Source organism: Sphingobacterium sp. Lzh-3 (genome assembly GCF_046764375.1).
In the GTDB taxonomy this organism is placed as follows: Bacteria; Bacteroidota; Bacteroidia; order Sphingobacteriales; family Sphingobacteriaceae; genus Sphingobacterium.
Window position 1 is genome coordinate 3,169,130 of record NZ_CP177226.1, and the last position, 115,343, is coordinate 3,284,472.

The 115,343-nt window shown below is 37.8% G+C and carries 115 protein-coding genes and 2 pseudogenes (2 of these 117 running past the window's edge); 52 read left to right on the forward strand and 65 right to left on the reverse strand.

The features are described 5' to 3' along the window. The 5 genes from ACLCDV_RS13195 to ACLCDV_RS13215 form a co-directional block, all read left to right on the forward strand. A protein-coding gene (locus ACLCDV_RS13195) for a Crp/Fnr family transcriptional regulator (RefSeq protein ID WP_411971339.1) crosses the window boundary here: on the forward strand, positions 1-516 show its 3' portion. It extends 81 nt beyond the left edge of the window; only the last 516 of its 597 coding nucleotides appear in the window; its start codon lies beyond the left edge, outside the window; its stop codon occupies positions 514-516. A gap of 173 nt (positions 517-689) precedes the next feature. Then, entirely contained in the window at positions 690-1,286 is a 597-nt protein-coding gene (locus tag ACLCDV_RS13200; RefSeq protein ID WP_411971340.1) for a hypothetical protein, read from the forward strand. A gap of 189 nt (positions 1,287-1,475) precedes the next feature. Continuing rightward, a complete protein-coding gene (locus ACLCDV_RS13205) occupies positions 1,476-2,726 on the forward strand; it encodes a helix-turn-helix domain-containing protein (RefSeq protein WP_411971341.1) in 1,251 nt (416 codons plus the stop codon). A gap of 91 nt (positions 2,727-2,817) precedes the next feature. After that, a complete protein-coding gene (locus ACLCDV_RS13210; RefSeq protein ID WP_411971342.1) occupies positions 2,818-3,513 on the forward strand; it encodes a hypothetical protein in 696 nt (231 codons plus the stop codon). A gap of 19 nt (positions 3,514-3,532) precedes the next feature. After that, positions 3,533-4,441 carry a hypothetical protein gene (locus tag ACLCDV_RS13215; protein ID WP_411971343.1) on the forward strand — a complete coding sequence of 303 codons (909 nt, stop codon included), beginning with the start codon at positions 3,533-3,535 and terminating at the stop codon, positions 4,439-4,441. Between the two features lie 2 nt (positions 4,442-4,443). On the opposite strand, the gene ACLCDV_RS13220 is transcribed toward ACLCDV_RS13215, so the two are convergent. From ACLCDV_RS13220 to ACLCDV_RS13270, 11 genes are all read right to left on the reverse strand, one after another. After that, complete coding sequence (locus ACLCDV_RS13220) at positions 4,444-4,809, reverse strand: hypothetical protein (protein WP_317666609.1); 366 nt, start codon at positions 4,807-4,809, stop codon at positions 4,444-4,446. Between the two features lie 26 nt (positions 4,810-4,835). Further along, positions 4,836-5,531, reverse strand: coding sequence for a DUF3784 domain-containing protein (locus ACLCDV_RS13225; RefSeq protein WP_120333794.1), 696 nt, complete (start codon positions 5,529-5,531; stop codon positions 4,836-4,838). A gap of 180 nt (positions 5,532-5,711) precedes the next feature. Continuing rightward, positions 5,712-6,791: a transglutaminase-like domain-containing protein gene (locus ACLCDV_RS13230; RefSeq protein WP_411971344.1), complete on the reverse strand. Its 1,080-nt coding sequence runs from the start codon at positions 6,789-6,791 to the stop codon at positions 5,712-5,714. Positions 6,792-7,706: 915 nt separating this feature from the next. Next, entirely contained in the window at positions 7,707-8,642 is a 936-nt protein-coding gene (locus ACLCDV_RS13235) for an Rpn family recombination-promoting nuclease/putative transposase (RefSeq protein WP_411971345.1), read from the reverse strand. A 546-nt stretch (positions 8,643-9,188) separates the two neighbouring features. Next, a complete protein-coding gene (locus ACLCDV_RS13240; RefSeq protein WP_317666606.1) occupies positions 9,189-10,637 on the reverse strand; it encodes a serine hydrolase in 1,449 nt (482 codons plus the stop codon). A 74-nt stretch (positions 10,638-10,711) separates the two neighbouring features. Continuing rightward, positions 10,712-11,545 (reverse strand): helix-turn-helix domain-containing protein, encoded by an 834-nt coding sequence (locus ACLCDV_RS13245; protein WP_317666605.1) that lies wholly within the window; start codon positions 11,543-11,545, stop codon positions 10,712-10,714. A gap of 185 nt (positions 11,546-11,730) precedes the next feature. Continuing rightward, entirely contained in the window at positions 11,731-11,958 is a 228-nt protein-coding gene (locus tag ACLCDV_RS13250) for an integrase core domain-containing protein (protein WP_411973944.1), read from the reverse strand. Further along, entirely contained in the window at positions 11,916-12,125 is a 210-nt protein-coding gene (locus tag ACLCDV_RS13255) for a hypothetical protein (protein WP_411971346.1), read from the reverse strand. Before ACLCDV_RS13255 ends, ACLCDV_RS13250 begins: the two co-directional genes overlap by 43 nt. 96 nt (positions 12,126-12,221) lie before the next feature. Next, positions 12,222-12,614 carry a hypothetical protein gene (locus ACLCDV_RS13260; RefSeq protein ID WP_411971347.1) on the reverse strand — a complete coding sequence of 131 codons (393 nt, stop codon included), beginning with the start codon at positions 12,612-12,614 and terminating at the stop codon, positions 12,222-12,224. A gap of 184 nt (positions 12,615-12,798) precedes the next feature. Further along, a complete protein-coding gene (gene bla / locus ACLCDV_RS13265) occupies positions 12,799-13,686 on the reverse strand; it encodes a class A beta-lactamase, subclass A2 (protein ID WP_411971348.1) in 888 nt (295 codons plus the stop codon). A gap of 8 nt (positions 13,687-13,694) precedes the next feature. Continuing rightward, positions 13,695-14,750 (reverse strand): serine hydrolase domain-containing protein, encoded by a 1,056-nt coding sequence (locus tag ACLCDV_RS13270; RefSeq protein ID WP_411971349.1) that lies wholly within the window; start codon positions 14,748-14,750, stop codon positions 13,695-13,697. Positions 14,751-15,124: 374 nt separating this feature from the next. On the opposite strand from ACLCDV_RS13270, the gene ACLCDV_RS13275 reads away from it, so the two are divergent. From ACLCDV_RS13275 to ACLCDV_RS13290, 4 genes are all read left to right on the forward strand, one after another. Next, positions 15,125-15,382: a hypothetical protein gene (locus ACLCDV_RS13275; RefSeq protein WP_411971350.1), complete on the forward strand. Its 258-nt coding sequence runs from the start codon at positions 15,125-15,127 to the stop codon at positions 15,380-15,382. 85 nt (positions 15,383-15,467) lie between these two features. After that, on the forward strand, positions 15,468-15,875 hold the full coding sequence (locus ACLCDV_RS13280) for a GNAT family N-acetyltransferase (RefSeq protein WP_411971351.1): 408 nt from the start codon (positions 15,468-15,470) through the stop codon (positions 15,873-15,875). 379 nt (positions 15,876-16,254) lie between these two features. Continuing rightward, entirely contained in the window at positions 16,255-16,980 is a 726-nt protein-coding gene (locus ACLCDV_RS13285) for a hypothetical protein (protein WP_411971352.1), read from the forward strand. A 1,257-nt stretch (positions 16,981-18,237) separates the two neighbouring features. Further along, positions 18,238-18,780, forward strand: a complete 543-nt coding sequence (locus ACLCDV_RS13290) for an isochorismatase family protein (RefSeq protein ID WP_411971353.1) — start codon at positions 18,238-18,240, stop codon at positions 18,778-18,780. A gap of 143 nt (positions 18,781-18,923) precedes the next feature. On the opposite strand, the gene ACLCDV_RS13295 is transcribed toward ACLCDV_RS13290, so the two are convergent. The 5 genes from ACLCDV_RS13295 to ACLCDV_RS13315 form a co-directional block, all read right to left on the reverse strand. Then, positions 18,924-19,763 carry an SDR family oxidoreductase gene (locus ACLCDV_RS13295; RefSeq protein ID WP_411971354.1) on the reverse strand — a complete coding sequence of 280 codons (840 nt, stop codon included), beginning with the start codon at positions 19,761-19,763 and terminating at the stop codon, positions 18,924-18,926. Between the two features lie 46 nt (positions 19,764-19,809). Beyond that, positions 19,810-20,562, reverse strand: a complete 753-nt coding sequence (locus ACLCDV_RS13300; RefSeq protein ID WP_411971355.1) for an SDR family NAD(P)-dependent oxidoreductase — start codon at positions 20,560-20,562, stop codon at positions 19,810-19,812. Between the two features lie 124 nt (positions 20,563-20,686). Next, positions 20,687-21,586 carry a helix-turn-helix domain-containing protein gene (locus tag ACLCDV_RS13305; RefSeq protein WP_411971356.1) on the reverse strand — a complete coding sequence of 300 codons (900 nt, stop codon included), beginning with the start codon at positions 21,584-21,586 and terminating at the stop codon, positions 20,687-20,689. 572 nt (positions 21,587-22,158) lie between these two features. Next, positions 22,159-22,836 (reverse strand): hypothetical protein, encoded by a 678-nt coding sequence (locus ACLCDV_RS13310; RefSeq protein WP_411971357.1) that lies wholly within the window; start codon positions 22,834-22,836, stop codon positions 22,159-22,161. A 50-nt stretch (positions 22,837-22,886) separates the two neighbouring features. Beyond that, positions 22,887-23,267, reverse strand: coding sequence for a CPBP family intramembrane glutamic endopeptidase (locus tag ACLCDV_RS13315; protein ID WP_411971358.1), 381 nt, complete (start codon positions 23,265-23,267; stop codon positions 22,887-22,889). Between the two features lie 125 nt (positions 23,268-23,392). Here ACLCDV_RS13315 and ACLCDV_RS13320 point away from each other — a divergent pair, with 125 nt between their 5' ends. The 6 genes from ACLCDV_RS13320 to ACLCDV_RS13345 all read left to right on the forward strand — a co-directional run bounded on the left by ACLCDV_RS13320 (position 23,393) and on the right by ACLCDV_RS13345 (position 27,786). Further along, entirely contained in the window at positions 23,393-24,109 is a 717-nt protein-coding gene (locus ACLCDV_RS13320; protein WP_411971359.1) for a mechanosensitive ion channel family protein, read from the forward strand. A 400-nt stretch (positions 24,110-24,509) separates the two neighbouring features. After that, entirely contained in the window at positions 24,510-25,091 is a 582-nt protein-coding gene (locus ACLCDV_RS13325; protein ID WP_411971360.1) for a Crp/Fnr family transcriptional regulator, read from the forward strand. 61 nt (positions 25,092-25,152) lie between these two features. Continuing rightward, positions 25,153-25,518, forward strand: a complete 366-nt coding sequence (locus tag ACLCDV_RS13330) for a DUF4406 domain-containing protein (RefSeq protein ID WP_411971361.1) — start codon at positions 25,153-25,155, stop codon at positions 25,516-25,518. 31 nt (positions 25,519-25,549) lie between these two features. Then, positions 25,550-26,335, forward strand: a complete 786-nt coding sequence (locus tag ACLCDV_RS13335; protein WP_411971362.1) for a PhzF family phenazine biosynthesis protein — start codon at positions 25,550-25,552, stop codon at positions 26,333-26,335. Positions 26,336-26,428: 93 nt separating this feature from the next. Beyond that, on the forward strand, positions 26,429-26,833 hold the full coding sequence (locus ACLCDV_RS13340) for an NUDIX hydrolase (RefSeq protein ID WP_411971363.1): 405 nt from the start codon (positions 26,429-26,431) through the stop codon (positions 26,831-26,833). Positions 26,834-26,847: 14 nt separating this feature from the next. Next, on the forward strand, positions 26,848-27,786 hold the full coding sequence (locus tag ACLCDV_RS13345; RefSeq protein ID WP_411971364.1) for a proline dehydrogenase family protein: 939 nt from the start codon (positions 26,848-26,850) through the stop codon (positions 27,784-27,786). Positions 27,787-28,623: 837 nt separating this feature from the next. On the opposite strand, the gene ACLCDV_RS13350 is transcribed toward ACLCDV_RS13345, so the two are convergent. The 3 genes from ACLCDV_RS13350 to ACLCDV_RS13360 form a co-directional block, all read right to left on the reverse strand. Continuing rightward, the gene (locus tag ACLCDV_RS13350; protein WP_411971365.1) at positions 28,624-29,535 is read right to left on the reverse strand and encodes an Rpn family recombination-promoting nuclease/putative transposase; all 912 of its coding nucleotides are present in this window, start codon (positions 29,533-29,535) and stop codon (positions 28,624-28,626) included. Between the two features lie 530 nt (positions 29,536-30,065). Beyond that, the gene (locus ACLCDV_RS13355) at positions 30,066-31,061 is read right to left on the reverse strand and encodes an SDR family oxidoreductase (protein ID WP_411971366.1); all 996 of its coding nucleotides are present in this window, start codon (positions 31,059-31,061) and stop codon (positions 30,066-30,068) included. A 79-nt stretch (positions 31,062-31,140) separates the two neighbouring features. After that, complete coding sequence (locus tag ACLCDV_RS13360; protein WP_411971367.1) at positions 31,141-31,371, reverse strand: hypothetical protein; 231 nt, start codon at positions 31,369-31,371, stop codon at positions 31,141-31,143. Positions 31,372-31,711: 340 nt separating this feature from the next. On the opposite strand from ACLCDV_RS13360, the gene ACLCDV_RS13365 reads away from it, so the two are divergent. Then, positions 31,712-32,032 carry a hypothetical protein gene (locus ACLCDV_RS13365; RefSeq protein WP_411971368.1) on the forward strand — a complete coding sequence of 107 codons (321 nt, stop codon included), beginning with the start codon at positions 31,712-31,714 and terminating at the stop codon, positions 32,030-32,032. 168 nt (positions 32,033-32,200) lie between these two features. On the opposite strand, the gene ACLCDV_RS13370 is transcribed toward ACLCDV_RS13365, so the two are convergent. Then, positions 32,201-32,566: a helix-turn-helix domain-containing protein gene (locus ACLCDV_RS13370; protein ID WP_333575287.1), complete on the reverse strand. Its 366-nt coding sequence runs from the start codon at positions 32,564-32,566 to the stop codon at positions 32,201-32,203. Positions 32,567-32,694: 128 nt separating this feature from the next. Between ACLCDV_RS13370 and ACLCDV_RS13375 the strand changes: the two genes are divergently transcribed. The 3 genes from ACLCDV_RS13375 (at position 32,695) to ACLCDV_RS13385 (ending at position 34,047) form a co-directional block, all read left to right on the forward strand. Beyond that, positions 32,695-33,486: an SDR family oxidoreductase gene (locus ACLCDV_RS13375; RefSeq protein WP_411971369.1), complete on the forward strand. Its 792-nt coding sequence runs from the start codon at positions 32,695-32,697 to the stop codon at positions 33,484-33,486. Between the two features lie 21 nt (positions 33,487-33,507). Then, positions 33,508-33,825, forward strand: a complete 318-nt coding sequence (locus tag ACLCDV_RS13380; RefSeq protein ID WP_317666602.1) for a nuclear transport factor 2 family protein — start codon at positions 33,508-33,510, stop codon at positions 33,823-33,825. Between the two features lie 84 nt (positions 33,826-33,909). Next, positions 33,910-34,047 carry a winged helix-turn-helix transcriptional regulator gene (locus ACLCDV_RS13385; protein WP_411971370.1) on the forward strand — a complete coding sequence of 46 codons (138 nt, stop codon included), beginning with the start codon at positions 33,910-33,912 and terminating at the stop codon, positions 34,045-34,047. Between the two features lie 50 nt (positions 34,048-34,097). Here the strand turns inward: ACLCDV_RS13385 and ACLCDV_RS13390 are convergent, their stop codons facing one another. The 5 genes from ACLCDV_RS13390 to ACLCDV_RS13410 all read right to left on the reverse strand — a co-directional run bounded on the left by ACLCDV_RS13390 (position 34,098) and on the right by ACLCDV_RS13410 (position 37,558). Next, positions 34,098-34,487, reverse strand: coding sequence for a RidA family protein (locus ACLCDV_RS13390; RefSeq protein WP_343566566.1), 390 nt, complete (start codon positions 34,485-34,487; stop codon positions 34,098-34,100). Between the two features lie 78 nt (positions 34,488-34,565). Then, a complete protein-coding gene (locus ACLCDV_RS13395) occupies positions 34,566-35,138 on the reverse strand; it encodes a Crp/Fnr family transcriptional regulator (RefSeq protein WP_317666599.1) in 573 nt (190 codons plus the stop codon). 158 nt (positions 35,139-35,296) lie between these two features. Then, complete coding sequence (locus tag ACLCDV_RS13400; RefSeq protein WP_317666598.1) at positions 35,297-36,364, reverse strand: nitronate monooxygenase; 1,068 nt, start codon at positions 36,362-36,364, stop codon at positions 35,297-35,299. 10 nt (positions 36,365-36,374) lie between these two features. Continuing rightward, complete coding sequence (locus ACLCDV_RS13405) at positions 36,375-36,896, reverse strand: YceI family protein (protein ID WP_317666597.1); 522 nt, start codon at positions 36,894-36,896, stop codon at positions 36,375-36,377. Between the two features lie 89 nt (positions 36,897-36,985). Next, positions 36,986-37,558 (reverse strand): Crp/Fnr family transcriptional regulator, encoded by a 573-nt coding sequence (locus tag ACLCDV_RS13410; RefSeq protein WP_411971371.1) that lies wholly within the window; start codon positions 37,556-37,558, stop codon positions 36,986-36,988. A 335-nt stretch (positions 37,559-37,893) separates the two neighbouring features. Between ACLCDV_RS13410 and ACLCDV_RS13415 the strand changes: the two genes are divergently transcribed. After that, a complete protein-coding gene (locus ACLCDV_RS13415; protein WP_317666595.1) occupies positions 37,894-38,841 on the forward strand; it encodes a hypothetical protein in 948 nt (315 codons plus the stop codon). Between the two features lie 197 nt (positions 38,842-39,038). Here the strand turns inward: ACLCDV_RS13415 and ACLCDV_RS13420 are convergent, their stop codons facing one another. Continuing rightward, positions 39,039-40,028, reverse strand: a complete 990-nt coding sequence (locus tag ACLCDV_RS13420) for a YhdH/YhfP family quinone oxidoreductase (protein ID WP_411971372.1) — start codon at positions 40,026-40,028, stop codon at positions 39,039-39,041. A gap of 110 nt (positions 40,029-40,138) precedes the next feature. Here ACLCDV_RS13420 and ACLCDV_RS13425 point away from each other — a divergent pair, with 110 nt between their 5' ends. After that, entirely contained in the window at positions 40,139-40,477 is a 339-nt protein-coding gene (locus ACLCDV_RS13425) for a winged helix-turn-helix transcriptional regulator (RefSeq protein ID WP_411971373.1), read from the forward strand. Positions 40,478-40,588: 111 nt separating this feature from the next. Here ACLCDV_RS13425 and ACLCDV_RS13430 read toward each other — a convergent pair whose 3' ends face one another. The 4 genes from ACLCDV_RS13430 to ACLCDV_RS13445 all read right to left on the reverse strand — a co-directional run bounded on the left by ACLCDV_RS13430 (position 40,589) and on the right by ACLCDV_RS13445 (position 46,461). Beyond that, a complete protein-coding gene (locus ACLCDV_RS13430) occupies positions 40,589-41,548 on the reverse strand; it encodes an alpha/beta hydrolase family protein (protein WP_411971374.1) in 960 nt (319 codons plus the stop codon). A gap of 570 nt (positions 41,549-42,118) precedes the next feature. Next, complete coding sequence (locus ACLCDV_RS13435) at positions 42,119-42,976, reverse strand: helix-turn-helix domain-containing protein (protein ID WP_317666591.1); 858 nt, start codon at positions 42,974-42,976, stop codon at positions 42,119-42,121. 232 nt (positions 42,977-43,208) lie between these two features. Continuing rightward, positions 43,209-45,470 carry a glucosylglycerol-phosphate synthase gene (ggpS, locus tag ACLCDV_RS13440; RefSeq protein WP_411971375.1) on the reverse strand — a complete coding sequence of 754 codons (2,262 nt, stop codon included), beginning with the start codon at positions 45,468-45,470 and terminating at the stop codon, positions 43,209-43,211. 1 nt (position 45,471) lies between these two features. Beyond that, positions 45,472-46,461 (reverse strand): NAD(P)H-dependent glycerol-3-phosphate dehydrogenase, encoded by a 990-nt coding sequence (locus ACLCDV_RS13445; RefSeq protein WP_317666589.1) that lies wholly within the window; start codon positions 46,459-46,461, stop codon positions 45,472-45,474. Between the two features lie 179 nt (positions 46,462-46,640). Here ACLCDV_RS13445 and ACLCDV_RS13450 point away from each other — a divergent pair, with 179 nt between their 5' ends. Next, the gene (locus tag ACLCDV_RS13450; protein ID WP_317666588.1) at positions 46,641-47,948 is read left to right on the forward strand and encodes a mechanosensitive ion channel family protein; all 1,308 of its coding nucleotides are present in this window, start codon (positions 46,641-46,643) and stop codon (positions 47,946-47,948) included. A gap of 150 nt (positions 47,949-48,098) precedes the next feature. Here the strand turns inward: ACLCDV_RS13450 and ACLCDV_RS13455 are convergent, their stop codons facing one another. From ACLCDV_RS13455 to treY, 4 genes are all read right to left on the reverse strand, one after another. Then, positions 48,099-48,779, reverse strand: coding sequence for a DUF421 domain-containing protein (locus ACLCDV_RS13455; protein WP_317666587.1), 681 nt, complete (start codon positions 48,777-48,779; stop codon positions 48,099-48,101). Between the two features lie 192 nt (positions 48,780-48,971). Then, positions 48,972-50,789, reverse strand: coding sequence for a malto-oligosyltrehalose trehalohydrolase (gene treZ, locus ACLCDV_RS13460; protein ID WP_411971376.1), 1,818 nt, complete (start codon positions 50,787-50,789; stop codon positions 48,972-48,974). A gap of 14 nt (positions 50,790-50,803) precedes the next feature. After that, positions 50,804-52,912, reverse strand: a complete 2,109-nt coding sequence (gene glgX, locus ACLCDV_RS13465; RefSeq protein ID WP_411971377.1) for a glycogen debranching protein GlgX — start codon at positions 52,910-52,912, stop codon at positions 50,804-50,806. 8 nt (positions 52,913-52,920) lie between these two features. Continuing rightward, on the reverse strand, positions 52,921-57,117 hold the full coding sequence (gene treY, locus ACLCDV_RS13470; protein ID WP_411971378.1) for a malto-oligosyltrehalose synthase: 4,197 nt from the start codon (positions 57,115-57,117) through the stop codon (positions 52,921-52,923). 205 nt (positions 57,118-57,322) lie between these two features. Here treY and ACLCDV_RS13475 point away from each other — a divergent pair, with 205 nt between their 5' ends. Together ACLCDV_RS13475 and ACLCDV_RS13480 are read left to right on the forward strand one after the other, a co-directional pair. Further along, complete coding sequence (locus tag ACLCDV_RS13475; RefSeq protein WP_346067810.1) at positions 57,323-57,805, forward strand: adenylyltransferase/cytidyltransferase family protein; 483 nt, start codon at positions 57,323-57,325, stop codon at positions 57,803-57,805. A 15-nt stretch (positions 57,806-57,820) separates the two neighbouring features. Next, positions 57,821-58,303 (forward strand): adenylyltransferase/cytidyltransferase family protein, encoded by a 483-nt coding sequence (locus ACLCDV_RS13480; RefSeq protein WP_411971379.1) that lies wholly within the window; start codon positions 57,821-57,823, stop codon positions 58,301-58,303. A 732-nt stretch (positions 58,304-59,035) separates the two neighbouring features. Here the strand turns inward: ACLCDV_RS13480 and ACLCDV_RS13485 are convergent. From ACLCDV_RS13485 to ACLCDV_RS13505, 5 genes are all read right to left on the reverse strand, one after another. Then, positions 59,036-59,941, reverse strand: a complete 906-nt coding sequence (locus ACLCDV_RS13485; protein WP_411971380.1) for a helix-turn-helix domain-containing protein — start codon at positions 59,939-59,941, stop codon at positions 59,036-59,038. Positions 59,942-59,943: 2 nt separating this feature from the next. Continuing rightward, positions 59,944-60,387, reverse strand: a complete 444-nt coding sequence (locus tag ACLCDV_RS13490) for a DUF2147 domain-containing protein (RefSeq protein ID WP_411971381.1) — start codon at positions 60,385-60,387, stop codon at positions 59,944-59,946. Positions 60,388-60,422: 35 nt separating this feature from the next. Continuing rightward, positions 60,423-61,241, reverse strand: coding sequence for an oxidoreductase (locus ACLCDV_RS13495; RefSeq protein ID WP_411971382.1), 819 nt, complete (start codon positions 61,239-61,241; stop codon positions 60,423-60,425). A 623-nt stretch (positions 61,242-61,864) separates the two neighbouring features. After that, positions 61,865-62,191, reverse strand: coding sequence for a hypothetical protein (locus ACLCDV_RS13500; RefSeq protein ID WP_411971383.1), 327 nt, complete (start codon positions 62,189-62,191; stop codon positions 61,865-61,867). 48 nt (positions 62,192-62,239) lie between these two features. Continuing rightward, the gene (locus tag ACLCDV_RS13505; protein ID WP_411971384.1) at positions 62,240-62,947 is read right to left on the reverse strand and encodes a DUF4304 domain-containing protein; all 708 of its coding nucleotides are present in this window, start codon (positions 62,945-62,947) and stop codon (positions 62,240-62,242) included. A 434-nt stretch (positions 62,948-63,381) separates the two neighbouring features. Between ACLCDV_RS13505 and ACLCDV_RS13510 the strand changes: the two genes are divergently transcribed. Both ACLCDV_RS13510 and ACLCDV_RS13515 read left to right on the forward strand, forming a co-directional pair. After that, entirely contained in the window at positions 63,382-63,798 is a 417-nt protein-coding gene (locus ACLCDV_RS13510) for a hypothetical protein (protein WP_411971385.1), read from the forward strand. 446 nt (positions 63,799-64,244) lie between these two features. Continuing rightward, positions 64,245-64,808: a hypothetical protein gene (locus ACLCDV_RS13515; protein ID WP_411971386.1), complete on the forward strand. Its 564-nt coding sequence runs from the start codon at positions 64,245-64,247 to the stop codon at positions 64,806-64,808. A gap of 123 nt (positions 64,809-64,931) precedes the next feature. On the opposite strand, the gene ACLCDV_RS13520 is transcribed toward ACLCDV_RS13515, so the two are convergent. From ACLCDV_RS13520 to ligD, 8 genes are all read right to left on the reverse strand, one after another. Beyond that, complete coding sequence (locus ACLCDV_RS13520) at positions 64,932-65,762, reverse strand: hypothetical protein (RefSeq protein WP_317666573.1); 831 nt, start codon at positions 65,760-65,762, stop codon at positions 64,932-64,934. 126 nt (positions 65,763-65,888) lie between these two features. Next, positions 65,889-66,590 carry a transglutaminase-like domain-containing protein gene (locus ACLCDV_RS13525; protein WP_411971387.1) on the reverse strand — a complete coding sequence of 234 codons (702 nt, stop codon included), beginning with the start codon at positions 66,588-66,590 and terminating at the stop codon, positions 65,889-65,891. A 59-nt stretch (positions 66,591-66,649) separates the two neighbouring features. Then, positions 66,650-67,399 (reverse strand): helix-turn-helix domain-containing protein, encoded by a 750-nt coding sequence (locus tag ACLCDV_RS13530; protein WP_411971388.1) that lies wholly within the window; start codon positions 67,397-67,399, stop codon positions 66,650-66,652. Positions 67,400-67,568: 169 nt separating this feature from the next. After that, positions 67,569-70,799 (reverse strand): sugar-binding domain-containing protein, encoded by a 3,231-nt coding sequence (locus tag ACLCDV_RS13535; RefSeq protein ID WP_411971389.1) that lies wholly within the window; start codon positions 70,797-70,799, stop codon positions 67,569-67,571. Between the two features lie 252 nt (positions 70,800-71,051). Then, positions 71,052-71,915 (reverse strand): SDR family oxidoreductase, encoded by an 864-nt coding sequence (locus tag ACLCDV_RS13540; RefSeq protein ID WP_411971390.1) that lies wholly within the window; start codon positions 71,913-71,915, stop codon positions 71,052-71,054. A gap of 103 nt (positions 71,916-72,018) precedes the next feature. Continuing rightward, the gene (locus ACLCDV_RS13545) at positions 72,019-74,133 is read right to left on the reverse strand and encodes a catalase (RefSeq protein ID WP_411971391.1); all 2,115 of its coding nucleotides are present in this window, start codon (positions 74,131-74,133) and stop codon (positions 72,019-72,021) included. A gap of 154 nt (positions 74,134-74,287) precedes the next feature. Next, entirely contained in the window at positions 74,288-75,199 is a 912-nt protein-coding gene (locus tag ACLCDV_RS13550) for a cation diffusion facilitator family transporter (protein WP_317666570.1), read from the reverse strand. Positions 75,200-75,215: 16 nt separating this feature from the next. After that, positions 75,216-77,978, reverse strand: a complete 2,763-nt coding sequence (ligD, locus tag ACLCDV_RS13555; protein ID WP_411971392.1) for a DNA ligase D — start codon at positions 77,976-77,978, stop codon at positions 75,216-75,218. Positions 77,979-78,265: 287 nt separating this feature from the next. On the opposite strand from ligD, the pseudogene ACLCDV_RS13560 reads away from it, so the two are divergent. Further along, a pseudogene (locus ACLCDV_RS13560) lies at positions 78,266-78,667 on the forward strand (ferritin-like domain-containing protein); the annotation flags it as partial. A gap of 620 nt (positions 78,668-79,287) precedes the next feature. Continuing rightward, positions 79,288-79,572: a hypothetical protein gene (locus tag ACLCDV_RS13565; RefSeq protein ID WP_411971393.1), complete on the forward strand. Its 285-nt coding sequence runs from the start codon at positions 79,288-79,290 to the stop codon at positions 79,570-79,572. Positions 79,573-79,737: 165 nt separating this feature from the next. Here ACLCDV_RS13565 and ACLCDV_RS13570 read toward each other — a convergent pair whose 3' ends face one another. After that, positions 79,738-80,238: an RNA polymerase sigma factor gene (locus ACLCDV_RS13570; RefSeq protein WP_411971394.1), complete on the reverse strand. Its 501-nt coding sequence runs from the start codon at positions 80,236-80,238 to the stop codon at positions 79,738-79,740. A gap of 433 nt (positions 80,239-80,671) precedes the next feature. On the opposite strand from ACLCDV_RS13570, the gene ACLCDV_RS13575 reads away from it, so the two are divergent. Continuing rightward, entirely contained in the window at positions 80,672-80,824 is a 153-nt protein-coding gene (locus tag ACLCDV_RS13575) for a lmo0937 family membrane protein (RefSeq protein WP_120333750.1), read from the forward strand. A 286-nt stretch (positions 80,825-81,110) separates the two neighbouring features. On the opposite strand, the gene ACLCDV_RS13580 is transcribed toward ACLCDV_RS13575, so the two are convergent. Next, a complete protein-coding gene (locus ACLCDV_RS13580) occupies positions 81,111-81,521 on the reverse strand; it encodes a hypothetical protein (RefSeq protein WP_317666566.1) in 411 nt (136 codons plus the stop codon). Positions 81,522-81,836: 315 nt separating this feature from the next. Continuing rightward, entirely contained in the window at positions 81,837-82,232 is a 396-nt protein-coding gene (locus tag ACLCDV_RS13585; protein ID WP_411971395.1) for a DUF6896 domain-containing protein, read from the reverse strand. A gap of 304 nt (positions 82,233-82,536) precedes the next feature. Here ACLCDV_RS13585 and ACLCDV_RS13590 point away from each other — a divergent pair, with 304 nt between their 5' ends. From ACLCDV_RS13590 to ACLCDV_RS13625, 8 genes and pseudogenes are all read left to right on the forward strand, one after another. Then, on the forward strand, positions 82,537-83,184 hold the full coding sequence (locus ACLCDV_RS13590) for an HD domain-containing protein (RefSeq protein WP_411971396.1): 648 nt from the start codon (positions 82,537-82,539) through the stop codon (positions 83,182-83,184). Positions 83,185-83,576: 392 nt separating this feature from the next. After that, complete coding sequence (locus ACLCDV_RS13595; RefSeq protein WP_411971397.1) at positions 83,577-84,398, forward strand: helix-turn-helix domain-containing protein; 822 nt, start codon at positions 83,577-83,579, stop codon at positions 84,396-84,398. A gap of 77 nt (positions 84,399-84,475) precedes the next feature. Further along, positions 84,476-85,075, forward strand: a complete 600-nt coding sequence (locus ACLCDV_RS13600) for an NAD(P)H-dependent oxidoreductase (protein WP_411971398.1) — start codon at positions 84,476-84,478, stop codon at positions 85,073-85,075. Between the two features lie 274 nt (positions 85,076-85,349). Next, positions 85,350-86,342 (forward strand): SDR family NAD(P)-dependent oxidoreductase, encoded by a 993-nt coding sequence (locus tag ACLCDV_RS13605; protein WP_411971399.1) that lies wholly within the window; start codon positions 85,350-85,352, stop codon positions 86,340-86,342. Positions 86,343-86,410: 68 nt separating this feature from the next. After that, positions 86,411-86,521 (forward strand): SDR family oxidoreductase, encoded by a 111-nt coding sequence (locus ACLCDV_RS13610; protein WP_317666559.1) that lies wholly within the window; start codon positions 86,411-86,413, stop codon positions 86,519-86,521. Positions 86,522-86,559: 38 nt separating this feature from the next. Beyond that, positions 86,560-86,694, forward strand: a complete 135-nt coding sequence (locus tag ACLCDV_RS13615; protein WP_411973945.1) for a hypothetical protein — start codon at positions 86,560-86,562, stop codon at positions 86,692-86,694. Further along, positions 86,646-86,771 (forward strand): annotated as a pseudogene (locus tag ACLCDV_RS13620) (SDR family oxidoreductase); the annotation flags it as partial. The gene ACLCDV_RS13615 and the pseudogene ACLCDV_RS13620, both read left to right, overlap by 49 nt. A 137-nt stretch (positions 86,772-86,908) precedes the next feature. Next, on the forward strand, positions 86,909-87,718 hold the full coding sequence (locus ACLCDV_RS13625; RefSeq protein ID WP_317666558.1) for an AraC family transcriptional regulator: 810 nt from the start codon (positions 86,909-86,911) through the stop codon (positions 87,716-87,718). Positions 87,719-87,720: 2 nt separating this feature from the next. Here ACLCDV_RS13625 and ACLCDV_RS13630 read toward each other — a convergent pair whose 3' ends face one another. Beyond that, positions 87,721-88,338 carry a hypothetical protein gene (locus tag ACLCDV_RS13630; protein WP_411971400.1) on the reverse strand — a complete coding sequence of 206 codons (618 nt, stop codon included), beginning with the start codon at positions 88,336-88,338 and terminating at the stop codon, positions 87,721-87,723. A 64-nt stretch (positions 88,339-88,402) separates the two neighbouring features. Here ACLCDV_RS13630 and ACLCDV_RS13635 point away from each other — a divergent pair, with 64 nt between their 5' ends. Beyond that, positions 88,403-88,558, forward strand: coding sequence for a hypothetical protein (locus ACLCDV_RS13635; RefSeq protein WP_411971401.1), 156 nt, complete (start codon positions 88,403-88,405; stop codon positions 88,556-88,558). 364 nt (positions 88,559-88,922) lie between these two features. Here ACLCDV_RS13635 and ACLCDV_RS13640 read toward each other — a convergent pair whose 3' ends face one another. Beyond that, positions 88,923-89,381, reverse strand: a complete 459-nt coding sequence (locus ACLCDV_RS13640; protein WP_411971402.1) for a nuclear transport factor 2 family protein — start codon at positions 89,379-89,381, stop codon at positions 88,923-88,925. Between the two features lie 521 nt (positions 89,382-89,902). Here ACLCDV_RS13640 and ACLCDV_RS13645 point away from each other — a divergent pair. The 3 genes from ACLCDV_RS13645 to ACLCDV_RS13655 all read left to right on the forward strand — a co-directional run bounded on the left by ACLCDV_RS13645 (position 89,903) and on the right by ACLCDV_RS13655 (position 93,937). Further along, on the forward strand, positions 89,903-90,370 hold the full coding sequence (locus ACLCDV_RS13645) for an MFS transporter (protein ID WP_411971403.1): 468 nt from the start codon (positions 89,903-89,905) through the stop codon (positions 90,368-90,370). 213 nt (positions 90,371-90,583) lie between these two features. Continuing rightward, positions 90,584-90,745: a hypothetical protein gene (locus ACLCDV_RS13650; protein WP_411971404.1), complete on the forward strand. Its 162-nt coding sequence runs from the start codon at positions 90,584-90,586 to the stop codon at positions 90,743-90,745. A 330-nt stretch (positions 90,746-91,075) separates the two neighbouring features. After that, positions 91,076-93,937 carry a response regulator gene (locus ACLCDV_RS13655; protein WP_411971405.1) on the forward strand — a complete coding sequence of 954 codons (2,862 nt, stop codon included), beginning with the start codon at positions 91,076-91,078 and terminating at the stop codon, positions 93,935-93,937. Positions 93,938-94,099: 162 nt separating this feature from the next. On the opposite strand, the gene ACLCDV_RS13660 is transcribed toward ACLCDV_RS13655, so the two are convergent. The 7 genes from ACLCDV_RS13660 to ACLCDV_RS13690 form a co-directional block, all read right to left on the reverse strand. Further along, entirely contained in the window at positions 94,100-94,339 is a 240-nt protein-coding gene (locus tag ACLCDV_RS13660) for a hypothetical protein (protein WP_411971406.1), read from the reverse strand. 138 nt (positions 94,340-94,477) lie between these two features. Further along, positions 94,478-95,173: a DUF3784 domain-containing protein gene (locus tag ACLCDV_RS13665; RefSeq protein WP_411971407.1), complete on the reverse strand. Its 696-nt coding sequence runs from the start codon at positions 95,171-95,173 to the stop codon at positions 94,478-94,480. 353 nt (positions 95,174-95,526) lie between these two features. Then, positions 95,527-96,090, reverse strand: a complete 564-nt coding sequence (locus ACLCDV_RS13670) for a hypothetical protein (protein ID WP_411971408.1) — start codon at positions 96,088-96,090, stop codon at positions 95,527-95,529. 52 nt (positions 96,091-96,142) lie between these two features. Continuing rightward, positions 96,143-96,700, reverse strand: a complete 558-nt coding sequence (locus ACLCDV_RS13675; protein WP_411971409.1) for a hypothetical protein — start codon at positions 96,698-96,700, stop codon at positions 96,143-96,145. A gap of 518 nt (positions 96,701-97,218) precedes the next feature. After that, the gene (locus tag ACLCDV_RS13680; RefSeq protein ID WP_411971410.1) at positions 97,219-98,130 is read right to left on the reverse strand and encodes a tetratricopeptide repeat protein; all 912 of its coding nucleotides are present in this window, start codon (positions 98,128-98,130) and stop codon (positions 97,219-97,221) included. 312 nt (positions 98,131-98,442) lie between these two features. Further along, positions 98,443-98,889: a tetratricopeptide repeat protein gene (locus ACLCDV_RS13685; protein ID WP_411971411.1), complete on the reverse strand. Its 447-nt coding sequence runs from the start codon at positions 98,887-98,889 to the stop codon at positions 98,443-98,445. 800 nt (positions 98,890-99,689) lie between these two features. Then, positions 99,690-100,637 (reverse strand): alpha/beta fold hydrolase, encoded by a 948-nt coding sequence (locus ACLCDV_RS13690; RefSeq protein ID WP_411971412.1) that lies wholly within the window; start codon positions 100,635-100,637, stop codon positions 99,690-99,692. A gap of 379 nt (positions 100,638-101,016) precedes the next feature. Here ACLCDV_RS13690 and ACLCDV_RS13695 point away from each other — a divergent pair, with 379 nt between their 5' ends. The 11 genes from ACLCDV_RS13695 to ACLCDV_RS13745 all read left to right on the forward strand — a co-directional run bounded on the left by ACLCDV_RS13695 (position 101,017) and on the right by ACLCDV_RS13745 (position 110,049). Then, positions 101,017-102,315, forward strand: a complete 1,299-nt coding sequence (locus ACLCDV_RS13695) for an epoxide hydrolase family protein (protein WP_411971413.1) — start codon at positions 101,017-101,019, stop codon at positions 102,313-102,315. Positions 102,316-102,451: 136 nt separating this feature from the next. Further along, complete coding sequence (locus ACLCDV_RS13700) at positions 102,452-102,910, forward strand: protein-disulfide reductase DsbD N-terminal domain-containing protein (RefSeq protein ID WP_411971414.1); 459 nt, start codon at positions 102,452-102,454, stop codon at positions 102,908-102,910. 33 nt (positions 102,911-102,943) lie between these two features. Then, positions 102,944-103,717 carry a DUF1223 domain-containing protein gene (locus ACLCDV_RS13705; protein ID WP_411971415.1) on the forward strand — a complete coding sequence of 258 codons (774 nt, stop codon included), beginning with the start codon at positions 102,944-102,946 and terminating at the stop codon, positions 103,715-103,717. 127 nt (positions 103,718-103,844) lie between these two features. Further along, a complete protein-coding gene (locus ACLCDV_RS13710) occupies positions 103,845-104,825 on the forward strand; it encodes a heme-binding domain-containing protein (protein ID WP_411971416.1) in 981 nt (326 codons plus the stop codon). Beyond that, a complete protein-coding gene (locus ACLCDV_RS13715) occupies positions 104,822-105,259 on the forward strand; it encodes a hypothetical protein (protein WP_411971417.1) in 438 nt (145 codons plus the stop codon). Before ACLCDV_RS13710 ends, ACLCDV_RS13715 begins: the two co-directional genes overlap by 4 nt. A 46-nt stretch (positions 105,260-105,305) precedes the next feature. Beyond that, positions 105,306-106,349, forward strand: coding sequence for an alpha/beta hydrolase (locus ACLCDV_RS13720; protein ID WP_411971418.1), 1,044 nt, complete (start codon positions 105,306-105,308; stop codon positions 106,347-106,349). Between the two features lie 26 nt (positions 106,350-106,375). Further along, positions 106,376-106,774 (forward strand): DoxX family protein, encoded by a 399-nt coding sequence (locus ACLCDV_RS13725; RefSeq protein WP_411971419.1) that lies wholly within the window; start codon positions 106,376-106,378, stop codon positions 106,772-106,774. A 120-nt stretch (positions 106,775-106,894) separates the two neighbouring features. Beyond that, on the forward strand, positions 106,895-107,911 hold the full coding sequence (locus ACLCDV_RS13730) for a sensor histidine kinase (RefSeq protein WP_411971420.1): 1,017 nt from the start codon (positions 106,895-106,897) through the stop codon (positions 107,909-107,911). Then, positions 107,892-108,656, forward strand: coding sequence for a LytTR family DNA-binding domain-containing protein (locus ACLCDV_RS13735; protein ID WP_333575326.1), 765 nt, complete (start codon positions 107,892-107,894; stop codon positions 108,654-108,656). Before ACLCDV_RS13730 ends, ACLCDV_RS13735 begins: the two co-directional genes overlap by 20 nt. Before the next feature lie 101 nt (positions 108,657-108,757). Then, positions 108,758-109,186: a helix-turn-helix domain-containing protein gene (locus tag ACLCDV_RS13740; protein WP_289011629.1), complete on the forward strand. Its 429-nt coding sequence runs from the start codon at positions 108,758-108,760 to the stop codon at positions 109,184-109,186. A 14-nt stretch (positions 109,187-109,200) separates the two neighbouring features. After that, on the forward strand, positions 109,201-110,049 hold the full coding sequence (locus ACLCDV_RS13745; protein ID WP_411971421.1) for an IS3 family transposase: 849 nt from the start codon (positions 109,201-109,203) through the stop codon (positions 110,047-110,049). A 174-nt stretch (positions 110,050-110,223) separates the two neighbouring features. Here ACLCDV_RS13745 and ACLCDV_RS13750 read toward each other — a convergent pair whose 3' ends face one another. The 6 genes from ACLCDV_RS13750 to ACLCDV_RS13775 form a co-directional block, all read right to left on the reverse strand. Next, positions 110,224-110,727 carry a hypothetical protein gene (locus ACLCDV_RS13750; RefSeq protein ID WP_411971422.1) on the reverse strand — a complete coding sequence of 168 codons (504 nt, stop codon included), beginning with the start codon at positions 110,725-110,727 and terminating at the stop codon, positions 110,224-110,226. 427 nt (positions 110,728-111,154) lie between these two features. After that, positions 111,155-112,078 (reverse strand): alpha/beta hydrolase, encoded by a 924-nt coding sequence (locus ACLCDV_RS13755; RefSeq protein ID WP_411971423.1) that lies wholly within the window; start codon positions 112,076-112,078, stop codon positions 111,155-111,157. A 20-nt stretch (positions 112,079-112,098) separates the two neighbouring features. Next, entirely contained in the window at positions 112,099-113,016 is a 918-nt protein-coding gene (locus ACLCDV_RS13760) for an alpha/beta hydrolase (RefSeq protein ID WP_411971424.1), read from the reverse strand. 169 nt (positions 113,017-113,185) lie between these two features. After that, positions 113,186-113,431, reverse strand: a complete 246-nt coding sequence (locus tag ACLCDV_RS13765) for a helix-turn-helix domain-containing protein (RefSeq protein ID WP_411567708.1) — start codon at positions 113,429-113,431, stop codon at positions 113,186-113,188. A 602-nt stretch (positions 113,432-114,033) separates the two neighbouring features. Next, positions 114,034-114,885 carry an AraC family transcriptional regulator gene (locus ACLCDV_RS13770; protein ID WP_317666520.1) on the reverse strand — a complete coding sequence of 284 codons (852 nt, stop codon included), beginning with the start codon at positions 114,883-114,885 and terminating at the stop codon, positions 114,034-114,036. Positions 114,886-115,125: 240 nt separating this feature from the next. Then, positions 115,126-115,343: the 3' end of a hypothetical protein gene (locus tag ACLCDV_RS13775; RefSeq protein WP_317666518.1), read on the reverse strand. It continues 280 nt past the right edge of the window; only the last 218 of its 498 coding nucleotides appear in the window; its start codon lies beyond the right edge, outside the window — the gene reads right to left on this strand; it ends in the stop codon at positions 115,126-115,128.

Genomic DNA, 115,343 nt, shown 5'->3' on the forward strand with positions numbered 1-115,343 from the left:
TTATTGGCTGAGGCAACTTACATTCAGCAATTTAAGAAAAATGAAGTTTTACTGAGAGAGGGTCGTTTCGCCAATGACATCTTCTTTGTTTGTAAAGGAGCCTTAAACTCTTATTTTGTTGATGAAAAAGGAGCTATCTGGAATAAATGGATTTATTTGGAGAGGGATTTTGCGAGTACAAGATTTTCGGCAATCATAAAAACGCCCAACGATTTTAAATTGCAAGCTATTGAAAACACTACTGTGGTATGTATGCCTTATCATCAAACAAGAGCAGCTATTAATCAAAATGATGAACTAAAAAACCTTTACATTGCCTATTTGGAGAAAAAATGGATCGTCATTAATGAAGAAAGAGAAATTTCTTTACTGACCGAAAGTGCAACCACAAGATATCTCAAATTGCTGGCGGCACATCCGGGAATTGACAGCAGAATTCCACTACAATATATTGCTTCGCACCTGAGCATTACCCCAACACAGTTGAGCCGAATACGTAAAGCGCTAGCCAAATAAAAAAATCATTACGCTCAACCTATGTAGAGTGCATTCTCGAAATCACACTTTATTTTTGCTTATTATCAAACAATAATAAGGCATACTATTAAACTCTTTGAAATAGAACGCATCGTACTATTAATTGAAGAATGAAATAGGAGAACGTAATAATTAACAATTGAAATTAAATTATGCAAACAATTTCCAAAACACTAAAAATATTTCTAACCGCACTGATTCTTTCCAATATCGTACTGATGGCTTGTGTGGTCTACTTTTTTTTGAACAACAAGCAAAGCTTAACCGCGGAAAGAATAGATATCAAAGACAGATCTGGAAATAATCGTGTCGTTATTGCAAACACAGATAACATTCCGCAACCTATTATCAATGGGAAGACGTATAAAAGGGCTTACGCTCCCGCAGGTATGATTTTCTATGATAAAAATGGCGACGAAAGAGGAGGTTTGGCAATTACTGATAATGAAGAGACTAACCTGAACGCACTTGCATTTGATTATCAGAATGCCGATGCCATTGGTATCTTGGCACAGGATAATAAACACGACAATTATTTCAGGGCTGGTCTATTGATTAATGATAAGGATCTATCCGGTAAGCCGGGGCATAATATTAACCGGATAAACCTGCTAACCGAGAATGGGAACGCTTCTTTGGTGATGAAAGATAACAATGAGATACCGAGAATTATTCTAAAGGTGGACAGTCTGGGTAACCCTTCTATCGAAATGTTGGACGATAAGGGAAAAGTGAAATGGAAACAATAAGCTATAATCGAGAACTGTGCTGTCATTGATAAAATCACGATCTCCGTTTAAGCGATCGAAGCATAAACCGAAAAACGAAAAAGCAACCTATATCCGTAATCTCATTCGACAGCAGTTTGATATTGTATCGCATGGAACCCTAACAGATTTATCCGTTTGGATGGACACGGACAAGACCAGTAAAGATCATTGCTAATTTGCAAAAAAGAAAAGCTATCTCGTCGCCCCGCTATCCGTAAATGGTTGGATCGGGGTACGTATATGGATGATGTAGCTCCATTTGATCAATTATGTTTAAATTCACGTTACAATGATAACTTGCTACGGCCCATGATCAATATACTCTATACCTTTCATGCTTTTTCGGCTGGTGCATTTCTACTGCTCGGCACCTTAATCTTTTTGGGTGTCAACCACACTTCTTCCCAAGCAGATCGGTGGTTAGGAACATGGTATTATTTGATGGCATGCTTATTTACTCAGCTTTTTCTTGAAGGTTTTCATATCGAGAGCGAGGGATTGATCCATACGCTGGAACTCCCGCGATGGGCTACACTCCCCTGCTTCTACCTGGCCGTTCACGACATGGTCAAACCAACAGCAAAAAATCGATATTGGGGACTACATTTTGTTCCATTCCTCGCTTTTGTTTTCTTCTCCATCATCTATTTAATACCCGGGCTTTCTAATAGACACATCCATCTGCCTCAATTACCGCAATGGACCATCTTTGCTATCAAATATTTCTTTTTTGCACAATGTATCTTTTATTGGATTGCCTGTTATAACCTCTTTAAAATACACCAGAAAAACATTCGCCAGCTATCTTCCTATACAGAAAAGATAAACATGGCTTGGTTAAAGTATCTATTGATTGCGCTATTATTGATGATTGTTGCCCGTCTGCTGGCTATGGTTCATTTAGTTTTTAGTGCTGTCGCCCCAATTTTATATTTTATGGGCACAATGGCACTTGGGTACGCCACGCTAACACAACGCTCAATTTACACAATTGAGTCTACAGAAAACCTCATCAACGAAGCGCAGCATAAAAAGGTTAAAGCCGAGGAGCGGCTTACAGCACAACAGGTAGACACATTAAAAGAAAAACTAGTACAAAAAACTACAGCTGAAAAGCTATATCTCGACCCGGCTTTGACACTATCATCCCTCGCGGAGCATATCGGAATCAATCCGCACGATCTGTCCTACATCATAAACAATGGACTGGAGAAAAATTTTTACCAGTTTATCAACGAGCTTCGCACGGAGGAAGCGAAAAAGCTTTTATTATCCGAAGAGGCCAAGCAACTTGATATGTTTGGAATCGCAATAAGGGCAGGCTTCAATTCAAGAACAACCTTTTATGCCAGCTTCAAAAAAACAACAGGCATTACGCCGACAGAATATATGAAAGTCCATAGTAAACAATCAAACTAACCCGACACAATGAAATTTGTTCGATTGCATCCATTCGGACGGTTAGCCTATCAAAAAGACCTACCCTTGTATCATATCAACAAAAAAAATTATGATACAATACATCAAACCAAGCGGGTGCTCGAGAGCGATCCGCCAATTTTCCAAAGCAACATCTGGTCTTCTGGTGGGAGCATGTTGTCTTTTTGCTTCGATTGATACATTTGCACAGCCCAGCCCTAAAGATAGCCCCCAGCAACAACAGTTGGTTCCGCTAAAATCATTTCAAGGCTACTACCAGCTACCCAATAAAGTAGCTTTCATTGCTTTCGAGGAGCAAGACAACAACCTGTATGCGACACAGCTGTGGGATCAGAAAAAAAGATATCAGCTGGTCCGTAAAGATGATACGCATTTTGAATCCAAAAACGAAGGATATGCCATAGAATTTTTAAAGGATGATTCCGGCGATTTTAGCCAAACCAAGATCCTGGGTAGAATTGTATGTGAGCGCGTCTCATTTGACCCCAATAAAATTGCGACTCTAACCGCATCCCAACTGAAACAGCTTGCCGGAACTTATCTAAAGGTAAATGACAACAACTTTAAGATTCAAATAGAACCCTCCTCAACCGGCTTAACGCTTACGCAATTGTGGGATAACAAAACAATTTCATTTACCCCTCGTTCGGAATTTTTCTTCCTCAATGATGATGGTACCTTCCCATTGACATTTTCTGTTGCCAATGGAAAGGTGCAGCAAATGCAGTGTTTCGAAAATGATGTTTGGATAAAGACGGACCAATAATCCTATTCAAAAAAATATTATGAACAGATTTATTGCCTGCTTATTCCTGCTGCTTCTGCTGGGTACAGCTCAGCTTAGCGCCCAACAGGTAGCAGATGAACAGTTTCATTATCCCATTACCGATCCGCACCACCGGATCGGTGATGGACCTCTACTCCTATTTGACGAGGCACACAACAATCCGGTTACTTTGAGAGGAGCCTACGCTCCTTTTTCAGATCTCCTTCTAACTGATGGATATCGCCTCCGAAGTGTTAAAGAAAAAATCTCTTACGATCAATTAAAAGAAGTAAAAATCTATATCAGCATAAATGCCTTATATAATCCGGAAAACTGGAAATTACCCACCTATTCGGCCTTTACCGATCAGGAGATAGAAACTCTCCGTCAATGGGTATTTGATGGTGGAAGCCTATTTCTAGTCACCGACCACATGCCCTGTGGCGGGTCTGTACAAAAGCTTGGTGCGGCATTTGGAATTCATATCGTGAACGGTTTTGCCTTACCTAAGAATGGACGTCCCGAGATCTTCTCAAAGGATAGAGAAACACTGTTATCCAATGAAATAACCACTGAATCAGGTAAGGAAATAGACAGTATCATGTGCTGGGGTGGAACTGGGTTTATCGTACCAACAAAGGCACATATTATTTCTTTATTAAATGAAGAATATGATATCTACCTACCCAATGATGCTAATCAGATAAAAAGACCTATTCCAGATGATATTCCCCGATTGTCGGGCAAAGGGTTTGCAAACGGCGCTTACCTTAGGTTTGGGAAAGGCAGGATTGTGGTATTCGGAGATGGCGCTCCTTTTTCGGCACAACTCCATGGCATCAAAAGTGAAAAAAGAGGAATGAACCATCCGGCCGCAACACAACATGCGCAATTTTTGCTCAATATAGTTCATTGGCTTGACCAATGAATTTATTTGACTAGACATACAGTATATTGTACGGTCATATACCATTTTCGAGAATTAACAGCTAACGCAGTTTTGTACGTCGGTGGTTTAATAAATACCTGTCGACTCTCCATATTCATCTCTTTAACAAATTCATCTCTTTTTCTATCAGGATTTGCACTTTTGGATTTCTGCATCTGAGAAAGGGCGGGCTTTAGCGAAGATAATTCATTGACAGCATTTCCTTCTAAAAAATAGATGGCACGAAACATTTCTTCGCCAGAATACTGCGATTTTGCATCTTCATTTGCATCCTTTGTACAGCTATAAATAATAATAGAGCCGACAATCACACTCAAAGTGATCAAAATTAATTGTTTGATTTTCATAAAATAAAAAATAAAATGGTTAAAATTTATTGCTTTTTTAATTTTTCATTAATTTTAGCTTGTAATACACTATCAAAGTCTATAATATACTTGGAAGACTTTGTAAATATCATTAAGTATTTTTTATCGCTTGTTGATATAATGGTTACTATTTCATCATCTGGCAACTCAAATTTCCCTTTACGGACATTACCCATTTGAAACCCACTTATCTTTTTCGTTTGAATAGGTGTAGATATCTTCTCCACGGATAGAATATCATCAATATTTATTGTTTTTCCGTAAGGACCAGAAATGAATAACTTATTATCATTCAATTTTATAGTTGGGTTACTTAACCCTATAGAAATAGCAGTTATAATTGCAATAATAATTGCCGTCCCAGCAACTAAGACCAACACGTTAGTTTTAGAACTACTTCTATAATAATTTAAGGACTTATATATTAAAAGGAAAAAGCCAAAAAAAGGATATAATACAGAGAATATAATACCAATATTCGCATTATCGAACATCTCGAATAATATAACTCCAATGACAATATAGGAAACAGCCAATATCAAAAGATAATTTTTGAAAAATTTCAAATATTTTACCAATTCAAATTGTTGCTTTTCAATTTCTGACATCGAATTATACCCTGCAAGAATATACCGGGCATTTTTTTCGTTGATAACGATTGCCATAATCAGCATTATAGAAAAAAACAAATACAATAACATTCTTCTGAAGAAAATTGATTAAAAATATGTCGCGTTTATAATTATCGTCAAATGTAAACAATATATTATTTACATAAAAATAAAAATAAATATCTAGTTAGTTATTTTTAAAATTTGATATTTTTATTTTTTCAAAAAGCTAAAACACTCTTTACCAAAACAATATGTGTCTTAAAAAAATCAATACCAAATTATTTTATCATTTTTACACAAAAAAATTCTTTCTAAATTATGATTTGTACCAATCTCTTTAAGTCTATAAAATGAATTTGAAGGTATTTTATCAAAATTCAGGACAGAATCAGTTTCACAATACTTAACTGAAACAACTTCCCAGTAATTTTTTTTATTCAGAATAGACAACGCATATTTTGAATTAGCTTTTACCCAGGAATTTTCGCCTTCATTTATTTTTTGTATTTTAATTTTTATCCTAACATTCGTATTTGGCTCTGAATAAATCATCTTACCAGATGAGTCCAATATAAAGGCTCGATCAACAAACTTATAAGAGCTTCCTTCAGGAACACCTACTTGATACAGCATGTTTTTAGACATCTTATTGAATATAGCAAACCGACTATTTGTAATTCGACCATAAAACAATGGCATCCATTGCCCATAATTAAAAACACAGATATACGCTAATTTATCACTTTGTCGATTTATGAACGTGTATTTTAAGTTGGAAACGTCCGCATACTGGTCGGTTACATCCAGAAGATGATTTGATTTTAAGAATTCTGGAATATAGCTTTTTTGGGGCTCAATAAGTGCTTTAATTGAATCGTCCCAAACATTAACCTTTTTGAAACTGAATCTAAAAACTTTTGCAGGTCTGTTTAAAAATGAACCTTTGGATGGTTTGAAGCTATAAGTATACTTATTAGGATTAGTTTCAATTTTTCTATAAAAAACTTCTGTCGCATGACTTCCGTTCCTAGATCCCCAAAGGGGCACTATATCAATTGTACTTGGTATTCCCACTGATCGATTTGCATAAACAAATAAATGAGATAATGTATAGCACTCCCCTTTTCCAATGGCTAATATTTCATTTAAAGATGGGTTTTTGGTTAGTTTAAAAGCATTTTCTGAATAATTGATTGATTGATATAATTTTGCGATGATAGATGCATTTACTTTGTCTGTATCCTCTTCTCCATTTCTGACAAATTTATTAATAGAATCTTGATATTGTTTTTGAAAATATGTCCTCCAACCACTCGGGTATTCTAACAGTACTTTATATGGTAGCAAATAATTTAAAAAGATATCTTTCGGTATTTGTTTGCTCCAAGGAAAGGTATTCCATTGACTTACAGCAGAATTTATATTTTGCTCCAGAAATTCAGTTGTAAGAATCTTACTATCTCTAACAAATAGAGAATGGTACGATAATTTATTCTTTGATATTATTGATCTTAAAGAACTTTCCGAAGTAATAGTGTCTAGAAAATAAGGAATAGAATCAAAATCATGATCCTTAAAAAAAATGATTTTTCTGATGTTAGATCATCAAAATTGTCTTTGATAAATAGCAAAGATTGTAATCTTATACTGTCAGCGGCATTTTTTGAAAATTTATTTTCCAAATACAAAAAATCAATTTTATTTTCTGATTTGCAGCTAAAAATAAAAAACATAAGAAATATTAATACAGGTTGTAAATGGGATTTCATAAATTAACTTTTCATGATGAAAATAATTTAAAACTATTTGAACTAAAATTAACAATATATTAAGAATAAAAAAATACTTTGAACAGCATTCTATTGAAGATATTTATCATTATGCGGAACTGCTGCGAAATTGTCCGTGCCCTATCTGCAACAATACTCGGGACAAGTTAAATGGGACAATCTACCACAGTATCAAAAGTATCATAGTTATGAGTATCACCGAAACTAGATGGGTCATTGCCTGCCCGGATTGTTTGGACAAGCAAAATCGAAAAGCCATTGTGTCCTGCTCACTTCTTGGTTGGTGGGGAATTCCCTGGGGGATACTGCCCCCCCCGTGTACATCTATAGAAATTTAAAGGTAAAGGGAGAAAACAGGATCAGCGATCCAAACGGCGCGCTTCTACAGTATAGCACCCATTTATGAAACCCCAACTGGATATGGTGGTTGCCATTCATCTATTGGTGGAGCAGTCATCCAAAATAAAGAAACTTAGAGTTTTTCGACCTCTTCGACAGAAAGCCCTGTGCCCCTAGCAATATCAGCTATAGGTAGCCCCATTTCCTTAAATGCTTTAGCAGTCTCAAGAGCTTTTTTACGCTCTCCTTCTGCTAGTCCTTTGGCTTTACCTTCTGCTAGACCTTTAGCGTGACCTAAAGCTTCTCCGGATTTCTTGGCCGAATTAAATACGCTCTCAGCATCACGCTTATGTTTTAAACTTGCTTCGTATGACATTAGCTCCTCCTCCGTTAATTTACCTATCTCTCCTATCTCAAAGATAAGACCAAATATTCTTTTATCCAAAAATGATGGCAATCTATCCATGGTACTCAAATGTTTAAGTAAGTACAACCACTGATCCATAACTGTCTTTAGTTCCTCTGGCTGTTTATTAAATAATGGAAGCGAAATCATTTTATATCCCAATTTATCATAGAATATTTCTTTGGTCAATTTGTCACACAGCGCAACATCATAGAAATAAGGCCGCTCTGTGACACGGGATATACCGGTACTTCCATTTCTGTCCATATCAAACTCCAAAATACCAATAAAGTAAACCTCCGGTAGGTAATAATCACTCCCCTTTTTACCTCGCGCTAATTGTTTATTGATGAGGCGTGAGGTATAGTACACTGCACGGTCCTTAAAAAATTCTTGAAAGAGCTGCTGCATCTCAATGATGAAAACCTCGGCATCGCTGCCTATACAATGTAAATCAAATACAACACGACGCATTTCCTCATAATCACCATCATGTTCTACAGGCTTATATCTTAGATCCGAAATTATCTTCTCTCCATGAAATAGACTATTGAGAAACTCAATCAGTAAGATTTTGTTGTCCTCCCTACCAAAGTAAAATTTCCAACCGAAATCAGTACGTGGATCTACATACCTACCCAAATGTTTTTTTGATCTAGCCATAATATTTATTAATTGGTTATCAGTCAAATATACAATAATAAATTTAAAAATACTAAAATAATTAGTAAAAAAACACAAGTAGACAAGTAAATTATATTGATAATCAATCGCACGAGCTAAAAAGTTACAGAAAGACTATTCTTTATCAAATTTTATGAATTACTTAGTATGTCATAAATTAGAACAATAACCTAGTAAATAATATCGATTATGTATAAATTACTTTTAATCACTTTTCTTAACGTTTGTTGTCTTAATAGCAGTTCCGCACATTATCCTATTAACGCTTTAGATAATTACTCTTATTTGCATTGTTGTAACCATACGTGATTGCCGTGCCATTATCTACACATATCCCTCTGAATAAGCGGGTTTCCTATGATAATGCGTCTCAAGCTATAAATAATTTAAACATTAGCGGTGTAAGAGAAGCGCATCTGCCGGCCTCAATTCTCAATAGGCATCGTCCACTTTTTAGAGATTTCGGGACTTTAGATATTCAACCAAATTCTCACAATTACAGATCTGCACTCAGATCGATTATAGCTATTTCATCAGCAATTCATATTTTAATCTAGCATCATTGTCTTGGGGCTCTTTTTCAAGGTATAACTTTAGATATTCAATAGCCTGTTTTTTTTGACCAGAAACCATGTATGCCTCACTGATGTAATAATAGCCGTTGGCTGAATTAGGGAAAAAGTGAAGATTCAGCTTAAACAAATCGATTGCCTGATTCGCTTTCTTTTCGAACAGGAACTTATAAGCATATCTTTCAATCAGATTTTCCCTCAATGAATATTTCTTAGAATTCTGTTCTATTGCGTTAATACCAGCTTCATAACCTTTATCGCGTACAGTTTGGATGATATCCTTCGTGTAAAAGAAATTGTCAATGGATGGTGCTGAACCTACTAATTGCTTTTTGATCAGATTACTTGCTTCCCAATAATTTTCGACTTCTCCGTTGGTTAGAATCACAACAGTATAGCCCAAATCCGGATAAATCATAAGTTCACAAGCAATACCATCGTGTCCACCGGTATGTCCAAAGACGCGGTGTCCGTTGATTTTGTTTTCTTCAAATCCGTAGCCGTACATTCCCTCTCGGTACTTTACTTTGCCCGATGTACTAAGCGTAATACTTTCTTTACTCAATAATATATTCCTTTGCAAAGCATTGGCAAAATTTAGCAGATCATCGGCTGTTGAATAGCCGCCACCAGCTGGTGTTCCTTTGTATAGATTTGAGGAAATATTACTTTTCCATTGTCCCGGCTCTTCCAATGACATGGTGTAGCCGGTGGCCAAATTTGGGATTACATGATCCAATTCGTATGCATCCGTATTGATCATTTTTGCGGGTTTGTATATGTGTTCTTTTACAAAATCAAAATAATTCTGACCCGATACCTTTTCAATAATTAATCCTAAAACCATATATCCAGAATTGCTATAGTAGAAGTTACTACCTGGTGCAAATGCTAATTTTTTATCTACAAACAGTGGGAGATAATCAGAAACTGTTTTGAAGTTTACTTTTGCAAGCTTGTCATAGTCCTCCCAAAAACTTTGCATTCCTGAAGTGTGTGTTAATAATTGATGGATGGTCACAGAGTCGGCAACCGTTTTATTGGGATAATCGGTGAGATATTGACCTACTTTATCCTGAATCGAAATTTTACCGGATTCCACCAATTGCATGATTCCCATTGCAGTGAACATCTTGTTGATAGATGCTAAGTTGAACTTTGTGTCCGGTTTATTTTTAACACGGTCTGGCAAATTGGAAAAGCCAAAGGCTTCCCGATAGATTGGCTTACCATCTTTTGCAATCAGAACAACCCCGCTTAAGTTATTTTCTTTTTTAAGATTTTTCAGTTGGGTTTTTATCGGATCAATGAAATTTCTCAAATTTTGGGCGTGGATTGCAACAGCCGGCAAAAGAACAATGAAGCAGATGGCTATAATAAAATAGATTTGACGAATGGTCATAGTGTTTTGATTTATGATTAAGCAGCAAAGCTACTTTAGGCCGAAAAGAAAAAATTGTACAATTGTAAACCTAACTATAAAAACAGCCAGTGAATTTGCTTTTTTTCCAGCGCTGTCGTCTTTTCAAAAAAAGCCTTTGGCGAAAACCCTGTCACTGATTTAAACTCCCTGATCATATGCGACTGGTCAAAATAGTCAACACTATAGGCGATATCTGTTAAGTTGTTTTTTGCTTTATAGGATGAATATTTATTAACCGCATTTCTAAATTTTAGTATTTTTTTGAATTCAGATGGTGTCTTGCAGATATGCCTGCGAAAGTGTTTGTTTAATGTGGTGCGCGAAATAGCATTCTTTTCGCATAGTTCTGTTATGTTTACTACGTCATTTTCTTCACACATCATTTCAGATAAAATAGTTTCAAGGAAACTGTGCTGAAATCCTCTTAATTTGGATAACCAATATCTTTCAATGGTTTCGATTTTTTCGATGTCATTTTGCAAAGAAAGAATGTCGATCATTACTCTTCTGTAATCTTCAAAAGGTACAAATTCAGAAAAGCTGGAGCTGTTGTAATGGTTTAATTCGTGCTCCAAAAATGAATTAATAGCTAGGGGTTTAAAATAGATAGTGATTTCGTTTATTGTTCCTTCGTATTGTACAAACACAGGCTTATTAAAATCAGATACCAAATTAGTTTCCACTTCGTTATGATCGCATTGTCTGATGACTAATTGATTGCCGTTACTGATCGATTTTGATTTTTCACTGCTCGAAACAATGGTAAAAATAGATGGGAAAGTGATATACTTAGCAGGCTCTTCTTCCGAGCTATGGGTGAGTATATAAATACACTCAATGTATTTTTTAAGTAAAGGATTAATGGGGGAATAAACTTTTATTTTCATAGGTTTTGCTAGAGCCTAATTTACTTTTTATAAATATATAAAATTGGACTCATCGCTGGCTTGTATTCTTGTCATCTGTCATTTCTTTACCTCATCCTCAGAAAATCGGTTGCCAAAACAATTTCATTCATCTGCGATTCTGGATATTCAAGTTTTGACCTGTTTTTAGATAAACATTTCAGGTGTCAGATCCCCCAAACTGCTGTGGTGCCCGAAGTTGTTGTATTCTTCCCTCCAGACTTCATTTTCTCCTTGGCATCTTCCAATGAAAGGAACCAATGCGCGTTCAGACACTCGTCCCGAAAACTTCCATTGAATAATTTAATATACGGATTATCTGTTGGTTTTCCTAGTCTGAAGAAAACTAATTCTACCTGATGTTCATAAGCAAGTCTATCGACCTTCTTGGAAATAAATGATTCACCTGTGTTTGTTTTATTTGGTGTTCATGATTGCTCCGCAATTTCGATTCGTTATCCACTTGGAATTTTCTGGGTATTGCCTGCTGGAATAGTCGGAGCTCTTCCAAAACATAAACAACGTCACTTCCTTTAAGCCCCTGTCCAACCGCAATAGCCATGCTTTTACGACTATAGTTATCCACTATCATTAAGCAGTGGATAGGAAGCCTTGAGATCCTCCCAGACTAAAAGTTTTTTTCCTTTTATATCCTTTTTCATCGCATATCGTCCTTTATCCACTTTAATTCCCCACGTTGGATCAGGACTATATACTTTTGCACCTGATCATCGGTCAATAAACAATTGTCTTCAAGGTGGTAATTGAACTGCTTAGTGAAGGTGTAATATTGAATACTTCCTACATAAGCATTATTGAGATAAATATGCCAAAGGCTGTATTTCTTGGCCCGAACTTCCACTACCTGGCGTTTTCCATGATGATAAAACAACTCGGGCACATCCGTATCAAAACGAAGTATAAGAGCGTCAATGCACGCTTCCTTGATATCATCGGCAAGTACACCGAATGCCAATTCCCACACGCCCTGAGATTTTCTGAAAACATAAAAAGCAAGACCATTTTTGTTGTAAAGATGATAATCTTTCATGCCCATGCTTTTATCATGCACGGTAATTTGAGCGTACATTACCCGATTTCGGCAAAAGATTTCTAGCGGTTTCATTTTACAATACTACTAATAATATTAGCAATATTGTGAAATGAAAAGGTATTTATGGTTTCTTTTTTCAACCATTCACTGTATTACCCTTATTTCCTCATTGGATAAATATTCATTTTTTCGTGTAGTAATTCCAGATAGCTTTGGTTATGTCGGCAATAATTTTTTCAGTGACCTCTCGTTCTTCGGTAATATCTTTTAAGTAAACAGAAAGAACAACGTGATTTCCATTGGGAAGTTTAAAAATACCTACATCGTTCATCGCTGCTCTTAAATCATTCTCATTTCTATCTGAAATTCCAGTTCTGTGCGCCAATTCTGTTCCTTCGGGAAGCCCTGCTTTCATCCAAGTAAGGCCTCTCGAGCATTCTACCATCAGTTGATAGAGGTATTTTGTAGTGTTCTTTTTAAGAACCTGTCCTGCATAAAATTTCTCCAATAATTCGGTGGACGCTAATGGTGTTGTTGTATTGACATAAAGATTCTCCCAAATTCGCATTTCTTGTTCATTGACTTTTATGGTAAAATCCTTTATTCCTTGTTTATTGATAAACTTTTGGACGGTTTCTGGACCACCAATCAAGTCTAAAAGAATATCACACCCATTGTTATCGCTGTGCGAAACAGTATATCGTAATAGCTGGTCCAAAGTTAAATCCATATTTCCATTCGGAAATTCGTCTCGGATTGGGCTCCAGGTATTTGCGTGCAGATCTTCTTTTTTAATAAAAAATTTCTGTGATAAGGAAAGTTTACCCTGATCAACCAAGTTCAAGGTCGCCAAGGCGATATGAAATTTAAACACACTCATTAATGGTGCATTTAAATGTCCATTAATACTTAATGTGTCTTTGGTTTCAATTCCCTTCATTGAAATACCGACTGTTGCATTCTTTGTTGCAATGATTTGATGAAGTTCTTTGCGGAGGCTATTACATTGTTGTGCAAAAGAGTGAACTGAAAACAAGAAAATGCAGAAAAATAATAAAAGTTTGTTCATCAATAATTTTATTTTAAAAGGTTACTATCTTTCACAATTTTTCTCACTTCCTGTACAAAATAGTAAGCAATATCAAAATTTTCATTACCTGTATTTTCCATAACGACCACGCTGGTTTTAGTTTTCGGATAATATAAATTAACTGCCGTAAAGCCTTCTGCTGGATGGAAACCTGTATGGCCAATTTCGTAAATATCCGCTTTGTCATTTATGCGCAAACCATAACCATAACCAATTGGCTTTTCACTAAAAACCTGATGTTGGTCGGTAATTACATAATGGGTCATCATTTTATAAGTCGCAGGTTTTAGCACTTTTCCATTATGTAAACATTCGTTCCATTTTGCCAGATCGGGAGCAGTAACCATCAGATGACTACCGAAATAATTTGTACTATCAAAATCTGACTTTACATTCAACCGAAAAGCTCCGTCTTTTTTTATGGTGTGTCCTTTTACCAGAAGCTGGCTATTTTTTTTATTGGGATAATAGCTGTTATTCATTTTACATTTTTTGAATAAGGCTGTTACCAAACTCTCAAAACTTTTACCACTTTGTTTTTCCAAAACCAATCCTGCCACATAATACCCAACGTTAGAATAGCTAAAAGCCGTTCCTGGTTTAAATTTCAAGGGCTTGTCTATGTTTTCGCTGTATAATCCGGATGTATTGTTCAGCAAATGATGAACAGTAACGGTATCTGCCCAGGAATATTTAAAATCAGGCAAATATTTTCGGATTGGGGCTTCCAAATCAATTGTTCCTTTTTCTACTTCCTGTAAAATAAGTGCAGCCGTAAATTGTTTGGCTATCGACATTGTCGAAAATTTATCATCGATTTTCAATGATATCTTTTGGCTAAAGTCGGTAAGTCCATGGGCTTTTGCATATTTCGTTTTTCCGTTTTGTTGAATGTAAACAACACCATTAAATGCTCTCGGATCTTTAGCGTTTAGTAAACTATCAATCTTTGTCGGGTAATCATCTTTTTGCTGTGCGGATGAATTGCAACTTGTCAAAAGAAATGCGATAGCAAGAAATGCTAATTTAAAAATTTGTGTCATTATATTGATGCCCTTTACTAGTTCTCTTAATTTTTACGGTCATTAGGCTTAGTAATTCAGGTCTTATGCTGAATTTGTATCTATAAAACCAACTAAAGCGCTACCCACTATAAAGAAACAATAAAAAAATTGAATACCCGAGCAAAATTAAAATAAAACTTAGGATCAATTTCTATTCTTTTGGAAATACCCCGACGAAGACATTCCTTTTACATAAGTATAGATAAAAATATAAACTTAAATTTTATTTTGTGAATGTCGTTTTAACCGCTATTATTGCAAGACATTACAGCTCATATTGACGAGTAATTGATAATAAAGGACATTTATTCATTAAACTAGTAAAAATGTTATAATCAATTAAGTAAAAATACATGGATAATCAATTATATGAATTGAAAGTAAAAGACAAACAAAGCTTCATCAAATTTCTTGATTTGTTGCGCCTGGATTTCCTCCAGCATCCTGAAACTTGGGAAAACAAAACCTTACCCGACTTTCTGGAGGCTTTGGCCTCATACGCAGAAGATATCCAAGGGTATTATGATAATACAGACGCAAATGTAGATGCTGAGAAAGCTGCGTGGTCAACATTTGCGGATATTTTCAAGGGAGCTAAAGTTTATGAATAATAATAAACATTTCTTTCACATATTCGCATATTTACTAGCGAAGAATATTTGCTTATAAATTCCAACGAAAACTACAGAATAATATATGAACATACAGCTAAGTGTCAATAGAGATTTTAACGCAAACGACATACTAAAACTTTATGAAGCCAATAAATGGAGTGCAGCCGAAAAACCAGAACTACTGATGAAAGCACTCTTAAATTCGCATTCCCTAATTACGGCATGGGATGGTACAACATTAGTAGGCCTAGGAAATGCCATTTCTGATGGGTATCTCGTGGTATATTATCCGCATCTACTAGTACTACCCGCCTATCAAGGTAAAGGGATTGGTCGTTTGATTATGGATAAAATGCAAGAGATCTATAAGGGTTTCCATATGCAGATGCTTACTGCTGATGGAGAAGCTATCGACTTTTATAAAAAGAATGGCTTCGAAAGAGCAGGCCAAACGGAGCCGATGTGGATCTATTCCGGTGGTGATCATTAAAATTGATTATGAAATACTTATTAATACTTTTAAACCTTTGAACCTTATTATTATCCGGTTATTGCCAGGATACACCACCGATTGCGGTGTCCCCCATTGTTGATTTAGATATACCGGTCAATCAAAAAATTGTCAATACTGTCGATAGTTTTTTAAGAGTAAGGGACGACTATACCAATATTAATAGGTATAAATTCTGTGAAAAATCTGACTTTGATCGATTTGGAAGTCCGTTTTCTTTCTTGCAGAATATGGATAATAATAACAACGGTCAGCGTGCTTTCAATCCTTGCGTAATGGAGATTATACCGTGGGGCGCCCGAAGCAATATATTGTCAAGATCAGTTTTATCTCATCCAGTAAACCTCTTCTAAAAGCTATGGTCAATGTAATAGCAAAATACGATAACGATACAGTAAAAATTTCATCTTATCTACATTTTACTGAGCAGACCTGGCAAAAGAAAGAAAAAGAGGAAATTACCTACTATATAAGTCGCAATAGATTAAAAAACGTTGATAAAGACATCAATTCACAGATAAAGTTTAATAAAAAAATGTCTCAGTATTTTGATATTCCCAGGATCCCTTTAACCTATTATTCTGCATCGACAGTAGAAGAGTTTTTTAATATGCAGGGGTTTCAATATCATCCGATGATGTATGCAGATAGTACCGGTGGCGTCGTTTATAAAAACAATGTATTGTCTGCAAATAATTCGGAATATTATCCTCACGAAATCAGTCATCTGTATATCAGAAAAGCTGTTCCCGGGATAAATCAGTTTTTCGATGAAGGACTTGCTACGTATTTAGGCGGAAGCGGAACGCTATCTTATGAGCAACTTAAAACCAAATTCAAGAAAGAAGTCTATCGGATAGATATATGGAAAGTTTGTCAATCCAATATATTTGACAGGACTTATTGGACACATGATTTTCCAGCCAGCTATGTAGTGGCAAGTATAGTTTGTGAATATGGTATCAAAAAATACGGGAAAGTGGATTTTTTTAAATTGCTCAGAGATATACGGGAAACAAATTTAATTTTTGAAAATCTAGGTTTAAATAAAGAGAATATACAAAAACAACTGCTCCGACTATAGGCTGATAACTCAATCTGAAAATTAAATACATAGTTAATTTGAAATCTCATTAAACACATGAAAAGTTCTTTTTATCTGTTATGCTTGAAAAACCTATCAATATCTAATTTGGAAAACAGAATTAAAATTGAGTAAATTACAAATATCGATCGTAAAATGAATTATATGTCTGAAGTTGAGAAACCACATTATTTAAAAAAATCTATAAGTTTATTCAGATTTTATGGAATAGGATTGCTGATTTCAATCCTCACAGTAATGTTATTAAAATCAGTAAATGAGAGTTTTAAAATAGTTTATGAAGCGCTCGTAGCAATACCATATCTCATTACTTTAGTTTTAGCCCCACTTGGGTTATATTACAGTTGGAAGGCCTATAAAGGTAAAGAAGAACCTAGAAAAAAACGGACAATGTTCCTCATGGGACATCTTTTCTTTTGTACGTTGATGATATTAATTTTCGCAGTTATAATAAAGGATCTCGCTTCTCTAAACTGGTGATACACTAATGGAGAGATTAATAGATAATGATTCCCTGTCAGAAGCGAAATTACTTATTCGGCAAATTAAGAAAATAATTATTATGAAGACAAGATTTATCACACTATTCTTGCTGTTGTTTATAGCAAAATCTTTTGCACAAAATACATCTAGCCCACCTATTCAAATTAATTCTACGGATAGTACAATTGTATACAAGCTTTTCCCTACACAAAATATGTTTACATTTATCAAATTGAATACAAGAAATGGACAAATGTGGCAAGTTCAATGGGATACAAGCATTATCAGATATATCTTTAGTAGATAAAGGTGAAGAAAAGAATGGTAGATTTTTTCTTTACCCAACTACTAATATTTTTAATTTTATTCTTCTCGATCAAATAGACGGTAGAATGTGGCAGGTCTCCTGGGGAAGAGAAAAGGACAGAAAAGTGTTATTAATTGAGTAATTATGTATTTTTATTGTCTTAATAACTAATCTTCATTTTGAAACCATTAAATACATGAAAAATGTAATTGCTATATGCACATTAATCGTGCTCGCCTTATCTTTTCAAGATTTAAGTGCTCGAACAAAATATCCTGGGAAAAGACATACGACTAGTCATGGTGGAACATATAAAAGTGGTAAGGGCAGCTCTCATAAAGGAGGAACATATAAGAACGCTAAAACAGGAAATCGATACGGTAGACATAGATAAGAAAAGTATTAATTGATTCCACAGTTTATAGCGATTTTTAATTAAAGTTATAATGCATAAATTATTATTAACCATATTTTGGTTTGCCTGCAGTCTTAAATTGGGCATCCCTGTGATCCTTAGCACTGTAGCTGTAAAAATGGGTGCTGGTACCCCCACAATACCTGCACTGAAAGCCGCTTTGCCGGGTATTGAAGAGATTGACCGAAATTCTATGGATGCCTGGGAAGATGAAAATTTAGTACATGCCATAAAAGCTACAGGACGGAAAAAGCTGGTAATGGCCGGTATTGTTACTTCCACCTGTCTGACTTTTGGAGCTCTACACGCATTATCCGAAGGCTATGAAGTCATGTTTATTGAAGATGCTGTTGGTGACAAATCTGTTGAAGAACATGAAAATGCAGTGAGAAGACTTATTCAGGCTGGTGCCGTACCAACCTCAACAATTGCCCTTACCGCGGAATGGTTCAGGGACTGGTCTTCTCCAATGGCTCAGCATGCCAGAGAATTGTATCCGGGATATTTAACTGAATCAGCAAAATTAAGAGGTCTGCCATTGCCTGCATGGGCAAAGGAAAATGGAGCACAGTAAAGGACAATATAAAAATAAGACTGCTATCTTCTGATGGCAGTCTTATTTTTTTTGAGTTATGTAACATCAATATCGTCTCTCAAAAACAAATAACTGAGAATTGTTTCCTTTCCTCAGTTATTACTTATATACATGATTAACAATTAATCATCCAGGTTGGTTGAAAAAGTCAGGCTCTTCCAGTTCTCTCTCTCCACTTCGTCTTCTTTAATTTTTTCCTGCACCAATTGATAGGCATCAGGTCCTGCAAGTAAATGCACAGGCGGATTTTTCATTTTCGCTATATCGATCAGGATTTGAGAGAGTTTCTGCGGATCCCCCTGTTGTGTACCGTTCATACTCTGCATCCATGCTTTCATCCCATCTGTTTTGTATCCGTCTATCATAGTTTTGGCATACATCTCGGCTCCTTTATCTAAAAAGGAAGTCCTGAAAAATCCCGGCGCTACTACAGTTGCGTTCACACCTAAATGCTTAATCTCGTCGGCCAGACATTCGGTTAAACCAATAACGGCAAACTTGGCAGCTGTGTAGGCTCCCGAAGAACCGTAACCTTTGTACCCTCCTGAGGATGAAAAGTTAATGATATGCCCGCTTTCCTGTTTTCTCAAATAAGGCATCGCGTTACGGATCACATTGGTAGTACCGATTAAGTTAACGTCGATAGCCTGGCAAAACTCCTGATCGGAAAGTTCCTCAATGGCACCATAAATAGCGTATCCGGCATTATTAACGACCACATCCAGTTTACCAAAGGTTTCAACCGTTTTTTCTATGGCTTCTTTTACCTGTTCATTCTCGGCGATATTTACTCCAAGCGGAAGAAAATTTGGACCGCTTTCTCCAACCTGCTTTTCAAGATCTGCTGCATTTCTCGAAGTTGCTGCTACTTTGTAGCCTTTACTTAATAATAATTTAACTAAGGTAAGCCCCATTCCTTTGGATGCACCCGTTACAAACCACACTTTATTTTTTGTTTCCATTTTTTTTGATTTTGCTGTTTTTGGAAATTAATGACCTGAAATTGTTTTATTTTAAACCTCCTGATACTAAAACCCTTGCATCTGACACAAATTGTGAATCGTCACTGGCAAGAAATACCGCTACTTTTGCAACATCTTCAGGATACCCCATACGACCCAATGGGGTAGCATCTACAAAACCCTGCCCGAATTCTCCACTGAAATCAGCCTGTGTTCCTTCAGTAAAAATAGCCCCCGGAGCTATGGCATTAACGCGGATTCCTTTAGGTCCCAGTTCTGTAGCAAGCACATGTGTAATAGTTTGAATTGCACCTTTGGTACCAGAATAGATTGCATAATTAGGAATACCTCTTTCGCTAACTACTGAGCTCATGTTAATAACGTTTCCTCTTTCTCCAAAGTAATGAAGTGCTTCTTTGGTACATAATAAGGTTCCCAAGACATTGATACTAAAATGTCGGTTGAATTCTTCGGGAGTGATCTGTTCAAGGGCAACAGGCTTAAAAACACCGGCATTGTTTACTAAAATATCCAAACGTCCAAATGTTGAATGAGTAAGTTCAAACATTTTTTTAATATCATCAACTTTTGAAACATCAGCATGCACTGCAATTGCCCGGCCTCCGTTATTGATGATTTCATTTACCGTGTTTTCCGCTCCTTTTATATCAGATGCATAATTCACTACTACTACTGCGCCTTCATCTGCAAATGCTTTTGCAATTCCTGCACCTATACCTTTAGATGCTCCTGTTACTACTGCGACTCTACCGTCGAGTCTTCTGCTTGTTGTGTTCATAATAAAATTGTTTTTTAAAATTGATACAACAAATGTCCGATGATCTCACAGGGTAAATGTTTCCAAATAAATGGATGTTGTTTCCAAATTGCAGATTCGGATAAAAAGACGGGAAATTTTATTTTTAATCAAAGGAACGACGAAACTGAAGCGGGGAAATTTCAACTTTTTTACGAAAGAGCTTATTAAAGGATTGTGGCCGTTCGAATCCAAGCTGATAGGCAATTTCTGCTACGGATAAATTGCTCGTTGATAAGAGCTCTTTTGCTTTTTCAATCATCATATTCTGAATATGAAGCTGCGCGGATTCTCCGGTTAGGGATCGTAGCATATCACTTAAATAACTGGACGAATAATGAAGCTGCTCTGCAAGGTATTTCACTGTTGGAAGTCCATTTTGTAAGCCTGTTTCCTTATCGAAATAATCATTAAGCAATTTTTCAACCCTTGCAAGCAGATCGCCTTCAGCAGCCTGTTGGGTAACAAACTGACGCTTGTAAAAACGGTCACAGTAGTTCAGAAGCAGTTCCAGTAAAGTAATGATGATAATGGGTGAAGAATCATCAAATTTTGATTTCATTTCGCCCACCAGGGTTTCATATATATTAACGAGAATCGTCTGTTCACTCTCCGTTGGGCGTAGAGCTTCATGAACGGAATAGGCAAAGAAACCGAATTTCTTGGCGATATTGTCTAAGGAAAACCCCCTAAGGAAATCCGGATGGATCAGAATACTGTATCCAGCATGCTGCAGATTATTTTCTGCAGCCAACAGTTGACGGGGCGCTAAAAACAGCATGGTCCCCTTTTCAAACTCATAGTAATGCTGTCCGTATTTCAGCTTACCAGTCGGATCATTTTTATAGGATATAATATAGAAATCCAACATGAATTTTTCCGGAAGCTTCTTTCCGGATTCTACCAAATGGACACTTTCTACCACAGTTACCAATGGATGCAGGGGCTCAGGCAAATCGAGTGCGGATAAAAGAGTGCCAATAGAGGTGAACAGATGGGGTTTCATGACATGTTAAAAATATCAAGTTTAAATATACTTTTTTTACCTGATTTTATTAAATTACTTTTTGAAGTTATATAACATCCCTACTGTTCCATAGTTATTATCCTTAAACTTACTTGAATGATGGTTATTTGTTTATCAATAAAAGGTCAATAGAAAATGCAGTTAAACATCAGCATACTCCCCGCGAAAATATAAGCTCCTATATGTGGTGCCCTTAACAATAAAAAGCCGATCCCCAAACAGGAAAGCAGAAGGGCAAGGACAATATATTGATTATTTGTGCTCCGCCGCTTATAGATGTTAGGGTTTACCTCCATATAATATGTATAGTTTTCTATAATAGATTTATCCTATTAACATTTCAATTGAAGTCAGTATTATTGCTCAAATTCACGAGCATGTTTTTGCTCATTTTTCCCACTACCGAAATTGGGGCTGATTTTATAACTTTTCAAGAATTGTTTGTTCTTGATTCGCAAGCTATAATGCCAATTTCCTGATCCGCTCGACTTGAAAAATAGCAGCATCACTAATCAAAAACAACTGTTCCCTAATGACATATTATTCATCGTTTAATCCTCATCTTCGTAGGAAGTATAAGACCAGTCAACAACAATCGTATCCAATATCTCATCAAAACGTTTCTCATCACTTGAACCGATAAAGATCGCCTCACAGTTGCCTTTCTCATCAAATGAAAGACTGACTAGCTCATAAAAGTCATCCGTGTACACTTTCTGCCCTTCATAAGAAATCTCAGGTACGGTCGTCCAGTACTTCTCGATTACCTGTAAAATTCCCGGCCCAACATTTCCGAAATAGTTGGCATGATATTTTAAACCTCCGAAAGTTCCGTTGTAGACCGCCATCAGCAAAAAGAAGCTTTCGATAGAATCTGTTTCCAAATACCAGTCAGGGTTTTCTTCAGTACATGCATTTCCCCAGACAGACGGACTGGCCAACTTTAGGTCCTCCTTTTTGATCCCCCAGGAAACGACAGCTTGATTTTCCTCATAGATCATCAGATATCCATCATTTGAAAAATCAATTTCTTTTGCCGGGGTCAGAAGCCTGTTGTAGGAAAAGTTGATAGCTTCATTTTTTCCCAGGTTCAAAAAGTAATTCTTAAGTTCTGCCGGCAATATTATACCTAATCTCAATTCAAGCGCTATGATTTCTTCAACCGGATAGCCGAAATCTACTTCTGCAGAGAGGTTGTAAAGCCGTCTTATTTTCTGTAGATAATCCATTATTTTATTTTAATAAACAATATAACAAAAACTGTTATTAAATATCGTTTTTAATTTACCACCTGTAAAATAGCGGCCATAGCAGATAGAATAACAAGCCAGTGTATTATGATCAAAATATTAAGCTTTTTTAGTATTATAAATAACACTCCAAAAGCAATGCCCCAGGACATGAACCACCAAAACTGATCAATTGATTTTAAGCCGTGCTGAAATATAAACGGTATGGTTGCTATTAAAACGGATAACCACTTATTAATCTGATTGCTTGAAAGCGCCCTTATTGCAAATCCCCGGTAGACAATTTCTTCTGAGATTCCGGCAACCAACCCCATCAGAATAAATATAATTCTCGACATTGTCGTTCTGGGTGTCAATGAAGAAATGGCATTTAACTTCTGGATGTCTACCATTCCATTCCCTAAAGCCATTTCAATCATGATTAAGAGTACAGATCTTTTTAATATTTGTGATCGGTACACTGGTCGTTTCCCTGCTGACCGGCAATTCGCCCTGGTCCTTTCTGGTCTCTCTTGGGGCGGCGTCCGCCATCCTCATGCTCGTCTTTAAGGATACTATCCTGGGCTTTGTGGCCAGTATTCAGGTGTCGGCAAATGACTCGGTCCGCGTAGGAGACTGGATAGAAATGCCCAAATACGGTGTGGACGGCGACGTGCTGCAGATCAACCTCAACAATGTGAAGATACAGAACTGGGACAAGACCATTGTCACCATTCCGACCTATACCCTACTGAGCGATTCATTTAAAAACTATCGTGGGATGCAGGAGACTGGTGGCCGTCGGATAAAACGGGCATTGAACATTAAAATGTCTTCGGTGCGCTACCTCAGTGCGGAGGAAATCACGGCATTAAAAACGATCCGGCTGTTGGCTCCCTATATCGAAAAAAGGGAGCGCGAGATTGCCGAGTACAATAAAACCTGGCATACAGACAGCTCCTCGCCCGTCAATGGTCGCAGGATGACCAATATCGGCCTGTTCAGGGCCTATGTACTCGCCTATGCCAAACATAACCCCAATATCCATCAGGAACTTACTTTATTGGTCCGTCAGCTAGCCCCTAGCGAATACGGTATTCCGCTGGAACTCTACATGTTTACCAAGGGGACACAATGGGCCTATTTCGAAGATACGATGGCCGATATTTTTGACCATTTACTTGCTGCCATTAAGCACTTTCACCTGCAGGTATTTGAACTGCCAGCATCTGATGACCTGAGGGTGCTCGGTGCAATGGAGCCCCGCTTCTAACAACGACCTCTCTGTTGCGATCTAGGTTTGCCCAGTGGTTTCAATCTTATTGCCGCTGGGCAGCTACAATCACTAACTGCACAGTTTACTTTACTCAATCTTGGTTAGCGTGAGAATTATAATTCATTACCATTCACTGTTTACTCTTATTTCCTCTTTGGATAAATATTTATTTTTTCGTGAAGCAATTCCAGATAGCAACAGTATATCGTAATAGCTGGTCCAAAGTTGAAGAAAAATGGATTTGTGACCTCTCAGCGTAATATTTAAATGGCCAAAATTATCCGTATTGAACGGTAAAGGTATTTCCCATCTGGATGATCAATGGTATAGAAATCTCCAATATGATAAGCTGAACAAAAAAACAAAAATCACTACATTTGATTAAGATAGAATAAGAATGGAACATGGGTTAATTTTGGAGAATATTGCTAAGCACATAACATTAGACGATAATGAAGTTGCACAATTTCTTGAGTTATTAAAAAAAGTAAAAATACCGCGCAGAAGTATGATATTAACTCAGGGACAATTATGTAATTCCATTTATTTTGTTGATACTGGAGCATTACGGGCATTCTACCTTGATGTGTCCGGCAGAGAATCGACTATTATGTTTGCCATAAAAGACTGGTGGATAACAGATATGTACTGCTTTATAAATGCACTTCCCGCCATGCTTACCATTGACACTATTGAAGATAGCATCATCTATCAACTGCAAAAAAAGGATCTGGAAAAACTCTATTTAACAGTACCAAAATTTGAACGTTTTTTTAGGATCTTGATGCAAAATGCCTATATAAGGGAACAATTGCGTGTGATTCAAAATCTCTCGCTAACCGCCGAAGAACGCTTTGACATATTCCTGAATAAATATCCGGATGTTGCCAATAAAGTGAAGCAAAAACAAATTGCTTCATATTTAGGAATCACACCGGAGTTTTTAAGTATGATCAAGCGAAAAAAACAGAACGCTTAAAGTAGTTTATTTTTTTTCAGGTATAGACCACTTTAATTTGCAGTAATTAACGAATGTAAATATGATGCTAATATTAATTGCCGGCCCTTATCGGGGTGGCACTAACGATGATCCTGTTTTAATGAAAAAGAACCTTGACAACCTTGAATCATTTGCTTTAGAAATCTTTAGAAAAGGACATATACCGTTCATTGGTGAATGGATGGCACTTCCATTGATAAAATTAGCCGGATCAACACATGTTGGAGATCAGCAGTGGAATGAAATCCAATATCCCATAGCACATCGGATGCTCGAAAAATGCGATGCCATATTGCGAATCAAAGGAGAATCAAAAGGAGCTGATCAAGATGTACGGTTAGCTCAGGAAAGAGGACTGAAAATTTATCATTCCGTAGAAGAAATTCCAATATCAGAAATTCTTTAACCCAATCTTTTACTAACAAATAATGTAATTCATGGAACTAGAAATATATCAAGTCGATTCTTTTACAGAACAGGTTTTTCATGGTAATCCCGCATGCGTTGTTCCTTTAAAAAACTGGTTACCCGACGAAACACTTTTAAAAATAGCCCGTGAAAATGCGGTTGCCGAAACTGCCTTTTTTATCGATAAAGGTGATTTTATACACCTGAGATGGTTTACGCCCGAGATTGAAATGGATCTATGCGGGCACGCAACGCTTGCAACAGCCCACTGCCTAGCTGCACACAAGAACTATCAAAAAAATAGAATTATTTTTGAAACCCAGGCCGGACCTTTAGACGTATATATAGAAGATGGAGTCTATTATATGGATTTTCCTTCCAGAATGCCAGAACCTACTGCCCTGCCCGATATTATTGAGAGATCATTAAATATTCAGCCAAAAGAGGTATTCAAATCTAGAGACTATGTACTACTGTATGAATCTGAGCAGGATATAAAAAATATCAGAATTGACAGATCCATTTTCGACCTTATCAATCTTGATCCGGGGGGCGTGGTAGTAACAGCAGCAGGGACAGACAGCGATTTTGTTTCAAGATTTTTCACTCCACAGTCTTCCATCCTTGAAGATCCAGTTACTGGCTCAGCGCATTGTTCGCTTATACCATTCTGGGCAAAAAGATTAACAAAGGATAAGCTTTTTGCCATGCAATTATCAGAAAGAGGTGGAAAGTTGTATTGTGAAAACAAGCCTGATCGTGTAATTATTACTGGTAAGGCAAGAACATATTCTGTTGGACGCATTTGGATTTAATTTCATTGTCAATAAAAATAGCTTAAAATCAATCTGAAGGCACATACACAAAGACTAGCGGACAGCCCATTTTAAATTTATTAATTTTATAAGATGAAAGATTACATTATTGACAAAGTTGCTTTAATCTGCATAGTTGAAAAGAAAGTATTAACAGCTCTTTCCCATTCAAAATCAAAGCTATATCTACCCGGAGGCAAGAGAGAAATTGGTGAAACAGATTTAGAATGCTTAAAAAGAGAAATTCATGATGAACTTAATGTCCAAATCAAAGAAGATTCAGTGCAATATTTTGAAACTTTCGAAGCTCTTGCCGATGGTAAAACTGATGGTATATCAGTAAGGATGACATGTTATTTTGCTGATTATTCCGGAAATCCTGAACCGTCAAGTGAAATAACATCGTTCGAATGGATAACCTATCAGGATAGGGATCGAACATCAGCGGTTGTAAAGCTCATATTGGATAAGTTAAAAGCTTTGAAGCTTATACATTAATTTAATATTATTAGATGGAACAATTACTATCAATCGGTGCTGAAGCGTTAAGGAAAGCTGCATTAAATGAAGATGCAAAAGCTTATGTTTTAAATAACGAAGCACTCTACAAGCTAATGAAGAAAGCCGCTGACCGATACATTGGCGGTGAAAATCTTTCGGAAACTTTAATAAAAGTACAAGATTCAAATGATACCGGTTTTAAGTGTTCGATCGAGTATATGGGTGAAAGCACTCGATCTATTAAGGAAGCTGCAAAAGCGACGGATGAATTTTTGGATAGCTGCAGAGCGATCGAGCAAAAAAATCTCAATTCCACGATTTCACTGGACCTTTCGCACATTGGACTAGAAGTCTCTGAAAGTCTTTGTTATGAGCACTTATCTAAAATATGTGAAACAGCAAAGGACAGGGAAGTTATTATTAGTGCTGAAGGAACAGAGAGAACTGACCGCATTTTGAAACTCTATCAAAATGGTTCAAAGAAGTATGCAAACCTGTCCATTACCTTACAAGCCTACCTCCATCGGACAACTGATGATTTTGAAGCAATGTGTAATGAAAGGGGACGTATCCGTATCGTTAAAGGAGCATTTGAAACTGCTAAAGGACTGTCCCTACCACGTGGACAGGAACTCAATGACCGCTATATTTATTTTGTCGAACAGCTACTTTCAAAAGGCCACCCCTGTTCCATCGCAACCCATCATCATGAAATACAACAGGAAGTAAAAAAAATTATAGATACCCTAAAACCAAATAAAGAGCTCTACGAGTTTGAAAGTCTTTTCGGAATCCAAACCGATCAATTGGCCCAATTGAAAGATGAAGGCTATCCAACAAAACTCTATTTCGTTTACGGTCACGAATGGTATCTTTATCTCTGCAACAGATTAGCGGAATATCCATTAAATTTGTTCCGAGCATTGCAGGATATTGTCGAATCAAAATAGCAATTATTAATAGAAAGTTCATCAAAACGATGAATTTTCTATTACACAAAGTTTATTTCATTAATTTAATTATTATATGGATTCATATAGATCCTTTCAAAATAACTAGGCCGACATGGAGAAAATAGGTTAAAGGATTTAAAGAGTCTGGTATTAATGGTCTAAGTGAACTTAGAAATAAGCGAAACGATGTGTGTAAATCCCACATATTATCTGACGTCGTGATTAATCTTCCAGGAAAGCTTTTTACAGTTATCAAGGTTTTCAAATTTAAATATAAATATACGCAATTTGCCAAATTAGAAAGTTAATTTTAAAGTCAAACATGACTTATGATCATCCAAAAGTAACGATTAAAATAGCCTTACATACAATTTAAGGCCAAGATATCGGTTGAATGGAACAATCTACCACAATATCAAAAGCATCATAGTTATGAGTATCACCAAAACTAGATGGGTCATTGCCTGCCCGGATTGTTTAGACAAGCAAAATCGAAAAGTCATTATGTCTAGCTCACTTCTTGGTTGGAGGGGAATTCCCAGGAGGATACTGCCCCCGTGTACATCTATAGAAATTTAAAGGTAAAGGGAGAAAACAGGATCAGCGATCCAAACTGTCCGCACCTTTCATTTACAGCTGTCAATATAGGTCAAATAAAAGCTTTCGAGAATAATCCTGAAAAATTGAAAGATGTTATTAAAGATTTAAGATAACAATTAATACAAATTAACAATAAAAAGACTTTATAACAGTATAGCAACCCTTTGTGAACCCCAACTGAATATGGTGGTTGCCATTCATCTATTGGGGGGCAGTCATCCAAAATAAAGAAACTTAGAGTTTTTCGACCTCTTCGACAGAAAGTCCTGTGCCCTTAGCAATATCAGCTATAGGTAGCCCCATTTCCTTAAATGCTTTAGCAGTCTCAAGAGCTTTTTTCCGCTCTCCTTCTGCTAGACCTTTAGCGTGACCTAAAGCTTCTCCTGATTTCTTGGCCGAGTTAAATACGCTCTCAGCATCACGCTTATGTTTTAAACTTGCTTCGTATGACATGAGTTCCTCCTCCGTTAGTTTACCTATCTCTCCTATCTCAAAGATAAGACCAAATATTCTTTTATCCAAAAATGTTGGCAATCTATCCATGGTACTCAAGTGTTTAAGTAAGTACAACCACTGATCCATAACTGTCTTTAGTTCCTCTGGCTGTTTATTAAATAATGGAAGCGAAATCATTTTATATCCCAATTTATCATAGAATATTTCTTTGGTCAATTTGTCACAAAGCGCAACATCATAGAAATAAGGCCGCTCTGTGATACGGGATATACCGGTACTTCCATTTCTATCCATATTAAACTCCAAAATACCAATAAAGTAAACCTCCGGTAGGTAATAATCACTACCCTTCTTACCTCGCGCTAATTGTTTATTGATGAGACGTGAGGTATAGTACACTGCACGGTCCTTAAAAAATTCTTGAAAGAGCTGCTGCATCTCGATGATGAAAACCTCACCATCGCTGCCGATACAATGTAAATCAAATACAACACGACGCATTTCCTCATAATCACCATCATGTTCTACAGGTTTATATCTTAGATCCGAAATTATCTTCTCTCCATGAAATAGACTATTGAGAAACTCAATCAGTAAGATTTTGTTGTCCTCCCTACCAAAGTAAAATTTCCAACCGAAATCAGTACGAGGATCTACATACCTACCCAAATGTTTTTTTGATCTAGCCATAATATTTATTAATTGGTTATCAGTCAAATATACAACAATAAATTAAAAACTACTAAAATAATTAGCAAAAAACATAGGTAGACAAGTAACTTAAATTGATAATACTTCCAATTAATGAGAATTTCAGCATAGGTTTTAGTGAAAATAATCAACTTACTTTTTTTGAAAACAAAGAATTGTTGGTGCAAGTGGAATTTAGTGCAAAAATAAGGTGGACAATAGATAAATCTCTTGAAAGTTATTGACACCAGAGTTCAAAATGATGACTGGTGAATTCAGGCTCATTATCTACGCTAAGACAAAGCGGTTTGCCCCACCAGTCTAAGATTTGTTCAAGTGCCCGAGTTACCCGCAAAGAAGAAATAGAATTAAATCTGGGTATCTCCGCTGGGCAATCACCAATGGCCCCACGCCATCCATGCAGCTCAAAAAAATCATGCCTTTATAAGAGTAAATTCTATTAAAAAAAACAGAAACAAAGTGACCGGAGCAAAAAACAACAATAAATCCCCATGATCTGGGGATTGTCTCTAAGGTTGACCACCGCCGCCAGCAGCGCCATAAATCTGACCATTTGCATAACTAGCGTCAGCAGCTGCCAGCTGCACATAGATTGATGCTAGCTCAGCAGGTTGCCCAGGTCTACCCAATGGTGTATCGCCTCCGAAGTTAACGAGCTTCTCTTGGGTCGCTCCACCACTCACCTGTAGCGCTGTCCAAATTGGGCCTGGCGCTACACCATTGACCCGGATGCCTCGCGGGCCCAATTGTTTGGCCAGAGAACGTATATAATTGGTTGTTGCCGCTTTCGTCTGCGCATAGTCGTAGAGATCCGCTGAAGGATCTGCCGCTTGAACAGAGGTGGTCCCAATAATAACGACGCCGGCCTTTAAATGAGGAAGAGCCGCTTTGATTAACCAAAAAGGCGCATAAATATTCGTTTTCATCGTTGCGTCAAATTCTTCGGTTGTAATATCGGCTATCGAAGCTTTTGTTTGCTGCCTTGCGGAATTATTTATGAGAATATCCAGTCCACCAAGATGCTGAACAGCATCTTCAATAAGTTGCCTACAAAACTCCTCTTTTCGAAGATCGCCCGGAATTGCCACAGCCTTGCGACCAGCTTCTTTGATCAGCGCAATGACTTCTTGTGCATCTGCTTCCTCCTCGGGGAGGTAGTTAATTGCCACATCGGCCCCTTCCCGCGCGTATGCGATGGCAGCTGCACGTCCCATACCTGAGTCACCCCCCGTAATTAAGGCTTTTCGCCCGTTTAGCCTTCCTGATCCTTTGTAGGATTTTTCGCCGTGATCTGGTCGTGGATCCATTTTACTGCAGAGCCCGGGCCAAGGCTGTGACTGCGCTTTGAAAGGAGGTTTAGGATATTTATTTATGGGATCATCTTCCCTATAAGCTATCTGCGGAGTGGCTGCATTACTCCAATTGCCGGTAAGGCTAAATGCAAAAATTCCGGTCCCTAACGCGCCGATTGCCCGGCGCCGATTGATCTTTTTAAAATTTTCCATAATTTCATCGTTTTTAAAATAGGCTCAACTTGGTTGAGCCCAGCTATCGAATGCTAATTTTCTTTTTTTAATAGCATAGCTAATCGTGTCCCTCCGTTTTTACAATTTTATTATAGATGCCCAATTGTAGAAATGGCGCCGCCCATTGCCCAACAAACAAGGCGGTTTTATCGTGCATCATACATTTCAAAGCGGCCGATATGCCCATAGAAAGCAGTGCTGCGCCTAAAAATAGCGTGGAAGGAACTTTAGACGTTTGGTTTTCATTTTTTTTGGTGATTTCACCTTCATTTCCTGTCGTTAATGCCATAATATCCATGTTTAGTGATTATTTAAAAATTTCTAACTCTTTTTGTTTTATTCTTATTTCGTCTTTGAGTTTAGATTTGTATCGGCAAGTGTTGTCAAATCTTCATCACATTGCTCGTTAAATAAACAGAGGGAAAAGTTTATTCGTTCATCCGACAGCTCCGAAATCGCCAAAACACGCATATATACAGTTTAAAAAGTAAAACCACGTTCTGGATGCGATGAAAATGCTTTGCATAAAGTGCATCATATTTAAGTAAAAACCGGTTTCGATTGAGTGCTAATTCTACTAACTATATCGTGACTGCACATGTTTATTAGATGAACTTAAACAAAAAAAGATGGATAAAAACCAATCAGAGCATCAGCAGCGTCAAGGTATACTGCTTGTTGCATTCGCGTTAATAAGCCAGATCGGTCCAGAAGATTTTCCGACCGATATCCCGGAACAGCCGGAAGAGGAATTGCCTGAAAATGTACCTCTCGATGAACCTGAAATTGATCAGGATGATTTAGACCAGGAAGAAGAAATCGATCTCGAAGGACAAGAAGAAGTTCCCGAATTAGATGAGCCGGAAATCGACGAAGAAGCAAATGATGCGGAAGACGTTCCGGTTGAACCGCGAAATCCACCATCAGATTTAAATGAAACGACGATTTAAGAAACAAAGTGCGGACGGGCCAGTATTATCTAATAATAATGATATGATTTTCCTTATCCAACAAATGGAAACAGATAATCAGTAAAATTCCAGCAGCATCAGAAAATTGCCCCATATAAAAGTTTTTGGCAATAGAATAAGCATTATTTTTGACAGTAATGATGTATATTAGCTTTCCGAATTAAAACGATTTAAAATCACAGAACGCAGTCGTTCTTGATGCTCATCGCCCCAGTTTCCCAATACGGCAATAACGGGAATCAAAGTATTGCCGAATTCGGTAAGACTATATTCAACTTTTGGAGGTACCACGGGGTATATTTTCTTTGTAATCAGTCCATGATCTTCCAACTCCTTTAACTGGATATTTAAAACCCTACGCGAAGCATCTGGGATCTTACGCTGCAATTCACTTGGTCGTTGATATCCCTGATCAATAAACCAGAGCAAACGTATTTTCCATTTGCCGTAAAGTACTTCACCGATCAAGTCAAGACCACAGTTCAGGTTCGGAATTATTTTTCTCTCATACATATTCCAAAATTAAAGGTATGTTCCGATTTGCACAATAGGGGAATAATTTATCCCTATATGATTCGTAATTCCGTACTTGTGCCAACTGTTTTTATAGCCCAATTTTGTCCTATAAACAATTTGTAAAAATGGAACAATTTAATTTCAACAATGAATTATTAGGCAAAATAGCCTTGGTGACCGGCGGTACCAAAGGTGCCGGAAGAGCAATTGCAGAAAGACTGCTACAGGCAGGTGCAACAGTTATAATAACCGCAAGAAACGCACCTGAGAAAGAAAACAGTAACCTGCATTTCATCGCATCGGATTTGAGTAATGCAGAAGGTACCCAAAAAGTGGTCAGCGAGATCCTTACGAACTATGGAAGACTGGATATTTTGATAAACAATCTTGGAGGCTCATCAACCCCCGCAGGCGGGTTTGCAGCGCTAAGCGATGCGGATTGGGAATCTACGCTACAGACTAATCTTTTGGCTCCGATTCGTCTAGATAGAGGATTTTTACCGCAGATGATCGATCGGAAAACAGGCGTTATCATCCATATAGCGTCAATTCAGGGCAAATTGCCACTGTATGATTCGACTTTGCCGTATGCCGCAGCAAAGGCAGGACTGCGAAACTACAGTAAAAGTTTATCGAATGAAGTGACACCGAAAGGTGTTCGTGTACTGACTGTTTCACCTGGATGGATTAATACCACAGCATCGGAAGCATGGCTGGGTGAAATTGCAAGAAACGCCAACAGTACGGTAGAAGAAGCGCAACAAGGTGTAATGGATGCATTGGGTGGAATCCCCTTCGGACGACCCGCTGAACCTAAAGAGGTGGCTGAATTCGTTGGTTTCCTTGTCTCACCGAGAGCCAGCTATCTAACAGGAACTGAATATATAATCGATGGTGGAACAGTACCAACAATTTAATATAATTTAAAAATAGAAAATATGAACTTACCTACAGTAATCTCCGAGTTAGTAAAAGCACAGAACAATTTCGATAGTGCTGCCTATGTCCGATGCTTTACAGAAACTGCCGTAGTCTTTGACGAAGGCAAAACCCATAACGGAAGAGTAGAAATTGAACAATGGATGGATAAATCCAATAAGGAGTATCAAGCTTCTATGAAGCCATTGGTTTATGACGAAAAGGAAAATATTCTATCTGCGGAAATTGATGGGTCTTTTCCTGGAAGTCCAGTCATTTTAAAATTCCACTTTCAGTTGTCTAATGGCCTTATTCAATCACTGAACATTACTGAATAGAATAATAAAAAAATTAGATTCAAAAAAAGCTGAAGTATTTACTCCAGCTTTTTTTGATATCATTGCTCGCCGCAATAATCACCGTTGCGCCTGCATTTAACAGGTGTTCAGCTTTTACCTTTCACCCCGCCTTTTGTACCACCTGAAGTGGAATACAGTCTTACAGAATTTGGAAAGACTTTAATCCCCGTTATTTCAGCACTAGGAAATTGGGGGGGGTGAGCATCAATTACTTTCCAACAATCACTTTTCGATGTTAACTCTTCCCGAAATTATCGGGCAAGAGTTGCTTCAAGTTCTATCTTTAAAGTTTCAAAAAGTGCCTTGACTTCCAACACTGTACTACTCTGCTGTACTTTATTTTTGCTAAGCCACTGTTGAATAACATCGAAGTTTTCAAATAATTCAGAAGAATCGGTGGTGTAGATATTTAGTCGGACAAGATCTTTAACTTCATAACCACTTTGTAGAATAACTTTTTCAAGATTTTCAATAGTATGAAAAATCTGCGTTCTCATATCAGCAATACTCGATATTCCCTCATCATTAATGGCACATTGTCCTGATACATATAAAGTTGAATCTGCATGTTTAACTTCAACTGCCTGCACATAATTTCTGGCATCCTGCCATTTCCAGGGATTGATTACTTTCTTTTCCATTGTTGTAAATTTATTGTGAGACAAAGCTCCCGATAATTTTACATAACCCCGTGTGACAAACCTCACAATTTAATAAAATCAGGAAAACAGGCGACTTAACGTTTCCCTGGACACACCTAGGTAAGAAGCAAGCAGCGATTTTGGGATTCTTTGTATCAATGCCGGATTTCGGGCAATCAACTGCTCATATCTTTCTTTGGCACCTGAAGTTAAAAAAGATAGGATGCGCTGCTGCGAACCTATATGGCCCGCAATTGATTTGCGCAGGAAAAAGCGCTCCATCTTTTGTAAATGATTGCACAATCGATCAAAATCATCCAACGATAGACATAGTAATTCAGTGTTCTCTAGGCATTCCAAAGTAAATGAAGCATTTCCATTTGTATAAAAGGCAGAAACGTCCGTTTCCCACCAATCTTCCATTGCAAATGAAACAATATGCTCCTTAATATTTTCATCGGTATAATAAAGTTTAAGAAGCCCCGACAATACGAAGTATAGATATTTTACCTCTTCGCCTTCCTTAAAAATACATTCAGATTTTTTATAGTGCTTGTAAATAAAACATGCTCTTATAAATGCAAACTCTTCTTCGGTAAGCGCAACAACGTTCTCTATATGTTCTTTTAATAAATTATATTTATTTTCCATTGGGTGATAGGTACCAATTGTGGCTGATTTTAGTTTGTTTTTAATTTATTTCAACCCATTCCAAAAATTCTAATTATCTACGTTAAGCCCAATAATAGCATCAGCACGAATAGCCTGAGCACTTTGCTTGAGCGTTACGGTAGACAGTAGTTGGGATATTATCTTTCCATTTCAGCAATAATAGTTGCAATCAATTTTTCTGCATCATGATATTGGAGAATAGAGGCTGCCTGACCTGCCCAAAACGATTTCAATTCAGGATTCGATTCGGAATTTGCAGGATACGCTCCCAGTTTACCAACTATTTTCCCTTGTAATGGATAAGGGGCAAAACTATTTTGAAATTCTTTTAACTCCTCTGTCAAGCGGTTTTTTATTCCTCGTGATAACCTTCCAGTAAAAACTTTGGTCAATGTTGTATAACGGGCTTCTTTTGAGAATAATTTTTCACGATGTATTTTACTTGCTCCAGATTGCCGGGTAGCCAGAAAAGCAGTTCCTATTTGCACCGCATCGGCACCTAATGCCATTGCCGCTTTTACCCCACGGGCATCGGCAATACCGCCAGCGGCTATAATAGGGATTTTTACAGTATCCGCGACTTGCGGAATCAATGAAAACGTTCCTATTAAACTTTCCTCAGGTTTATCCAAAAATGAAACCCGATGCCCACCTGCATCAAATCCTGTGGCTACCACAGCATCTACTCCTGCATGTTCTATCGCGATAGCTTCATCTAACGTAGTAGCAGTTCCTATCGTTATGATCCCTAAGCTCCGGCATTTCTCCAAAATTGCTTCAGCGGGTATGCCATAAACAAAACTAAAAACCGTTGGCTTTATCTCAAAAATAGCTTCAATCTGCTCTTCAAACTTAGGGCTACCTTGCAAAGGAAATGTGGGTGGTTCTGCACCGACCTCTTCAAAGTATGGCTCCAAAAGTTTGATAACTTGCTGGAACTTGCTTTCATCAAAATCTCCTGCCGTAGCATCTTGACCATTAACCCATAGATTAATGTTAAATGGTTTTGCGGTCAATTTTTTGATGCCTCTAGAAATAGAAATTAGTTCGGCAGCACCATAAGGCTGCCCACCGTAAGATCCCAATCCACCCTTATTTGAAACTAGTGCTGTAAGATCCTCCGAGGATAATTTTCCACCAAAGGGACCTTGAACGAGGGGTAAATCTATTCCAAGAAGTTTAGTGAATTTTGTTTTTGTCCACATATGAATAAATTTAGCGTTGCCCAACTAATTTGAACTGTAGTACAAACTCATCATAAATCAATTTGTCGCCCAAATTCGGAATAAACTTTCCTGACCCATACCGAATATTGTACAATGTACGATCAATTTTGATTTCGCCCAATGCATGCAAGAAATCGTTAAATATTTCCACAGTTGCCGTAAAATGAATGGGCTGTGTAATGTCCTTAATGGTCAAATCGCCACTAATAATGTAATGCGTATTTTCCTTTCTCCCATTCCTGATTTTCAAAGATGCTTTCTTAAATTGATCGACCGAGAAAAAATCATCGTGGTTTAAATGATGAAAAAATTCCATGTAAATAGATTTGTCAGAAATATCGGTGATTACAATTGAAGTCATGTCAATATGTATTTCTCCATCGATGATCTCATCGTTTTCAAAACTCAAAAAACCATTTTTGATTTGAATAGTTCCTGTGTGTAAGCCTAGAACTTTCTTCCCTGTCCAATTGACAGTGCTGCTTTCTGTTTGAATGTTAAATGTTGTCATTGTGCTAGATTTTTAATTTGACAAGACAAAATTCAGGGTATTCTTTAAAGATAGAAAGGACATACCTCACAAAAAAAATGTGAGGTAGATCAATTGTTTGGTGAGTATAAGCGACTCAGTGTTTCTCTTGTAACACCAAGATAAGCAGCTAAAATGTGCTTGGGCAACTTTTGCACCAATGATGGATACTCCCCTACAAACTTTTCATAACGTTCCTTTGCAGAGCTGCTCAATAACGATAGGATTCTGTTTTGCAACGCCACGTTCCTGCGGTTTGTTTTCTTTCTGAAAAAATGTTCGACTTGATGGAATTCGCGACAGAGCTTTTCTCTGTTTTCATTGCTAAGGCATAGCACTTCGGTATCTTCCAGACAATCAATATTTACTTTTGCATTCTTTTGATAATAATAGGCTTCATAATCTGTTATCCACCAATCCTGAATAGCGAATAGAAGAATATGTATTTTCCCGATTTCGTCAGTATAATACGATTTCACACAGCCAGAGAGCAAAAAATAATCATTTAATACGAACTGACCTTCCTGTATAAGGAATTGATGCTTTTTGAATTTCCTAAAGCTGAAATGGCTCAGGATATAATCAAACTCGACATCTGATATATCGATATATTTTCTGAACTGTTCTCGCAGGATTTTACTCATGTCCAAATTTACATTTATATCTTTAATCGTCTTCCATTATTTTTTGCCATCCAATTACTTTCCACTATTTCCCTAAGTGGACCATCGGGGTGCAAGCGACATTTCCTCCAGTTAATTTATTTCTAGACTCATTTTGGTGAAATCTTATAGAATACAAAATTATGAATTACGGTGTTAAAGTTTGAATCTGAAAATCCTTCAATATTTTAACATGCGCTATTTTTCCATTTGGATTTTTTTATAAGTTTACTTTACGGAATAAAATCGGCTGATTTTAATCGAAAGAAAACTTTTACACCAATATAAATGATTTTTCGAAATATGCTATTGGTCTTATGAAAGCATATAACGGAGAAAATTCTTCAATAGTCGATTCCTCAACTATCCATGAAATGTTTTCGCTGCAGAACCAAAATGTGCCTATTGAAAGTAATAAAAAAGGCTTAGGCTGGTTTATGTTTAAAAATGATTCCAATTTTGCTGTCTATCACGCTGGAAGTGCAGGATTTGCACAGGCAAAACTGCTATTAATTCCCAAAAGTAAATTTGCGGTAATTGTCATGACAAACTCAGCAGAAGGTGGTGCAATTGCAGAAGAATTTTGTTTCAGTTTCTTGAACAAGTACCAACTGAAGATTAGCGACCTATTTCCTGCTCCTATAACAGGAAAAATTCACAGTTCATCGGCCCCAATCAAATTATCTAATCATAGCCTGAAAAGACATGTAGGTAATTATGCGCAGGCCGAAGGGTATATCAAAGTCATTTTAGAAAAAGATCGTCTCAAACTTATTGATGGGGAAAGACAATATTTTCTTACTCCTTTATCAAAGGATGAATTTCTGCCTATCGAAATATTTCCAAATGATAGCTTAGTGGAAAGAAATAACAAAAGATTTGTTTTTAAGAAAGTTAATACCGAAACTTTTTTATTTCAAAGAATTGAAGATCGTGAACGCGAGTATGGACTAAAGCTCAAAAACCTTGATCGTTCTTCATGGGAGAATGCATTAGGAAAATACAAGCATTTCGGTTATCAGATGCTAATTGGAGATACAAAATTTAGAGAAGTTGAAATTTATATTTCAAAAGAAAAAGTTTTAATGATGAAGTTTACGACATTTGGCAGTGTTAGGTCTATACCTTTATATGTAATATCACCTAAATACGCTGTTACATGTGGAATAAATGCAGGTTTTGGAGGATTTAATGTTTCCTTATCTCAAAAAGACAATCAACAAGTGGTTGACTTTGCCGGTCTGACATTTAGAAAGGACCGATGAAACACCCAAAAATTAAAATTTTATTTGCACTAGCGTGGTTCACATGTATGGTCGTTTCTAGGCAATGGCTGGCGGAAAGTCTTGGTCCAAGTGAAGGGAAACAGAACATCTTAGTGACGCATCATTCACCGAGCATTCGTTCCCTGCCAATGAAGTATTTAGACCATCCGATCAGGACAGCCTACGCCTTGGAGCTATTACTGTTTTACGACAAAACGACTTTTAGAGCCGCCTTTTAGAACCGTATCCAATGCATGTGTTAATTCATCCATTGAGATTATCTGCACCATGTCTGATAGAAATTCAGGTTTGAAATCCTTTGCAAGTAAATTCCAGATCTCTTCCTTAAATTGTAATGGTTGCTCCACCGAATCTATTCCGATCAGCTTGACCCCTCTTAATATAAATGGATATATGCTGGTATTTAGATCTCCAGAGGCCACATTTCCACAACAGGTTACTACTCCGTTATAATGTAGTGATTTTATTATGCCGGATAGGATCTTCCCTCCTACACAGTCAATACCTGCCGCAAAATCGTTACGTGATAGGGCACGCGCGTCATATTTTGTAATAAAATCTTCTCTTGATATGACTTCAGAAATACCAAGAGTACGCTGAAAATAATCAGTGCTCTTCCCGGATATGGCGACGACATTATACCCGATCTTTGACAAAATAGCCGCAGAAAGACTCCCTACCCCTCCGGTAGCTCCACTTACTACAACTTTCCCGCTGTTGGGGATAATCCCTGATTTAATCAAGTTATAAACAGAAATACCAGCTGTCAAACCTGCCGTACCAAATGACATGGCTTCCAATGGGGTTAGTCCCGCCGGTAATGGGATGATCCACTCCGCTGGAACACTAATATATTGGCCAAATCCTCCCCAAGTATTCATTCCCAGATCATACCCTGTTACAATCACATTATCTCCCTTATTGAATCGACTGGATTTACAAGAAACTATCTTTCCTACAGCATCTATTCCTGGTATATGAGGAAAATTTCTCGTCACACCTTTGTTCCCCGAAGCAGATAGTGCATCTTTGTAATTTACGGATGAATATGCTACTTTAATCAGTACATCGTTTTCGGTTATCTGATCGAAAGGGACATCTTCAACTTTACTTTTGAAAATTCCTTCATTTTCTCTGACCATTAAGGCTCTGAATGTATTACGCATAAAAATAATTTTGAGTAAATTTGAATATTAAAAAACTAAGAAGCAATAACTTACAAAATAATCATATACTGCACAAAAGTTCAGTTTATTGATTATCAAGAGATAAAATAATGTCAGAAATAGAAAAGATTGAAACAGTTTGCCCATCGGATATTTTTCTGCAGGTCATAAAGGGTAAATGTAAGACTACATTAATTATGCTTATAAGGAAAAATAGGAACCGTTTTACGGAAATGAAAAAGACACTGCCAACAATTAGTGAGCGGACAATTGCAAAACAACTTAGGGAATTGGAAGCCGATGGTATTATTAGCCGAAAGGTTTTCAATGAAGTTCCTTTACGAGTTGAATATTATTTAACAGAATACGGCGAAAGTATTTATCCGATCGTCCGCGATATGCGTAAATGGGGACATATACATTTAAAGCATTTGCAAAATTTGGTTTAAATAAACTGATATATAATCAATAATCTGATGTAGCCTTAGCATAATCTCATCGCTCAAAGCAGTGGATTGGCCGGCGGAGGTTTGTATTTGTGGAGCAGTGTTCACTTCTATTTATTTTAAATGCTCCGACAGAAAAGCGAGTATTTCTGCTATCAATTGTTGATGTATTGATTTTCTGTCCATAGCATTATGGTCTCGATAATAAGTGGGCTCTTCGTTAACCAATTGAAGCTTTCCTTCATTCAAGAAAATGTAATGCCCCACTTTACCTTGAAGTACGCTATATTTTGAATTTTTGATTACTTCATGGTATCGTATTGCGTTAGTTTTAAGAGGAGCAATCGAATCGTCAGCCGCACCAATGATCAAAACTGGAGATGTATTGGTTTGCTTCACTTTGGGAAGGCCCAGCCCAAGAGCTGGAGACAAGGCTACACTGGCTTTAACGCGACTATCTCTTAAATCTAGCGGCACCTGTTCGCAGGGTATTTTTTGCATTAATTCCTGGAGGTCACCTAATTCAGGAATAACAAATTGTTTTCGATTTTCGGCTAACGATGCGTTTTTCTTAAGCGTATCGCAATCTAGTTTAGCCCCGGCAAGCGCCAAAGTAGTATATCCCCCCAATGAAAATCCTATACCGGCAATCCTACTGCTGTCTATGTAGCTATTAAACCGTGTGTCGTCAAGTAATGATGAAATCAGGAAATGAATATCTAGCGGTCTATCCCAATAACGTACAAAGTTCTCAGGGATTTTATTATCGAGCGTATTGCCCCAATGATCTGGAGCAACCACAAAATATCCATTTTTCGCCAATTCAATCGCCAGCCAGGATAAGCTAAATCTGTTGCCTCCAGTGCCATGAGACAACACAATCAATGGATGTTTATCTTGTATAAATTCCGCATTTTTTGCTGTAGGTGGTAAGATAAATGGCCGTTCTGTATCCTTAACATTGCTATTCTCGGTCGGATACCAGAGCTGCGCACTTAAAGGACGCCCTCGTATATAATCCGTATAGGCAATTTTCCGCTCGCCAACGTTTTTGACCGGTGTATGATAAATCATTAAAAACAGACTTAACAAAATAAGACTAAATGGAATATTCATATTTGATACCAATAAACTTAGGTTATTATCAATAAAAGTAGGGACCAAGCTTCCTATCAACAGACAAATTTACGATCAGTACGGTTATTAGATCAATGGTTATCTTTAACCATAAAATCAGTTTTCTCTGCATTATCATATGATCGGGGAAAAATAGTGTCCTTATTGCAAACACTGATAACATTCCGCAACCTATTATTAATGGGAATACGTATAAAGGACTTAAGCTCCCGCAGGTCTGATTTTCTTTGATAAAAATAGCGACGAAAGAAGTGGTTTGGTAATTACTGATAAGAAAGAAACTAACCTGAATGCACTTGCATTTGATTTTGGGCAAAACCCCATGGCATCAAAAGTGAAAAAAGAGGAATGAACCATCCAGCCGCAAAAAAGAATGCCCAATTTTTGCTCAATATAATTCATTGGCTTGACGAATGAACTGATTTGACTAACCATACATTATATTGTACTATTATATGCTATTTTGAAAATTAACGGCTAACGCCGATTCCTCTGGGAATAAATTTGTCATATAATTGATATACGATAGTCGAGTGGACTAATTTTTGTTTTCTTTTTAAACAGTCTGGTTAATGACTGAGGTTGATCAAATTGCATATTTTTAGCGATTTCAGCTACTGATAAATCAGTTTCAGCAAGTAATTCCTTTGCTATTTTAACAATAAAATTATCAATATGATACTGTGCTGTATTTTTAGAAGTTTTTAAAGAAACATCATTGAGAAATCGTGTTGTACAATTTAGTTTCGTGGACAATAATGTTAAACTAGGAAGTAAGGACAAGCATTTTCTTTTGCTATCAAAAAGAGTGTGCAGCTCGCTCATAAAATCTTTTTGTAACGCGCTAAACTCATTCAGCTTATCTTCCATTAACTGTTGATAAAACCTTTGCATATGTTGTAAAAGCAAATCAAGATATGAAATAAGTATTTTAGACTGCGTTTCACTCATGGGCATCTTAGTCTCGAGGTCTATCAGTTCAAAGATATTTTTTATAAGCCTATAATCGTTATTCGATAAGATCATCGATTCCTGAATGGAGTATTCTAAAAACCCAAATTCTTTCAATTTATTTCGCAGACTATATCCTGTAAATAGATCTGAACGGAATGCAAAATAAGCCCCTTCTTTAAAATATCCTCTTAGTTCTTGAACTGGAAAATACTGGTTGCTGAAAAATAATAAGGTATGTTGTCCACGATGATCCTTATTTGAACACCCAAAAACAATCAAAAAATATTTATCATCAATCCACCTTTTGGCGGAATCAAAAAATTGTTCCTCATTTCCAAAATTGTCAAAATTATAACTGAAGCTTGCACTGAAAGCATTTTGAAATTCATTCTTATTGCCAGTATTTATCATATTTTATTTTTCTTCGCGACTTTGCGCGTTATTTTTTATTGAATTCCCTCAAGAAAAACCCTCGTTAAAACAATATTGTTTGTAAAATAGCGGGATTTCCTGAGGAATACATCCCGAAGCTTCGTTTTCAACGTTATTTTGTATTCTATTCAAGAAACCAGCTTAACACGGATTTCTAATTATTTTTTTCTAAGATGGCTAAAAAAGCGCGTTTGACGCCTGAGACTAACAGTTACTTCTTTTCATGAACAATTGCTTTACCCGATTTTTCGAGCTCTTTCACAAAATCCCGCCCCCAGTAATGGATATCGTAGTGCTCAATATGCTCATACAGCCTGCGCGCCCTGACCTGAGCTTCTCCGGGTTCCATGACCAAGGCTTTCAACAGTGCATCTTTCATGCTCTTACGGTCGTAGGGATTGGTCAATATGGCATAAGGCAATTCGACCGAGGCCCCTGCAAATTCTGAGAGCACAAGAATCCCAGGAGTCTCCAATAACCCATGGGTCGCAATGTATTCCTTTGCGACTAGATTCAGTCCGTCCCGCAGAGGCGTGATCCAGGCAATATCGCTCAGCGCATAGTGTTTGACCACTTCCTCAAAAGGCAAGGCCCTATAAAAATATTGGATCGGGGTCCAGTTCATCGTTGCATATTTACCGTTGATCTCACCCACGGCCTGATTTACCTGATCCCGGATTTCGTCATAGATAGTCATCCCCTGTGATGGCGGCGTACAGACATTGACCAGTTCGATCTTGCCCCTAAATTCTGGGTATTCGGCCAGAAATTCACCAAAAGCCTGGATTTTTTCCAAGGGGCCTTTGACGTAATCTAGGCGCTCGATGGATATGATACGCGTTATTCCGGATCCGGCTTTGTTTTCTTTGAGGGCATTGATCTCAGTCTTGACCTTATCATCCGTCAAAATCTGTTCGATATGGCCCCTGTTCACCCCCACCGGCTGTGCGCCAAGCCTAATCTGCCGGCCATCCACCTCTATGATCTTGGTCATCTGATCGACGCCCAGCGCACAGCTATAGGTCAGGAACTGATTGGCGACATCAACTTTTTTGACCACTTTAAATGGTGTATGGCTGCGGATCACATCCACAAAATTCTCGACATAACGCGGGATATGAAAACTGATAAAATCACAGAGCAGCAGGCTGCCGATGATCTCTTTGCGCCAGGGAATAATATTGAAAATATCTGCTGCCGGAAAAGCCGTATGATGAAAAAAGCCAATTTTCAGATCTGGGCGCATGGTTTTTAAAAAAGAAGGCACCATCCACAGATTATACTCATGGATCCAGACCAGCGCCTCCTCGTCGGCCTCGCGGGCAATCCGCTCGGCAAAGCGCTTGTTTATCATCAGGTAATGTTCCCAGTCCTCGTGGTTGAATTTTGCCCGGTCCACAAAGGAAAAGATCGTCGGCCAGAACGCCTCTTTGGAGAATACACGATAGAACTTATCGATATCCTCTTTAGACAACGATATGGTGGAAGCGACCAAATTAGGATACCGGCTTTCGTCGACCAGCTGATTTGGAACCGGCTTTCCGTCCTGCTGGATGACTTCCTCCCCGATCCAAAGACCGGAGCGTCCCTTCTCAAATAAGCCCAGTAGCGAAGGAATGATGCCGTTTGGGCTTTTTGGCGCTACCCTTACCGTCTTACCGTTGACCGACTCCTTTTCAAAAGGCAGCCGATGGTACACCATCACCAGCTGGTCTGATTTTTTGGATCTTCTTTTTTGAGGCACCGATTTTTGTTCCCCGCGGATCAGCTGCTGAAACGGGCGGTATTTGCCCATGTACTCCAGTATACCGCCCGCTCCAGCGGCCTCTGCACTGTACGCTGTATCCAACTGATCAATGGCCTGCAGCAGCCCCGGCTCAGATTTTCCGACAGCAACACCACGAAAGCCGATCTCAAACAAGGCCAGATCATTCAGCGTATCGCCAGCTACCATCACATCATCTGGATCAACGGCCAGAAATTCAACCAGCTTCTTTAATGTCGTCCCCTTGTTGACCCCTCTGGGGAGCAAGTCCAGGTATTTATCGGCCGAAGTAATGATGTCGCAGTCGTACCTGTCCGCCACCTGCTGCACCAGGCTATGGTCCACGCCGACTTCAAAATAAAAGGAGCTGCGACGCTGCTGCGGTACATGCTGGTAATTCAAATGCGGTATTTCCTCCAGCGCCGCCCGGATTGCATAAGTCTGCGGCCATTTTTCCTCGATCTCACTCTGCAGCGGCTCAATCGCTTCCAGGCTATGGCCGTTAACGACGGTGGCGCCGACATCCGCAATAATGAAATCCGGCACCGGAATAAGCGGATCGCTCAGCAGCGGCAATACCGACTCCAGCCCTCTTCCGGTGACAAAGACCAGCTGCATCGGGCTAGTTTTTATCAATCTATATAATCTGAGGCGGTCTTCCATCTTTCCGCCCAAAAAAGTTCCATCTAAATCTGTTGCTAATAGCATATTATTTTATATTCCTTTCTAAAAGTTTAAATTCATCAATTGCGGCCATATGATTGTACAGCACACGATATGTGGTCTGTAAGAGGGGCAAATTGAGCCCGAGGGTCGAGACCGTCGCCATCAGCCCCCGGGTTGCAAAATATCCTTCTGCGACCATGCCCATGTGTTGACGGGCTTCGAACACCGAATATCCCTGGCCAAGGTATTTACCGAAAGTCCGGTTACGGCTATGCGCGGAGTACCCCGTCACCAATAGGTCGCCCAAATAGGTGGAGCTGCCCAGCCGGACATTGAGCGCACCAAGGGAATGCAGCAACAGCCCCAGTTCGTCAGTCGCGTTGGCCACAAGCACCGCCATAAAGTTGTCACCGTAGTGGAGTCCTTCAGCCATGCCACAGACGATGCCGACTACATTTTTGTAAATAGCGGCGTACTCCACGCCCAGCGTGTCGGGGCTATAATTTACCTGCATATAGCTTGAAGCGAAGCCCTTGGAAATCTTACGGATAAAGGATTCGTTGGGACCGCACAGGGTCATATAGGTTTTCTTGTTCCGTGCGATCTCTTCGGCATGGCATGGTCCCGCAATGATTGCCTGCTGAAAATCTTCCAATTTAAAATACTTAGCGAGATAAGCACTGGGAAGCAGGTTGTCCGGGCCGACGGTTCCTTTAATAGCGGTAATCACAAACTTTTCGGCAAGGTCCTCTTTGGGGATTGCGGCGCAAACTTTGTCCAGATGCGCACTGGGCACGACGAAAAGGATTACTTTCGATCGGGCCACGATCTCGTCCAGCTGATCGGACGCATAAATTTTTGTATTGTCAAGTTTTAAAAACGATAGGTAGTCAGGGTTAACAGCATCCCGGTTTATCGAGCGCGCCTGCTCTGAACGCCGCAAGTACCAGTTTGTATGAATGCTATTTTCTGTCAAAATTTTAACCAGGGCCGTGGCCCAACTCCCACCACCTATCACACTAATCTCATTCAAATCGTTGGGGGTTTTAAAGACGCGAAACAGAAGAAATTTCGCCGTCGGGTTATCTATTAATTTACTAATATCCGTAAAAATTAATCAATAAGCAAACTTTACACGTAAAAACAGCGTTAAAGGGGTATTTTTCACGCCAAAATCCGTGTTTATATTTCTTCGTAAATTTGTTTGTTCATATGAAAAATTTAAACATGCTTAACTTCAATGAACAATCATCAAGTTCAATTTATCAGTACATTTTTAATTTCTTTGCCAAATTGGGTTTACCCGAGCAGCAGGCACATATTGTTACGGCCGCCGCATTACTTTTTGCTTTTGCGGTGATGCTCTATGCGCTCGATTATATCATGCGCAAAGTATTTTATTCCGCATTGAATCGGATTGCCCAGCGAACCTCGACCAAATGGGATGATTATCTGTTGGAAAACAAGGTGCATGTACGCGTGAGCCGCACCCTGCTCGTGCTGCTTACACGGCAGCTGCTACCGGTGATCTTCGTTGGTTTTCCGGTGCTTACAGCCGCTATTGTCAAGATTCTGGATATCGTGGTATTGTTCACCATCTACCATCTGGCCAATAGCTTGTTAAAAACCTGCCGCGATATTCTTCGTGGTTCAAATGCGTTTAAGGACAAACCCATCGACAGCTACCTTCAGGTGGTACAGATCTTTTTAATATTTGTGATCGGTACACTGATCGTTTCCCTGCTGACCGGCAATTCGCCCTGGTCCTTTCTGGTCTCGCTTGGGGCGGCGTCCGCCATCCTCATGCTCGTCTTTAAGGATACTATCCTGGGCTTTGTGGCCAGTATTCAGGTGTCGGCAAATGACTCGGTCCGCGTAGGAGACTGGATAGAAATGCCCAAATACGGTGTGGACGGCGACGTGCTGCAGATCAACCTCAACAATGTGAAGATACAGAACTGGGACAAGACCATTGTCACCATTCCGACCTATACCCTACTGAGCGATTCATTTAAAAACTATCGTGGGATGCAGGAGACTGGTGGCCGTCGGATAAAACGGGCATTGAACATTAAAATGTCTTCGGTGCGCTACCTCAGTGCGGAGGAAATCACGGCATTAAAAACTATATGGCTGTTGGCTCCCTATATCGAAAAAAGGGAGCGCGAGATTGCCGAGTACAATAAAACTTGGCATACAGACAGCTCCTCGCCTGTCAATGGTCGCAGGATGACCAATATCGGCCTGTTCAGGGCCTATGTACTCGCCTATGCCAAACATAACCCCAATATCCATCAGGAACTTACTTTATTAGTCCGTCAGCTAGCCCCTAGCGAATACGGTATTCCGCTGGAACTGTACATGTTTACCAAGGGGACACAATGGGCCTATTTCGAAGATACGATGGCCGATATTTTTGACCATTTACTTGCTGCCATTAAGCACTTTCACCTGCAGGTATTTGAACTGCCAGCATCTGATGACCTGAGGGTGCTCGGTGCAATAGAAAACCGCTCCTAACAGCAACTCCCCTGTTGCGGTAAACCTAAGCTTGCCCGGTGGTTTCAATCTTATTGCCGCTGGGCAGCTATTAAAAGAACGGCTAAATTAGTTTCCCATAATTTAACACAAGGCTATGATTTATTCAAATAATACCATGAATTATTTCTTCTAAACCCTTCGGGAATTCAAGGCTATGCTCCATTGTGTTTTGTTGCATCTTGGACATGACTGGCAATCATTCTCAAAACTAAATAGAACATGGCCGCAATACATGCATGCAAATGGCCCTTCGGAACTGGATACATCAACCATTTTGTAAGATGATGGGAATAAGGGTAGCCCATATCGCACATCATTATCAGCATAAAATAAAACGCTTAAGGTTCCATCGACTTCTAGAATCCCTTCCTTAACCTGTCCCAAATGTTCGACATTTAAATTTCTCAGTTCAGAAAAAAATTCCATACGCGAAAAGGTATTATCATTTTCATGTTTTATATCAAATACGCCATCCTTTACTACAGGTAAAACTTTACCTTCCAATAAATGGGCAACCTTCTCTGATCGGGAAGCGAGCCAGGTTATCAACTTATACACGAAAATTACACCTATAAAGACAACAATCGCATGAAAAATTGGGATATCTTCTTGAAACATTGGATCTCCCGCAGCTGAGCCCAAACTAATAATAATCGCAACCTCAAAAAGAGTTAACTGCCGAACTCCCCTTCTACCCGAGAGCCTTAGAATTATCAAAATTAGAAGAAACATTATTACTGTTCTTGCACCTATTTCAACAAGAAAGGAGCTTTCCACCCCCTCAGCGAATATTTTTTGTATATCAATCATAACCTTTTAAAATCAAAAATCTTAATGTGCCCCCCAAAATTCAATCTTAAAACATTTCTCCGGTTACAATAGTTCATCACTCGGCAAAAACAACATGCCGCAGCGTGTTGCCTCTCGGTGTTCAAAGATGGGTGCTCAACGCGATATAAAAATCTGATGCATGGGATATAAAAATTTTTATACCCCATGCATCTAGCTAGAAATATAGACCTGACCAGACCAAGGCTTTAGCGATGCGACAGTGATTTGAGCATAATCAGTATCTGACAAAACCGCGGCATCCATTTCATTCGTATTAAATATAATTTTCCATTGCAGATCTTCAGGTAGCGTTACCTGTTGTACAGTGGCAGAAAAATTCATCATTACAAATAAAGAACTATCGTTTTTTTTCATCGCTAAGATAAGTACCTTTTGATTCGGGAGACATTTAGCCGTTATTTCATCGCGCTGTATATTTTTCAGCACAGGATTGGTTTTACGGAATGCTATCAGGGATCTATAATAAGATAAATGTTTCTGATGGACTTCGCTATCCTGTTCGTCCCAATTCAATACGGTATTCCTAAATATCGTCTCGTCCTGCGGGTCGAGAAATCCTGAATCTTCAAAAAAATCTTCAAACTCTTTTTTTCTTCCCTGTCTCACCTGCGCTACAAGTTTGGGGTCACTATGACTGGTAAAATAGGGAAAAGCTCGTTTTGTACCCCATTCTTCTCCCATGAACAGTAAAGGAAGATACGGTGATATGAACACGGCAAAAGCCATAAGTCGCGTAATTTCTACAGGATAGAGTGAAGCCGCGCGATCGCCCATCATCCTATTGCCGACTTGATCATGATTCTGGCAGAAAACTATAAAATGATTCCCTTCGATACCTAGCGTGTCCGTTCCAAAGAATTTTTCCCGATGGGGAGAATAGTTTCCATCGAATACATATGCTTTTTCATAAGCTTTTGCGAGATCGGCCAATCCATTAAATTCCTCATAGTACCCTTTTTTTGGTTCGCCCACGCTTACTCTTAAAGCGTGGTGAAATTCATCTAGCCATTGTGCATCCATCCCAAAACCATTTTTCGCCAATGGGTCTAGAAATCGTCTATCGTTAAGATCACATTCAATAAATAGAAAATGGTTTTTTCCGGATTTAGCAATAATTTCATCCGTTTCCTTCCGAATTTGCTGAAGGATATGAACAGCGTTAAAATCCTTGATTGCATGTACCGCATCCAAACGCAGCGCATCGATATGAAAGTCTTCAAACCACATGCGTACATTGTTCAGTACCAGATCGCGCTGTCCATGACAATAGCTATCGTCATAATTCAGCGCATTACCCCAGGGGGTATGGTATTTGTCGGTAAAATATGGACCATAATTCGCGAAATAGTTTCCCTCGGGACCGAGATGATTATAGACGACATCCAAAATTACCGCAATATTGGCCTCATGACAGGAATTCACAAGCCTTTGGAATTCCGAAGCGCCACCGTAGGAATGCTGCACTGCAAATGGAAAAACACCATCGTAGCCCCAATTTCTTTCACCTGGAAACTGGGCGACAGGCATAATTTCAATAGCAGTGATGCCCAAATCTTTCAGATAGGGAATCTTTTTGATAACACCATCGAAATCATGGGATGAAGTAAATGTTCCTACATGAAGCTCGTAAATAATAAAATCAGACAATGCTGGCGGCCGATAGTCTTTATCGGTCCAAGAAAAAGTGAGATCAACGACTTTTGAGGGACCATGTACACCTTCTGGCTGGGAGAGCGAAATCGGGTCCGGCAATTCCTTGCCATCGACACTGATCCGGTATAAATCTCCAGCTGTTAATAAATCAGTCTCCGCGTACCAATAACCATATTGTTGGGGCTTAAGCGCGATCTCCATATCTTTTTGATAAAATCGGCAATGCACATTCTTTGCCATTGGTGCCCATACGCGAATCTGCCAATGGTCACCATTGCGACGAATACCCAATTGTTTAATTCCTGTCTCGCTCATCAATATCTCCCACTTTATTGTGACTGAAATAAAAGTATGGAACGTGAGGGCACTAAAATAGAATCTCCTGCTGAATAGTTTCCAAAGCTTTCTATCGTATCATTATTCGTATCTAAGATCTTAAACCAACCAGCCCCATAATTTTCACCGGGGAGCGTGTAGGTTACATCTTCCCAATACGCATTAAATAGCAGGTAAAAATTAGCATCCACGATTTTCTTTCCATCAGTATCTACTGATCTAATTCCCGCACCGTTTAAAAACACAGCGAGTGAGCGCGCATAGTCTTCCTGCCAGTGATGATCATCCATCTCAGATGCATCTGGAAGAAACCATACGATATCTTCAACACCTGTACCGCGGATAGGCAATCCTTGAAACCATTTGCGACGACAGAATACCGGATGTTCTCGCCTAAAATGGATCAATTTTTTAGTGAAGTCCAATAAAGATACATCTACATTGGCCCAGTTGAGCCATGAAATCTCATTGTCCTGACAATAGGCGTTATTATTGCCCTGCTGTGTTCGCCCATGTTCATCGCCAGCGAGAAGCATAGGTACTCCCTGGGAAAGAAATAAGGTGACGAGCATGTTTCTTTTTTGTTTTTCTCTTAGGTTATTTACCGTAGAATCATCTGTAGGTCCTTCTGCCCCGCAGTTCCAGGAACGGTTGTGGCTTTCTCCATCTTTATTATCCTCACCATTAGCTTCATTGTGCTTTTCGTTATACGATACCAGATCGTGGAGCGTAAATCCGTCATGTGCAGTAATGAAATTTATACTGGCGGAAGGTGTACGATTGTCACCCCGGTATAAATCGGAGGATCCCGTTAGGCGATTAGCAAATTCAGCGATCATACTGTCCGCTCCGATCCAATAATCGCGGATACAGTCACGATACTTTCCATTCCATTCGGCCCAACCGGCGGGGAACTCGCCGACCTGATACCCTCCTTCTCCAATATCCCATGGTTCTGCAATTAGTTTAACCTGTGAGATCAAGGGATCCTGATGGATAACGTCAAAGAAAGAGCTCAATTTATCTACGTCATGGAGCTCCCGCGCTAATGCTGAAGCTAGATCAAAACGGAATCCATCAACGTGCATTTCCTGCACCCAATAGCGTAAACTATCCATGATCAGCCGTAGTACGTTAGGCTGGCGGGTATTTAATGTATTGCCTGTTCCAGTAAAATCCATATAATAACGTGGATCTTCAGCCAGACGATAATATGAAGCATTGTCAATTCCTCTAAAAGAGAGTGTTGGCCCCATTTCATTCCCTTCGCCTGTATGATTGTAAACGACATCAAGGATAACTTCTATCCCTGCACTATGGAGTGCTTTTACCATTTCCTTGAATTCCACGACCTGTTCTCCATAGGTACCCGAAGCTGAATAGCGCACATCAGGGGCAAAAAAACCAATACTGTTATATCCCCAATAGTTAGTTAGTCCTTTATTCTGAAGGTGACGGTCTGTAATAAAATGGTGTATAGGCAATAATTCAATTGCAGTGATCCCCAATTCCTTTAAGTAATTTATGGTGACAGGATGCGCCAAGGCAGCGTATGTTCCTCTTATTTCTTCGGGAATATCTGGATGAGTTGCCGTAAAACCTTTTACATGTGTTTCATAAATCACACTTTGGTGCATCGGTATACGCGGAGGATGGTCGTCCCCCCAATCAAAATGACCGTCTATAACCACGGATTTCGGGACGAAAGGGGCGCTATCAGTTGTATCCAAACTCAAATCGTCCTCGCCTATATTGTACGCAAATAAAGCATCATTCCATTGTACGACACCCGAAATTGCTTTTGCATAGGGGTCAATCAGTAATTTATGCGGGTTAAAACGATGCCCCTGGGCCGGATCGTAAGGACCGTGCACACGATAACCATACAGTTGTCCTGGTTTAATTCCCGAAACATAAATATGCCAAACTTGATGCGTCTTCTCCGTTATTTTAAATTGCTCGATTTCTTGTTGGTTCGAACTATCATAGAGATAAAGTTCGACAGCTTCGGCATTTTCGGAGAAAAGGGCAAAGTTAACCCCTTCTCCATCGTAAGTTGCGCCCAAAGGATAAGGGCTTCCAGTATTGATTTTTGTTTCCATCTTTATGTTTAACGGTTGTATATTTTTGTGTAGTCATTTAATCTCGCCTGAAGTTTTGGAGAAAAAGCTCTTTTCTGCATGCGCCACAACCAATTTCCAGTCGTAGTGGCAGGTCGGTTCATACGACATGATCCATCAAGATTGAGGATATCTTGCATCGCAACAATGACTGTATCTGCGACAGAAGCGTAAAGTGATCGTATGAGGACCTCATTCACATTTCCGCTGTCAACAATTTGTCCAAAATAGGTATTAATATTTATTTTACTCGATGATTTAAGATCTTCACGATACCAAGAAAGTGTCGTATTATTATCGTGTGTTCCAGGATAGGCAACAGAATTTCTGCAATGATGATGTGGAATATGGGGCGAATGTGCCATATCTTTATCAAAAGCGAACTGTAAAACCGCCATGCCCGGGAAGTTGTATTGATCGCGCAGATCATATACCTTCGCATCGATATCTCCAAGATCTTCAGCGATAAAAGGCATGTCATCTAAATGAACTTTTACTTGATCAAAAAAATCCGAACCAGGACCCGTTGACCAACTTCCATTCTTGGCAGAAGTTTCTTCAAAGGGAACTTCCCAATAGGAAGAAAATGCTCTAAAATGATCAAGCCGCAACCTATCAAACAGCGCGCAATTGTGTGACAGGCGCTCAATCCACCATCTGTAGCCATCTTTTTTGAGTGATCCCCAATGATAAGTCGGCATGCCCCATAATTGCCCCGCTGCATTAAAGTAATCAGGCGGAACCCCAGCAACATTTTTAATAGTACCATTTTCCCCTATGGAAAAATAGTGCGGATTGGCCCAAACATCGGCAGAATCATAGGCAACATAAAATGGAATATCACCGATAAATCTTATGCCATAATCGTATGCGTAGTTTCTTATGGCATCCCATTGTCTGAAAAATAGGTATTGAAACCATTTTTCCTTTCGTAATTCATCTGCGAATTCAACTGCGAAATCGTTAATTGCAGCGCTGTCGCGATGTTTGTATTGTGGTGGCCATTCATACCAAGGACGATTCCCATATCTGTTTTTTAGAACTTTGAAAAGTGCGTAATCCTTAAGCCACGAAGATTCACGGTCTACAAATTCGGATAAATCAAGCGCATCTTGAACAGAAAGACGATTAAATGCCTTCTCCAAAAGTTTATATTTTGTGAAGACTACAGCGGCAAAATCTATTGTTTTATAACTATTTCTTTTTAAAGGCTTTAGTTCCCCTCTTTCCAATAAGCCAAATTCCAACAATTCGTTTAAATTGATGAATAATGGATTACCTGCTCTACTACTTAGAGTGCTGTACGGAGAATGGTTTTGCGTTACATCTGTCGGCCCTAAAGGAAGTACCTGCCACCAGCTTTGGCCGCTATAATGCAGTTGTTTAACAAAACGACGTGCTCCGGATCCCAAATCACCAATTCCATAGGATGATGGCAATGAACTGATATGCATTAAAACACCCGCACTACGCTTAGGTAGGGTACTTTTGTATTTTAAAATAGCCATTGGAAGATCCCTAAAAATGGCATTCACTGAAATTTCTGTGCCTTCGCCCGCTATGTCAAATAGCATGTGATGCCAGGTCACGGAATGATTTACGGAAAGATGAACGCTCGTATCTGCCCAGTCAAATGAGCCAGTTACGAATTTGGAGATTTTACCGATAGCAGCCAGGTGTAGCGGAAGTACTACGATCATCCAATCATCTCCAGATCTACGCGCGAACGCCAAAATATGTTTACGGTAACGACCGCTTACTTTTAACGGAATATAACTGCTATCTGATGCAAGTGCAGCATCATGCTTTCTGAGTTTTACCAATTCCTTAACTAACCATAGTTTAATTGTCCCATCGTATCTATTCTGCCATAATTGTCGAATTCGACTGTCGTTGGGGATATTTTCAATTGCCTTCAGCAGATTTTCACTTAATTGATAATCTATCGGTCGTCGATTGTCGGGATCAACAAAACTATGGTTCCAGAGTTCCGACCCCTGGTAAATATCAGGTACACCGGGACAAGTAAATTTTAAGATTTGCTGTGTAAGCGAGTTTAAAATCCCGAAATCAGCCACCGCTTCAATAAATTGATAAAAGCTCGTAAAAAATGGACGATCTTTATCAAGCAAAAAAGAGGCAAATTCCCGAACAGCGTCTTCATAGGTTAGATTTGGATTTTCCCAGCTCGAGCGCTCTTTCCCTTCGCGCAGATATTTAACCAAGTAGTCCAAAAAACGTTTTTCAAATGCTTTGGATGCTTCACCATCCTGTTTTTCCATTGGATAAGACGCTACCAATGACTGATAAATAAAATATTCATCATTCGGATGTGGGAGGTCTTTTCGATATTCATTCCAAACCACATCTTGCCAAATCTGAACCTGTTTAACCCATTTCTGAGCCATAGCGGTGAGGACTAATAAGCGACTTCGCGAATCTTCACCACGTTTGGTATCGTGTGTAGAACTTGCATTGATGGACAGTGGCCAAAAGTTTTGCCTTTCCTGCATTAATTTGTGGAATTTCTTTTTACTTAGCCCCCAGTTATCCGGATGATCGCCGACTTCATTGTGTCCTATAAAACGGTTGTAGGTATACATTAACGTATCTTCCACCCCCTTAGCCATTACTGGGCCGGCCAACTGCATACATCGGAGAAAAAAATCAACCACAGCAGTTTGGCTCGGCGATTCTGAATCTGCCTGTGCTTGCTCAAACAGTCCTCGAAATTGATTAACAAGCTTTTCATCGAGCTGCGGATTTCGGGTCAACTTTTTAAAAAGAGAAGACAGCAGATCGAAATTGTTTGCCGACAGTGGAAAGCTTTCGTCATATAATCGATAAACAGGGAAAAATCCCAGAAAAGAGGTTAGAATATCTTTTAAAGACCCTAGCTTATTCGGACTTTTAACGCCTAAAAGAGATGCCAATGACCGGGCCAGGTTATTAAGCTCGCCCTGCATGTGTTCATTGAGAATTATGCTCTTTTTTATATACTGTTGTTTTTTGATGGATATATTTTCTCCAATAACTTTTCTATAATACTTGTCCAATATTTTCTTTCCCGATTTGCAGGAGCAAACATTATTGGAAGCCGACAAAAAATCGTAGCCTGTTGTTCCCTGTATAGGCCATTCGAGTGGAAGTTTCTCCCCCTGTTCAAGTATTTTTTCAGCAACTATATAAGTTTGTGGACCGATTAATTTCCTCAAATTAAATAAATAGTCAGTAGGCTTATAAAGTCCATCAATATGATCAATCCTTAATCCATCAATCAGTTCTTCATCGACAAGTTTTTTTATCAGCTTATGCGACTGCTCAAATACATTTTTGTCTTGTACATTTAAACAAATCAATTCATTGACCGTAAAAAAACGTCTAAAATTTATACGTTGATTTGTAAACCACCAAGGACAAAGCTCATAACTCTGACTAGCCACCAGTTCGTGAATACCTTCCAGATTATTATTAAACTGATCAAGAATATGCTTTAATTTCTCATCTGAAAGATTCTTAAAAATATGCGCACGCAACTGTCTCCATTCCTCGACATCTCCATTAGCTTGAGCCGTATTTATTTGAACCAGAAGTCCACTAAAATCCGATTGGCTCTCTTTTAAATAATCATTAAGGACGAAAAAATAGGATTCGGGGGAAAGTGGATAATCGTTTTCCTGATAAGAAAGCCGAAGACTATCGTCTGAGAAAACGACAGTAATTTCATGGTTTGAAACCGTTTCGTCTAAGGTCTCAGACAAGGTAGGCACCATTAACTTTCCTTTCTCGTATACATTGGAACTATAGCAGGTATCAAAAAAATGGCTAAATTTTGATGTCTGTCCAAATTCGAGCAGATTCATTAGCCATTCATTCGAGGGATGAAACGCCATATGGTTCGGAACAATATCCTGTAACCATTTGATATGATATTCACTTAACTCTTTTTTAATGGATCTCAGCTCGTCCAGCGTACCAAGCTCACTATTTATTTTATTCAAATTTGTACCGTCATAACCATGCATACTGCCTGGTGTTGACTGAAAAATAGGTGCAGCATAGATTGTATCGATGCCCAGGTCTCTTAAGTAAGGAATGATCCTTTTGAAATCCGAAAAGTTAAATTCTTTGTGAAATTGAATTCTGTAAGTAGTGTTTGGTGTATTTATGGATACATTTCTATTCATCTGCATGGCTCGCTGAATTTCATTTTAGATCAGAACGTCGGCCAGCAATTTTAGTTCATATGAATTTCAAAAAAGAAAGATGGATAAAGATCTAAGAAATCTGAAAATACTACAGAAAAAAAATAATTTAAAATTAAAACGAATCTTTTTGAGCTACGTTCTACTTATACCTCTTCAATAATTGCAGTTTATAAAATAATATAAAATGAAAAAAATAGGAATTACGTTTTCTGCTTTTGATCTGCTCCATGCAGGTCACATTAAAATGCTCGAAGATGCCAAAGAACATTGCGACTTTCTGATCTGCGGCCTACAAACCGATCCAACACTTGATCGTCCAGAGAAAAACAAGCCAACACAATCTGTATTTGAACGCTATATGCAATTAAAGGCATGTAAACATGTAGATATGATTATTCCATATGCAACAGAACAGGATCTAGAAGATGTATTACGTTCGTTCAAAATACATGTGCGGATTTTAGGCGATGAATATATGGATAAAGCATTTACTGGGAGGCAATATTGCGAAGAAAAAGGAATTGAATTGTATTTCAATAGACGGGAAAACAGGTTTTCGAGTTCTTCTTTACGCCGAATAATAGCATCGAAAGAAAGAGTCAGTGCGGGTTCAGTAGTAAATATAAATGAGGGAGTTAACTACGCCTTAAAGCGTATAAATGCATAAACTAATAATGAATATATGAACGTAGGTATTATTTTCGGCGTATTTGACATGTTACATGTAGGCCATATTGTTGCACTGCAGGAAGCTAAGAGCAAATGTGATTATTTGGTTGTAGGACTTAAAACCGATTCAAACATACAGAATGCTGAATTCCATGATGCAGCACAAACAATGGTCGAACGCTTTATCAAATTAGAGGGTTGTCAATTTGTTGATGAAATTATTCCTTTTGAATCAGATAAAGACATCACGGATATGCTTCAGTCGCTGCCCATTCACACATATTTTATAGGTGAAGAATATAAATTGATCGATTTTTCAGGAAAGGATTATTGTATCTCGGAAGGAATCGAAATATGCTATACCAAAAACAAAAATAGGTTCTCAAGCCTATCGCTTCGCAAAATTGTAAGTGATAAAGAAGCCGAAAAGGGAGAAAATGCTTTTCAGCACAAATCTGACATGCTATCCCTAAATCAACGTATACCTCAATTTTAAAGGTAGCATTATATCGGTAGCAATAAGTAGAAAGCTTGTAATCAACAATAATATCGTTAGGTATGGAAAAAATCAATATTGGTATTATTACGAATTTAAGAAAGCTACTGTTCGCCTACCGTATACTTTTTTCTGAGCATATACAAAGTCCGGCAAATATTGTACTTGAAGCAACATCTATTGATACTATCAGCAGCAATTCTCACATCAATGAAAGGCCAGAATTGCTGCTGATAGATTATCGCCTCGTATTTAAAGACACAGCACTTTTCTTTTCGTTTGTAAATTATTTTTATCCCGACACGGTCATTTTACTTATTGTACATCAAAATTTCCTTTGGGAAGCAAAGCGATGTACAAATTATGTTCACTCGGTTTTATCCCTAAACTTGGACATTAATCAACTTTTTATGCTTATAAGAAATTCAACTTTGCAGTCTAACAGTGTTAAACAGTGAATTCCCTTTTTTTTAACTCGATCTTCATTCACAAAGAGTTAGATAATCCTTTTTTATATTCTTCTTTCTCAGTACAACAGATCATAAAAAAATGGATCAGCTTATCGCTAACAATTTGTTTGGGGGTTTTCGTTGTAATGACAAGACAGAACAATATAGGGAATTCACCGTTGAATAAAATACCAATTATAGTCTGAAACAGGTTCGGTATAATACCCGCAAGATAAATTCTGAAGAATACAGTAAGTTTCTGAAAAAATTTCACTTACTAGTATTAATTTAAGTTTCGAAACTCTTGCGGTGTATTTCCTGTTTTTTGTTTAAATAGTTTACTGAAGTATTGAGGATATTCAAACCCTAATTCATAAGCTATTTCACTTATGCTTTTATTAGTCCCTAAAAGAACGTCCTTGGCTTCTTCTATTAGGTAATAATGGATCGTGTCTTTGGCGTTCATGCCTGTTTCTTTCTTTAGTAAATCGCTGAGGTAATTGGGCGAGAGATTAACTTTTTCAGCCAGACAAGTCACTGAAGGCAACCCATTTTGAATGAGTTCATTCGAATTAAAATAATTCGTCAATACATCCGCTACTTTTTCAACAATAGTTCTGTTTGAACCTTTCCTAGTTATAAATTGCCTTCCATAATAGCGCTGGCAGTAATTGAGCAATAGTTCGATATTGGAAACGATCAGAGTCTGACTATAATGATCAATATTTTCCTCTAGTTCCGTTTCAATTTTTTTAATACAGTCAAACAATGTTTCTTTTTCCTTATCCGAAAGATGCAATGCCTCTGATGTTTCGTAAGAAAAGAAGGTATACTCTTTCATCTTTGAACCTAAAGATGTCCCATGCAGGAGATCAGGATGGAAAAATAGTCCCCAACCCATCATGTCTTCCTTTTTTTCTATCTCATTATCCATAGTGACCACCTGTTTGGGAGCGATACAGACCAAACTTCCTTCCTGAAAATCGTACGACTGCCTTCCATATCGCATGTTGTTTGCACAATAATTTTTAAACATCACAGAATAAAAATCACAGCTGATACGCATTCCTTCTTCCATTACGTCATCCATTTTGCTGAAATCAATTATCGTAACCAATGGATGTTTGGTTTTATGCTGTACAAACTTATTGATGTCGGAAATAGTTTTTATGTTGATTACAGGCTTCATTTCTATTTACTGTTTAAAGTTCGGTGAAAACTTGCTGTTTGTCCCAATAAAGAGAGCCCTAAGTATCCACGTAAATATAATTTATTATTTTTAATCCACACCTTGCAACTATAGGTATCTCCGCTTGGCGCATTATAGATTTTTCCGTCCGTATACTCTTTACCATTCCACCTTAAAGAAGTTAAACTTATAATGCCCACAATATTTCTCGTCCGAAGGTTTTTGTCGGGATTTTTCACATCTTTTCTGGAGGTCTTTCCATCGCTTTCCACAATTTGTTTTCCCCAGATATACTTACCCTGGTAGCTATCGTCACTGCGATAAATTTCTAAGATCACATCTTTCTTATCAGATTCCCAATTGCCTATTATTTCATTCTCAGTTTGCGCATAAGCATTGCCAAATATTCCCATCATCAACAGGAATAAGAGTTTAATCGTATTCATTTTACAGTATTTTGGTTATGGTTAATAAAAAGGATTTATTTCATTTGGCTCATTACTATTGTATCAAACAACTCGTCTCCTAAATAGATACGCATCCAGGGCATCATCACTGAAAATTTACCAACTTTGTACCGCGTTTTGGGTTTATTTGAATTGACGATTTTTATAATCACATCGGCAATGACTTTTGGTGAAGAGGAGCCGTTGCCTTTTGCAGCATTAGCCGTTCCTTTTCTGATCTTATCCATCATGCTTTTGTAGGCACTGTCTTTTGGTAATTGATCAAACTGATCTAATAGCACTGAACCAAATTCAGTTGCTATAAAGCCTGGCTCCAGCACGACAACTTTCACATCAAAAGGTTTTAATTCCAATCGCAAACAGTCACTCAGACCTTCTACTGCGTGTTTACTGGCGTGATACCATGCTCCCATTGGAAAATACATTTTTCCCCCCATCGAGGAGGTATTGATAATTGTTCCGGATTTTGCTCTCCGCATATGAGGTACTATTTTTTGTGTCATTGCAGCCATTCCAAAAACATTTACCTCCATCTGTTTTCTCGCCTCATCTAAGGGAACATCCTCAACAGAACCATAAAGTCCAAATCCTGCATTATTCCATAATACATCAATTTTTCCTTGTTCTGAAATTATGATATCGACGACCCTGTCGATATCACTTTCCTTTGTTACGTCCATTTGTATTGGATGTCCACCCAGCATTTTCAGATCCTGCATATTTTCAATGCGGCGAGCAACAGTGTAAACGATATGTCCTTGCTTGATAAGCGCCTTTGCGGATTCTTTACCCATTCCCGAACTTGCACCTGTTATAAGAATTACTTTTTTCATCTTCTCAACATTTAAAGTTTGATACTGCAAAGTTGGAAATACCTTAATCTCTTGTTTTATACAAATCCACGATTGTTAAATACATTTTACAGAAAACGAAAACTTCCTGTTTTTCCAAAGCCTTTTTGTCTCGCCTTCCTCTTCAGCTCGTTGAATTAGTTCTTTAATTTGCTCTTGGCTTTCAAATAGATTTTCCATACTTTCTTTGACGTGCCGTGTATTAAAATGGCTTACAACGGTTCAGGTATGGCCTAAGGCAGGGATTTTTAGGAAAAATGTTCATTCGAAGAACCAAAGTTGAACCTTGAACAAATGCCCGTTAGAATTACAAATATTGAGTTTATAACTGTCAGTCTCATTATTGCCAATACGATGTTGTATGCAATTTTAATTCTTCAATTAAATCAAAGGAATTTATGATAATGTTTTTAGCGCCAGATTCGTTAATAGTATTTAACAACGCGAAAAATGTTTCGGATGTTGAAGTGCCAAAGTCTACTGTGAAAAATCGTTGATTTTTCCGAAATGCTAGGTATAGATACATTATGTATAGCCTCAAGCAAATCTAATTCATTAGTAGATTCATCATTGTTCTCTTTCAAAGCTTTAGTAGTCCAACTTTTTCACCATTCAAACTCTGCAAATTTTGTATCCAAAATAAATTCAACTCCGTGCCAAAATATAGGGTGTAATTCTATATTTAATTTTTTATATACAAAATTTATAGGCTGATGATTTGAAAATGTATCTGGGTATAATTCTTCGACACCATAATTTCCATCTTTATTTGACAAAAAATCAGGTCTTGTTAAATTAAATAATAAGGTTTCTTCATCAGAACTTAATTTTAGTAATATTTCTTTCACACCATTACCTCTGTTTTCATAAAAGGAAATTAATTGATTGATGTAAGTATTTCTATGATGATTAATTATTTCTTCTAGAGTCATTTAGGGAAGTCTTTTTAAAACTGCATACAACAATTTGGGCTTTTGTCGTCATAGCTCGATTTCTAGTTCTTTTGCTAAATCTCTGACATACGCCTTATGTGATGATTTCGCTGGTGGAATGCTGTGGTAATAATCTTTAAATAATTCAGAACCTTTCGCTTTATCGTCAAACCATACAATTAGTGCTATGTCCAACTTTACTCTTGGTGTAGCGTCATACGGCAATTTTCCATTGTTAGAAATTATTTTATCTTTCGTTTCCAAACCTGAAAACCACTTAAATGCTATCGTTTCAATTCCTTCAATAATTTCTTGTGTGATTTTATTGTTGTCGTCCGTAATAGTCCACCAATAGTCTTGTCCTGTTAATAAGGCTCCAAGTCTAGCCCTGATTTGGCACTCATATTCCTTGTAATATTTTTTGTTTTCTGTCGGTGATTGAAATTTGTAAAGGCTTTCGATACATACGCCAAGATTAACAACAAACTTTCCGTATAAATTTTCCCGTAACCCCGGTATTTTATACCCCTGTCCAATGGGATATTGTCCACTTTGTAAATTGATTACCTGAATTATCCCATCGTCAAGCCGTCTGTTAAACGTCCTACCGTTCTTCTTAAAACCGAATGGTTTTAGTTTGGCATAAATATCTTTTTCAACTATGTCAAGATGAGTTTTAAAACCTGTCGGTATTGCTGATTGTTCAGTTTCACTTTTGGATCTGTCCTGTCGTTTAAAAATATCAAGTAGTCCCAATTTTATTCTTTCTGTTTGTTACGGAATGTCTGTTTAGCCTGATCACTAACTCTTAAATATACGCAATTTACCAAATTCGCAAATAGATTTTATGATTAGAACATGACTTATGATCCAAAAGTAACGATTAAAATAGCCTTACATACCGCATAGCTTTAAACTATGAACTGGTTGTACGTTTTTAAACATTGGGGAAGCACGTTAAATAGGTGCGATTCTTTTTATTCTGGCAGCTGGATTAGGTGTCGATGCAGCAATGGTGGTTATAATCATGCTATTGGTCGTAAGTCTCCTCTTCTCTATACCAACCCTAATTCCGACAACAATTCATACAACAAACTTGTACTGATTAAAGAATAATACTTGATATGAAAGGTTAATAATAAGTTTCTTTTATCGTTCGTATAAATTGAAATTTGATAAATACTAGCAGGATGAAAATATTAAAAATAGCAATTGCAGCTTCTATCGCTTTGGTTTCTTGTGATAGAATTGATCCAAGATTTTGTATAGTCAATAAAACAGATAAAAACGTTTGTGTTTACCTTACAAAGGATTCCTCCACCAATAATGCTAAACTATATTTTAGTGAATATGGTAAAGTCGATAAACAGTTGAGACAGTATTATTTTATTAAATCGAACGATTCAACCCACTTCGCTGTTATGGGCGATTGGGGCTCTCCCTCGAATTATAGGTTTAATGATGATAGAATGATATTTATCTTTTCAGTTGATTCTATAAAGTTAAAAACAGAAATGTTGGAGAAACATTCACAAACTGTTATTCGGAAATTTGAAATAGCTCAAAATACATTAATTGACAACAACTGGCATTTTGAAATCAAGTAGTACACTCGCTACCACATCGCAGGAGACTGTAACGTAAACTGTGTCAGAGGAATAAACTAAATCACCCTGTTGATCTATTGCAAAGCAAATACTTTTGGTAAAAAATCTATTGACCAATACATAGATGTAAAGGTCAGTCTTTCTGAATGAAATAAAGTTTTGCTGTTCGGGCTTAACTTTCCGCGTTCTTTCTCGCACGACATTTCCTAAGGTATCAATTAGTTTGAAATGTTTTTTTTGGGGTGAGCTCCAATGAAGTTTTGTAAAGATAGTGCTGCCGATGACATCATTCATTTCACATGTTCGCATATTTATGAAAAAAGAACATTGACTTATAACAAGCGACTTGGCGAAACAGCTCAACTTTCGTATCTTCGATACGGTTAGGCTACTTAGCCAACACGTAATCCACTACCAGCAAGGCTAAAATACAGAAAACTTAAACTATGAACTACAATTTTTTCGCTGGCAAAGCTGACAAATTGAAAATTCTTGACTTTATTTTCAGGAACACTGACTTGCAGGTTTACGACTCGTATTCACCATACGGGCAAGGGATTTGCCAATACAAAACTGTTAACGAAATATCATCAAAATTTGACCTTGAAAATGGAGACAAATTTGCTGTTGCTTTTCAACTTTGGACACCAAGACATAAAGGTAAACCCCTATTCAGAAAAATTGACCTTAACCCCAAATATTGTAAAGGCCACACTTTTCGGTATTCAACACAAGGTTGGGGACTTATTCAATTATATTTCGGTGGACTAAAAAACAGCGAACTCAATCAATCTCACATCGGACATTTTGATGAAAGCGGAGCATTGAAAAACGAAATCTCAACTACATTCAACGGAAAAGTAAATGCTTGGGACTGGACAGAAATTCAAGCGACATCAAGAAAATTAAAATATCAAATTCATACTAAACTGGCAACAAGAAGAATTGGAAGCGTCGGCATCTTATCGGGCGCAGAACAACTTGAAACACAGGGAATAAAGTTAATATAAAAAAAATAATTAAGCATTTAGTCCCTATAATTCTAGAAATTGTAGTACTTAATTTGAATCCATTGAAAACTCTATGCGATTGGATCACAAATACATATCATCACAAAGTTGGAAATATAAATTTTATTTTAAAGGTATACGTTTCGCCAATGTTTTTAAAGCGCCTTTATAGGAATCCAAACCGCCAAACAACGGTTTTCTAGTATCCGAAAACAATTGCTTTCCACTTGAATCATAAATGCTCATTTGCACCTTCGTATTATAATTTATTGTTGTAAATGAACTGTTGGATTGAACTACACTCCCCTTGTTTTTGTTGTCTTGATTTTTATTATTGTAAGTTGCTGTACCAGATCCGAAACTGGAAGAACCTTTATTTTCAATTTCATACGAGCCCAACACCACATAATCGACATCAAGAAGTTTCGCCAATTCATCCGGAACATGGTTAGCTATGTCCGCCAGGCCTATTCCAGCTTTAGTTAAGGCTGAATTTGTAGTTCGTGGATCTTGGATCTGAAAGGATAATGCTCGGGACCGCATCGCGTCTATACAAGCTTGTTGAATTTCCCTACGCATAGCATCTGTAGCCAATGCTTGATCGTTACTCACTATTTCAAATGGAATAACAGCTAGTCTATTCCCCTGGTCTTTTTGGCCTAAATTTGAATTGGCGAGTTCATTATTGACTTGAGAAGTCGAAAAGTTTTGAAAAGATTCTTCCCTGCCGTTCGCAAAAACAATCTTATTAATTGCTTTACGTTTTAATTCGTATTGTACTTCTTCTCCTGTATATGAAAACTTGATTACATCATCGCTAATAGAAACGACCTTTCCCTTTTTTTGGCTTCCGTCAGCAAGAAAAATGATATCTTCTTTTGTCTGCGCTAAAGCAATTGTTAAATGCGTTAGTAAAATTGAAAGAATCAGGGTAAATTTAAAAATAGCTTTCATCTAGTTTAATAATTAATAGGTTTTTATTTCAAGTACTCCAGTAATAATATATGTATTTAACAACGCTATATCGTAAATAGTTTTACTTTACCAGTCGAAAAATCCGCCATTTTGTCAAACTGCTTGTTATCTGTCGTTTCTTATCTTCGCAACGTTCTTATTCATCTTATGCCTAACGATATTTTTGAAAACAAACCTTTCAAAAGCATTCAATTTTTGTTGATGTTTTGCGTAGAATTCGTCAGGTGTATCGAATAAACCAAAATCCTGATTGATTCCTTTGTCCTGAATAAACGTATTGTTTAAATTCCAATCAATTGGTGGATTTTTAAAATTATCAGTGTAAGCGCCATAGCCACAAAAAGTAGTTTTACAATCGCTATTTTTCTCTTGTAGCTTGGCTAAATATATTTTGTCCAAAATCACACCTTCTAAAAAATACCATTGTTCATCGACCAATATTTCAACCCAACTATGCAGTATGTTTTTAGGCGAAAGTTTATACCAAATTCCCGTAATCGCTCCTTTTTGTAACGCTTTATCAATTGTAAATCCGTGAATACGATTCGGTATTTCCGTAGCTCTCAATAAAGCCATTAACAAGGTGGCTTTCGTGTTGCATTGTCCATACCCGTCTTTTAAAACAGCTGATGCTGAAATGTTATCCGAAAGATTATAACCGAATTTTATTTCATCTCTTACAAAATTATAAATGGCTTTTATCCTTGAAATCATATCAAGTTGATTCCATTCTCTCTCTTGAACTAATTTCTGAATCGAATCGTGAGAATAGTCAAGAATTTTAGTTTCTTTAAGGTAATTGTTCATATCGCTTTTTTACACTGCAAAGATGAAGAGTAACAACAAAACAAACTTGTATAAAGTGGCTATTTTAACGATGACAAAAATTTTGGCGTAAGTCCAAATGTCTCTTTGAATGTTCTGCTGTAATGAGAACTATCTGTAAATCCAAACTGATGTGCAGTTTCGGTAATCGAATGTTCTTTTAAGCAAGGTAATGACTTTATGAGTTTATTCCAAAGTTGGTATCGTCTGAAATTAAGATTGGTTTTCTCTTTGAAAAGATGTAAAAAACGTGTTTCGGAAAGAAAACAAATATTCGCAATTTCTTTAAGCGATACAATTCGGTCAAAATTTTGTTCTAAATATTGAATTGCTTTGTAAATTCTTTCGTCTTCAAAGTGATCTTTAAGTTCACATTTGCATCGGAAGTTTATGAAATAATTGTTAATCTTATCCGTCAAACTGATAAAATCAGAATCATTTTGTAAATAATCTGCAAAAATTTCTACAAGTTGTTCAAAGTCTTCATCCAAACTCGTAATCTTAATGTTTCTGTATTTGTTATATAACTGATGACCAATACTGCTAATCGGGTTTATAAGAATAATCAACGAAGTTTCACTACTTTTAAATTGGTGTAGTACATTACTGTTAATGAAACAAGTTGAGTGAAAATTTTGGTTATCTTTCTCGTCTGTGATTTTAAATTTTCCCTGTGAAGCAACACTGATTTGCAAAGCAAAATGTTTATGCGAAACGTTGTCGTTAAACTGTCCAATGAACACCCCCATTGTTCTTTCGATATGTATTTTATTTTGAGTGGTGTCGTTCATTGAAATGGCAGGTAACAATTGTATTTGCGAATTGACGGATAAATTGGGCTAAAAGTTCAATTCAGAAGTAACGTAGTCGGTGTGTTTCCACAGAAGCTAAATTATTAAAAAAAAGCTGAATGTGGAAACACATTTGGCGGAGTAAAAAGCACAAAAGTAGAAGTTTTTCCTACTCGACTTCTTCGGTCAAAACTATCTTCGAAATCATTGTATTGGGTCCTTTTGAGGTATTCACTTTTAACTTTAATACCCCATCGTTGGAATCTTCGCGCATCACATGCAATTTGATCCACTGCCCTTCTTTGTCGTGTCGGCCCAGGGCATACGGCCGCCCTTCAAATTCAATATCTGCCTGACGTCCCAAGTTGTTCCAGTCATGGAAAAAGATGTAAAAAGTACCGATCATGCCCTGTGGCACATGCATGGTCACTTCCATTTGTTTGCCCTGCCAGGCTGAAGAAACCTCGTCTTTCCAGACTCCCTCTGCTTTTACGTCATAGGTTATCGATTTACTGGCTTCACTCAAATCCATGACAGGGGACCAATCGACATTTCGGTCAGTAGCTTGGGATTTTTTGCCGGCTTCAACATACAATAGCGAATGATTAAATGCTTTAGGAACAACGCTTTTTAAAGGCTCTACAAAGACAAACATTTTACGCAGTGAATCCAAATTCGGTTCATAATCTGGTGCAAAGTCATCCGAAACCATATACTTTTCAAGACTTGCTTTCAACTGCTGGCTTACTGGATTTTTCTCATCTCGTATATTAAAACCAGTTACCAATAATTTGCCTTTTCCAACCTTTAATTCAAAAATAGAAGCCAGCTTGTTGTTGCGATGAAAATCGTCTATAGGCTGTGCTATAGGCCTATATATCGCCGGAAAATTATTGATATAAAAACCTTTTGCACCTTTGTAGATGGCTTGCCATTGCCAGTTGCTGTGTGCATCTGTTGGAAATTCCTTAAATGCCGGATGTTTGTCGCGCAGTAATAGGCCTATCGTATTGATGCTCTGCCCCGGAAAAAAAGTAAGTGACCAATATAAGGGGTAGAAGCTGATCATATCTGCCGTTTTCACATTGCCCAGATCAGAAGCGTCCAACAGCACCTTCCCCCCCGCTTGTAAAACTTGCTCTGCCTTAGCGTCAAACCGCTCCGTTATGTAGACCTCTTTTTCATGAACATTGATCGGTGGATATACCCAGATCTCCCAGCGATTTTTGTTGGTTCGATCTTTCAATCCAACCTCTACAGTGAGCTTTGTAGCTATTTTGACCTTGGAAAAATCACTGGTAAAGGATCCTATAATTTCTGAGCTCCCAGCCAGAAAAGTTTGGTTCGTAAAATCACCAGCGGATAACACATTTGCCGTCTCATCATAAATCTTCCAGTACACCTGATCTTGGAAATCAGCCTTACCGTAATGGGCAACCTGCACTTTGGCCTGGAAAGGCTCGTCTGTTTTCCATACAAATTTTGGCAGGCGCAACAGCATGACTGTGGTATCATGATGCATCTTGAATTTTTCCGGAGTAGTAATCCCTTTGCTATCATAAAAAGCATCGAGCCAACCTATGAGTGCCTCCCCTTGGCCTTGATAGTCCTGCATACTCAACAGTTGTATACCTGCCGCTGAAGGTGTTCGAAGAAAGGACTCTATCTCATTTTTATACATCAGCTGGTTGAGCGCGCCAGAAGCCTGCACAAATGCTTCATTTTGTGATTCGAGGTTATTTTTTCGGGCTTGTTCGCGAAAAAGTTCAAGGTTTCTGGCTTTCAGTACGCCAGTGTATTTTTTTATTTCATCCCATCTTGGATATACGGGCCATTGCCCGATTTCATGTGCGATAACGGGGATATTGGATTGACTATACACCTTTTCAAAGTCCCAATCCGTTGTCGCACCTCGTAGCCCTCGGGTCCCTCCTAATTTGTCAATATAATGTGTTGCGATAAACTGATCCAATGCTGTTATCTTCCGTGCTGAAGAAACAGCATATAATCTTCTTGAATCTTTTGCTTTATAGGGTTTCAGCCAGGATTCCATGACATCAAAGTCCGAATTCCCCAATTCATTGCCGATAGCCATTGTTGTAAAAGAAGCATGGTTTCCATAACTGGCCAACATGGTAGCAATCTCTTTTTGTGCAAATGAATCTGCAGAAGCATTATAGCCCAGACCTTTCGGCCTGCCCTTGGTGTTCATCTCTTCACGCCCCGGATTGTCAACTGCCATCCACCAATCCAACCAAATGACTTCAGGCTGTAGATAAAGTCCTATTCGATCTGCGGCAACAAATGCTGCTTCTGGTGGACACCAGGAATGAAAACGCACATGGTTCAATCCATAAGCTTTATAGATACGAAAGATCCGTTCCCATTCTTCAACATTCATCGCCGGATAACCGGTTAATGGAAAATGGACGCAGTCTAAATTTCCCCGCAGAAAAACGGGGCGTTTGTTTACTAAAATCTTCGATTTGGAAGCGCTGATTTCACGAAAACCTACTTCAATTTCCCTCACTTCCAATTCGCGATCCTTATCATCCAGTAGCCTCAGCGTTAATGTATAAAGATTCGGATTGATATCGTCCCACAATTGAACTACATCAGGTACATTTTCAGTAAAATCTATGTACTGTTTTGCTGATGATAAGGTAAACTTCCGTTTTCCATGAAATAGCTCATTCCCACTCTTACGTTCCCGTAAGGAATAGGTTAGCGTTACGGAGCTTTTCTTTCCACTATTATTCTGTAAAGTATCCTTGAGCTGAAAAGCCTTGGGTGCAATTGATGTGAAAACTTGCGGGTTAAAAAAATGGATTGGATTCTTTGCTATTAATTCAATTTTCCCCACAATACCATTCCAGATGCTCTGTGTGTACTCTGTATATGCGTGACCTTTATCGCCGATATTATAGATCATGTCATTATTGATACGAATTGTCAGCCTATGTTTGCCCGGGCTAAGTGTACCGAGCGCATACAGATGTGGCGAGTTTAAAGCATCCTGAGGAGCAAACTGTCTTCCATCAACGAAAAGCATAGATTGCCACATCACCCGCTCCAGGTTCAAAAATATCTGTTTGCCCTTCCAATCAGCCGGCACCGTAATTTCCCGCTGGTACCAAGCGGGGCCATAGTATTTATATGTTCGGGTTAGAATACCGAAGTCCGAGCCATTTGTTGCTGTCCCATATTTTGCTTCGTCCGTTGTACCCGGTAAATGTATTGTCTGTCCAAGATCACGTTCAAACCACTTTTCGTCAAGTCCCCGGTTTTTCTCGTCCAGACTAAAGCGCCAGATTCCGTCCAACATATGTTTGTTCTGTGCAAACGAGTAAGATGAGATCATCCAGATGAGAAATCCAAGAGGTAAGGATAACAGCTTCATAAATAATGTAACATTAAAATAATTCTTCAAAGAAACTCGTATTCAGGTTATCTAAGATGTAGAAAAATAGTAAAAACATGTAAAATATGCTTTTTCTAATTTTTTATCTAAAAAAGAATACAGCGACAAATGCCGCTATATTTAGAAAAAACACCATAATAACATCTGCTGCTACCAAATTTTACAACTTTCTATTCAAAAAATGGCTACAAATAGAAACGGTCGAACAGTATCATCCTCTGATCTGTTCAGCTAACCATTTACGACTTCTCCTCCATTGGGATGTAAAACTTGACCGCTCATGAAATGTGAATCTTCGCTAGCTAGAAATAGAAAGCTTGGCGCAATTTCATTAGGCATTCCTGCCCTGTTCATTGGAGAGTCGCTTCCAAATTCGGCGTTCTTTTTAGGACCAAAAGATGATGCTATCAATGGTGTCCATACCGGACCTGGAGCAACAGCATTGACCCGAATTCCTTTAGCTATGAGATTTGCTGACAAGCTCCGTGTAAACGAAATTATTGCACCTTTTGTTGCAGAATAATCGATCAACTTTGGGCTGCCTCGATAAGCAGTCACCGAGGATGTATTAATTATGCTTGCTCCTTTCTTAAGGTACAGTATGGCATACTTTGTAACCCAGAAATAGGAAAAGAAATTATTCTGAAAAGTCTTGATTAACTGTTCAGTGGAAATTTTTTCAATTGATTCTGTTTCCCAGTGAAGCCCCGCATTATTAACAATAATATCAATTTTCTTATGCGTTTTTATTGCAATTTCAATGACTTTTTTACAGTGATTTTCTTTTCCCAAATCACCTTTAATCAGCGTACATTTTCGAGAGAAGGATTCAACCTCTTTTTTGGTTTGTTTTGCATCTTTTGTTTCACTAAGATAGGCTATAACAATATCAGCTCCCTCCTTCGCAAATAACAGAGCTACAGCTTTGCCGATACCGCTATCTCCGCCGGTAATTAACGCTACCTTATTTTTTAATTTTCCTTCTGCAGGATACTTTAGTGGAGACGTGTCAGGAACTGGTACCATATTTATTTCCAATCCCGGTCGCTTTTGCTTTTGCAGCGGTCGAATCTTTTTAGTTGCTTCTTTTTTCATGCTACTTCTTGTTAATAATTATAAACCATTTCTGATTTCCAGTCCTACTTCTATTCGCCTGTTAAACAAATAGTCCTTCGTTAGAAGGACTATTTGTTGTATATCAAGAAGGCACCTTTCTTGATTTTTCTCTTTCCCAAACACGGTGGCCTTTCATTACCGCTATGAAATCGGCTGTTAAATTGTCCTTGCTTTCGAAAATAACGCCTTTATCTTTTTTAATAAATGACCTTTCAGCTAAGCCTTCAGCATCTTTTGCAAATGCAAGGGCCTTACAGTGTCGGTACCCTTCATTGATAAAATGGAGATAATCGGCATTTTGCGCAAGAGTCTTTACCGATTCGCCTGCTGGTGTGAAGAATGCATCGTAACACACTGAGGCCTCTGTAAGATAGGAATGTTGGATATCTTCTTCTGCCCCTTCCATGAACCGGATCTTTCCGACATGAGATGCAATTAACACGGCCTGCGCTCCTTCGCTTTCAAGTGCCGTTTTCATTTTATCTATGGAAGATTTACTAGCCCCATTATCAACAAGGAAAGCGACCTTCCTACTCTTGATTGTACCCGCGCCGTCTTTTACTTTCATACTCAAAGCAGCAGACTTGTCAACTTCTGGTTTGACTGGTTTAAGAGGATATTGAGGATGGTTCTGCCGTGCGAATTTGAGTGTCAATGGATCAAGTTCTTTTGGCGGGGTAAGCCCTAGGTTTGTACCGACATTTTTTGCTAATCCCTGGTCTATCTGGTTCAAAATAGCCAGTTCTCGCTTTCGTATATTGACATCATTTACTTTCGAAAGCTCAAAACTCAGGGCGTTGATCATGTGATCCTGTTCTTCTGGGCTTTGTGAATTAAAAAATAGTCTTGCTTGTGTAAAGTGGTCTGCGAAGGAATCTGAGCGGGCTCTAATTTTCGAGCCATCGATCAGTTGCTTGTGGGATTCAAATCCTACCCCATCATTGAGCATCGCATGATAAGGACAACCCACAGCTTTACTATTAGGGAAATAGCTCACGGCACCTTTAGGAATCTCAGACCGCGCAAAACCATCTTTTTGGTTATTATGTTTGCCGGTCACGGGACGATTGATAGGAAGCTCATGGAAATTCGGACCACCTAATCGATAATTTTGGGTATCCATATATGAAAATATCCGACCTTGCAAAAGCGGATCATCCGAAACATCTATACCTGGCACTAACCTTCCGGGGTCGAAAGCGGCTTGTTCGGTCTCTGCAAAAAAATTCTCTGGGTTGCGATTTAGTGTCATGGTTCCGATAATCTGAACAGGCACGAGTTCCTCTGGAATAATCTTTGTCGCATCAAGAATGTCAAACGAGTATTTAAATTCATCGGCCTCAGGAATCAATTGGACGCCGAGGTCCCACTGCGGAAAATCGCCCCTTTCAATAGCTTCATAAAGATCTCTCCGATGAAAATCAGCATCAAATCCTGAGATTTTTTGAGCTTCGTTCCATGCGACTGAATGGACTCCTAATCTCGGTTTCCAATGAAATTTAACGAATGTGCCTTTTCCTTGGGCATTCACAAATTTAAACGTATGGACACCAAAACCTTCCATCATCCTTAAACTTCGGGGTATTGCACGATCGGACATCGTCCACATGATCATATGTGCAGATTCGGGCATCAATGATACAAAATCCCAAAAGGTATCATGTGCAGATGCCGCCTGCGGTATTTCGTTGTTCGGCTCTGGTTTTACCGCGTGGATGAGATCTGGAAAATTCATCGCGTCCTGAATAAAAAAAACTGGAATATTGTTACCCACAAGATCATAATTGCCTTCTTCGGTATAAAATTTAACAGAGAAACCGCGTACATCTCTAGCAAGGTCGGTAGAGCCTTTGAAACCTGCTACTGTGGAAAATCTAGTAAAAAGAGGCGTTACTGTTCCTTTTTTTAAAAATGCTGCGCTTGTATATTGAGATAGGTCAGCAGTCGCTTCGAAAATTCCATGGGCTCCTGATCCACGCGCATGAACGACACGTTCTGGTATACGTTCGCGGTCAAAATGCATCAGCTTATCAAAATAAATATGATCCTGTTGTAATGATGGCCCCCGCTCACCCGCCTTTAATGTATTGTTGTTGTCGGAAATAGGCACGCCATCATTGGTGGTCATAATCTGCTCGGAATTGTCCACTAAATGCTGATCTATCTCAGCAGTTTTTAAATTCTTTTCTTTTTTCATATCCAATACTGTTCTGGTTTGATCCATCAGGTGAACAAAACCAAAGTGTGAAAGGTTTGGCAGGTATTTACATTTGCCAGAATTACCACCATTTCTAACGTTATGGGCTTGAAAATGATGTTTTTGATAGCTTGTCCGAAGGGCTTATATGTGATTATTCTGGTTGAATAATTACAAAGTGCACAAACTCAAATTCATTTTTTATATCCTCACGAATCCGGCGTATCGCCTCGGTGATATCCTCTGTTTCAAGATGATCTTCAAAATCAATAATAAGCATCAATACAACGTACTCTGGCGATTGATAAGTGGATAGTATGTTTTTAGTTTTTATAACAGCTGAATCCTTTTCGGCAAGCTGGGCGATTTTCAATCTTGTTTCTGAAGCAATTCCCTCTCCCATTAATAAGCTTCTGCTTTCTCTAGCCAATATAAAGGATACGAAAACCAACAACAAGCCTACGATTACTGAAGCTAGGCCATCTAATTCAGGAATCTGCAAGTAATGACTTAGTCCCATGAGTACCATAACGATTATTAACCCTGCCACAGCTGCACCATCTTCAAAGACCACAAGGAAACTGGAAGGATCTTTACTCTTAATAATTGCATCCCACCAACCCATGCCATTGCGGGTTTTATTGAATTCTTTTAAAGCAATAAAAAAAGAAGTTCCTTCAAAAATTAAGGAGAGTATGAGTACAATATAATTCCAAAAAGGATCGCTCATAAATTCGGGTTTCATGATATGAGCTATACCCTGGTAAATAGATAATGCACCACCAAGCCCAAAAATCAGAATGGAAACAACAAAAGACCAAAAGTATAGTTCTTTACCATAACCAAAAGGATGAGACTGGTCGGGTGGCCTCTTACTTCTTTTCAAGCCATAAAGTATGAGCAATTGATTTGCAGTATCTACCGTTGAGTGAATACCTTCTGAGATCATGGAGGAACTATTTGTAAATGCTCCCGCGATGAATTTAGTTAATGCAATTAATAGATTCGCCGCGAGTGCACTGTATATTGATTTTTTATTACTGGTTTTTAATTCCGGATTATCCATGGAGGTTTAAATGCATTTATTTGGTATATTTTTCAATTACTTTTTTGAGATCAATACCTTTACCAAGGACAGGCTTAAAAATATCACCTTCGCTATTCATCCTTTCTATGGCATTCAACAGATGAAAATCACTTATTTTCAACCCCTTCTTAACTTCATCCCAATGAAGCGGCATAGATACCGTTGCTCCGGGTTTAGGACGGACAGCATAGGCCGCAGCAATGGTTGCATGGGGTCTATTCTGTAAAAAATCCAGATACATTTTTCCTTTCCGATCCTTAATGGACCGTTCTAAACTGGTGAACTTGGGCAACTCATTATGTACTAATGTGACAATCACCCTGGCAAATTCCTTGGACTGATCATAAGTGTATTTCCCCCCAAGCGGAATATAGATGTGAAGGCCAGTAGAACCGCTGGTCTTACAATAACTTGGAACGCCCATATCATCTAGGATGCTCTTCGTTACCTGTGCTGCCTCAACGACCTGATTAAAGGAATTTTTATCCGGGTCTAAATCGATAATACAGAATGATGGGTTTTCGGGCTTTTTGACCGTACTACTCCAAGGGTTCATCTCAATGCAGCCAAGATTGACCATGTAGAGCAGTGTCGCTTCATCTTTTCCGACCAGATAATGCTTATCCTTGTTATCTGTATCGCTATGGTAAAGATAGGTCTCCGCCCAGTCCGGAGCAGTATCCGTTACGTTTTTGAAATAGAAACCTTCACCTTCAATACCATCGGGAAATCTGTTCATGCTTTGGGGACGGTCTTTTAAATAAGGCAATATAAATGGAGCTGCCTGATAATAATAGTTGATAAGATCTCTTTTTGTTATTCCCTCTTTTGGCCAAAAGATCTTATCAAGGTTCGTGAATTTTAACTCATGCCCATTTATCTTTTTGACCTGCGTATTATCTTTCGGATTCAATAGCGTTTTACGCTCACCTTTACTTCGTGGAGCAATTATTTTATCTTCCATGTCATTAAATATTTCTGCTATAGGAGCTGCCTCCTCCAAAATAACTTTCTTCGGACTTTTGTCCTCGCGCATTCCATCAAAAGAAGGATGCCGCATCACGCCATCACTTGTCAATTCCGTAAAACTAACCTCACAGACGAGATCGGGTTTGAGCCAGGTCACCGTGGCGTGTGGTGGATTGGGTCTAAAGCGTGATGGTTTGTTTACATCTGGTTCTTCCATAAAAGGCGTTTTAGAAATGATCAGCGGTTTAAAAAGCTGCATCATCTGCTTCTGTAGTTTTTCATTGAAACCTGTACCGACTTTACCTGTATAGACTAATTTTTTTCGGTCATAGACACCTACAAGAATACTACTGAATAATTTACTGGAGTCATCATTCAGCGTGTATCCCCCGATCACGACCTCCTGTCTTTTATTCGCCTTGATCTTTAGCCAGTCCTTTGAACGGTTATGGACATGGTATATACTATCTTTTCGTTTGGCCATAATTCCTTCAAGGCCCAATTTCCTGGCTTCTTCAAGGAACTGGGTTCCCGAAGTTTCAAAATGTTCACTGACTAGAATGCTTTTCCGTTCTGGTAAGATTTCCTTTAATATAGTTTTACGTTCAAGCAGCGTAAGATCTTTTAAATCTTGCCCATTGTACCAGAGGATATCAAATACGTAATAAACCAGATCGCCATCTGCTTCACTGCGCCAGTTTTGTAAAGAGCCGAAATTGGCCTTTCCGTTTTCACCAAGCACCACTACTTCCCCATCCAATATGGCATTTAATCCAAGCTCCTTTAAATTGTCATAAATGGGATAGAATTTTTCATTAAAGCTTTTATCGTTGCGGGACTTCAATTCCACTTCCCCTTTGTTTATGAAAGCTACCGCCCGATACCCATCCCATTTTACTTCATAGATCCAGTCATCATCATCAAAAGGCTTAGCGACCAATGTGGCAAGCATGGGCTCAATGTGGGAATAGAATTTTTGCTTTGGTGTATTTTTCAATAAATCTTGAAGATCTGTTTTCTTCGAAGATTTATTTTTAGGAACTGCATCAAGTTGATCATTGATAAGCTCAGATGCTTTGGCTTTTACAGAGCGTTTATCTTTAACGGTACTGTCTTTTTTAATGATAGGTTCTCCATATACATGATCTGGAGATTGCTCCATCTGCGCAATGGATTTGCCAGATAGCACCGATTTATCTTTCGTCGTTATGTCTTTTTCACTGGCATATTTATCATCCAGTTTCATCAGCAGCCAGCCGTTATCTCCCCTGCCCTGGGCTTTAACAAGAGCAAATTCGCCTTTGAGTTTTTTGCCATTGAGTTTGAATTTTAGCTTACCAGAATACAGCTGATGTAAAAGTTCTTTTTCCTGTTTGGGAATATCCTTAAAATCTCCTCCAGCAGGTTCATAGGTTCCTTCGTCCCAGACAATAACTGTACCGCCGCCATACTGCCCTTTTGGGATGATTCCTTCAAAATTCCGATAATCATAGGGATGGTCCTCAACCATCATGGCAAGACGTTTTACACCTGGATCGACTGAAGGCCCCTTAGGTACCGCCCAGCTTTTCAGAACACCATCCATTTCAAGACGAAAGTCATAATGCAGGTGTGAAGCATCGTGTTTCTGAACCACAAAGCGTAATTCTGTTCCACTTGGTTTCCCGCCAAAGGGTTCCGGTGTTTTCTCTTCGGCACGCTTTTGCCGATATTTAGCTAATCCCGTAACTGTATCTTTAGGTGATCTGTTTCTAGCTGTTTTTCCCTTTTTTGATTTATTATCGGCCATGATCGGTATTTTAAAAATTAATATATTGGTAAATAATAAAATGCATATTACGCTACCAGTTAATTCGATTTTGATATAGCACAAAACTCAATATGAAATGGTTTTCTCTGATTTAGCAAATTGCTTTTTATGGCCTGATAAATATTAATGTGAACAATATTGGAGTGCGAAAGGTTTCGCTAACAGGATTGTACCAAACCTTAGAAGAGAATATCGCTTTCGTTTTTATTTGATAACAGTTAAATATATTTTATTGAACTAAAGTGGTTTGGGCTGGGTTAACTATGAAAGCGGCAACTAGCGAAAAACTCGCCGCTGCTTTTGAAAAGCATACCAAGGAAACTCAGAAACATATAGAAACTCTTGAACAGGTATTTGAGCAATTGGGAAAAAAAGCTTTTGCTAAAAAATGTGACGCTATGCAGGGTCTGCTTGATGAAGCCGATTCGATCATTTCTGACACAGAAAAGGATACTTTTACCAGAGATGCAGGCCTCATCCTTGCAGCACAGAAAGTAGAACACTACGAGATCGCCACTTACGGTACTCTTCGCACATTTGCAGAAACGATGGGACACGACGATGTAGCTTCACTGCTCCAAAAAACCTTAGACAATGAGAAGGATACCGACGAAGCACTAACGGGGATAGCAGGCGGTTTTGTTAACGACAAGGCTGCCCAAGAATAGTTGAAATACAGCAAAAACCTTGGCCACCGGCTAAAGGCTTTTTACGAAAACAATGCGAGGTATATAGTTGTTATTTATATTCTCAACTATATTAAGTAAAAATACATGTATGAAGGTTGGACTTGATAATCCGACCTTCATTAATTTTAACAAAAGCCGAAAATTAGACTTCCAAAAATGAACCGCCTTTAAGACTCGTCTTTAGTGTTCTTCACAAGACTTATTCCTGATGAGAAGAAAATAAGAGCCAAAATGCCGACTACCGCCAAATTCGTATAGGCATTACTTATCATGATCAGTTCATAGCCGGTATAGATTAGTCCTACAATCCCCAATACTGTGAGAATAGTTCCAAATATTCTTTTTACGTTCATGATTAATATATTATATTTTTGAATCCTTTTTGCCTGAAAATTTTTCTATCTTACCCTCAAGCTCCTGCTTTTTATTACTGATATAACACGTCTCAAAAACAAATAGATTGCTTTTGCAAAATAAATTATTGGATCGCCAAAAAAACAAAAATGGCATACGACTGTTAGCATTATCGCAGATCAAAATTTCAAAATTTATGATCTGAGATAAGATCACTATAACTTTAACTTTCAATTTGTAAGATTATGAATGGTATTATTTTTCATGGTACTGAGATTCATTATGGCGGCATAGCTGAGTTCTTATTCAGCCCTGAAATTGGTTATAATGCGATGCCAGCAATTATTGAATTCCTTGGAGGAGAAAAAGCCTACGCAGAAATTATCCACGCTCTTCCTTCAGAGATCACGATTATAGTGGGTGAACATTCAACTGATAAGGAAGAGAAGGTCCCCCAGGAAACCTGGCTACTTCGCTATGATAAAAAAGAGGACAATTGGAAAATAATCGAAAAGTTGCAACCGGGATGAACCCTCGTCGGAGTGCAATTATGTTCAGTTGATGACCATACAATTTCCGCAAAGGAATTATTATTTTGAAAGTATACGAAAGAAAGGCTGACCTTAAAAAGCCAGCCTTTTTGCAAAAATCAAACTAAACTGAAACGTTAGCGCTTGTTTTATTTATTGGTATTGTCAATTTAACCGGTAGACCTTAAGCTGTTTTTGCAGCTTTTTTCTTACCATATGGATTCGAGTTTTTATTGTACCTTCTGGTATATCAAAATAGGATGCAATTTCATGGTATTTATAGCCATCTAAAAACAAACGGAAAATTTCATAGTTTTCCGACGTTAAGCTGTTCATCGCTCGTTCGATATCTTCGGCCATAAACTTATTGATGCCTTTGTTGAGTTCTGTTGTATTTGTACTTTCCAAGACCACATATTGATCTTGAATTTCGGTGGTACGCTTTGCTTTTCTATACTTATTGATGTAAGTATGTTTCATAATTACATATAACCAGCTCATCAGCTTCGGATGCTGAACAAAACTGTCTATGGACTTCAATGCGCGTATCCACGTTTCTTGGATCAGGTCTTCCTTTTCATCCGGATCAGCAGTAAATTTGGCAGCAAAATGATGAAGTAAACTTCTTTTTTCGTTGATGAGTACATTTAAATTGTGGTTGTTCATAACTTATCCTCTTTCTTTGTTCAACTGATTGTTTAAAATGATTATACAAGAAAAGGATAACAAGAAGAGTGCTAATTTTGAGGGCCAATTTGCATGTAAAATAAATAGCATTGTTAGCGGTAAAAATACGTTGTCCTTATTTACAAAGCTTATTAAGCAAATTTTAGTGGATTTTTGCGCTTAATTTTAAATACAGATAAAAAAATAAGCAAATAATAAAAAAAGACAATAGGGTATTTATATATGGGAAATGTTATAAATACGTTTATTCTAAAGTGTTATTTGCAAACCAGTTTGGTAGCCGGTCGCTGAAAACTGTACACCTTATTAATAACTAACAACTAACGATTGATAACGAACAATTAAAGTTTAAATTTTATCCATTCAAACCATAATCCATCGAAGGCTGTTCTACTGAAAAAACAAATATATTATGGGAAATTTATTATATATCATCGCTGTTATTTTAGTCATTATTTGGGCGTTTAGTTTCTTTGGAGGTTATGCTACAGGGAATATAATTCACGTTTTATTAGTTATCGCCATTATTGTCGTTCTGTTACGTGTCATCCGAGGGGCAGCTTAACGCGATATAAAAATCTGATGCATGGTATATAAAAATTTTTATATACCATGCATCTAGATAGAAATATAGACCTGATCAAGGGTCAGTCACTTGTGGATATTATAGCTATTTTTTCAATTTGCGGGCCTTGAAGCACGATCTGAACTAATATTTCATCCTTACGCGTATAGCGGTGGTTAATTTTCGCTACAACATCTTCCAACAGCGTAAGCGAATCTATTCAAATATTCTTATAACGAAATATCTTTTTCCATTCTGCGATTGTATATAGAACAATACAGGAGCCTTACAACATGTTGCGGAATTCAGGAACGACTGTTTCTATCCATTCCTCTTCCATGTACTTTGCAACTTCATTATAATTATCCTCATTAGGGGATACCATTGAAAAATTCTGGTGCCAGTCCCCTTCCAAATCCATATGCTGATAAATATAAAATATATCCCTATTCGATAGCTTGAGGAAGTAACTTGTTAATTCATCTTCTTTAATTTCAGTAATGTGCAATGAATCCTTTTCAAGCTCTTTATAAATTAGTTTATTCCAATTTCTCCATCCATCAAATTCAGGAGCATCAGTGTATATAAAATTTGTTGAACCGAAAAGCAGGTATAATCCGTCCAAATCGAACACAATTTTAAGTCCATAATTTCCTTGTTCAAAATTGTAAAAAATATTTTTCAGATTTCTTGTCATATTATTTATTTTCTAAAGCTACACGTAAATGTTGGCTAAATGTTCAAGTTGTCGTCCAATTTAAGCCAGTTTTGAGCATTCATCTATTGTAAAGATCGTTTGATTATTTGAGATAATAGCTATTCATTTTATTCGAAAACCTGCTAAAATTCGAACTTCTATCGATGCCTAGAAAATCTAAACACTAAACTCAGTATCTCGATTCGCTCATCAACTTTGGGCTTATCGATGATTTGGTTAGGCTGCTCGTAGGTAAACGTTAATAGCAAACTGATCAGGACAATTAATTCATATATACGAAAATAGAATTTTGCGTTAAATCTGGTATACTTCCCAAACCATGCCACCCAATACCAATTTGACAAGAGTGCCATCTTCAACCAAGGTATGTAGCACCTCATTTAATTCCGACTCCCCCAATTTAACTATTCCATATGCTTTATTGGTTAAAATAAATTCACGCATTTTCCATAAAGAAAACTTTATAGGATATCCATTGATTGGCATAAAATCAAATTCACATATAACACCATATTTCTCTAAACGGCATCCCGCACCGTGAAACTGATATTTGAAGTCACCAATATGCCCCGAACGATTCCTGCTGCTCTTTTGTTCAAATTCTTCCATATTTGGAGAAAACTGATATTTGAAGTCATCAATAAAAGCAACATAATCATTTAATTTCTTTCTGATAATTAGAATAATCATTTTATATCAAGATACAAAATAGATATGTAAATTAGCTAGTGAGCTATACATTAATAAAATAGGATTTTCTCGGTTCGTAAGTCATTTGCTCGATAAAGGTAACCTTACCCTGTTTAGGAAGGTTTCATGGAGCTTTAACAAGGTCTGCGCGATATCAATACCTTGCCGTATTGGTCTCTGCTTTTTATCGGATTAGATTGTATTTTCAGCTAAAAAATCACATCGTTCAAGCATAGAAAACGCTAAATTAGTACCGATATTTATAATTAATATCAGGAAGAATCGAGTTGCATTAATAATTAATATGAATAATCAAATAAAGTTTGATCAATTATCAGCAATAATGGATGTCTTGAAGTTGGCTGAAAAATTAAAATTTGAATTGCGACATAGTTGGTTGTCCAATGGGCGCCAGGAAAGTGTTGCCGAACATACATGGCGGATGTCTCTGATGGCTATATTAATTGAGCCACTTTTAGATGAGAAGGTTGATCTTGCTCGTTTGCTAAAGATGATCATTATTCATGATCTTGTGGAGGCAGAAGCTGGTGATGTATCTGTTTTAGATCAGATTCGCAATCCAGAAATCAAGAACATTAAACAACAAAATGAAGAAAAGGCTATCCTTAATATTAGAGATATGCTTGCAACCAGCAGTGGCCTAGAGATATATGATCTTTTCTATGAATTTGAGGAGAAAAAGACCTTTGAAGCAAAAGTAGCCAATGCTATTGATAAATTGGAAGTGCAGCTACAGCATAACCACGCTGATATATCCACTTGGGAAGAAATTGAGTATGACTTGTCTTTTGTAATTGGTAAACATGTACAATTCGATCAGACCTTTATTCTATCAAAGGATCTTATAGAGAAACAGGCATCAGAAAAACTGAAAGAGGCTGGATGGAACGTCGAAGAAATTCGTAATCGTGCAATATCGACTTTTAGTTAAGAGAGTATCTAACATAAAAGAATAAGTATTATCACTTGTTAAAGCAACAATACTTAGACCGTATATATAAAATACAATTTTAGTTTTAGCAATATTTAGTCATCAGGAGCAATAAAATGATCAAAAGATGTCACAAATTCAGACTCTTCTCCCCGCGCTACGGCTTTTTACGGAAGGATTTCTTGAGCAAAATCTTTTGTTCAAAAATATGGTCGCTTATCCGTCAGGACTTGTACAAATTAGATATCTTACTAAAAAAGTGGAATAACAATAATCAAGTTATGTAATACAAAAAAGGTCAATTTTTGTAATTGACCTAAATCCCCTGTTCTCTCAAGAAAGAATAATAGATGTATCAAAGACATTAATATTTCTTACATTGGTAGCTATAAATGAAACCAAAGGAAGATACATATCTTAGCTACAAGATTTCTGCTCGCAAAGAGTTTGAAGCAGTATTCTCTCATTTCTATTATGCTGAAAACAAGTCTGAACATACCATAACCAAAACCCTTCTCCCTTCTTTTCAAACCATTATGGTTTTTAATTTTGGAACTCAGGCATTTTTGGTTTCCAAGCAAAAAACAAAAATTGAAGTTGACAAATGTATTGTTTTGGGCCCTATTAAATCAGCATTTGAATACAGCCTTCCCCCCGATTCCAATATCTTAGTTGCAAATTTCAAGGGTGATGCATTTTATCGCTTTTTTGGCAGAGCATTATTATCTAATCATTTACCTGTTCATCCCGATGAAGTAATGGAAGAAAATTGTTTTACCCATTTATGGTTTCAATTAAATAGTATTGATTCCACAGAAGAAAAGGTAGACCATATTCTTAACTTCTGCAAATCCTATCTCAATCAGCAAAATACCACTTCTCATCTCTTGGCTAACTTCAGATCGGATACTATGAACTCCATCAAATCCATTGCTGAAGAAACTAAACAGACCGAAAGAAACATCCAATTGATCCATAAAAGGCACTTTGGCTTCAGTGCAAAGGAGGTGAACCGATATCATCGTTTTTCTAAAGCCATTGAATTGATTCAGAAGACAGATCTTTCTAAGGAAAAAGTCAACTGGTTTGAAATTATTGACCAATGTGGTTATTATGATCAAAGCCAGCTTATTCACGACTTTAAACATTTCATTAATCTTTCGCCTAAGAATTACCTAAAATTCCAGCAGGATATTTGTCGGGCTGGTGAATAACCAGTTTCGTTTTCTTACAATTTTTCAGCTGTTCCCTATCTTACTTTTGTAGTGTTCAATCAATTAAAAGTAACAATATGAAACACCTTATTATTTACGTCCACCCCAATCAGGAAAGTCTGAATGCTCAATTTAAACAAGCTATTGAAAACGTTATAAAACAACAGAAGCATAAAGTGATTACCAGAGACCTGTACCACCTAGGATTTGATCCGGTATTATCTCTGGAAGATATAAACGGGCAACGAAAAGGCTACGTTAATGAACTTATCAGACGAGAACAAGAGTATATTTCCTGGGCAGATGTGGTCACCTTTATCTATCCGATTTGGTGGACCGGCATGCCAGCCATTATGAAAGGGTATATCGACAGAGTATTCAGCTATGGATTTGCCTACCGCTATGATCAGGGAATTCAAAAAGGATTATTAGCCGGAAAACAGGCTATAATTCTCAATACACACGGAAAATCCCACGAAGAATATACCTCGATCGGTATGGATAAAGCATTAATACTGACTTCTGATAAAGGTATCTATGCCTACTGTGGTTTTCAGGTCAAAGAGCACTTCTTTTTTGATAAAGCTGACCGGGCCAGTCCTGAAGTCGTTAAAATGTGGCTCGCAGCAATCAGGGATGTATATATGGGTATGAATTCTCAACTTTCTAATCATTAAAACTGATCTTATCAAAAAATTAATCATAAGCCTCGCTGTATTCGTTAGCATTGCTGTAATAGTAATAATCGGGTCATGGTTTGGGAGTAATGTACACTCAACACAAAATATTAGAATAAAAGGCAGGATATCCACAACCCTGCCTTTTTTCCGCTTATATCCTGATCAAAATCCCTTGCCCTTTTGGACAAAGTTAATTTGGCCTTTTGAACAAAACAGGAAATATTAATCCTTCCTAATTTTGTATCAGTAATAGCTATCAAACGTATTCAAAATGGAAAAGAATAATTATCAGGGAGCGCAACAACAACCTATAGGTTCAGGCTTCAATGCAAGATCAACGGCCAAAGATGTGATTCAAAACATCGATCTTACTGGAAAAACAGCCATCGTAACGGGCGGCAATACCGGAATTGGGCTGGAAACTACGAGAGTACTCGCAGCAGCCGGAGCCACCGTAATTGTCGCTGCACGCGATGTCGACAAAGCAAAAAAGAATCTGGAAAGAATGGCCAATGTTGAAATAGCAGCAATGGATCTAATGTCACCCGCCTCTATTGATGCCTTCGCAAAAAATTTTACCGCTTCAGGAAGACCTTTACATTTACTTATTAACAATGCAGGTATTATGTGGGTTCCTTTGCGTAGAGATGAACGAGGTATAGAGTCACAGCTAGCCACTAATTATTTAGCGTTGTTCCAGCTCACCTCCAGATTATGGCCATCTCTTAAAAAAGCCAACGGAGCACGAGTAATTAATGTTTCCTCTCATGGTCATCATTTCGCACCTTTCAATTTTGATGATCCTAATTTCCTGTACAGTGAATATGAAACTTTACAGGGTTATGGACAATCCAAGACCGCTGTCAATCTTTTTTCAATGGAATTGGACGTGCGAGGACAATCTTCCCATATCAGAAGCTATGCGGTTCATCCCGGCTCTATCGGCGGAACAGAATTAGGCAGAGAAGCCCCGTTGGAGCTATTCCAAAAAATGGGTTTTGTGGATGCAAACGGCAACATGTTACCTGAAGTGGCCGCATCGCTAAAGACGATCCCACAGGGAGCTGCCACAACAGTATGGTGCGCCACAAGTCCTCTACTTGATCATATTGGCGGCGTTTATTGCGAAGACGGAGATATAGCGGTAGTCTCATCAGATATTACCGCGCAAAAAGGGGTACATCGCTATTCACTGGACGAAACCAATGCCAAAAGACTTTGGAAACTCACTGAAGAGATGACAGGTATCCGTTTCAATCCATAAATCCCGTTAAATCTACCCATTAAATGTTTTATTTAACGTATTGCGTCCGTCGTTTAAAATATAAAAAAATGAAAAATTTAAAAGATAAAGTAGCGTTAATAACAGGTGGTAATAGCGGTATTGGCTATGCCACAGCTAAAAAACTAAAAGAGAACGGCGCTGATATTATGCCCTTGTAAAAATAGCAGCCCTTGTACTGGCCTCAAAAAAAATACGCATTAATACCGTAAGTCCGGGACCGATAGCCACAGAAATCATGGAAAAAATCGGTTTAAATGACGAGCTGAAAAGCCATCTGATACAAAGCATCCCAAGGAGAAGAATGGAAAAGCAGAAGAAGTCGCAGATATGATTCACTATTTAACAAGTGAAAATGCAAGTTTTCTGACCGGAGCCAACTTTTTGGTGGATGGCGGACAACCTATCTAGAATTAATTTCAAGCATAAAAGAGGTGCAAGATAGCCATTGTGCCTCTTCTATTTTTAACAATGAACTTTTAAACAACGTAAATTATGTTATTTCTTATCTTTATCTTATTGATTTCTTTCATAAAAAAGCAAAAATCATGGAATACCAAGCCCGATACATAACCGAAGATATAAAGCTGTCCAGCTATAAAGACCAATTTTTCAAATCGGACATTATGTTTGACCAGCATATGTTGGTATGGTTTCTTTCCGGAGAAACCAAGATTGTACAGGCCGATGCTACCTATTTATTTGGAAAAGGGGATATTTTTCTGATTCCCAGAAACCAGTTGGCCACTATCATTAATTACCCCAAAGACGGTGAACCTCACAAAACGGTAGTTATGCATTTATCATTAGAAACATTAAAAAATTTTTATGCAGACAAGAATATAGATTCCGAACCGCAAAGTTCAGCAAGAATTTTTTGTTTTAATAACCATCCTCTTCTGGAAAGTTGTTTAGCATCGCTTATTCCTTATTTTGACATGAAAGATATCCCAGAGGATATTGCCGCGATTAAAATTACAGAAGCCATTTGCATCCTCAGAACAATGGATAAAAGGATCGATCATATACTTGCTAATTTTGAGGAGCCCGGAAAGATCAATCTTGCAGATTATATGGAGAAAAACTTTATGTTTAATCTCCCATTGGAAAAGTTTGCTTATCTCACCGGCAGAAGTCTCACAACGTTTAAGCGGGATTTCAAAAAAGCATTTACCATGACTCCACAACGATGGTTAACGCATAAACGTTTGGAACTTGCCTATTATCAGCTTACCGAAAAGAAAAAAAAACCACTGGAAGTTTGCTATGAGGTAGGATTTGAAAACCTTTCTCATTTTTCATCTGCGTTTAAGAAGCAGTTTGGGTTTGCACCAAGTCTGCTAAAAAGTAGACTCTGACATTAAAATAAAATTTCTGTAAACTCTTCGGCAAACTTTTCAAAGCTTGAAGCTCCAGCAAGAATTCCTTGTTTTTCTTTGAAATAATCTTTCAATAACCCACCATTCCTTAAAGTGATCCCCATGTCTAAGTTATAAGTATGTGCCATTTCTGGGGTCTTTCCCTGCTTGAGCAGATTTTCAGACAACACTTGATCTGGAAATTCAATCCATTTCAGATCAGGAAATTTTGTACCCCTTCCCAATATGTTGGTAATTTCATATCCTGTAATTTCGGCACTCACTGCGTAGGCACTGGATTTTCCACTGAAATTATTGTTATGTAAAGCTTCAAATATTACTTGCGCAATATCATGGGAATGAGAAAGAGCCAAAATAATTTTTCCACCAAAATTATTTCCAATAATATGCTGTTGTCGAATCATATCAGCTGCTCCATAAAAATTAGAATAAAACAATCCGGGGCGTAGATGTAATACATTTGTTCCTTGAATTGAATTAAACTCTTTTTCGTTATGGAAGTTGGCTCTAGCAGGCCCCGGTCCATCCACAAGATGTAAACCTTGCATACTTCTGTAAACTATAAAGTCGGCAACACCGAAATTATATGCAGTCCTCACAGCTATATCAGTGAACCGCATAATGGATTTAATAGTAGTCTTATCATTGACGTATAAAAAAATAATGAGAAAGGAACAAATAGAAATACTATTGCCGGGAAAAGTTAATCAATTTCCATATCCGATAAATACATCCACAACGAAAAAAGACGTTGAAGCGATGACGGATTTTGAGGAACTTAGTCTGATGATCGTAGCTAGGCCATCAAACAAAAACTAGGGCTTTGTAGACGATAGCCGTAAGATATCAAAATATGGTATAAAACTCTATCGGTAAAAGATGGCTCAGGAAATATTACACCTAATAAAAATATGAGAGAGTGTACACCGACAGACTATGGGGAAACTCTTCAAGAGTCCGATTTAATCTTCACGGTTCAAACTTGAAAGCGCAAATCTTTAAATAATAAAAAAAGAAGTGTCTGATCTAATTCAGACACTTCAAAATAGGTGGAATAATCTCCTTAACCAAAATAGTCACAAACAAACCATTTAGTAAACGATATAAAGCGATATTGCTATTATAGCACTAAAAAGAAGCAAATAGCCCCCATTTGAGCATAGCCTATTTGGGGTCAGAAATATTACAGTTCAAATTCTGGTTCATTTGGATTACTCTGGAATTTACCGGCAGCGGTTACTCTGAAACTCCCAGTAGTCGCAAAAGTATCTTCCATAAACATAAAATGATAGATTTTCTCCCCCTTAACCTTTGCAAGGATAGAAAAAGGAGATGTAATCTGCTTATTTAATGTTCGCGATGTATAGGTAAAAGTTCCAAAAACTGCAACTTTTTCATCCTCTGAAAATATATCCTGAACTTCAAATGCCTGAATTGTCCAAAATTCATTAACTCCTGCAAACGTGTCTATAAAGGCTTGAGCTCCTTTATGAGTTCCAGCCCACGGCAATATTCGCTGTAATTCTGCATTCTCAAAATTTAATGAAATGTAAGTGGCATCAGGATTAATAATGGGCCTCATTACCTCTGGATTGGTTGTATTGGCCAAAAACAGCTCAATAACTTCTTTCGGTGTTTTCATCTTTTTAAATATTTAAACATTGACAGTAAAAAAGCTACCCCGAGATTATAATTGAAAAACCTATCAAGAAAATTAATAGATTAAACAGTTTTTTACGGAACAGATGTACAATTTTCACCTCACAAAGTTCAATCAAAAGGATGCTTTTCAACAATAATCTAGTTTAAGAAATTTAATTAATGTATGTCAAGGAAAATATATGGACCACCCGGTGAGATACGCTATATATATTATTCCTTTTTTTGCATTGTCATAAAAATAAATAGCATATTGTCAAGATCTTTAGTAGATTTTGCATAGCCAGCCATGTGCATCAATTCATTCCACCCGTCGCCACTTTTATTCTCAATTATACTTTGAATAGAATAGTTTCCGTTACAGTTATAAATGGTCCAGTTGACATTCTGATTAAATAGCTCCCTTTTCAGATGCTCTATTTTACATCTTTTACTTTTAGCAGTTCTATCTTCAAATACCTTGATAAAACTTTAGTTCAACTGGACATAATAGGTTTCTTGAGCATGGCTATTGAAGGCGCAATGTTTGATTGGAGCTGGGTTTACTTTCAAGATATTGTAAAGGCACCTAAACAATTAATTATTCTGGGTTATACCTCCTTTGTTTTAATGATGGCTACCGGAAGGTTCTTAGGAGATTATCTCATTGTTAGATTTGGCAGAAAAAAAGTTATACAAATGTCTGGTATCTTTATGGCATCGGGTTTACTCCTATCTGTATTATCAGCAAATTTAATTGTATGTACCCTAGCATTTATGATGGTTGGACTCGGCGGTTCATGCAGTGTTCCTACGGTATATGGTGTAACAGGAAAACACAATAAGGTTAATGCAAGTATATCTCTTACACTAGTATCAACTATAGCCTTTTTAGGTTTTTTAATCGGACCACCTGCGATTGGATTTATTTCGGTTTTTTTTGACCTCAGGTATTCTTTTATGCTGTTTTCAATTTTTGGAATCATTATATAGCTTGTCGTTCCAGTATATTAGAAGACAGGTAAGTAGCCTCATTATCCAAACTCAAAAATCTCAACGAACGACATGTCTCATCTGAAAATTTGGACGAAGAATATCTTCAGCTCTATTTTGGACTCTTCGAGCTAAACTTATATGCCAACCTAAAAACTCTTTTTACATATTCGATGCAAAAGGATACTTTTAGAGCGATAAAAATAACGGCAAATGACTAACAATATCGAACAATTCTTTAATGCAAATTTGACCGAAGGAATACATTGTGTTTACACAGAGAATATTCCAAAAGACATGATAGCATCAGAGGTAAACGAAAATGGCTGGTACGAATGGAATATTACAACTTACCTAAAGGAAAAGAAGAATTAGAGTTAATAAGATTTGATGGTTATGCAATAACAAAATACAAAAAATAATAAACGCTATCTGCAGAAAAGCTGTTTTGTCAGGCTAGCTAAAGTGGATCGCATGATCTCAATAGTTGAAATCTCCAATATAAGCTATCTCATTGAAACATGATGAAAGCCATCAAATATTACTGACTGATTAGAGATACAATTCTACTTTTTTAGTATCTTAACAGTAAACTACCGACCAATGCCAAAAAAAATTATAAGAAATCTCCAGATAGGTGTAATGCTGTCTTTGATACTATTGATTGCGGGTTCTATAGCATCTTATGTTAGCATACATAACCAGATGGAGAGCAGGAAAAGCCTCTTAAAAACGAAGGAGTCTATCAGTTTAATAAAAGATATTTTAAACACGCTGTTAAATGCCGAAACGGGCAATCGGGGATATCAGCTTACCGGCCGTGAAAATTTTCTTGAACCTTTCAATAAAAGCAGGAATGAATATCCGCTGCTTGTTGCTAACAAAGATAGGTTTAATCTTAACGATAAACTCCAGATTAATATCCTTCATGAACTGCTGCATACCTCAGACATGTTGATGAAAGAATATGTCTTGTTGATTGATAATCGTACAAAGGGAATATTAATGACTCCAGAAGAACTTGTTCAAAACAAGATGGCCATGGATAAATGCCGAATGCTCGTTCAGGAGTTTGTGAAACACGAGGAAGTTCAGCTTGCCCTAAAAAATGAAGATCTGAATAACTCCACCAAACGGACCGTTTTATTCATTATCTTTTCAGCAGTCGCGGCTATTGGCGTCACCATTTTCGTCTATATTCAACTAAAATCGGACATTATGCGCCGGGATAAGTTGGAAAAAGATCTGTTTTACACGAAGGAAATGCTTGAGGAAACAAGCGCAGTTGCCCAAGTGGGAGGCTGGGAAGTCAATATGAAGACCGGAAAGCTCATCTGGTCTCAAAGTGTCCGAGAAATTCATAAAACTGACATTAATTTCCAACCAACTTATGAAAATGCCCTTGGATTTTACGAAGGGAAAAACAGAGCGAGAATAGAATTTCTATTTAAAAGAGCAGTAGAACAAGGAATTCCATTCGATGAGGAGCTGCAACTTCTGCGTAACGACGGCGTCACCATCTGGGTAAGAGTAAAAGGGATTCCCGAATTTGAAAATGAAGTTTGTCACAGGGTTTTTGGAATTATCCAGAACATTGATGCCTTCAAAAAAATGTTTTTGGAAGTTGCTCAGAAAGAAGCTATGATGCAGTCCTGTGCTACAGATGTTCCTATTCCTTTGGCGATGTTTGACAGAGCCCTTAACTACGTTGCTGTAAGCAGCAGGTGGCGAGATGAATTTAGTATGAATAATGTCGACCTTATCGGCAATAACCTGTTTACAATATCGCCCAATATTCCCGAAGAAAGAAAAAAGATTTACAGGAATGCGCTTTTGGGAGAAACGTACATCGATGGGGATTTTGCGCTAAAAGTGGAAGGAAAAGAAGAAATTCAACATTACGATCTTAAAGTCGGACCGTGGTATCTTACAAAAGATGAGATTGGAGGTATAATTATTTCCATACAGAATATTACAAATGCCGTAAAAATAAACGAGGAATTGAAAAATGCGAAGGAAACTGCAGATATAGCCAGCAGAGCAAAATCCGAATTTTTGGCCAATATGAGTCATGAGATCCGTACCCCTTTGAATGGAGTTATTGGTTTTTCCGACCTTCTACTCCGGACACCACTGAATGAAGCACAGACGCAATATCTGCATTACATCAATGAATCAGGGGAAAACCTCCTTAGCATTATTAATGATATACTGGATTTTTCTAAAATAGAATCCGGAAAAATGGAACTTTTGATTGAAAAAAGTGATGTGTATGATATGTTAAGCCAAGTCATCAATGTTATTCTTTATCAATCCCAGAAAAAAAACATCGAACTTCTTCTCAACGTTGAGCCGAGCCTTCCAAAAATACTTTTCATTGATGAAATCAGGTTAAAACAGATCTTGATCAATCTGTTAGGAAATGCCGTGAAATTCACAGAAAAGGGCGAGATCGAACTAAAAGTAGAGAAGTTACGCATGGATGATCATACGATTGCCTTACGATTCTCGGTAAGAGATACCGGAATCGGCATCCCTGTTGAGAAACAGAAATATATTTTTGATGCCTTTACCCAAGAAAACAGTTCAATCAGTAAACGATTTGGCGGCACCGGACTGGGACTAACCATCTCCAACAATATCTTGGGATATATGCGAAGTCATTTGTCACTGACCAGCGAAGTGGGCAGCGGTTCTGTATTTTTCTTCGACCTTGAGGTTCCTTACGAAATGTCTGAATGGAAAGAAGAGGATGAAACGACTATTAAATCAGCCTTAGTGGTGGATGATAATGAAAGCAACAGGATTATCCTTGAACACATGCTTAGCTATAAAAATATCAAATCCACATTGGCTTCTAATGGAATGGAAGCCTTGGATATCATGTTGAAAGGTGAGCGGTTCGATGTGATTTTGATGGACTATCATATGCCTATTATGTCCGGATTGGAAACAATAGATAAAATAAAAGGCTTGTTAAATCAGCGAAAAGAGGTTGCTCCATTTATAGTACTTTCTTCCTCTTCGGAAGAGCTGGATATACTTACTTCAGTTAGGAAAATAGAAAATACACATTTGCTGTTGAAGCCTATAAAATCACATGATCTATACAAAACCCTTAAAAAGGTAGACCGAAGCACAGTAATAGAAATAGTTAAGAATCAGCCTGAGAAAGAATCGCATGCATTTGAGCGAGAATTAGATGTACTTTTGGTTGATGATAACCCTGTTAATATGGTCCTGAACAATAGGATAATGAAGTCTCTTGCTCCCAATATACTTCTAACCGAGGCGGCAAATGGTTTACAGGCTTTGGAAGAATGCAGGAAAAAGCAGTTTTCCCTTATTATCATGGATGTACAAATGCCGATCATGAGTGGTATCGAGGCAACACAACATATTAGAATGTTGCCAGAATATCAACATATACCTATCATAGGCGTTACAGCTGGAAATGTACTGGGGGAAAAAGAAAAATGCCTTGAATCCGGAATGAATGACTTTCTTCCCAAACCGATACGGCGGGTAGAACTTCTTGAAGTACTCAAAAAATATATTAGCGTTTAGTAGTTATGGTTGAATTTCATTTGGGAAGGTCAGACTAGACAATTCGGCCTTCAGTAATTTCTAGCAAAACGCATCATCTGATTTATCCATAAATATTATATTTTCTAGCTGTTTTCTCTACATCCGAATTTTCAATAAATTCTAAAACCCACTTATTGGCTTTTATAGCTCTCCTTGCAACTGTTCTATATGGAGTCCCGAAGAGAAGAAAATAAACGCCCAAATACTGATCACCGCCAAATTTGTATAGGCATTACTTTTCATCATCAGTTCATGGTCGGTATAAATTAGTCTCGTTAGTGTAAAATAAGTTTTGACCCATGCAGCATGTATATAGAAATCCTGCTCCATATTATTCCTTCCCGACACATCGGCAACCAGCCCCACCCCGCCCATAAACACCTTATAATTCTTTTTACCGTTTGTAGAGAACTAATAAAGTGCCCTCCTAATTTACCTCAATCTACGCTAATTAGATATCCGTCGTCTACGGCAAAAAAATATAATCGAGTGAACAATCTCACTTAAAGTGATCAAAATTTATAGTTTTTTTAATTTCTCATTAATTTTAGTTTGCAACACACTGTCGAAGTCTATAATATACTTGGAAGACTTTGTAATTATCCTTAAGTAATTTTTATCGGTTGTTGATATAATGGTCACTATTTCATTATTTGGGAACTCAAACTTCCCTTTACGGACATTCCCCATTTGAAAACCACTTATCTTTTTCGTTTGAATAGGTGCAGATATCTTCTCAATTGCTACAATATCATTTATATCTAATATTTGTCCGTAGGGACCAGAAATGAATAACTTATTATCATTCAATTTTATTGTGGGATTGCTTAACCCTATAAAAATAGCATTTATAATTGCAATAATGATAGCCATCCCAACACCTAAGACTAACAGGTTAGTTTTAGAAGTGTTCCTATAATAACTTAAGGACCTATATATTAAAAGAAAAAAGCCAAAAATCGGGTATAATACAGAAAATAGAATACCGATATTAGCATTATCAAATATCTGAAAAAGTATAGATCCAATAACAAGATAGGAAACAGCCAATATCAAAAGATAATTTTTGAAAAATTTCAGAAATTTTTTCAACTCAAATTGTCGCCTTTCAATTGATGGCATCGAATTATACCCAGCAAGAATATAACGGGCATTTTTTTCGTTGACAACGATTGCCATAAGTAGCATTATCAGAAAGAATAAATACATTAACATTCTTCTAAAGAAAATTGGCTAAAATGTGCTCTGTTTATAATTATCTTCAAATATAAAAAATATTTTAGTTTCAAATAAAACAAATACTCTTTAAATTATTTTTAAAATTTGCTTTTTTTTCCTTATTCCTAATCTATTAACACTTTCACTATTTCTCTTTTGCTGATCTCAATTAGCCTAATTATAATATCCTCTTCACAAGTTTGATCAAAACTTATGCTAGTTGGATTATATTTATTTCAAAACAGTAATAACTGATATGCAAAGATCCCATTGGAGTTATAAAACCAATAACCTACTATGCAATCACTGTGTAACACTAATGCAATCATTGGATTAAAATCTTAAAAAGGCTACATACCAGATGGAGTGCTATAAGTCATGATTTCCGTACCATTAGATTTTTTCACAATGTCTTTTGTATTTCTAAGTATTAAGGTATGACTTCCGAGTTTGCTATATGATACAAAGTCTCCATCCCGAGTTTGTTTACATACAACAAACATATGCCAGTTGCCGTCTGCTGGAAGTGAGATAATCACTTTTTTCCCAGACTTCAACTCGTTTTCTATAGTTTGGAAAAGGCTGTCCATCGGAAAGGTTGAATTCCGAGGCAAAACAAATTTTTGAGAAAAAGTAATACCGTATAGTACTTTATTGTCAAAATCACGAAAAGAGCCATCAGTTTTGTTCTTCCATTCGTTTTGTAAACCGTAAAAATCAAAATCCACTAATTTATAATACTTTAGAATCATTTCGACAGCAGATGGGATACAGGACATTTGAAAGAGTTGATTATGGTTGTTTATGACAGTGTCAAAAAACTCAAAATTATCTTTTTCTTGTGTTTGAGCCTTCGAATGAAAAACAAAAGATGTGAATATTAACACAACTAAACTAAAGAGGACCTTTTTCATAATTTAAATTATTTTTGATTATAAAACAAGAAATGCTGGCATCTTCCCAAAATTAAGACGGAATATTGTACGTTATGATTTCTGTACCGTTAGACTTTTTCACAATTTCTTTTGTATTTCTAAGTATCGTTGTATGGCTTCCATATTTGCTGTAAGAAACAAATTCACCATCCAAAGTTTGTTTATAGACGACAAAAATGGACCAACCTGTTTCCACCTGAAGCGCGATGATTACCTTTTTACCAGATTTCAATTCATTTTCTATCGTTTGAAAAAGACTATCCATAGGAAAACTTTCATCCCGCGGTAAATTAAATTTCCGGGAAAAAGTAACTCCGTATAATTCCTTTTTGTCAAATTCATGGAAAGAACCATCCGTTCTATTTTGCCATTTAATCTGCAAGTCATAAAAGTTAAAATCCACCGCTTTACAATACTTTAGCACCATTTCGACGGCCGAGGGGATACCCGAAGCCTGAAATATTTGATTGTGGTTGTTTACAACGGTATCAAAAAAATCGTATTTGTTGTCTTTTTGTGTTTGTCCCTTCGCATCAAAAATAACCAATGTCAATATTAACACAACTAAACTAAAGAGAACCTTTTTCATAATTTAAATTATTTTTGATTAATTGAAATTTCCACCTAGAAGATAAATGAAGTTTGAGGTCGTTTATGAAAGAGACATAATCGTTCAGTACTTTCCTTATAACCAGATTAACCATGTTGAATCAAGATACAAATTAGATATGTAAATTAGCTGCTTAGTTATATAACAATTATATACAAAAAGATGAAGCTTTTGAACGTTTAGCATATAACTATAATTGAATTTTTATATGTCAAAAGATTGCTTACACGCCAACTCAATAACCTCTGCCGGTTTTATAAACGGTTTCCCATTTGACGATATTGAAACATATTCGTTCCAACGCGGAGGGAAATACAATGCGGTTATCCAAATGCTGAAACCAGAACGACATCATTTAAAAGAAAGAAGAAACGAAACGAGCTCAACGAAAACGAAGAAATTCGACTGATTCAACTGATGCCTTATTGCGTGTGACGCAATACTTATTTGATGATAATGCGCAGTCTCATTTTTGCTGCCAGAGAATATAAGTGCTTTTATTTCTTTTTAAGTTCTTCGATTTGTCCATTTGCGTAGTTTTTAGCTTGGTCGTCTCCGTATTTGATTGTCAGTTCGTAATATTTAATTGCATTTATTGCGTCGTCTTTTAGTTTATATGTTTGTGCAATGTTGCTCAAAACAATGTAGTCCTTTGGTTTTAGTTTCTCGGCTTTCAAAAGAGTGTCAAGAGCTTTGTCATACTGTTTTTGCAGCATAAAAACGATTGAAATATTTGATAAACTTTCTATATGTTCAGGGTAATATTTTAAAACGGCTTCGGCAATTCGTTTCATATTTTCAATCAAGCTGTCATTTTCAGTGTTGTAAATTTGAAGTTGATAATCTTGTATTGAACTAAGCATAAAATTTGGGGGGTCGTCAAGTGGGTTGTTGTCTGCCCATGTCCATTTGTTTTTGTTTACATCAGAATAGTCAATCGTATTGATAATTTCAGCTGTGAATTTTTCATAGTCTTCAATTTGTCCGAGCAAATAAATTTTGCCAAAACGCATATCAAGTCTGTTCGGATGTTTTGCAAGCCCTTTGTCTATGTAGTCAAAACCCTTTTTTAAAATGTTTTGATCATAGTAAGTGTCACCATATATATAAGCAACAGGCTCTTTTTTAGAACTATCTTGATCCATAATCTGAAGAACGTCAGTTCCCTTTGGGTTTTGTCCAAGAGTTACAACTTCTTTATTACTCTTTTTTACAAAATAGTTAAAATAAGCGATATAAAGTTCAGGGTCATTGCTGTCTGCTCTTTCCCATTTGTCTAAAAGCTGTTGTTGACCTAACGTGTCGTTTTTAGAAACAAGTTCGTTGAATTGTTGCTTAAATGTTTGTCCAGAAACTTGGCTAAATACCAAAGTCAAACCGAAAATTAAAAGTGTTGCGCTTTTCATCATTGTCGTCATTTTAGCATTTCTTAAAACGTTTGAGGGCTTGGCGCCATTGGCAGAAACTGAAGCGAAAATTTCAATTTAGCAACACAGTAAGCAAAAGCCAATTAATTGAATAAATTTAAGAAAAAAGTCAAAACAACTGGCTTTGCGGAATACAAAGCGAAACTTTAAATTTTAGTCTTACCCCATGATTACCCAAAACTTCCTTCACATAAGAACTTCCCACCTGTCTTATTTATTCGACACCAAATTCCTCAAAAGAAATGATTTATATCTCATTATTATTTGCAGAATTCATATCAAATTTAAACTTAGTTACGTTTTTATGCCATGCAAACTGGCTATAGCAAGATATATGTTAGCCAGGTCGAGGTTTTTATTAACTCCAATGCCATAATAATAACAGCGGCCAACTTCGTAAATAGATTGTCTCTCACCAAGTAAGATAGCCTTGGAATAAAACAAGAAAGCTTTTTTCATATTCTTTTTTACGCCAAAACCATTCTCATAACAAACGGCTAAATCAAAACAGGCCAATTCATTGTTCTGAAGGGATGATTCAAATAACAGCTTAACGGCTACTTTATAATCTTTTTTGACGGTTTTCCCATATAGATACCATGTCGCTAAAGCATATTGCGCTTTACTGTTACCCTTGTCAATCGCTCTATTTAATAATTCAAGTGCATTTGAATCTCCTATCTCAGTATTTTTGCTCGCTTCTTTGAGAGCTTGAAAATATAATTTATCTCCTTTTGCCATATTATATAAAATAACAAAATGCCCAATATTTTTTCTATCTAAACGTCATATCTATCCGAAATAATTGACTTCAAATAATTCGACAAATTGTATTGAGTAAAATCTCAAAAATCCGCACATCCATTACATATTTTTATTAAAATCAAGTCAGATTCTTCTCCTAAACTATATTGAACTAACTTAACCAATTCAAATTTTTCTACTGAAATTTCCACTAAAGAAACCCATGCGCAAATCAAAAGCCAAATATGGTTGACGAGCTCCCCTTCTATTTCAAAGAAAACAGTAAAGTTTGAGAAACCATACACTTTAGTTTATCCTGTTGTGCAGTCGACTATCCTTTCGCAATTATAATCAATTTGTGTTGCCCTTTCAAATCCAAAACCTTCTAATAGCTTAATTAAATAATCTGTTCGAATTTCTTTTGAAATAGTAGTTGTAGTCATTTCTCCATGCTCAAATATTTCAGTAAATCCGAAATCCGTTCGTGACGCATTTCCTGAGCCACCTTATGGTACGAATGGATTTAAAAATTGGATTGTTAATGATGGGAATTTCATCTGATTTTGACTGATCAGAATCCTGTATCGAGGGACAATCCAAGTGTTGTCCATTATAATCCATCTTTGAAAATATTAAAAACGAAAGTTCTATAAAATACTAAAAGTAAAGTGCCTAAAGAATCCTGCTTTACTTTTAGTATCAAGACCATTAATAACTAACAAGCTTTTGTAGTCCGCTGTTTAATAAGCGTTTCGAATGAACTATTAGGCTATTTATCATTTTTTATTCCAAATAACCTATTGAGCAAGAAATGCGACAGCCCTCGCCAAAAAAGTATCATAATTTTGATAAAATGCAGCGTGCCCTGAATCTGAAAACTCTAAAAGAATAGAGTTTTCTAAATTTTGGTTCATATTGTAGGCATTTTGAATAGAGATTGGAAGGTCCTGATCACCATGTACGATTAAAACAGGTTTTTTGATAGCCTTAATTTCATCAAGTGCTCCGGGGTCTGGCTGTGCCCAGGTTAGTACAGCTGTAAACTGAGCAGATGTACTGGCATCGCTAAGCACTGGATCTCTATCAATTATCCGTTGATGAACTCTAGCATAAGATGATTTTCCAGACGCAATACTTGACTGTGAATCGGTAAATCCGAATTTTAAGTAGGAATCTTCAGGGCTAAGTCCGGCACTTCCAGCAATTATATTTGGAAGATTGGAAAGACCAATAGCTCCTTTAGGCCCACTATCAGCTAAAATTATTTTATTAATTAGTTCGGAATCCGTCAAAACAATTCTTTGAGCCACGAATCCGCCCATTGAAAATCCCATAATATTGACCTTCCTTAAATTCATTGCTCTGATAAAATCGATGGCATCGTTAGCCATTGCCTGGATAGTATTGGGGGTAGCTCCTTTGGAAGATGCCACTCCTTTATTATCAAATATGATCAATTTGTATTCTTTCGCGAGACCGTCGGTCACGGCAGGATCCCAATCATCCATAGAACCACCTGTTCCAGGTAGTAATACTAGCGGAATTCCTCCATCTTTACCCCAACTTCGGTAAGCGAAATCTGTTCCTTTCACATTGATAAAGCTGGTCTTCGCATTTTTGTGATTTACAATGGTTGTCTCCTGCCCTATTGGTAAATCATTATCGTTGCTACACGAAATCGATACTGCGGAAAAAAGGCTTAAACATAGTGCGCCTGCGATAGTAAACTTTCTGATTGTCTTCATTTTATTTATTGTTTTAATGATTATGAAGCAAACTTAAAACGATCCTCAAAGCAGTACATACCCAAAACAGTTGAACCGGACAATTTTGTAAGTGAATTAGTCAATTCCGCGGCTCATATAGTTTCATAGAAAAGTACCTCTACGTTGATTACAGGACAATGCTTTCTATCAAAATCCTTCATAGCCGGTTCTTTTATCTGCCGATATCTTACTTTCAATCCGATTTATAAAAATGGAACTTCCTGTTCGAACTTTAAAACTCCCAGTTCACCTGTGAATATGTCCACTTGAACCTATTCTCCGTTTAACACCCACGCCGCCCCACATACATTTGTTGCAACAAAAGAAATCAGATCGTAAAATCTAAAACAAAAAAGAAATGAAGACAAAAATAACAACAATCCTTATGGTAGCGACATGCGCACTATGTATTCCTACAATTACAAATGCACAGGGCAGCATAGCAAAAACGGAAAGCGTAAAATCAGAAATTGGTATCAGACCTTATAAGATCAATATTCCACAGGCTAAACTTGATGAACTGAAAAGACGTATTTCGGAGACCCGGTTTCCAGATAGCGAAACGGTAAACGATGAATCACAGGGCATACAACTAGCCCAGTTAAAAGAACTGATCAATTATTGGGGAAATGGCTATGACTGGCGTAAGCTTGAAAACAAACTGAACGCGCTGCCACAGTTTGTCACCAAGATTGATGGACTTGACATACAGTTTATCCACGTGCGTTCAAAGGAAAAAGGTGCCTTACCCCTTATCCTTACACATGGATGGCCAGGATCACCCTTGGAATTTATTGATGCTATAGGCCCACTGACAGATCCCGTCAAATACGGTGGTAAAGCTGAAGATGCCTTTGATGTTATCATTCCCGCAATTCCAGGATATGGATTTTCCGAAATCCCTAAAGAACTTGGCTGGAACCCTGACCGTGTTGCCAAAGCCTGGGATATTTTGGTAAAACGTCTGGGCTACACAAAATATGTTTCTCAAGGTGGAGACCATGGGTCTGTAATCTCCGACGCGCTTGCCAGACAGGCTCCTTCGGGGCTATTGGGTATCCACCTAACCATGCCGGCCACAATCCCTGCAGACCTAGTAAAACCAATCAACGCCGGTGATCCCGCTCCGACAAGTCTTTCTCCAGAAGAAACAAAGGCTTATAATTCAATGCGCACTTTCTTTGGCAGAAACGCAGCGTATGGCGGGATGATGGTGACTAGGCCACAAACTACAGGCTATTTGCTTTCTGATTCTCCAACTGCACTAGCAGCGTTTTTATACGAAAAGATCGCTGAGTGGTCAGAAAGTAACCTCCAGCCAGAAAAGGTAATTAGCCGCGATGCGATCCTTGACGATATAACTTTGTATTGGCTAACCAATACCGGAGCATCCTCGTCCCGCTTTTACTGGGAAAATAATAACAACAATTTCAGTTCCGAACATCAGCAAACAAAGCGCATAAAAATTCCTGTAGCTATTTCAGTATTTCCGCATGAAATCTATCAAGCACCAGAAAGCTGGTCGAGAGCGGCTTATCCTTCTTTATACTATTATCATATCGCACCAAAAGGTGGGCACTTTGCGGCATGGGAACAGCCGGAGCTCTTCACCCAGGAAATGAGGAAAGCTTTTAAAACGCTACGGGATCAACTGTGATGATTTTCCTTTATGTTCCAAACTGTCCATTTCAGGGCTTAGAACGTCTATTTCAAGCAGTTTACAGTGGCAGCGAGAGCATAATTCCGGTCTATTTGTAAAAAGAATTTAAGGTTTAACAATTAAAAATATAGAAATGAACAGATTAGCAATTTTAGTAGTGACCGTTCTAATGATGTTCTGCTCACATTCAAAAGGACAGACCTTATCCGGTCAGGTGACATGGGAATGCACACTTAAAAGGAAATCCCCCGAAGAAGGAGAAATCCGGATGAAGGCCAGGATCGCTCCGGGATGGCATATGTATGCACTGGGCAACAGCCCCCAGAGCCCGATCAAGATGAATTTTAAATTCGAGCCTGACAGATCTTACCAATTGGTGGGAAATGTGAGCCAGCCCAGCCCACTGTTGAAGTTTGATAAACTTCTGGGCATGCCAGTTACCTATTTTGAAAATGAGGTCGAGTTCGGTCAGAAGATCAGATTAAAGGGCAAAAATGGAACAATCCGGGGAACCATTCAGTTTATGCAGTGCAGCGATCAGGTATGTGTTCCGCCACAGGATTTCGGCTTCTCCCTAAAAATCTTCAACTAACAACAAACTATAAACAGCTTAAAAATTTAGATCATGAAATCAATAAAAGAAATACTATACGTTTTGAGCCTGCCTTTGATCATTGCCCTGATCATGGCCTTCAAGGGTATCAATGATGATAAAAACCTGCAAAAGATCAAAAGCAGCAACTCCGACAAAAGCTTCGCCGTGGTCGAGCTCTTTACCTCAGAAGGTTGCTGGAGTTGCCCTTCCGCAGATGAGCTTATTGCAAAACTTGAGAGGGATAACCTGAATAAAAAACTTTATATCATGGCCTTTCATGTCGATTACTGGGATCATCAGGGATGGAAAGATCGCTTCAGCAAAAGCAGTTTTACCGAAAGACAGAAACAGTACGCCACATGGATGAATCTAAGTACCTTATATACCCCCCAGATGGTCATCAATGGCAAACAGGAAATGGTCGGATCGGAAACAGGCAAAGTCATCAGCGGCATCCAGTCCGCGATGCTAGAACAACATACTGAAACCCTTGCTTTAAAAGTATTGAAAGTCGAAGGCAAAAATATCCAGGTCGCTTATGTATCATCCTCTAGCTCCAAAAATTCGGACATCTTGGTCGCTCTTGTCCAGAAACACGCTTCCTCTCAGGTATCTGCGGGAGAGAACGCCGGAAAAGCCCTCTCCCATGTGCAGGTTGTACGCGAGCTGAAGAGCATGGGCACTAAAGCCCAGGACAGTTTCTCTTTTAAACTTCCGGAAACCGGTCATGCATGGGAAATCATCGCTTTCGAGCAGGACAAGAAATCCGGAGAAATACGAGCTGCCACAAGCATAAACCTTTAGGAAATAGATTGTCCACTTCGGGGATCCAAAAGAAGAATTCAACCTGCAATATGTCCGGTCCAACTGTTTTGAGCTTCCCTAGGGTAGTACTTTACCTTAATTTTAACATAACAAAAGAGCAAAGATCATGAAACTCCTAAAGCGAATCCAACTGATACCCACCATATTCATCTGCATTGTGGTCGGTCTTATCGCCCTTCAATTTTTCAATAGAACCATTGAACAAAAAGCTGTAACCGGACATATCAGAAATGTACCTAAACAGGTCCAGCTTATCCTAGAACGTTCCTGTTTCAACTGCCATTCCAATGAGCAGCGGCTATCGTTCTTTGATAAAATTGCCCCGGTATCGTGGATCGTGAACAGGGATATTAACCGTGCACGGGAAGTGATGAATTTTTCCGAGTGGGATAAGCTCTCCGATGCGGAACAGAAAGGTAAATTTTATGCCATTTACAATATGGTAAACGCGGGTAAGATGCCCCTGCCTTCCTATGCGCTCACACATCCGGACTCAAAACTATCTGCTGTTGAAGTAGCGACTATAAAACAGTATGCCCTTTCGCTATCCGCAAAAGATGGTTTGCTACCTGCACATAAGGGTATTACGAACGTATTAGAAATAACAGCTGCCCTTGCCCCGGTATCACCGAACGGAATCCCGTACAATGCCGATTTTAAGAACTGGAAAGTGATCGGGATGAGCACGCTTATCGACAATACAATACGCGTGATTTACGGAAATGACATCGCCGTCCGCGCTATCGAAGAGGAAAACTTCCACCCCTGGCCCAATGGCAGTGCAGTGGCCAAGGCGGTTTTTAAACAGACCCGAAAATCCAATGGAGATATCGTGCCCGGAGATTTCGTGAACATGCAGTACATGGTAAAAGACGGAAAAACATATAAGGAAACCGAAGGCTGGGGTTTTGCGAAATTCAATGGTCAAGATTTAAAACCTACCGGAAAGACCGCATTGTTTGCTCAACAGTCCTGTATCAGCTGTCATAGGCAGCTCGCAGAATCGACGGGTTACCTGTTCAATGTTCCACCGAAAGTGAACTCCAAAAGAATGATCCAGCAATATTTAAAAACTGTCCAAAAATGAAAAAGATCTTATCCGTACTATTTCTATGTAGTTTAATCTTCGACTCATGCAGCAAGAACATATCAGATAAAGAGAATGGAAAAATACGGTTCATGTTTGAACCCGGCGAACTGAAATTTATCTCATCATCTTTTAATACCGACAGGCAGACGATGTCGGCATTATACGGCAATAAGGAAGCCCTGTCCCTCCTGGAAGGAGCCCGACATAGTCACGACCGCGTTTCTCTCAAGCTTGTTACCTATAAAATTATGGAAGATCCGCAATATTTTGGGAGTAAAGTAAACGGTGAACTCTTGCGTGTAGAGACGGTAAAAGCCGGCGACGATGGCAAACTGGACTATACCACAGAATATGGTGAAATACCCTCCGGGGAATCCAGAGGGCAGCGTATTGCCGACATAATGGACACTGATCCCGTAAATTTTCCATAATGATAGCTTCAACTCAATAATTTAAAATCGACAAAAAACAGATCCAATGAATACAATAGCAAATTTTGGCAAAAAGGTGATTTTCACCCTCTCGTTATCCCTGCTTGTCACAGCAGGTGCATCATTAGTCCACGCCCAACAGCTTTCTCAGGATAAACATGCTCAGGCTGACAACACCATAGACTCCGCATTTCAGCATACAAAAAAAATAAAGGCAGGACTGCTTGATATAGGCTACGCAGAGGTCGGTCCAAAAACCGGGAAGCCCGTTATACTGCTCCATGGATGGCCATACGATATTCACAGTTTTGAAAAATCCGCTGAATTACTTGCAGCAAAAGGATACTGGGTACTTGTGCCCTATCTCCGGGGTTATGGAACAACAACCTTTATTTCGCCAAAGACTGTACGTAACGGACAGCAGTCCGCTGTGGCGCTCGATATCATCGTCTTCATGGATGCCCTGAAAATAGATAAAGCTGTTATTGGAGGCTTTGACTGGGGTGCCAGGACTGCCGATATCATGGCTGCCCTCTGGCCGGAGCGTGTTTCTGCGCTGGTAGCTGTAAGCGGGTATCTGATCGGAAGCCCCAAAGCAAATGAAATCCCACTTCCACCGGCTGCTGAATTCTTGTGGTGGTACCAGTACTATTTCTCAACGGAGCGGGGTTACAAAGGTTACAAAGCAAATACAGCGGCTTTTAACAAACTAATTTGGAAAACAGCCTCCCCGAAATGGTTTTTTGATGAGGAAACCTATCAGCGCTCGGCCAAATCGTTTGAAAATCCTGACCATGTTGCTATCGTGATCCATAATTATCGCTGGCGGTTGGGGCTGGCTCCCGGAGAGAAACAGTACGACGAACTTGAAGCAAAGCTCGCCAAATCACCGGATATCACCGTACCGACCGTGACGCTGGAAGGTGATGCCAACGGTGCGGCGTTTCCACTCCCTGAAAACTATGCTTCCAAATATAAAGGAAAGTACAAACACCATAACCTGACGGGTGGGATCGGACACAACCTACCACAGGAAGCTCCCAAAGAATTTGCGGATGCCATTATTGAGGCCGACTCGCTTTCTAAATAATAAAGAAATTAATCACAAAAAATATTATGAAAAATTCAACATACAAAAAGATTTATTTTACAGGAAGTATCCTGATATCAATATGGTTTGGGCTCAGCGGATTTTTTGAACTGACACATAACCCTGCAGTATGGGACATCACACAAAAATTAGGCTATCCAGCGCATTTTATATACATTCTCGGCGTATTCAAGATTTTGGGTGTTATCATATTATTGATCCCAAATAGATTTCAAAGGCTTAAGGAATGGGTTTTCGCAGGTATGTATTTTGACATTATTTTTGCGTTCTTCTCAAAAATTGCCGTTCTTGAACCTTCTTCCGTCATCGATACATGCATTGCCATTACTATACTTTCAGTTACCTATTTTTCATTTAATAGGATAAATCATGTCATTTATATAACAAAAGATCTAAATACTTAAATTACAAGTATCAGGTATTTAGATATAAAACATTTTTCGCTAATTTGCTGGCATTTCAAACAGCCCGAAATACCAGCAAATTATATAAAACATTATCAGCTTAACAACGGTGAGCAAAGTATGAAGACACCTTTTTATATATCCCATAAACTAATCTGGATCAGTTCAATATCATTGGGTATACTAACATCTATCCCAAAGATTGTAGACCATAATTTTATTCTTTCTGAGGGTATTGCCGACTTTGGTGTAACCACGGGTTTTGCCCTTTTGATCTGGTACTACAATATCCATTCGATACCAGCCTATACAAAGAAAACAGGCCGCAAAAATGTGATATCACCTCAACTTTTCAGAGGTTTAGGGGTTGGTTTGGTATTGATGTTCGTACTTTCCTCAATACAGTATTACATCCTTTCACATCTCAATTTTGGTCCTAAAATGCTGATGTATGAGGTCAGAGGTGTACTCATCAACCTGACTTTCTATATGTTTATACATCTCCTATACCAGACTTATCTCAACCAGCAGGTGGTACGGGAGCTCGAGCGTTCGATGTCCGCTAACCTCGCAGCACAGTATGAGCTCTTAAAACAGCAGGTAAATCCGCATTTTCTGTTCAACAGTCTCAACACGTTAAAATACATGGTGGAAAGCAATGACACGCAGTCAGCGGAATTTATCATCAAGCTTGCTGATTTTTACAGGTTTACTTTGGGCAGCCTCAAACTGAACCTACTTCCACTCGGAGAGGAGCTACAGATCATGGACTCCTATATTTACCTATTAAAAGCACGTTTTGAGGAAGGTTTAGTTGTTTCAATGAATCTAGGACGTGAAATTTATGGAAGTTTTATTCCTCCTTTTACATTGCAGCTCTTGGTAGAGAACTGCATTAAACATAATATAGTTTCACTTGAGAAACCCCTACATATATCCATTGGGCAGGAAGGTAATTACCTTATTGTCAGCAATAATATACAGCCCAGGAAAATATCGGAACCTTCTACCGGTTTAGGACTTGAAAATATCAACCAGCGTTATCTTCATCTATCCGAAAAGGAGATCAGTATCCTAATGGATACTGAAACATTTACTATAAAACTTCCCATTATATATGAACATACTAATAATTGAGGACGAGATTAAAGCTGCCCGTTCCCTCGAGAACCTGATATTGAAACTTCGTCCAGAGTCTAAGATCATGGCAAAGATCCAGAGCGTTGAAGGAGCTATAGATTACCTCTCTGACAGCGCCAGCCCGGATCTTATCTTTATGGATATACAACTTTCTGACGGAATCAGTTTTGATATATTCAAGTCGGTAAAGGTTGTATGTCCTGTCATCTTTTGCACAGCATTTGGTGAATACGCAATGGAGGCTATAAAAGAGAACGGAATTGATTATCTACTTAAACCCTTCTCAGAAACAGACCTAAAAAACGCTTTTGAAAAGGTAGATAATTTCAAGAATTTCTTTCAGAAAACCACCGAAAATCATCTTGTTGAACTGATCCAGAAGATCAGTGGCGAAGACAATAAAAAGAAGAGCTTTCTCGTGTTCAAAAACAATAAGTACATGACGGTGAAGACAGAAGATATTGCTTTTATCTATATTAACTACACCTCTCCGACCATGGTGACTTTTAAGGGTGAGCATTTTGATCTCAGTCAATCCCTGGATCAGCTGGCTACCCAATTATCTGGCAAAGATTTTTTTCGGCTGAACAGACAGTATTTAATCAGTTTTTCGGCCGTTAAAGAGGTTGAACATTATTTCGCCAGGAAGCTATATGTCAAATTGACTGTCCCCACAGACGATAAGCTGCTTATAGGCAAAGAAAAGACCGCCCAGTTCCTCAGTTGGCTGGAAGATCGTTAAGATTGAAATGATTTGAATAAAAAATGGAAGGCTAAGCCTTCCGTTTTTTTATTATTATCCTATGTCTCGTCCTGAAATATCGATACACAAAAAAAATCGTTATGGAAGAAGGAACAAATTATGTAAAGCGGACTCAGCGTGATTACACTTTAACATTGAAGCTGAATGTCGTTAAAGAGATTGAATCGGGGAAATTGACACTCTCCCAAGCACAAAAACAGTATGGCATCCAGGGAGATAGCACTATTCGCAATTGGTTAAAAAAATATGGTAACTTTGATTGGGAGAATCAAATACCATCCAATATGGCAAAGTCACCAGAACAGCGCATTTTAGAACTTGAAGCCAAAGTCAGACTGCTGGAGAAGCAAAAGGCTCAACTTGAGCATCAGAATCACATCGCTGATTCCAAAGCGATCATCTTTGACATGATGATCGATATTGCAGAAAAAGAATATAAAATCGACGTAAGAAAAAACTTGAAACCCGCGCAATCAATCGTTTCCGGCAAGAAAAACAAGAAAGCCTAAGTTTTACTTGTGGATTGTTCGGGTTAGACAGGCAGGTGTATTATCGAAGGATCAAACGTATAGCCAGGAGCCAGGGTATAGCCGAGAAAATTGTGGACTTAGTTCATGAAATACGCACTACCCAGCCAAGAATAGGTACACGGAAACTTTACCATATGTTGGCAAGGGAGCTACGGGCATTAAAGGTGGGTAGAGACAAATTCTTTGATATTTTACGCGCCAACCATTTGTTAATTACACGTAAAAGAAGCTATCATACGACCACTATGTCACATCATAGATTTAGAAAATATCCGAATATTATTAAAGAAGTGGCTGTTTGCCGTCCCAATCAGGTTTGGGTAAGTGATATCACTTATATAGGAAAGCGAGAAAACCCCTGTTACCTGAGTTTGGTTACAGATGCCTATTCGAAGAAAATTGTTGGCTTTGAGGTCTCACAGACCATGTGCACACCGCATGTTGTAAAAGCACTAAAAATGGCACAAAAACAAAGAAAAACAAACGAGCCGTTAATCCATCATTCCGACAGAGGAGTACAATATTGTGCAGAAGAATACCAATATTACCTAAGCAAGTACCAGCTCAGTTGCAGTATGACAGAAAACTCTGATCCTTATGAAAATGCCATCGCTGAACGAATCAATGGTATACTCAAACAAGAGTTCATGATTGATACCTATCATTTAGATCTACATTTGATGAAGCAGATCGTAGCTGAAGCAATCGATATCTATAATAATGACAGACCACATTGGTCTAATCATATGCTAACTCCAAATCAGATGCACATGAAATCAAACATGAACTTCAGAACTTATAAAACAAAAAACAGTAGCAACCTATCGGCTACTACTGTTTAAATTATTTATTTTTAATCACTGAAAACCTGTATCGATTTTTCAGGACTAGTCACTATTTAAAAAAAAGACATGGAAAGCACACTTAAGCTATTTTGAGCTATTATCATCAAAAATTTTATAAGTCCTTTGCATCATCAAACAACGCAAAAAGACAATACGCCCCACTCATTTGGCCTAAGAGCTTTTTCTTAGTCTGTTATTAATTACATGTTTAATTATCCCCGTGCCAATTACAGTAGTCCCTTCTCTAAATTCAAATTTCATTTTTTCCGTCAGCTGGTTCGAGAAATAATCAACAGAAGAAATTTTTATTACAGCTTCAACAGTGTCACCAGGGAAAACAAGACTCCTATCAATAAACATTTGTTGTCCAGAAGCGTGCATTTCATCAAAGTCAAATTTTATCTGTGGGCGATAACCAGTTTTGGCTGCAGTTTTTCGTCCACCTTGTTCCGTTGTCTTGTAAGTTAATATAGCAATGAAGTCAGCACTTGAATTGTCCAATTCCATTCTATTGTTATAAAAATACTCCCAAGCGAAACTCCCGATTTCTCCACCAGTCAATTCCCTTCCATTTTCATCTTCAATTTTATAATTTTCTTGTCGCTCGCCAATTTGACCTTCTCCATCAAGACCCAATAAAGTTGAATAAAAGGCATCTCTCAAAACTACATTCAATATTTGTCTTATTTTTTCAGTTTTCTCTTCGTCAAGTTTTAGGTCTGCAATTAGTTTAGAAACCTAAGACTTGCTGTTGGAATTTAAATATAAGTCAAGGAGTGATTTTCGTTCTAAATAGAACATCTTTACAAATTCTTTAGGTGTCATTTTTTCTGTTGCGTCTGTTAAGTTAGGCCTGCGGTAATGCTCAAATATACACAATTTGCCAAATTAGAAAATAGATTCATGCCCCCTTTTAACGTGATATCCGCCAATAGGTTTTAAACAAACTAGCTATTTTTCAATTCTATATTCAAAATATAAGTAGTATTGATCAAGTTTAAGTAGACCAATAAAGGAGCGCTTACAACTTTATTTATAAAAAAGTAACGGAACAGCATTAAGCTTGATTTTGCTTTATTGTTCCTTCACTTGGAATTACCGTCTATAAATTCTCTTTAAAAAAAGGAATAACTTTTTTCAATGCCTGTTTAACCGGTTCAGGTTTGTCATAGAGGTCATAATGAGACCACCCCTCAACAACAACCAATTCTTTCCTTTTTGAGGCTGCACGACCATAAATTTCCTGTCCATCACGATAGGCTCCTAAACCGCCCGGTTTATCACCAATTACTATCAACAAAGGCTGTGTAAGTAGCGTCTCGGCATTACTAAAAGCATCCCAGTCCACAGCAGCTGCTCTGTGCGAAAATAATGCACTGGTATAACCATGAGGCTGTGCACCACGTAAAGTTTTATAATAATCTGTAGCTTGCAATACATCAATATCTGTAATGCCTGCTTTTCTACCGTCTTCCACAGATGAAGGCAATAGTTCGTCTACCCTGAATTGAGCTCCGCGGGATTCTGCGGTACGTTGTTTGGCCATTAATTCCAGTGCACCAATCGGATCATATCCAGCAAACCCTTCACGGCAAAGGCGTCCAAAGTTTACCCCTGTGATGCTTACTACTGCCTTTAAACGGCGTTCTGTTTTAGCAGCACTGATGGAGTATCCGCCACCCCCGCAAATACCCAATACGCCAATTCGGTTCTCATCGACAAAACCTAGTGTTGCCAAATAATCACAGGCATACCTATAATCTTCCACCCGGAAAGACGGATCTTCTGTAAAACGGGGTTCGCCACCGCTTTCCCCTTGAAATGAAGCATCCGGAACCAATACGATAAACCCTGCATCTGCGATAGCCTGTCCGTATACATTACCCGAAGTCTGCTCTTTACAGCTTCCTATAGGATGGGTACTGATAACGGTTGGAGATTTTTTATTTTCCTCAAAATCAGGTGGAAATAATAAATCTGCTGCTATATCCCAATATAAGGCTTTGAATTTTACTGACTTTTTCATTCTATCAACTTTTATTTGAATTACAATTTTTCAGAGAAGAAAGGTACCAATTGAGAAATTGCTTCATTCACATAATTTTCTCTGTCATAAAGAGACATATGGTTTGCTCCTTCTATCACATATTTTGTCTTATCTGAAGTTGCGGCAATTTTTAATAGATCATCACTCATCCAGGCACTTCCCGCAACACTCCCTACAATCGCCAATAAAGGTTGTGTGAAAAATGCTTCAGCTTTATTATAAGCATCATAAGTAATAATCTGCGTCAAGCTTCTTAATGTTGCCCATCCCGGCGCGGTAGGATATTGACAACGATCTGTATGATAATATTCCCACGCTTCTCTCAATTCCTCATTGGGAGCATCTTCCTCTTTCATTGGAGCCAAGGGCATAATTTGCGATCCTTCTTTTGCATCGTTGGTTCTGGCATTTGCGCCGGCCAACAAATAAGGCATTGCATCGGCATCTTTTACACTGTTTTCCCATCCATTACGGAACATAGACCCAATATTGACAGCGCTCACCATTCCAACTGCTTTGATACGATGGTCATTAATCGCAGCATTTGCCGTGTAACCTGCTCCTGCACAGATACCCATTGCTCCTATTTTCTCTGCATCTACATAAGAAAGTGTGGTCAAATAATCTATTACTGCACTGACGTCTTCTGTCCTGGTGTAAGGATTTTCCAACTGGCGAGGTTCACCTGTGCTTTCTCCCTGATATGAAGCATCATAAGCTATAGCAATCAAACCTTTTTCCGATAATTTTTTTGCGTACAATCCGGAGGCTTGTTCTTTTACACCACCACCGGGATGGGAGACAACTACGACTGCATATTTTTTATTTTCATCAAACCCTTCAGGGAAATTAATAATAGCCGATAAGGTAATTCCTTGTCCGTTTCCGTTATTGATACTGATCTTTTGTTGTGACATGATATTTTCTTTTTTAAATTAAACGTCTTGTTATTTTGATAAGACAAAGTTAAATACAGCTTCCTACTTGGAACGTAGACAGATTACTCGAAAACGGACACATTTTACTGATTTGTAATTAGAGCAAAAAAAAGCAACCTTTTTAGGTTGCTCTGAATTATATTAACAATTACATTTCCCTAAATACTTTTGGGGATAAACCTGTTTTCTTACGGAAAAATCGTGCAAAATAATTAGGGTAATCAAAACCCAAACTATACGAAATTTCACTGATAGATAGTGAAGTGTTTTTAAGTTTGTCTTTTGCCTGGTTTAGAACAAAATTATGGATATGTTCGATCGGTGATTCTCCCGTAAAATGCTTGATCAAATCTCCAAAATAGTTGGGTGAAAGATTGGCTTTCTGGCAAAATATGCAACAGAAGGGAGACCTGCAATTCCATCACTGTTCGCAAAATACTGCTTTAGATTTTTATAAAAATTATCAATCACAGAATTATATTCCCTACCCCCTTAAATCAAATTGTCTGTCATAAAACACTTGTGTGTCCAACGGAGGCTTTATAGCGAGCAAATAAAAATCTATGGTAACAGAATCGGATTGCAGTCGTAAGTTATCCTCATGTTCATAATTAATAATAAGGAGATCCTCATTCTTAGGCTTGGTAACATTAAGATAGAATGCAAACTCTTTTATATTAAATATTTTATTCATCATTACAATGTAGTATTTGTGCTCCTACAAAAATAGCTTCTTTATCAGCTAAAATAATGATACATTTCCAGGTAAAACAGATACATTTTACTGATTCAACTATTATTACAGAATCTACAACTTATTTGACTTTAAATATAGGTCGGTGTAATCTGCATATATAATTAAGCAATCTAAAGGTATCCAACTTAAATAAAACGACATACACATTAAAAATAATCAGCTTTTAATACGTTAATAGCAGGCATCACATTCCAGAGATTTTGTTACAACTTACCTGAATTGGGATATTTAAAGTTAAATCATTCTCCTCTGAACTTTAACCGGTAATTTGTAGGTGATTGCTTATATCTTTCGTGAAAACTTTTGGTAAAATTTGCCAGGTCGTTAAATCCACAATCAAATGCTATGTTCGTAATGCGTGTACTGGAAGCGATGAGGAGTTCTGCCGCTCTCTCGAGCTTCTTAGTTTTAATATAACTGGCTGGTGAATCATTATACAATTTTTTAAATTCCCGTTTAAAAGAAGATATGCTCAGATTTGTTTTCTGCGCAAGCTCTCCAATACCCAATTGTAGAAATAAATTGGCTTCAATAATCTGTTTGAAGGAATAGGCTGTTGAAGAGAAAAGCTGTGAAAGAATAACCTGGATATGTTCTGCATCTTTAGTCTGCGCTAGTAAAAGGATAATTTCCTTCAATTTCAATACCAAAAGTTCATCGTTTACCAAAGACGGGTTTTCAAAGTAAAAAAGTAAGCCCTCAATATATTTTTGAATTAGAAAATCGTTATTGATTAAATGGCTGTTTTTATTAGTTACCTGGCCGTCGGACTTAAAACCCGGAGGAATCTCCCGATCATATACCATTTTCAGGATGTCTGGATGAAAGCTAACGATAATAATCTCACCTTCCCTTTCCATCCCTGATTGTTGTATCTGCTTGCCGGAGGCCAGGCAATTCAACAATAGAGAACGATGTGCCTCTATCTTCTGTTTAGTATCTCCATTTTGAAATCCTAGCTGTCCCTTTAGCATATAAAGAAAACATGCCTGTTCTGCAATAGGAAAAACAAATTTAAAGGGTGAATTAAAATCTACCTTCTGAATAACGGTTTTCCCAAATAGATCAAATTTTTTATAGCTTGTAACCATTCAAAATAACGATTATATTAACCAAAATGTTGCCAACATTATTACCAGCGAAACGAGCTGTATACGAGATAATCCTGATGTATCTTTCTGATCAGTGCTAAAAAAACATCCTCGTCTTTAGATAATACATCCATAAAACAAATTCGCCTGATTTTATGGATGTAAAGTAGTTAAAATTTGCTATCAATCTAAATATTCGTAAATTATTCAAACATTTTTCTTACTATTTACACCCTATTTCTAAGGTGTTATGTCACGACTGTTTACTCTTTTTTGCTTCTTAAACTGTATTATCGAACCAATAATAAACAAAACAAGGATGATAAGGATACTTACACCTATTATAGGATCTTTTGGTCCTGATGCTATTGGATTACCAACTGGCACCCGGCTAAGGGTTTCGTTAACAGTCGGAATTAATGATAGAAAAAAACTGAAGGATAATAAAAAGTTTTCGA

Excerpts from the sequence above, each read along its gene's own strand:
- ACLCDV_RS13200 (WP_411971340.1), top strand. The coding sequence starts at position 690 with ATGCAAACAATTTCCAAAACACTAAAAATATTTCTAACCGCACTGATT.
- ACLCDV_RS13210 (WP_411971342.1), top strand. The coding sequence starts at position 2,818 with ATGATACAATACATCAAACCAAGCGGGTGCTCGAGAGCGATCCGCCAA.
- ACLCDV_RS13215 (WP_411971343.1), top strand. The coding sequence starts at position 3,533 with ATGAACAGATTTATTGCCTGCTTATTCCTGCTGCTTCTGCTGGGTACA.
- ACLCDV_RS13220 (WP_317666609.1), bottom strand. The coding sequence starts at position 4,809 with ATGAAAATCAAACAATTAATTTTGATCACTTTGAGTGTGATTGTCGGC.
- ACLCDV_RS13225 (WP_120333794.1), bottom strand. The coding sequence starts at position 5,531 with ATGTTATTGTATTTGTTTTTTTCTATAATGCTGATTATGGCAATCGTT.
- ACLCDV_RS13235 (WP_411971345.1), bottom strand. The coding sequence starts at position 8,642 with ATGGCTAGATCAAAAAAACATTTGGGTAGGTATGTAGATCCACGTACT.
- ACLCDV_RS13240 (WP_317666606.1), bottom strand. The coding sequence starts at position 10,637 with ATGACCATTCGTCAAATCTATTTTATTATAGCCATCTGCTTCATTGTT.
- ACLCDV_RS13245 (WP_317666605.1), bottom strand. The coding sequence starts at position 11,545 with ATGAAAATAAAAGTTTATTCCCCCATTAATCCTTTACTTAAAAAATAC.
- ACLCDV_RS13255 (WP_411971346.1), bottom strand. The coding sequence starts at position 12,125 with ATGGCTATTGCGGTTGGACAGGGGCTTAAAGGAAGTGACGTTGTTTAT.
- ACLCDV_RS13260 (WP_411971347.1), bottom strand. The coding sequence starts at position 12,614 with ATGAAAGATTATCATCTTTACAACAAAAATGGTCTTGCTTTTTATGTT.
- bla (WP_411971348.1), bottom strand. The coding sequence starts at position 13,686 with ATGAACAAACTTTTATTATTTTTCTGCATTTTCTTGTTTTCAGTTCAC.
- ACLCDV_RS13270 (WP_411971349.1), bottom strand. The coding sequence starts at position 14,750 with ATGACACAAATTTTTAAATTAGCATTTCTTGCTATCGCATTTCTTTTG.
- ACLCDV_RS13275 (WP_411971350.1), top strand. The coding sequence starts at position 15,125 with ATGGATAATCAATTATATGAATTGAAAGTAAAAGACAAACAAAGCTTC.
- ACLCDV_RS13280 (WP_411971351.1), top strand. The coding sequence starts at position 15,468 with ATGAACATACAGCTAAGTGTCAATAGAGATTTTAACGCAAACGACATA.
- ACLCDV_RS13285 (WP_411971352.1), top strand. The coding sequence starts at position 16,255 with ATGGTCAATGTAATAGCAAAATACGATAACGATACAGTAAAAATTTCA.
- ACLCDV_RS13290 (WP_411971353.1), top strand. The coding sequence starts at position 18,238 with ATGCATAAATTATTATTAACCATATTTTGGTTTGCCTGCAGTCTTAAA.
- ACLCDV_RS13295 (WP_411971354.1), bottom strand. The coding sequence starts at position 19,763 with ATGGAAACAAAAAATAAAGTGTGGTTTGTAACGGGTGCATCCAAAGGA.
- ACLCDV_RS13300 (WP_411971355.1), bottom strand. The coding sequence starts at position 20,562 with ATGAACACAACAAGCAGAAGACTCGACGGTAGAGTCGCAGTAGTAACA.
- ACLCDV_RS13305 (WP_411971356.1), bottom strand. The coding sequence starts at position 21,586 with ATGAAACCCCATCTGTTCACCTCTATTGGCACTCTTTTATCCGCACTC.
- ACLCDV_RS13310 (WP_411971357.1), bottom strand. The coding sequence starts at position 22,836 with ATGGATTATCTACAGAAAATAAGACGGCTTTACAACCTCTCTGCAGAA.
- ACLCDV_RS13315 (WP_411971358.1), bottom strand. The coding sequence starts at position 23,267 with ATGGCTTTAGGGAATGGAATGGTAGACATCCAGAAGTTAAATGCCATT.
- ACLCDV_RS13320 (WP_411971359.1), top strand. The coding sequence starts at position 23,393 with ATGCTCGTCTTTAAGGATACTATCCTGGGCTTTGTGGCCAGTATTCAG.
- ACLCDV_RS13325 (WP_411971360.1), top strand. The coding sequence starts at position 24,510 with ATGGAACATGGGTTAATTTTGGAGAATATTGCTAAGCACATAACATTA.
- ACLCDV_RS13330 (WP_411971361.1), top strand. The coding sequence starts at position 25,153 with ATGATGCTAATATTAATTGCCGGCCCTTATCGGGGTGGCACTAACGAT.
- ACLCDV_RS13335 (WP_411971362.1), top strand. The coding sequence starts at position 25,550 with ATGGAACTAGAAATATATCAAGTCGATTCTTTTACAGAACAGGTTTTT.
- ACLCDV_RS13340 (WP_411971363.1), top strand. The coding sequence starts at position 26,429 with ATGAAAGATTACATTATTGACAAAGTTGCTTTAATCTGCATAGTTGAA.
- ACLCDV_RS13345 (WP_411971364.1), top strand. The coding sequence starts at position 26,848 with ATGGAACAATTACTATCAATCGGTGCTGAAGCGTTAAGGAAAGCTGCA.
- ACLCDV_RS13350 (WP_411971365.1), bottom strand. The coding sequence starts at position 29,535 with ATGGCTAGATCAAAAAAACATTTGGGTAGGTATGTAGATCCTCGTACT.
- ACLCDV_RS13355 (WP_411971366.1), bottom strand. The coding sequence starts at position 31,061 with ATGGAAAATTTTAAAAAGATCAATCGGCGCCGGGCAATCGGCGCGTTA.
- ACLCDV_RS13360 (WP_411971367.1), bottom strand. The coding sequence starts at position 31,371 with ATGGCATTAACGACAGGAAATGAAGGTGAAATCACCAAAAAAAATGAA.
- ACLCDV_RS13365 (WP_411971368.1), top strand. The coding sequence starts at position 31,712 with ATGGATAAAAACCAATCAGAGCATCAGCAGCGTCAAGGTATACTGCTT.
- ACLCDV_RS13370 (WP_333575287.1), bottom strand. The coding sequence starts at position 32,566 with ATGTATGAGAGAAAAATAATTCCGAACCTGAACTGTGGTCTTGACTTG.
- ACLCDV_RS13375 (WP_411971369.1), top strand. The coding sequence starts at position 32,695 with ATGGAACAATTTAATTTCAACAATGAATTATTAGGCAAAATAGCCTTG.
- ACLCDV_RS13380 (WP_317666602.1), top strand. The coding sequence starts at position 33,508 with ATGAACTTACCTACAGTAATCTCCGAGTTAGTAAAAGCACAGAACAAT.
- ACLCDV_RS13390 (WP_343566566.1), bottom strand. The coding sequence starts at position 34,487 with ATGGAAAAGAAAGTAATCAATCCCTGGAAATGGCAGGATGCCAGAAAT.
- ACLCDV_RS13395 (WP_317666599.1), bottom strand. The coding sequence starts at position 35,138 with ATGGAAAATAAATATAATTTATTAAAAGAACATATAGAGAACGTTGTT.
- ACLCDV_RS13400 (WP_317666598.1), bottom strand. The coding sequence starts at position 36,364 with ATGTGGACAAAAACAAAATTCACTAAACTTCTTGGAATAGATTTACCC.
- ACLCDV_RS13405 (WP_317666597.1), bottom strand. The coding sequence starts at position 36,896 with ATGACAACATTTAACATTCAAACAGAAAGCAGCACTGTCAATTGGACA.
- ACLCDV_RS13410 (WP_411971371.1), bottom strand. The coding sequence starts at position 37,558 with ATGAGTAAAATCCTGCGAGAACAGTTCAGAAAATATATCGATATATCA.
- ACLCDV_RS13415 (WP_317666595.1), top strand. The coding sequence starts at position 37,894 with ATGAAAGCATATAACGGAGAAAATTCTTCAATAGTCGATTCCTCAACT.
- ACLCDV_RS13420 (WP_411971372.1), bottom strand. The coding sequence starts at position 40,028 with ATGCGTAATACATTCAGAGCCTTAATGGTCAGAGAAAATGAAGGAATT.
- ACLCDV_RS13425 (WP_411971373.1), top strand. The coding sequence starts at position 40,139 with ATGTCAGAAATAGAAAAGATTGAAACAGTTTGCCCATCGGATATTTTT.
- ACLCDV_RS13430 (WP_411971374.1), bottom strand. The coding sequence starts at position 41,548 with ATGATTTATCATACACCGGTCAAAAACGTTGGCGAGCGGAAAATTGCC.
- ACLCDV_RS13435 (WP_317666591.1), bottom strand. The coding sequence starts at position 42,976 with ATGATAAATACTGGCAATAAGAATGAATTTCAAAATGCTTTCAGTGCA.
- ggpS (WP_411971375.1), bottom strand. The coding sequence starts at position 45,470 with ATGCTATTAGCAACAGATTTAGATGGAACTTTTTTGGGCGGAAAGATG.
- ACLCDV_RS13450 (WP_317666588.1), top strand. The coding sequence starts at position 46,641 with ATGAAAAATTTAAACATGCTTAACTTCAATGAACAATCATCAAGTTCA.
- ACLCDV_RS13455 (WP_317666587.1), bottom strand. The coding sequence starts at position 48,779 with ATGATTGATATACAAAAAATATTCGCTGAGGGGGTGGAAAGCTCCTTT.
- treZ (WP_411971376.1), bottom strand. The coding sequence starts at position 50,789 with ATGAGCGAGACAGGAATTAAACAATTGGGTATTCGTCGCAATGGTGAC.
- glgX (WP_411971377.1), bottom strand. The coding sequence starts at position 52,912 with ATGGAAACAAAAATCAATACTGGAAGCCCTTATCCTTTGGGCGCAACT.
- treY (WP_411971378.1), bottom strand. The coding sequence starts at position 57,117 with ATGAATAGAAATGTATCCATAAATACACCAAACACTACTTACAGAATT.
- ACLCDV_RS13475 (WP_346067810.1), top strand. The coding sequence starts at position 57,323 with ATGAAAAAAATAGGAATTACGTTTTCTGCTTTTGATCTGCTCCATGCA.
- ACLCDV_RS13480 (WP_411971379.1), top strand. The coding sequence starts at position 57,821 with ATGAACGTAGGTATTATTTTCGGCGTATTTGACATGTTACATGTAGGC.
- ACLCDV_RS13485 (WP_411971380.1), bottom strand. The coding sequence starts at position 59,941 with ATGAAGCCTGTAATCAACATAAAAACTATTTCCGACATCAATAAGTTT.
- ACLCDV_RS13490 (WP_411971381.1), bottom strand. The coding sequence starts at position 60,387 with ATGAATACGATTAAACTCTTATTCCTGTTGATGATGGGAATATTTGGC.
- ACLCDV_RS13495 (WP_411971382.1), bottom strand. The coding sequence starts at position 61,241 with ATGAAAAAAGTAATTCTTATAACAGGTGCAAGTTCGGGAATGGGTAAA.
- ACLCDV_RS13500 (WP_411971383.1), bottom strand. The coding sequence starts at position 62,191 with ATGACTCTAGAAGAAATAATTAATCATCATAGAAATACTTACATCAAT.
- ACLCDV_RS13510 (WP_411971385.1), top strand. The coding sequence starts at position 63,382 with ATGAAAATATTAAAAATAGCAATTGCAGCTTCTATCGCTTTGGTTTCT.
- ACLCDV_RS13515 (WP_411971386.1), top strand. The coding sequence starts at position 64,245 with ATGAACTACAATTTTTTCGCTGGCAAAGCTGACAAATTGAAAATTCTT.
- ACLCDV_RS13520 (WP_317666573.1), bottom strand. The coding sequence starts at position 65,762 with ATGAAAGCTATTTTTAAATTTACCCTGATTCTTTCAATTTTACTAACG.
- ACLCDV_RS13525 (WP_411971387.1), bottom strand. The coding sequence starts at position 66,590 with ATGAACAATTACCTTAAAGAAACTAAAATTCTTGACTATTCTCACGAT.
- ACLCDV_RS13530 (WP_411971388.1), bottom strand. The coding sequence starts at position 67,399 with ATGAACGACACCACTCAAAATAAAATACATATCGAAAGAACAATGGGG.
- ACLCDV_RS13535 (WP_411971389.1), bottom strand. The coding sequence starts at position 70,799 with ATGAAGCTGTTATCCTTACCTCTTGGATTTCTCATCTGGATGATCTCA.
- ACLCDV_RS13540 (WP_411971390.1), bottom strand. The coding sequence starts at position 71,915 with ATGAAAAAAGAAGCAACTAAAAAGATTCGACCGCTGCAAAAGCAAAAG.
- ACLCDV_RS13545 (WP_411971391.1), bottom strand. The coding sequence starts at position 74,133 with ATGAAAAAAGAAAAGAATTTAAAAACTGCTGAGATAGATCAGCATTTA.
- ACLCDV_RS13550 (WP_317666570.1), bottom strand. The coding sequence starts at position 75,199 with ATGGATAATCCGGAATTAAAAACCAGTAATAAAAAATCAATATACAGT.
- ligD (WP_411971392.1), bottom strand. The coding sequence starts at position 77,978 with ATGGCCGATAATAAATCAAAAAAGGGAAAAACAGCTAGAAACAGATCA.
- ACLCDV_RS13565 (WP_411971393.1), top strand. The coding sequence starts at position 79,288 with ATGAATGGTATTATTTTTCATGGTACTGAGATTCATTATGGCGGCATA.
- ACLCDV_RS13570 (WP_411971394.1), bottom strand. The coding sequence starts at position 80,238 with ATGAACAACCACAATTTAAATGTACTCATCAACGAAAAAAGAAGTTTA.
- ACLCDV_RS13575 (WP_120333750.1), top strand. The coding sequence starts at position 80,672 with ATGGGAAATTTATTATATATCATCGCTGTTATTTTAGTCATTATTTGG.
- ACLCDV_RS13580 (WP_317666566.1), bottom strand. The coding sequence starts at position 81,521 with ATGACAAGAAATCTGAAAAATATTTTTTACAATTTTGAACAAGGAAAT.
- ACLCDV_RS13585 (WP_411971395.1), bottom strand. The coding sequence starts at position 82,232 with ATGATTATTCTAATTATCAGAAAGAAATTAAATGATTATGTTGCTTTT.
- ACLCDV_RS13590 (WP_411971396.1), top strand. The coding sequence starts at position 82,537 with ATGAATAATCAAATAAAGTTTGATCAATTATCAGCAATAATGGATGTC.
- ACLCDV_RS13595 (WP_411971397.1), top strand. The coding sequence starts at position 83,577 with ATGAAACCAAAGGAAGATACATATCTTAGCTACAAGATTTCTGCTCGC.
- ACLCDV_RS13600 (WP_411971398.1), top strand. The coding sequence starts at position 84,476 with ATGAAACACCTTATTATTTACGTCCACCCCAATCAGGAAAGTCTGAAT.
- ACLCDV_RS13605 (WP_411971399.1), top strand. The coding sequence starts at position 85,350 with ATGGAAAAGAATAATTATCAGGGAGCGCAACAACAACCTATAGGTTCA.
- ACLCDV_RS13610 (WP_317666559.1), top strand. The coding sequence starts at position 86,411 with ATGAAAAATTTAAAAGATAAAGTAGCGTTAATAACAGGTGGTAATAGC.
- ACLCDV_RS13625 (WP_317666558.1), top strand. The coding sequence starts at position 86,909 with ATGGAATACCAAGCCCGATACATAACCGAAGATATAAAGCTGTCCAGC.
- ACLCDV_RS13635 (WP_411971401.1), top strand. The coding sequence starts at position 88,403 with ATGAGAAAGGAACAAATAGAAATACTATTGCCGGGAAAAGTTAATCAA.
- ACLCDV_RS13640 (WP_411971402.1), bottom strand. The coding sequence starts at position 89,381 with ATGAAAACACCGAAAGAAGTTATTGAGCTGTTTTTGGCCAATACAACC.
- ACLCDV_RS13645 (WP_411971403.1), top strand. The coding sequence starts at position 89,903 with ATGGCTATTGAAGGCGCAATGTTTGATTGGAGCTGGGTTTACTTTCAA.
- ACLCDV_RS13650 (WP_411971404.1), top strand. The coding sequence starts at position 90,584 with ATGACTAACAATATCGAACAATTCTTTAATGCAAATTTGACCGAAGGA.
- ACLCDV_RS13655 (WP_411971405.1), top strand. The coding sequence starts at position 91,076 with ATGGAGAGCAGGAAAAGCCTCTTAAAAACGAAGGAGTCTATCAGTTTA.
- ACLCDV_RS13665 (WP_411971407.1), bottom strand. The coding sequence starts at position 95,173 with ATGTTAATGTATTTATTCTTTCTGATAATGCTACTTATGGCAATCGTT.
- ACLCDV_RS13670 (WP_411971408.1), bottom strand. The coding sequence starts at position 96,090 with ATGAAAAAGGTCCTCTTTAGTTTAGTTGTGTTAATATTCACATCTTTT.
- ACLCDV_RS13675 (WP_411971409.1), bottom strand. The coding sequence starts at position 96,700 with ATGAAAAAGGTTCTCTTTAGTTTAGTTGTGTTAATATTGACATTGGTT.
- ACLCDV_RS13680 (WP_411971410.1), bottom strand. The coding sequence starts at position 98,130 with ATGATGAAAAGCGCAACACTTTTAATTTTCGGTTTGACTTTGGTATTT.
- ACLCDV_RS13685 (WP_411971411.1), bottom strand. The coding sequence starts at position 98,889 with ATGGCAAAAGGAGATAAATTATATTTTCAAGCTCTCAAAGAAGCGAGC.
- ACLCDV_RS13690 (WP_411971412.1), bottom strand. The coding sequence starts at position 100,637 with ATGAAGACAATCAGAAAGTTTACTATCGCAGGCGCACTATGTTTAAGC.
- ACLCDV_RS13695 (WP_411971413.1), top strand. The coding sequence starts at position 101,017 with ATGAAGACAAAAATAACAACAATCCTTATGGTAGCGACATGCGCACTA.
- ACLCDV_RS13700 (WP_411971414.1), top strand. The coding sequence starts at position 102,452 with ATGAACAGATTAGCAATTTTAGTAGTGACCGTTCTAATGATGTTCTGC.
- ACLCDV_RS13705 (WP_411971415.1), top strand. The coding sequence starts at position 102,944 with ATGAAATCAATAAAAGAAATACTATACGTTTTGAGCCTGCCTTTGATC.
- ACLCDV_RS13710 (WP_411971416.1), top strand. The coding sequence starts at position 103,845 with ATGAAACTCCTAAAGCGAATCCAACTGATACCCACCATATTCATCTGC.
- ACLCDV_RS13715 (WP_411971417.1), top strand. The coding sequence starts at position 104,822 with ATGAAAAAGATCTTATCCGTACTATTTCTATGTAGTTTAATCTTCGAC.
- ACLCDV_RS13720 (WP_411971418.1), top strand. The coding sequence starts at position 105,306 with ATGAATACAATAGCAAATTTTGGCAAAAAGGTGATTTTCACCCTCTCG.
- ACLCDV_RS13725 (WP_411971419.1), top strand. The coding sequence starts at position 106,376 with ATGAAAAATTCAACATACAAAAAGATTTATTTTACAGGAAGTATCCTG.
- ACLCDV_RS13730 (WP_411971420.1), top strand. The coding sequence starts at position 106,895 with ATGAAGACACCTTTTTATATATCCCATAAACTAATCTGGATCAGTTCA.
- ACLCDV_RS13735 (WP_333575326.1), top strand. The coding sequence starts at position 107,892 with ATGAACATACTAATAATTGAGGACGAGATTAAAGCTGCCCGTTCCCTC.
- ACLCDV_RS13740 (WP_289011629.1), top strand. The coding sequence starts at position 108,758 with ATGGAAGAAGGAACAAATTATGTAAAGCGGACTCAGCGTGATTACACT.
- ACLCDV_RS13755 (WP_411971423.1), bottom strand. The coding sequence starts at position 112,078 with ATGAAAAAGTCAGTAAAATTCAAAGCCTTATATTGGGATATAGCAGCA.
- ACLCDV_RS13760 (WP_411971424.1), bottom strand. The coding sequence starts at position 113,016 with ATGTCACAACAAAAGATCAGTATCAATAACGGAAACGGACAAGGAATT.
- ACLCDV_RS13770 (WP_317666520.1), bottom strand. The coding sequence starts at position 114,885 with ATGGTTACAAGCTATAAAAAATTTGATCTATTTGGGAAAACCGTTATT.